General features: G+C 65.4%; 84 protein-coding genes. 58 read left to right on the top strand and 26 right to left on the bottom strand.

The genetic code is table 11. From position 1 onward, the window contains the following. From ASC78_RS09655 to ASC78_RS09630, 6 genes are all read right to left on the bottom strand, one after another. The coding region (locus ASC78_RS09655) for an aldehyde dehydrogenase family protein (protein WP_157634421.1) at positions 1-188 on the bottom strand (188 nt) is incomplete at its 3' end. Between the two features lie 86 nt (positions 189-274). Next, positions 275-1,633: a glucarate dehydratase gene (gene gudD, locus ASC78_RS09650; RefSeq protein ID WP_055799930.1), complete on the bottom strand. Its 1,359-nt coding sequence runs from the start codon at positions 1,631-1,633 to the stop codon at positions 275-277. Positions 1,634-1,661: 28 nt separating this feature from the next. Continuing rightward, positions 1,662-2,114 (bottom strand): nuclear transport factor 2 family protein, encoded by a 453-nt coding sequence (locus ASC78_RS09645; protein ID WP_055799927.1) that lies wholly within the window; start codon positions 2,112-2,114, stop codon positions 1,662-1,664. Positions 2,115-2,155: 41 nt separating this feature from the next. Next, entirely contained in the window at positions 2,156-3,067 is a 912-nt protein-coding gene (gene kdgD, locus ASC78_RS09640) for a 5-dehydro-4-deoxyglucarate dehydratase (RefSeq protein WP_055799924.1), read from the bottom strand. A 100-nt stretch (positions 3,068-3,167) separates the two neighbouring features. Beyond that, a complete protein-coding gene (locus ASC78_RS09635; protein WP_157634420.1) occupies positions 3,168-4,142 on the bottom strand; it encodes a Bug family tripartite tricarboxylate transporter substrate binding protein in 975 nt (324 codons plus the stop codon). 80 nt (positions 4,143-4,222) lie between these two features. Beyond that, positions 4,223-5,038 (bottom strand): FadR/GntR family transcriptional regulator, encoded by an 816-nt coding sequence (locus ASC78_RS09630; protein WP_055799918.1) that lies wholly within the window; start codon positions 5,036-5,038, stop codon positions 4,223-4,225. Positions 5,039-5,217: 179 nt separating this feature from the next. On the opposite strand from ASC78_RS09630, the gene ASC78_RS09625 reads away from it, so the two are divergent. The 19 genes from ASC78_RS09625 (at position 5,218) to ASC78_RS09540 (ending at position 27,204) form a co-directional block, all read left to right on the top strand. Beyond that, positions 5,218-6,048: an NAD-dependent epimerase/dehydratase family protein gene (locus ASC78_RS09625; RefSeq protein WP_055799914.1), complete on the top strand. Its 831-nt coding sequence runs from the start codon at positions 5,218-5,220 to the stop codon at positions 6,046-6,048. A gap of 8 nt (positions 6,049-6,056) precedes the next feature. After that, on the top strand, positions 6,057-6,956 hold the full coding sequence (locus ASC78_RS09620; RefSeq protein WP_055799950.1) for an SMP-30/gluconolactonase/LRE family protein: 900 nt from the start codon (positions 6,057-6,059) through the stop codon (positions 6,954-6,956). Positions 6,957-6,991: 35 nt separating this feature from the next. Continuing rightward, positions 6,992-7,960 (top strand): TRAP transporter substrate-binding protein, encoded by a 969-nt coding sequence (locus ASC78_RS09615; protein ID WP_055799911.1) that lies wholly within the window; start codon positions 6,992-6,994, stop codon positions 7,958-7,960. 200 nt (positions 7,961-8,160) lie between these two features. Then, a complete protein-coding gene (locus ASC78_RS09610; RefSeq protein WP_235505039.1) occupies positions 8,161-8,607 on the top strand; it encodes a TRAP transporter small permease in 447 nt (148 codons plus the stop codon). Beyond that, the gene (locus ASC78_RS09605) at positions 8,598-9,896 is read left to right on the top strand and encodes a TRAP transporter large permease (protein WP_055799905.1); all 1,299 of its coding nucleotides are present in this window, start codon (positions 8,598-8,600) and stop codon (positions 9,894-9,896) included. Before ASC78_RS09610 ends, ASC78_RS09605 begins: the two co-directional genes overlap by 10 nt. 32 nt (positions 9,897-9,928) lie before the next feature. After that, on the top strand, positions 9,929-11,536 hold the full coding sequence (gene garD / locus ASC78_RS09600; RefSeq protein ID WP_055799903.1) for a galactarate dehydratase: 1,608 nt from the start codon (positions 9,929-9,931) through the stop codon (positions 11,534-11,536). Positions 11,537-11,567: 31 nt separating this feature from the next. Then, on the top strand, positions 11,568-12,329 hold the full coding sequence (locus ASC78_RS09595) for an SDR family NAD(P)-dependent oxidoreductase (protein WP_055799899.1): 762 nt from the start codon (positions 11,568-11,570) through the stop codon (positions 12,327-12,329). 68 nt (positions 12,330-12,397) lie between these two features. Then, positions 12,398-13,384 carry a Bug family tripartite tricarboxylate transporter substrate binding protein gene (locus tag ASC78_RS09590; RefSeq protein ID WP_055799896.1) on the top strand — a complete coding sequence of 329 codons (987 nt, stop codon included), beginning with the start codon at positions 12,398-12,400 and terminating at the stop codon, positions 13,382-13,384. Positions 13,385-13,398: 14 nt separating this feature from the next. Further along, positions 13,399-14,511 (top strand): lactonase family protein, encoded by a 1,113-nt coding sequence (locus ASC78_RS09585; protein WP_443082711.1) that lies wholly within the window; start codon positions 13,399-13,401, stop codon positions 14,509-14,511. A gap of 35 nt (positions 14,512-14,546) precedes the next feature. Then, complete coding sequence (locus ASC78_RS09580; RefSeq protein ID WP_055799946.1) at positions 14,547-15,539, top strand: Bug family tripartite tricarboxylate transporter substrate binding protein; 993 nt, start codon at positions 14,547-14,549, stop codon at positions 15,537-15,539. Positions 15,540-15,680: 141 nt separating this feature from the next. After that, on the top strand, positions 15,681-16,532 hold the full coding sequence (gene asd / locus ASC78_RS09575; protein ID WP_055799890.1) for an archaetidylserine decarboxylase: 852 nt from the start codon (positions 15,681-15,683) through the stop codon (positions 16,530-16,532). Between the two features lie 177 nt (positions 16,533-16,709). Next, positions 16,710-17,174 carry a winged helix-turn-helix transcriptional regulator gene (locus tag ASC78_RS26975; protein WP_082517487.1) on the top strand — a complete coding sequence of 155 codons (465 nt, stop codon included), beginning with the start codon at positions 16,710-16,712 and terminating at the stop codon, positions 17,172-17,174. Positions 17,175-17,273: 99 nt separating this feature from the next. Then, a complete protein-coding gene (locus tag ASC78_RS09570; RefSeq protein WP_012746856.1) occupies positions 17,274-17,624 on the top strand; it encodes an FKBP-type peptidyl-prolyl cis-trans isomerase in 351 nt (116 codons plus the stop codon). Between the two features lie 169 nt (positions 17,625-17,793). After that, positions 17,794-18,369: a nucleotide exchange factor GrpE gene (gene grpE / locus ASC78_RS09565; RefSeq protein WP_082517486.1), complete on the top strand. Its 576-nt coding sequence runs from the start codon at positions 17,794-17,796 to the stop codon at positions 18,367-18,369. Positions 18,370-18,484: 115 nt separating this feature from the next. Beyond that, a complete protein-coding gene (gene dnaK / locus ASC78_RS09560) occupies positions 18,485-20,428 on the top strand; it encodes a molecular chaperone DnaK (RefSeq protein WP_055799886.1) in 1,944 nt (647 codons plus the stop codon). Positions 20,429-20,525: 97 nt separating this feature from the next. After that, positions 20,526-21,662 carry a molecular chaperone DnaJ gene (dnaJ, locus tag ASC78_RS09555; RefSeq protein WP_055799884.1) on the top strand — a complete coding sequence of 379 codons (1,137 nt, stop codon included), beginning with the start codon at positions 20,526-20,528 and terminating at the stop codon, positions 21,660-21,662. A 730-nt stretch (positions 21,663-22,392) separates the two neighbouring features. Next, a complete protein-coding gene (locus ASC78_RS09550) occupies positions 22,393-24,315 on the top strand; it encodes a PrkA family serine protein kinase (protein WP_055799881.1) in 1,923 nt (640 codons plus the stop codon). 64 nt (positions 24,316-24,379) lie between these two features. Then, a complete protein-coding gene (locus ASC78_RS09545; RefSeq protein WP_055799878.1) occupies positions 24,380-25,672 on the top strand; it encodes a YeaH/YhbH family protein in 1,293 nt (430 codons plus the stop codon). Continuing rightward, the gene (locus tag ASC78_RS09540) at positions 25,669-27,204 is read left to right on the top strand and encodes a SpoVR family protein (protein WP_055799875.1); all 1,536 of its coding nucleotides are present in this window, start codon (positions 25,669-25,671) and stop codon (positions 27,202-27,204) included. Before ASC78_RS09545 ends, ASC78_RS09540 begins: the two co-directional genes overlap by 4 nt. A gap of 34 nt (positions 27,205-27,238) precedes the next feature. Here the strand turns inward: ASC78_RS09540 and aroQ are convergent, their stop codons facing one another. After that, entirely contained in the window at positions 27,239-27,679 is a 441-nt protein-coding gene (aroQ, locus tag ASC78_RS09535; RefSeq protein ID WP_055799873.1) for a type II 3-dehydroquinate dehydratase, read from the bottom strand. Between the two features lie 75 nt (positions 27,680-27,754). Here aroQ and ASC78_RS09530 point away from each other — a divergent pair, with 75 nt between their 5' ends. The 10 genes from ASC78_RS09530 to ASC78_RS09485 are packed head-to-tail and all read left to right on the top strand — an operon-like array spanning position 27,755 to position 34,926. After that, positions 27,755-28,435, top strand: coding sequence for a Rieske (2Fe-2S) protein (locus ASC78_RS09530; RefSeq protein ID WP_055799871.1), 681 nt, complete (start codon positions 27,755-27,757; stop codon positions 28,433-28,435). A gap of 17 nt (positions 28,436-28,452) precedes the next feature. Further along, on the top strand, positions 28,453-29,316 hold the full coding sequence (locus tag ASC78_RS09525) for an aromatic ring-hydroxylating oxygenase subunit alpha (RefSeq protein ID WP_055799869.1): 864 nt from the start codon (positions 28,453-28,455) through the stop codon (positions 29,314-29,316). Then, positions 29,313-29,951 carry a glutathione S-transferase family protein gene (locus ASC78_RS09520; RefSeq protein ID WP_055799866.1) on the top strand — a complete coding sequence of 213 codons (639 nt, stop codon included), beginning with the start codon at positions 29,313-29,315 and terminating at the stop codon, positions 29,949-29,951. Before ASC78_RS09525 ends, ASC78_RS09520 begins: the two co-directional genes overlap by 4 nt. Positions 29,952-30,003: 52 nt before the next feature. Next, entirely contained in the window at positions 30,004-31,110 is a 1,107-nt protein-coding gene (locus ASC78_RS09515; protein WP_055799863.1) for an S-(hydroxymethyl)glutathione dehydrogenase/class III alcohol dehydrogenase, read from the top strand. A gap of 22 nt (positions 31,111-31,132) precedes the next feature. Next, positions 31,133-32,056, top strand: coding sequence for an alpha/beta fold hydrolase (locus ASC78_RS09510; RefSeq protein ID WP_055799859.1), 924 nt, complete (start codon positions 31,133-31,135; stop codon positions 32,054-32,056). After that, positions 32,053-32,928 (top strand): S-formylglutathione hydrolase, encoded by an 876-nt coding sequence (gene fghA / locus ASC78_RS09505; RefSeq protein WP_055799856.1) that lies wholly within the window; start codon positions 32,053-32,055, stop codon positions 32,926-32,928. Before ASC78_RS09510 ends, fghA begins: the two co-directional genes overlap by 4 nt. A gap of 46 nt (positions 32,929-32,974) precedes the next feature. Continuing rightward, entirely contained in the window at positions 32,975-33,478 is a 504-nt protein-coding gene (locus ASC78_RS09500) for a GNAT family N-acetyltransferase (protein ID WP_055799853.1), read from the top strand. Between the two features lie 21 nt (positions 33,479-33,499). Beyond that, a complete protein-coding gene (locus ASC78_RS09495; RefSeq protein WP_055799850.1) occupies positions 33,500-33,889 on the top strand; it encodes a VOC family protein in 390 nt (129 codons plus the stop codon). A gap of 39 nt (positions 33,890-33,928) precedes the next feature. After that, on the top strand, positions 33,929-34,315 hold the full coding sequence (locus ASC78_RS09490; protein ID WP_055799847.1) for a TfoX/Sxy family protein: 387 nt from the start codon (positions 33,929-33,931) through the stop codon (positions 34,313-34,315). Further along, a complete protein-coding gene (locus ASC78_RS09485; RefSeq protein WP_055799844.1) occupies positions 34,312-34,926 on the top strand; it encodes a 3'-5' exonuclease in 615 nt (204 codons plus the stop codon). The genes ASC78_RS09490 and ASC78_RS09485 overlap by 4 nt, the downstream gene beginning before the upstream one ends. Before the next feature lie 15 nt (positions 34,927-34,941). Here the strand turns inward: ASC78_RS09485 and ASC78_RS09480 are convergent, their stop codons facing one another. Beyond that, a complete protein-coding gene (locus ASC78_RS09480; protein ID WP_055799942.1) occupies positions 34,942-35,670 on the bottom strand; it encodes an alpha/beta fold hydrolase in 729 nt (242 codons plus the stop codon). Positions 35,671-35,794: 124 nt separating this feature from the next. Continuing rightward, complete coding sequence (locus tag ASC78_RS09475; protein WP_055799841.1) at positions 35,795-36,784, bottom strand: helix-turn-helix domain-containing protein; 990 nt, start codon at positions 36,782-36,784, stop codon at positions 35,795-35,797. A 118-nt stretch (positions 36,785-36,902) separates the two neighbouring features. Between ASC78_RS09475 and gnd the strand changes: the two genes are divergently transcribed. Then, positions 36,903-38,327, top strand: a complete 1,425-nt coding sequence (gnd, locus tag ASC78_RS09470) for a decarboxylating NADP(+)-dependent phosphogluconate dehydrogenase (RefSeq protein WP_055799839.1) — start codon at positions 36,903-36,905, stop codon at positions 38,325-38,327. A 26-nt stretch (positions 38,328-38,353) separates the two neighbouring features. On the opposite strand, the gene ASC78_RS09465 is transcribed toward gnd, so the two are convergent. Continuing rightward, positions 38,354-38,860, bottom strand: coding sequence for a gluconokinase (locus ASC78_RS09465; protein ID WP_235505037.1), 507 nt, complete (start codon positions 38,858-38,860; stop codon positions 38,354-38,356). 147 nt (positions 38,861-39,007) lie between these two features. Next, positions 39,008-40,102 (bottom strand): PA0069 family radical SAM protein, encoded by a 1,095-nt coding sequence (locus ASC78_RS09460; protein ID WP_055799836.1) that lies wholly within the window; start codon positions 40,100-40,102, stop codon positions 39,008-39,010. A gap of 117 nt (positions 40,103-40,219) precedes the next feature. Between ASC78_RS09460 and ASC78_RS09455 the strand changes: the two genes are divergently transcribed. The 5 genes from ASC78_RS09455 to ASC78_RS09435 all read left to right on the top strand — a co-directional run bounded on the left by ASC78_RS09455 (position 40,220) and on the right by ASC78_RS09435 (position 43,329). Next, positions 40,220-40,822, top strand: coding sequence for a GbsR/MarR family transcriptional regulator (locus ASC78_RS09455; RefSeq protein WP_055799832.1), 603 nt, complete (start codon positions 40,220-40,222; stop codon positions 40,820-40,822). 56 nt (positions 40,823-40,878) lie between these two features. After that, entirely contained in the window at positions 40,879-41,304 is a 426-nt protein-coding gene (locus ASC78_RS09450; RefSeq protein WP_055799830.1) for a thiol-disulfide oxidoreductase DCC family protein, read from the top strand. 13 nt (positions 41,305-41,317) lie between these two features. Further along, positions 41,318-42,280 (top strand): SAM-dependent methyltransferase, encoded by a 963-nt coding sequence (locus tag ASC78_RS09445; protein ID WP_055799827.1) that lies wholly within the window; start codon positions 41,318-41,320, stop codon positions 42,278-42,280. Between the two features lie 73 nt (positions 42,281-42,353). Further along, positions 42,354-42,974: a DUF4166 domain-containing protein gene (locus ASC78_RS09440; protein ID WP_055799825.1), complete on the top strand. Its 621-nt coding sequence runs from the start codon at positions 42,354-42,356 to the stop codon at positions 42,972-42,974. 7 nt (positions 42,975-42,981) lie between these two features. Continuing rightward, positions 42,982-43,329 carry a DOPA 4,5-dioxygenase family protein gene (locus ASC78_RS09435; RefSeq protein ID WP_055799823.1) on the top strand — a complete coding sequence of 116 codons (348 nt, stop codon included), beginning with the start codon at positions 42,982-42,984 and terminating at the stop codon, positions 43,327-43,329. A gap of 27 nt (positions 43,330-43,356) precedes the next feature. On the opposite strand, the gene ASC78_RS09430 is transcribed toward ASC78_RS09435, so the two are convergent. Then, complete coding sequence (locus ASC78_RS09430; protein ID WP_055799819.1) at positions 43,357-44,013, bottom strand: glutathione S-transferase; 657 nt, start codon at positions 44,011-44,013, stop codon at positions 43,357-43,359. A 96-nt stretch (positions 44,014-44,109) separates the two neighbouring features. Here ASC78_RS09430 and ASC78_RS09425 point away from each other — a divergent pair, with 96 nt between their 5' ends. Then, positions 44,110-45,327 carry a polyhydroxyalkanoate depolymerase gene (locus tag ASC78_RS09425; RefSeq protein WP_055799816.1) on the top strand — a complete coding sequence of 406 codons (1,218 nt, stop codon included), beginning with the start codon at positions 44,110-44,112 and terminating at the stop codon, positions 45,325-45,327. Between the two features lie 24 nt (positions 45,328-45,351). On the opposite strand, the gene ASC78_RS09420 is transcribed toward ASC78_RS09425, so the two are convergent. Beyond that, positions 45,352-46,308, bottom strand: a complete 957-nt coding sequence (locus ASC78_RS09420) for a LysR family transcriptional regulator (RefSeq protein ID WP_055799813.1) — start codon at positions 46,306-46,308, stop codon at positions 45,352-45,354. Positions 46,309-46,392: 84 nt separating this feature from the next. Here ASC78_RS09420 and add point away from each other — a divergent pair, with 84 nt between their 5' ends. Beyond that, on the top strand, positions 46,393-47,484 hold the full coding sequence (gene add, locus ASC78_RS09415) for an adenosine deaminase (RefSeq protein ID WP_200934289.1): 1,092 nt from the start codon (positions 46,393-46,395) through the stop codon (positions 47,482-47,484). Between the two features lie 8 nt (positions 47,485-47,492). After that, positions 47,493-48,473, top strand: coding sequence for a Bug family tripartite tricarboxylate transporter substrate binding protein (locus tag ASC78_RS09410; protein WP_055799937.1), 981 nt, complete (start codon positions 47,493-47,495; stop codon positions 48,471-48,473). 25 nt (positions 48,474-48,498) lie between these two features. Here ASC78_RS09410 and ASC78_RS09405 read toward each other — a convergent pair whose 3' ends face one another. Next, positions 48,499-48,939 carry a CBS domain-containing protein gene (locus tag ASC78_RS09405; RefSeq protein ID WP_055799807.1) on the bottom strand — a complete coding sequence of 147 codons (441 nt, stop codon included), beginning with the start codon at positions 48,937-48,939 and terminating at the stop codon, positions 48,499-48,501. A gap of 143 nt (positions 48,940-49,082) precedes the next feature. Here ASC78_RS09405 and ASC78_RS09400 point away from each other — a divergent pair, with 143 nt between their 5' ends. Both ASC78_RS09400 and ASC78_RS09395 read left to right on the top strand, forming a co-directional pair. After that, positions 49,083-50,393 (top strand): O-acetylhomoserine aminocarboxypropyltransferase, encoded by a 1,311-nt coding sequence (locus ASC78_RS09400; RefSeq protein WP_055799804.1) that lies wholly within the window; start codon positions 49,083-49,085, stop codon positions 50,391-50,393. Positions 50,394-50,735: 342 nt separating this feature from the next. Continuing rightward, a complete protein-coding gene (locus ASC78_RS09395) occupies positions 50,736-51,548 on the top strand; it encodes an alpha/beta fold hydrolase (RefSeq protein WP_055799800.1) in 813 nt (270 codons plus the stop codon). 12 nt (positions 51,549-51,560) lie between these two features. Here ASC78_RS09395 and ASC78_RS09390 read toward each other — a convergent pair whose 3' ends face one another. Together ASC78_RS09390 and ASC78_RS09385 are read right to left on the bottom strand one after the other, a co-directional pair. Continuing rightward, positions 51,561-52,553, bottom strand: coding sequence for a Bug family tripartite tricarboxylate transporter substrate binding protein (locus ASC78_RS09390; RefSeq protein ID WP_055799934.1), 993 nt, complete (start codon positions 52,551-52,553; stop codon positions 51,561-51,563). A gap of 24 nt (positions 52,554-52,577) precedes the next feature. After that, a complete protein-coding gene (locus ASC78_RS09385) occupies positions 52,578-53,996 on the bottom strand; it encodes a M20 family metallopeptidase (RefSeq protein ID WP_055799797.1) in 1,419 nt (472 codons plus the stop codon). Between the two features lie 112 nt (positions 53,997-54,108). On the opposite strand from ASC78_RS09385, the gene ASC78_RS09380 reads away from it, so the two are divergent. After that, entirely contained in the window at positions 54,109-55,059 is a 951-nt protein-coding gene (locus ASC78_RS09380) for a LysR family transcriptional regulator (RefSeq protein ID WP_055799796.1), read from the top strand. Between the two features lie 3 nt (positions 55,060-55,062). Here ASC78_RS09380 and ASC78_RS09375 read toward each other — a convergent pair whose 3' ends face one another. Both ASC78_RS09375 and ASC78_RS09370 read right to left on the bottom strand, forming a co-directional pair. Further along, complete coding sequence (locus ASC78_RS09375; protein WP_055799791.1) at positions 55,063-55,728, bottom strand: NAD-dependent epimerase/dehydratase family protein; 666 nt, start codon at positions 55,726-55,728, stop codon at positions 55,063-55,065. A gap of 15 nt (positions 55,729-55,743) precedes the next feature. Beyond that, positions 55,744-56,127, bottom strand: coding sequence for a thioredoxin family protein (locus tag ASC78_RS09370; RefSeq protein WP_055799787.1), 384 nt, complete (start codon positions 56,125-56,127; stop codon positions 55,744-55,746). 101 nt (positions 56,128-56,228) lie between these two features. Between ASC78_RS09370 and ASC78_RS09365 the strand changes: the two genes are divergently transcribed. Further along, positions 56,229-56,567: an Mpo1-like protein gene (locus ASC78_RS09365; RefSeq protein ID WP_055799783.1), complete on the top strand. Its 339-nt coding sequence runs from the start codon at positions 56,229-56,231 to the stop codon at positions 56,565-56,567. Positions 56,568-56,573: 6 nt separating this feature from the next. On the opposite strand, the gene ASC78_RS09360 is transcribed toward ASC78_RS09365, so the two are convergent. After that, positions 56,574-57,785: a YihY family inner membrane protein gene (locus tag ASC78_RS09360; protein WP_055799779.1), complete on the bottom strand. Its 1,212-nt coding sequence runs from the start codon at positions 57,783-57,785 to the stop codon at positions 56,574-56,576. Positions 57,786-57,849: 64 nt separating this feature from the next. Here ASC78_RS09360 and ASC78_RS09355 point away from each other — a divergent pair, with 64 nt between their 5' ends. From ASC78_RS09355 to ASC78_RS09335, 5 genes are all read left to right on the top strand, one after another. Continuing rightward, complete coding sequence (locus ASC78_RS09355) at positions 57,850-58,257, top strand: DUF2069 domain-containing protein (protein ID WP_055799777.1); 408 nt, start codon at positions 57,850-57,852, stop codon at positions 58,255-58,257. 5 nt (positions 58,258-58,262) lie between these two features. Beyond that, positions 58,263-59,693, top strand: coding sequence for an FAD-binding oxidoreductase (locus ASC78_RS09350; RefSeq protein WP_055799774.1), 1,431 nt, complete (start codon positions 58,263-58,265; stop codon positions 59,691-59,693). 180 nt (positions 59,694-59,873) lie between these two features. Next, positions 59,874-60,716, top strand: coding sequence for a thymidylate synthase (locus ASC78_RS09345; RefSeq protein ID WP_055799772.1), 843 nt, complete (start codon positions 59,874-59,876; stop codon positions 60,714-60,716). 16 nt (positions 60,717-60,732) lie between these two features. Further along, positions 60,733-61,254, top strand: coding sequence for a dihydrofolate reductase (locus tag ASC78_RS09340; RefSeq protein ID WP_055799769.1), 522 nt, complete (start codon positions 60,733-60,735; stop codon positions 61,252-61,254). A 240-nt stretch (positions 61,255-61,494) separates the two neighbouring features. Continuing rightward, a complete protein-coding gene (locus ASC78_RS09335; protein ID WP_055799767.1) occupies positions 61,495-61,737 on the top strand; it encodes a hypothetical protein in 243 nt (80 codons plus the stop codon). 7 nt (positions 61,738-61,744) lie between these two features. Here ASC78_RS09335 and ligD read toward each other — a convergent pair whose 3' ends face one another. The 7 genes from ligD to ASC78_RS09300 form a co-directional block, all read right to left on the bottom strand. Next, positions 61,745-64,309: a DNA ligase D gene (gene ligD / locus ASC78_RS09330; RefSeq protein WP_055799764.1), complete on the bottom strand. Its 2,565-nt coding sequence runs from the start codon at positions 64,307-64,309 to the stop codon at positions 61,745-61,747. Further along, positions 64,288-65,304: a lysylphosphatidylglycerol synthase domain-containing protein gene (locus ASC78_RS09325; protein ID WP_055799761.1), complete on the bottom strand. Its 1,017-nt coding sequence runs from the start codon at positions 65,302-65,304 to the stop codon at positions 64,288-64,290. Before ASC78_RS09325 ends, ligD begins: the two co-directional genes overlap by 22 nt. Continuing rightward, entirely contained in the window at positions 65,301-66,851 is a 1,551-nt protein-coding gene (locus ASC78_RS09320; protein ID WP_055799759.1) for a hybrid sensor histidine kinase/response regulator, read from the bottom strand. Before ASC78_RS09320 ends, ASC78_RS09325 begins: the two co-directional genes overlap by 4 nt. Then, on the bottom strand, positions 66,848-68,347 hold the full coding sequence (locus ASC78_RS09315) for an ATPase domain-containing protein (RefSeq protein ID WP_055799756.1): 1,500 nt from the start codon (positions 68,345-68,347) through the stop codon (positions 66,848-66,850). Before ASC78_RS09315 ends, ASC78_RS09320 begins: the two co-directional genes overlap by 4 nt. 189 nt (positions 68,348-68,536) lie before the next feature. Beyond that, a complete protein-coding gene (locus ASC78_RS09310; protein ID WP_055799753.1) occupies positions 68,537-68,719 on the bottom strand; it encodes a hypothetical protein in 183 nt (60 codons plus the stop codon). A gap of 196 nt (positions 68,720-68,915) precedes the next feature. After that, positions 68,916-69,095, bottom strand: coding sequence for a DUF3606 domain-containing protein (locus ASC78_RS09305; RefSeq protein WP_055799751.1), 180 nt, complete (start codon positions 69,093-69,095; stop codon positions 68,916-68,918). Between the two features lie 109 nt (positions 69,096-69,204). After that, positions 69,205-70,158 carry a LysR family transcriptional regulator gene (locus ASC78_RS09300; RefSeq protein WP_055799749.1) on the bottom strand — a complete coding sequence of 318 codons (954 nt, stop codon included), beginning with the start codon at positions 70,156-70,158 and terminating at the stop codon, positions 69,205-69,207. A 111-nt stretch (positions 70,159-70,269) separates the two neighbouring features. Here ASC78_RS09300 and ASC78_RS09295 point away from each other — a divergent pair, with 111 nt between their 5' ends. The 11 genes from ASC78_RS09295 to ASC78_RS09245 all read left to right on the top strand — a co-directional run. Then, positions 70,270-71,235, top strand: coding sequence for a Bug family tripartite tricarboxylate transporter substrate binding protein (locus ASC78_RS09295; RefSeq protein ID WP_055799745.1), 966 nt, complete (start codon positions 70,270-70,272; stop codon positions 71,233-71,235). A gap of 10 nt (positions 71,236-71,245) precedes the next feature. Beyond that, a complete protein-coding gene (locus ASC78_RS09290; protein WP_055799742.1) occupies positions 71,246-72,295 on the top strand; it encodes a 4-hydroxythreonine-4-phosphate dehydrogenase PdxA in 1,050 nt (349 codons plus the stop codon). Positions 72,296-72,328: 33 nt separating this feature from the next. Then, on the top strand, positions 72,329-73,501 hold the full coding sequence (locus tag ASC78_RS09285) for an L-rhamnonate dehydratase (protein ID WP_055799739.1): 1,173 nt from the start codon (positions 72,329-72,331) through the stop codon (positions 73,499-73,501). 13 nt (positions 73,502-73,514) lie between these two features. Continuing rightward, positions 73,515-75,056: a UxaA family hydrolase gene (locus tag ASC78_RS09280; protein ID WP_055799738.1), complete on the top strand. Its 1,542-nt coding sequence runs from the start codon at positions 73,515-73,517 to the stop codon at positions 75,054-75,056. A 23-nt stretch (positions 75,057-75,079) separates the two neighbouring features. Further along, entirely contained in the window at positions 75,080-76,009 is a 930-nt protein-coding gene (locus ASC78_RS09275) for a dihydrodipicolinate synthase family protein (RefSeq protein WP_055799734.1), read from the top strand. Positions 76,010-76,085: 76 nt separating this feature from the next. Continuing rightward, the gene (locus ASC78_RS09270) at positions 76,086-77,069 is read left to right on the top strand and encodes a TRAP transporter substrate-binding protein (protein ID WP_055799731.1); all 984 of its coding nucleotides are present in this window, start codon (positions 76,086-76,088) and stop codon (positions 77,067-77,069) included. Between the two features lie 20 nt (positions 77,070-77,089). Further along, on the top strand, positions 77,090-77,593 hold the full coding sequence (locus ASC78_RS09265) for a TRAP transporter small permease (RefSeq protein WP_055799728.1): 504 nt from the start codon (positions 77,090-77,092) through the stop codon (positions 77,591-77,593). 15 nt (positions 77,594-77,608) lie between these two features. After that, positions 77,609-78,886 (top strand): TRAP transporter large permease subunit, encoded by a 1,278-nt coding sequence (locus ASC78_RS09260; RefSeq protein ID WP_055799711.1) that lies wholly within the window; start codon positions 77,609-77,611, stop codon positions 78,884-78,886. A 42-nt stretch (positions 78,887-78,928) separates the two neighbouring features. Continuing rightward, positions 78,929-79,873 carry a YncE family protein gene (locus tag ASC78_RS09255; protein WP_055799708.1) on the top strand — a complete coding sequence of 315 codons (945 nt, stop codon included), beginning with the start codon at positions 78,929-78,931 and terminating at the stop codon, positions 79,871-79,873. Then, a complete protein-coding gene (locus ASC78_RS09250; protein ID WP_055799705.1) occupies positions 79,873-80,826 on the top strand; it encodes an amidohydrolase family protein in 954 nt (317 codons plus the stop codon). The genes ASC78_RS09255 and ASC78_RS09250 overlap by 1 nt, the downstream gene beginning before the upstream one ends. Further along, a partial coding sequence (locus ASC78_RS09245) for an aldehyde dehydrogenase family protein (protein WP_157634419.1) occupies positions 80,805-80,986 on the top strand: 182 nt, incomplete at its 3' end. The genes ASC78_RS09250 and ASC78_RS09245, both read left to right, overlap by 22 nt.

Genomic DNA, 80,986 nt, shown 5'->3' with positions numbered 1-80,986 from the left:
GCCTGGATGCTGCCGGTGGCCCAGGCGGGGAAGGCGGCGGTGGCGGCGGCCACGGCGGCCTCGACATCGGCGGCGCTGCCCTGGGCGTACTGGCCCAGCACGTCGGTGAGGTTGCTGGGGTTCAGGTTGGGGCTGTAGCTGGCGCCGGCGCGCCATTCGCCGTTGATCAGGTTGTCGAAGTTTTGCATTGAGATTTCCTTGCTGCTCGATGGAAAGAAAGAAGCCGGAGCACTGCGTGTCCGGCTGCGGAAAATCGAAAACGGAGACTAAACCTTCAACGAACCATGCAGGGTTTCTTGTTGTCGAAAGTCCACCCCGGGATCAGGTATTGCATTGCCTGCGCGTCGTTGCGTGCACCGAGGCCGTGCTTCAGGTACAGCTGGTGCGCCTTCTCGACCTCGTCCATGTCGAGCTCCACACCCAACCCGCCGCGCGTCGGCACCTTCACGAAGCCGCCTTCGATCTGCAGCGGTGCCTTCGTCAGGCGCTGGCCGTCCTGCCAGATCCAATGCGTGTCGATGGCCGTGACCTTGCCCGGCGCCGCTGCCGCCACGTGCGTGAACATGGCAAGCGACACATCGAAGTGGTTGTTGGAATGCGAGCCCCAGGTCAGGCCCCAAGCCTGGCACAGCTGCGCCACGCGCACCGAGCCCTGCATGGTCCAGAAATGCGGGTCGGCCAGCGGAATGTCGACCGACTGCAGCGACAGGCTGTGCACCATCTCGCGCCAATCGGTGGCGACCATGTTGGTGGCGGTGGGCAGGCCGGTCGCACGGCGGAACTCGGCCATCACTTCGCGGCCCGAGAACACGCCTTCGGCGCCGCAGGGGTCTTCGGCATACGCCATGACGCCGTGCAGGTCGCGGCAGAGGCGAATCGCGTCCTGCAGCAGCCAGCCGCCGTTCGGATCGAGCGTGACGCGCGCGTTCGGAAAGCGCTCGTGCAGCGCACGGATGGCCTCGACTTCTTCCTCGCCGCGCAACACGCCGCCCTTGAGCTTGAAATCGGTAAAACCGTAGCGCGCATGCGTGGCCTCGGCCAGGCGCACGATGGCTTCGGGTGTCATCGCTTCTTCATGGCGAAGGCGGAACCAGTCGTTGTCGGCGCCGGGATCGGTCTCGTACGGCAGGTCGGTCTTGGTGCGATCGCCTACGTAGAACAGGTAGCCGAGCATCTGCACGGCATCGCGCTGCTGGCCTTCGCCGAGCAATGCCGCCACCGGCACTTCGAGGTGCTGGCCCAGCAGGTCGAGCAGCGCCGCCTCGACGGCGGTGACTGCATGGATGGTCACGCGCAGGTCGAAGGTCTGCTGCCCGCGGCCGCCGCTGTCGCGGTTGGCGAACGCATTGCGCATGCTGTTGAGCACCGCGTTGTGCTTGCCGAGGGGCTGGCCCACGATGAGGTCGCGTGCATCCTCGAGGGTCTGACGGATCTTCTCGCCGCCCGGCACTTCGCCGACGCCGGTGTGGCCCGCGCTGTCGGTCAGGATCAGCAGGTTGCGCGTGAAGAACGGGCCGTGCGCGCCGCTCAGGTTCATCAGCATGCTGTCGTGGCCTGCGACAGGCACAACGCGCATGCCGGTGACCACGGGCGCGCCGGAGATGGAAGAAGTAGAGGCGGATGAAGTTGTCATTTGCGCGAACTCTGGGGAAATGCAGTGCTTAGATTCTCACGGCCTGGCGGGCCAGCAGCTTCCAGTCGCCGCCCTGCTTCTGCCAGATGCCGAGGATCTTCAGCGCCACCTTGCCGGGCTTGCCCGAATCGAGCGTGTCGGCCGCGAGCGTGTGGCGCACGATGGCCGTCTGGCTGTCGACCACCTTGACGGTCTGGTCGGTGATCGTGATGGCCACGAAGTCCGACTTGCCGGCGACCAGGTCACCGATGAAGCTGGCCTTGGTGTCGACCCTGCCGCCCGAATGACCGTAGCTCAGGTCCTCGGCCACCAGCGCGCCGAGCGCGCCGGGCGTCGGGTCGATCATCGCGATGCGCAGCCGCTCGGCCGCCGCGGCCACCGCCGGTTCGGCCGAGGCACCGCCACCGCCGACCGGCACCATGGCGCAGCCCGTGAACAAAGCGACCGAAGCCGCGATGAGAAGAAGCTTTTTCATGAGCATGTGGTGTTGTCTCCGTTGTTGTTGTTTGTGGATCGTTCCGCTTACTGCGGGCCGAGCGCGTCGATCAGCGCCTTAAGCTTTTCCATCTCTGCGGGCTTCAGGTCGGTGAGTGGCGCGCGTACTGGGCCGGCGTCGTGGCCGACGATCTTGGCGCCGGCCTTGACGATGCTCACCGCATAGCCAGGCGTGAGGTTGCGCAGTTCGAGGTAAGGCATGAAGAAGTTCTTCAGCAGGCGATGCTGGGTGGCCATGTCGTCGTCGCGCACGGCTTCGTAGAACTGCACCGCGGTCTTCGGAATGAAGTTGAAGACGGCCGACGAATACACCGGCGTGCCCATGGCCTTGTAGGCCGCGGCATACACCTCGGCCGTGGGCAAACCGCCCAGGTAGGCAAAGCGATCGCCCATCTTCTGGTAGATGGCGACCATGGCTTCGATGTCGCCGATGCCGTCCTTGAAACCGACGAGGTTGGGGTTGCGCTCGGCCAAGCCGGCGAGCGTGTCGGGCTTGAGGCGGCTGGAGGCGCGGTTGTAGACGATGACGCCAAACTTCACGCTCTTGCACACCGCTTCGACGTGCGCGGCCAGGCCTTCCTGGCCGGCTTCGGTCAGGTAGTGCGGCAGCAGCAGGATGCCGTGCGCGCCGGCCTTCTCGGCCGCTTGCGCGCACTGGATGGCAAAGCGCGTCGGTCCGCCGGCGCCGGCAATGATCGGCACCACGCCGCGGCAGGTGTCGACCGCGGTCTTGATGATGCCGGGGTACTCGTCGCCCGTCAGCGAGAAGAACTCACCCGTGCCGCCGGCCGCGAACAGCGCGCTTGCGCCGTAGGGAGCAAGCCACTCGAGACGCTTCTCGTAGCTGCTCTTGTTGAAGTCTCCGTTCGCGTCGAAGTCGGTCAACGGGAACGAGAGCAGGCCGGAGCCCATGATGGATTTAAGTTCTTGAGGGTTCATCGAGACACCAATGACAAGTGAGTTGAAGAAAGAAATGAATTGATTCGTGGGCTACCGGGGAAGGCGCGCGCGACCGAAGTGCGCGCAGACTGGGCGAAGCCTAGTCCAGCTTGATGCCGGCGTCTGCAACCACCTTGGCCCAGCGCGTGCGTTCCTTGCCGAAGAATTGCTCTTCCTCGGCCGGCGCCATGGTCACGACCTCTGCGCCCTGCCCTGCAAGGCGCGAACGGATATCGGCCGAGCGGATGACGGTGATCAGTTCCTTGTTGAGGCGCTGCACGATGGCGTCGGGCGTGCCCTTGGCAACCCGCACGCCTTGCCAGGTGCCCGACTCGAAACCGGCCACGCCTTGCTCCGCGATGGTCGGCACCTCGCCGATCAGCGGCATGCGCGTCGACTTCGAAACGCCGAGCACCTTGAGCTTGCCGCTTTGCACGTGCGGCAAGGTGGCCAGCATGCCGTTCATGAGGATCTGGGTCTGGCCGGCGACCGTGTCCTGCACCGCCTGAACACCGCCCTTGTAGGGCACGTATTGCCAGCGCGCACCGCTGGCGCGCTCGAGCGCGACGCCGGCAAGGTGCGGCGCGCTGCCGGTGGCGGTCACTGCGAAGTTGATGTCCGACTTCTTCGACAGCGCGATCAATTCCTTGAGGCTGTTGGCCTGGACCGACGGGTGCACCACGAGCAAGTGCGGCGAATAGGCCAGCATGGTCACGCCGCGCAGGTCCTTGGAAGGATCGAAAGGCAGCCGCGTGTAGACCGAGGGACTGATGGCCAGCGCACCGACGTCGCACAGCAGCAGCGTGTAGCCATCGGGCTTGGACTTGGCGACGAAATCGGCACCGAGATTGCCGTTGGCGCCGGGCTTGTTCTCGACGATGACCGGCTGGCCGAGCGCTTCCGACAGCGGCTGGCTGATGGAGCGGGCAATGATGTCGGACGAACCGCCCGGCGGGTACGGCACCACAATTCGCAACGGTTTGGTGGGCCACGCGTCGGCCGCATGCACACCACCGGCTGCGAGGACGCCGCCGCCCAGGGCGCCAAGCATCAGGTCACGTCTTTTCAAGCTCATTCAGGTCTCCTGCTGGGTTGTGTTGTCAGTCATCGTACAACTACGAATGACGCTTGTCCAGCGTTTGCTCGAATTTTTGCTCAGGAAGTGGCTGGCGGCGTGGTGGCCGCAGCCTGCTGCGCCGCTTCCTGCGCCACGCGCAGCCGCTCGCGGCTGTTGGTCAGGTGGATGCGCATGGCCGCGCGGGCCGACTCTGGATCGCGGCGCGCAATGGCTGCATAGATCTCTTCGTGCTCGCGGTTCACGCGGCTCAGGTACTCGCCGCGCCGATCGTAGTTGCGAATGGCAGTGATGCGCGTGCGCGGAATGATCGTGGTGCCCAGGTGGCTCATGATGTCCGCGAAATACGGGTTGCCCGTGGCTTGCGCGATCTGCAGGTGAAAGCGGAAATCGGGCGCCACCGTGTCCCCCGCCACTGCCACGTTGCGCTCGAAATCGTCGAGCGCCTGTCGCATGGCAAGCAGGTGCTCTTCGGTGCGGCGCGTGGCCGCGAGGCCCGCGGATTCCGTCTCCAGGCTGATGCGGAGCTCGAGCACCGCCAGCACATCTACCGAGGTGGCGATGTCGGCGGAGTCGAGCCGGAACATGCCTGCTGCGCGCGGCTGCAGCACGAAGGTGCCGACGCCATGGTGCGTTTCCACCAGTCCTGCGGCCTGCAGCTTCGACAGCGCCTCGCGCACCACCGTTCGGCTCACGCCAAAGGTCTTCATGATGGCCGACTCAGTGGGCAGCTTGTCGCCCGGGCGCAGGGACTGGCTGCGAATCTTCTCGCCCAGATCCTCCACCAGCCCATGGGCCAGCCCGCGCGGGCGCGGGCGCCCGACGAAGGAGGCGCCGGCAACGGCGTCAGCCGCTGCATCTGAAATTGAGGGATTACCCGTAGCCGTTTGGACCATGGTCACGATAATAATCTCCTATTAGTTGTACGACAACAGATAACTCATCACTGAGCGTCTTGGCGCCGTTCCGTTCATTGATTTGGTTTCTGAACTGACCCAACCGCCGGATTGTCCGGCCCGCCTAGTCGGTGATTGCGCCATCGCCCCCTGGAAATCAACCTTTTTCACAAGCCAACATGTCGACGTCCCCACAAGCCTCGAACAACAAGCTGCGCCGGATTCTGCTGACCGGTGCAGCCGGCGGCCTGGGCAAGGTCCTGCGCGAACGCCTGCGCCCCTTTGCCGAGATCCTGCGCCTTTCCGACATTGCCGCGATCGCGCCTTCCGAGGGTGCGCACGAGGAGGTGGTGCCCTGCGACCTCTCGGACAAGGCGGCGGTCCATGCGCTGATCGAGGGCTGCGACGCCATCGTGCACCTTGGCGGCGTCTCGGTCGAGCGGCCGTTCGAGGAGATCCTGGAGGCCAACATCAAGGGCGTGTTCAACGTCTACGAAGCCGCCCGCCGGCACGGCGTGAAGCGCGTGGTGTTCGCGAGCTCGAATCACGTGATCGGTTTTCACAAACAGAGCGAACGGCTCGACGCCAGCGCGCAGCGCCGGCCGGACGGCTACTACGGTCTGTCGAAATCGTTCGGCGAAGACGTCGCGCAGTTCTACTTCGACCGCTACGGCATCGAGACCGTGAGCATCCGCATCGGCTCGTCGTTCCCGGAGCCGCTCAACCGCCGGATGATGAGCACCTGGCTCAGCTACCGCGACCTCACCTCGCTGATAGAGAAGTCGATTTTCACGCCCGGCGTGAAGCACACGATCGTCTACGGCATGTCCGCCAACCGCGATGTCTGGTGGGACAACAGCGCGGCGGCGCCCCTGGGCTTCGTGCCGCAAGACACCTCCGAGGTGTTCCGCGACAAGGTGGAGGCCCAGCCTCCCGTGGCGCCGACCGACCCCAATGCCATCTACCAGGGCGGCGCGTTCACGGCGCAGGGCCCGTTCGGCGACCAATGACGTCCAGCATGCAGGCCGAACTCGTTCTCGATGCGCGATGCGCCACCGGCGAAAGCCCGGTCTGGCGCGCCGATGAGCAGGCCCTCTACTGGGTAGACATTCCGGCGAAACAACTGCACCGCTGGCACGCCGCGACCGAAGCGCACGTCTGCTGGACTGGTGACGAGATGCTGGCCTGCATCGCACCGCGTGCCGGCCATCCAGGCGAGTGGATTGCCGGCATGGAAAGCGGGCTGTTCGCCATTGCCACGCGCGCCGACGGCACGCTCGCCGCGAGCCCCGTAGCCAGCGCCGTCCATCCCGAACGCGGCATGCGCTTCAACGATGGCCGCTGCGACCGCCAGGGCCGCTTCTGGGCCGGCACCATGCAGATGGACATGGCGGCAGCCCACGAGGTCGGCCGCGTGTACCGCTACCAGGGCGACGTGAATGCGGAGGTCGCGCTGCGCGCCCAGTTCGAGCACCTGATCGTTCCGAACGGCCTCGCCTTCAGCCCCGACGGCAAGACCATGTACCTCTCGGATTCGCATCCGCTGGTTCAAACCATCTGGGCTTTCGACTACGACACCGATACCGGCACGCCGCATAGCCGCCGCGTATTCGTCGACATGAAGCCGCTGCCGGGTCGCCCCGACGGCGCCGCCGTCGACGCCGACGGTTGCTACTGGATCTGCGGCAATGACGCCGGGCTCGTTCACCGCTTCACTCCCGAGGGACGCCTCGACCGCTCCCTTGCCGTGCCGGTGAAGAAGCCCGCGATGTGCGCCTTTGGCGGCCCAGAGCTCGACACGCTCTACGTGACATCGATCCGCCCCGGTGGCGACCTGTCCGATCAACCGCTGGCGGGCGGCGTTTTTGCGCTGCGCCCGGGCATCAAGGGGCTTGCAGAACCCGAATGCCGTTTCTGATTGTTTTTTAACCACCAACCCCAAGAGGAAGACAAATGAAATACACCCGCCACCTCATCGCCCTGGCCGTAGGCGCCTTGGCCATGGCAGCGAATGCGGTCGAGTTCCGTTCGGCCGACGTGCACAACAGCGACGACTACCCCACCGTCGCAGCGGTCAAGCACATGAGCGAGCTGCTCGACAAGCGCAGCAACGGCAAGTACAAGATCAAGGTGTTCAACAAGAGCGCACTGGGCAGCGAGAAGGAGACGCTCGACCAGGTCAAGATCGGCGCGCTCGAGATGAACCGCGTCAACATCAGCGCGCTGAATTCGATCTGCCCCAAGACGCTGGTGCCGACGATGCCTTTCCTGTTCGACTCGATCGCGCACATGCGCAAGTCGCTCGACGGCCCCATCGGCGAAGAAATCCTGAAGGGCTGCGAGCACGAAGGCCTGGTCGGCCTCGCCTTCTACGACAGCGGCGCGCGTTCGATCTACGCCAAGAAGCCGGTGAAGACGCTCGCAGATGCGAAGGGCCTCAAGATCCGCGTGCAGCAGTCCGACCTTTGGGTCGCGTTGGTCAGCGCCATGGGCGCGAACGCGACGCCGATGCCGACCGGCGAGGTTTTCACCGCACTCAAGACCGGTCTCATCGACGCGGCGGAAAACAACATTCCCTCGTACGACGGCTTCAAGCACTACGAAGCAGTGAAGTTTTATTCGCGCACCGAACATTCCATGGCGCCTGAAATGCTGGTGATGTCCAAGGCCATCTACGACAAGTTGCCCAAGGCCGACCAGGACCTGTTCCGCGCCACGGCCAAGGAATCGGTCGCGTTCCAGCGCAAGAAGTGGGACGAGCAGGAAGCCAAGTCGCTCGAAGTCGTGACCAAGGGTGGCGCCCAGATCGTGGCCGACGTGGACAAGGCCTCGTTCCGCTCGGCAATGACGCCGGTCTACACGAAGTTCATCTCGACGCCTGACCTGCAGCGCCTGGTCAAGGCCGTGCAAGACAACAAGTAGCGCGCCCCGGCCCTTCCCGTTCTTCGGGGAGGGCCCCATCCATATTCAGGGAAATTCCCATGACACTGACCGTTCCCGCGGTAGACACGATGGCGACCGGTGTGCCCGTCGAGCTCGAAGACCTGGTCCATCCGAACGGACGCCCTCCGTCCAACCACGCCTATTCGCGCTTCTGTGCGTTCCTCTCCAAGGCCAGCCTGATGCTCGCCGTCGCGATGCTGATCACCATCATCGTGTGCGTTCAGTACCAGGTGGTCGGCCGCTATGTATTCAACGACACGCCCACCTGGGCCGAAGGGCTTGCGCTGCAGCTCGTGCTGTATGTCACGGCGCTTGGCGTTGCCGTCGGCGTGCGGGATGCCGGCCACATCGGGCTCGACTCGCTGGTGGTGCTCCTGCCCGAATCGCTGCGCCTGAAGATCGAGGTACTGATTCATGCGCTGGTTGCGCTCTTCGGCGGAATCATGGCGTGGAGCGGCTGGATCTGGACATCGCTCAAGTGGACCGACATCAAGCCCATGATGGGTGTTCCGGTGGGCCTGGACTATCTGGCGCTCGTGATCGCGGGCCTCCTGATCGTGCTTTTTTCGATTGAACATATCGTCGCCCTGCTGCGCGATGAAGAAGTGGTGCCCGCGTGGAACTGACTGTCCTCTCTCTCGTTTTCCTGGTGCTGCTGGTGCTGGGCGTACCGGTCGCGTTCTCGATCGGCCTGGCCTCTGTCGCGACGGTGCTCTATGCGGGCCTGCCCGTTGCCGTGGTGTTCCAGAAGATGGTCGGCGGCATGCAGATCTTCTCTTTCCTGGCGATTCCGTTCTTCGTGTTTGCCGGCGAACTCATGCTCTATGGCGGCATTGCGCAGCGCATCGTCCGCTTTGCGAACAGCCTGGTGGGCCACGTGCGCGGCGGCCTGGGCATGAGCAACGTGATCGGCTGCACGCTGTTCGGCGGCGTGGCCGGCTCGCCGGTGGCCGACGTCTCGGCCATGGGCTCGGTGATGATTCCGCTCATGAAGAAGGAAGGCTACGACGCCGACTACGCCGTCAACGTGACGACGCACGCGGCCCTGGTGGGCGCGTTGATGCCCACGTCGCACAACCTGATCATCTTCACGCTGGCGACCACCGGCATTGCATCGGTCAGCGTGCTGAGCCTGATTCTGGCGGGCCTCATCCCGGCGCTGCTGCTCACGCTGTGCAACCTGGCCGCAGCCTACTACGTGGCAATCCGCCGCGGCTATCCGATTCGCGGCGCTTTCCCCGGCTGGGGCGAAGTGCTTGCGGCGTTCATCGGCGCGCTGCCGGGCTTGATGATCGTGGCGATCATCCTCGTGGGCATTCTGTCGGGCGTTTTCACCGCGACCGAATCAGCCGCAACGGCTGTGCTGTGGGCATTGGGCGTGACGGTACTCGTCTACCGCTCGCTGAGCCGCAAGGACTTTTTCAAGGCCTGCGCCAAGGCGTGCAAGACGACCGGGGTGGTGCTGCTGCTGATCGGCATCTCTTCGGCGTTCGGCTACTTCATGGCCCTGTACGAAGTGCCGCAGAAGACCGGTGAGCTCATGACCAGCGTCTCGAGCGATCCGTGGGTCATCTTCCTGATGATCAACGTGCTGCTGTTCGTGTTGGGCACCTTCCTGGACATGGCCGCGACCATCCTGATCTGCACGCCCATCTTCCTGCCCATTGCCATGCAGTTCGGCATGAGCCCGGTGCAGTTCGGCATCGTCATGCTGATCAATTGCGCGCTCGGCCTCAACACGCCACCGGTAGGCACCACGCAGTTCATAGGCTGTGCGATCGGAGGGGTATCGGTCGGGCAGGTGATGCGGTCGATCTGGCCGTTCTATGGTGCCCTCCTGATCTGCCTGATGCTCGTGACCTATGTTCCGGCGTTCTCGATGTGGCTGCCGGACCTCGTCAACGCGGTCAAGTGACAGCAAACACAAGCAACGCGGAGTTCGTTTCGATGGCCGACTCATCAGTGTCCCCTTCCCCCGCAGTACGCCCGCCGCACCGCATCCACATGCACGCGGCGGACAACGTCGCCATCGTGGCCAATGACGGCGGCCTGAAGGCCGGCGCAGCGTTTGCCGATGGTCTCGTGCTGGTCGACAACGTGCCGCAAGGCCACAAGGTCTCGCTGACCGACCTGGCCGAAGGCGACGCGGTCGTTCGCTACAACGTGGTCATCGGCTACGCGCTGAAGCCCATTGCGCGCGGCAGCTGGGTGCACGAGCGCCTGCTGCAGATGCCCGCGGCGCGCGAGCTCGAAGGCCTGCCGATCGCCACCGTCAAGCCGCCCGCGCAGCCGCCGCTGGAGGGCTACACCTTCGAGGGATATCGCAACCTTGACGGGTCGGTGGGCACGCGCAACATCCTCGCCATTACGCAGACCGTGCAATGCGTGGCGGGCGTGGTCGATTTTGCGGTGCAGCGCATCAAGGCCGAGCTGCTGCCGAAATACCCCAACGTCGACGACGTGGTGGGCCTCTCGCACAGCTACGGCTGCGGCGTGGCCATCGACGCGCCCGACGCGATCATTCCGATCCGCACGCTGCGCAACATCAGCCTCAACCCGAACTTCGGCGGCGAGGTGATGGTCATCAGCCTGGGTTGCGAAAAACTGCAGCCCGAGCGCCTGCTGCCGCCGGGAAGCATTGCGCTGGTGGATGAACGCAATGTGGCCGACATCGGCGAGACGGCCAATGCCAAGCTCGACGTGGTGTGCCTGCAGGACGACGCGCACGTTGGCTTCATGTCGATGATCGATTCGATCATGCGGCAGGCCGAGGAGCACCTGGAGCGGCTCAATGCGCGCAGGCGCGAGACTGTGCCGGCCAGCGAGCTGGTGGTGGGCGTGCAGTGCGGCGGCAGCGATGCTTTTTCGGGCGTCACGGCCAACCCGGCCGTGGGCTTTTGCACCGACCTGCTGGTGCGGGCCGGCGCCACCGTGATGTTCTCGGAAGTGACCGAGGTGCGCGACGGCATCGACCAGCTCACCTCGCGCGCGACCACGCCCGAGGTGGCCGACGCCATGATCCGCGAGATGGCCTGGTACGACGCCTACCTGGACCGCGGCCGCGTCGACCGCAGTGCCAACACCACGCCGGGCAACAAGAAAGGCGGGCTCTCGAACATCGTCGAAAAGGCCATGGGCTCGATCGTCAAGAGCGGCAGCGCGCCGATCTCCGGCGTGGTCTCCCCGGGCGAGAAGGCGAAGCAAAAGGGCCTGCTCTATGCAGCAACACCCGCCAGCGACTTCATCTGCGGCACGCTGCAGCTGGCCGCCGGCATGAACCTGCATGTGTTCACCACCGGCCGCGGCACGCCTTACGGCCTGGCCGAAGTGCCGGTGATCAAGGTGGCCACGCGCAGCGACCTGGCGCGCCGCTGGCACGACCTGATGGACGTGAACGCAGGCCGCATTGCCGACGGCGACGCCACCATCGAGGACGTGGGCTGGGAGATGTTCCGCCTGATGCTCGACGTGGCCAGCGGCAGAAAGAAGACCTGGGCCGAACAGTGGAAGCTGCACAACGCGCTGGTGCTGTTCAACCCCGCACCAGTGACCTGACTTCATTCGACGACCTCGAAAGGAAACATCCATGGAAGACCTCAAAGGCAAGACAGCGCTCGTCACCGGTGCCAGCACTGGCATCGGCGCGGCCGTGGCCGTTGCGTTCGCGGCGCGCGGCATGCGTGTGGCGGTGCACTACAACAGCTCGGCCGATGCCGCCAATCAGGTCGTCGAGACCATCCGCAAGGCCGGCGGCGACGCCTTTGCGCTGCAGGGCGACGCGCTTGACACCGCCGCCATCCGCGAATGCGTGAAGCAGACGGCCGCGCGGTTCGGCCGCATCGACGTGCTGGTGAACAACGCGGGCAGCCTGGTGAAGCGCGTGCCCATTGCGGAGTTCGACGATGCGCTGTTCGACGAAGTGATGCACATCAACGCGCGCTCCGTGCTCGCGTTTGCGCGCGAGGTGGTGCCGCTGATGCGCACCCATGGCGGCGGCAACATCATCAACGTGACTTCGGTCGCGGCACGCACCGGAGGCGGGCCTGGCGCCTACCTGTACGCGGGCTCCAAAGGTTTCGTGAGCACGGCCACGCACGGACTCGCCCGGGAACTCGTCGGCGACAAGATCCGCGTGAACGCGGTGGCGCCGGGCGTCATCCAGACGCCGTTCCAGGACCGCTTCTCCACGCCCGCAATGCTCGAATCGTTCCGCGCCGGCATCCCCATGGCTCGCCTTGGCACGCCGGATGAATGCGTGGGCGCATTCCTCTACCTGGCCTCCGAGCAGCTTTCGGGCTATGTGACGGGCCAGGTGATCGAAGTGAACGGCGGGCAATACATGCCCTAACGGCAAGACGAATTTCAGCCTTTTCCCGAGGCTTGCGGAATCAAGATCAATAACGGAGACAACAACCAATGAGAAGAAACAGATTCCTGCGCGGCCTGGCCGCCCTTTCCGCGACGGCAGTCCTCTCGCTCGGCTACGCGGCGCTGGCCACGGCCCAGAGCAACAGCAGCAACTTTCCGAACCACGCCATCGAGCTGCTGGTGCCCTACCAGCCGGGCGGCGGCACGGACGGCCTGGCGCGCGCATTCTCCGAAGCGAGCCGCAAGCACATTTCGCAGAGCATCGTGATCGTCAACCGGCCCGGCGCGGGCGGCGCCATCGGCTGGACCGAGGTGATCAACGCCCGGCCGGACGGCTACAAGCTCGCGGTGCTGACGGTGGAGCTGCTCACGCTGCCGCACCTGGGCCTGGCCAAGTTCAACTACGACGACTTCCAGCCGATTGCGCAGCTCAACGCCGACCCGGCCGCCATCACCGTCAAGGCGGACGCGCCCTGGAACACCATCGAGGAGTTCCTGGCCGCGGCAAAGAAGTCGCCTGAAAGCGTTCGCGTGGGCAACTCGGGCAACGGCTCCATCTGGCACCTGGCCGCGGCCGCGCTCGAAGACAAGACCGGCACCAAGTTCGGCCACATCCCTTTCCCGGGTGCGGCGCCCGCGGTGCTGGCCCTCTTGGGCGGACACATCGAGGCGGTGGCCGTAAGCCCTGCCGAAGTCACGACGCACGTGCAGTCCGGCAAGCTCAAGGTGCTGATGGTCATGGCCGACAAGCGCGTGAAGGGCTTCGACAAGGTACCCACCGCCAAGGAGCGCGGCATCGACCTCTCGATCGGCACCTGGCGCGGTCTTGGCGCGCCCAAAAACACACCACCCGAAGTCATGGCAAAGCTGCGCGAGATCACGGCCAAGACGGCGGCCGAGCCGCTCATGCATGAAGTGATGGACAAGCAGAACCTCGGCTATGTCTACACCGACGGCGCGGTGTTCAAGGAAACGCTGGCCAAGGACAACGCGTACTTCAAGGCGCTGATCGCCAAACTCAACATCAAGCCATGAACCGGCACACTCCCATGCTTCACGCAATTCGTGTCTCTTTGCGCACCCGCTTGCCGGGGGCGATGGTTCGGAGTACGGCCGCGCTGCTGTCCATGGCCGCCATCGGCCATGCCTCGGCGGCCACCTGGGTCTACGTGTCCAACGCGGACAGCCAGGAGATTTCGGTGCTCGAACTGGACCGCGGCCAAGGCGTGCTCAAGCCGGTGCAGACGCTCAACGTCGGCGGCACGGTCATGCCGATGGCGGTGAGCCACGACAAGCGCGTGCTTTACGCCGCGCTGCGTTCTCAGCCGTTTCGCGTGGTGTCGCTGTCGATCGATGCCGCCAGCGGCAAGCTGCAGAAGCTCGGCGAGGCGCCACTGGCCGACAGCATGGCCAACATCGACCTCGACGCGAGCGGAAAGTGGCTCTTTGCCGCCTCCTACCAGGGCGGCAAGATCTCGGTCAACGCCATCGGCAAGGACGGCGCGGCGGGTCCGATCCAGCAACTGGTCCAGACCGCGCCGAATGCACATGCGATCCATGCGGACGCGAGCAATCGGTTCGTGCTGGCCACCAGCCTGGGCGGCGACAACGTGTCGAGCTGGCGCTTCGATGCCGAGAAGGGGCTGCTGTCGGCGAACGATCCGCCGCTGACCCAGGGCGCCTCGAAATCGGGGCCGCGCCACTTCGTATGGGACAAGGCGCAACGACGCGTCTACCTGCTGAACGAACTCGATGCGAGCTTGCACGTGTACGGCTGGGACGCCGCGCGGGGAACGCTCAAGCACGAGCAGAGCACCACCACGCTGCCGCCCGGATTCACCGGCAAGCCCTGGGCAGCCGATCTGCATCTGACACCCGATGGGCGCTTTCTGTATGCCTCGGAGCGCACGTCGAGCACGCTGTCAGCCTTCAGGGTGGATGCATCCACCGGACAGCTGAAGCCGCTCGGCCAAACGCCGACCGAGAAAACGCCGCGCGGCTTTGCCATCGATTCGAGCGGCCGCTACCTGATTGCCGCCGGGCAGGAGTCGCACAGCGTTGCGCTGTACGCCATCGATCCCGCGACTGGCGCACTGGACAAGCCCGCGCGCATCAGCGTGGGCAAGAACCCGAACTGGATCGAAATCGTCGATACACCGTGACGACGAACCGCAACATCATCAAAGGAGACTTCGCCATGCAACGCCGCACACTCATTCGCACCGCCCTCGCCTCTTCGCTCGCCGCGAGCCTGCCCGCATTCGCGCAGGGCACCGGCAATTGGCCCACGGGCAAGGCCATTACCTACCTCGTTCCGTTTCCCGCCGGCGGCACGACCGACGTGCTGGCGCGCCTGATCGGCCAGAAACTCGGCCCGGTACTGGGCACGAGCGTGATCATCGACAACAAGGGCGGCGCCGGCGGCAGCGTGGGATCGGAAATCGGCTCGCGCGCTGCACCGGACGGCTTCACGATCGTGGGCGGCACCATCAGTTCGCACGCGATCAACATCAGCCTGTATCCGAAGCTCGGCTACGACCCGCAGAAGTCGTTTGCGCCCGTCACGCTCATCGGCACCAACCCGCTGGTGCTGGTGGTGAACCAGGCGAGCCCCTACAAGACCTTGAAGGACGTGCTGGAAGCAAGCAAGACCAAGTCGGGCGGACTGTCGTCTGCTTCGGCTGGCACGGGCACCTCACAGCACCTGTCGCTCGAACTGCTGGCGTTCAAGTCGGGCGTCAAGTTCACGCACATTCCCTACAAGGGAAGCGGCCCGGCCATCCAGGACGTGATCGGCGGCCAGGTCGACATGATGTTCGACACCAGCGTGGTGGCCGGCCCGCACGTGCAGAGCGGCAAGCTGCGCGCCATTGCCGTGACCTCGGCCAAGCGCCTGGCCTCGATGCCCGACGTGCCGACGGTTGCGGAGTCGGGCCTTTCGGGTTTGCAGGACTTCGAGGTGCTGTCGTGGCAGGCGATCTTCGTGCCCGCGGGCACGCCCGCGCCCGTCGTCGACAAGCTGCACACCGAGATCCGCAAGATCCTTGCAACGCCCGAGATGCAGGACAAGCTCAAGGGCTTCGGCATGGAACCCGCCGACCTGACCCCGGCCAAGATCGCCGCCTTCCAGAAGTCCGAAGTCGAGAAGTGGGCGCAGGTGATCAAGGCGGCGGGCATCAAGGCCGACTGACGCCGGACGGACAGCCTGCAAGGGGCCCTGCGTGCGAACGAGGGGCCCCGTATACAAGGGAAGCTTCCTACTTCCGGCGCGCGGAGCCCTTTATAGAATGCCCCTCCGATTCGCATTCCAGGCGCTCCACGCCTTTCACACGTGTCCGACCGCTCAGCCGTACTGCATCAATACCTGTTTCCGAAGCAGGCCCTGACGAACTTCGCCGGCTGGGTCGCGGGCAAGGAACGAGGCGCCGTCACCACCTGGATCATTCGGCGTTTCGTGGCCAAGTACGGCGTCGACATGGGCGAGGCGCTCGAGTCGGACATCAACCACTACAAGAGCTTCAACCAGTTCTTCACGCGCGCGCTCAAGCCCGGCGCGCGGCCTCTCGCAAAAGCCGATCTCGTGTGCCCGGTGGACGGGGCCATCAGCCAGTTCGGCCCCATCGACGGCCACCAGATTTTCCAGGCCAAGGGCCACAACTACACGACCACCGCGTTGGTCGGCGGCGATGCGGCGCTCGCACACCAGTTCGCCCACGGCAGCTTCGCAACGCTGTACCTGAGCCCGAAGGACTACCACCGCATTCACATGCCCTGCGAAGGACGGCTGCTGCGCATGATCTACGTGCCCGGCGACCTGTTCTCGGTCAATCCGGCCACGGCGCGGGGCGTGCCCGGCCTTTTCGCGCGCAACGAGCGAGTGGTGTGCGTCTTCGAAACCGCGCGAGGCCCCTTCGTGCTGGTGCTGGTGGGGGCCACCATCGTCGGCAGCATGGAAACCGTGTGGCACGGCGTGGTGAACCCGCCGCGGGGCGGCGAACTGCGCGAGTGGCACTACGACGACCAGCAGATCGTGCTCAAGCAAGGCGAGGAAATGGGCCGGTTCCTGCTCGGGTCCACCGTCGTCATGCTGTTCCCGCCGCCTGCGCTGGTCTTCAATTCGGAATGGTCGCCCACCCGCGCGGTCCGCTTGGGCGAAGCCATGGCCAATTTCGCTAATTTGTGAAGCTTTGTCTCAGGGGCCCCGTGCAGCATGCACGCGTAGCTATAAAACTAGTAGCATCCTGATCCTTGCGCTATAGTCGCCGGCCAATGCCATAGCAGGCCACGAGCCACTAGAACGTGAGGCATCGGCCCTGTTCCAAGGGCCGACGGCCCGACCAGCCCCGAGGAGATGATGTCGATGAGTACCAAGGAAAACGCAGCCGTCAGCCAGCTGCTCGCACTTCTCGAGGCCCGTTACGCAATGAGAGTGCTCTGGGCTTTGCGCGACGGCCACGCCCAGACCTTTCGCCTGTTGCAGGACAGCGTCGGCGGCATCACCCCCAATACGCTCAATACCCGGATCAAGGAATTGCGCGAGGCTGGGCTTGTCAGCCACGGCGGCGACGGCTACAGCCTCACCGTCAGCGGGCAAGACCTGCTCAAGCGGTTGTCGGACCTGCAGGCCTTTGCGGGCAAATGGCAGCTGGGGCAGATCAAGAAGGCTGCGGCGCCCGTAACGCCGCCCCCTCCTTCTTCTTCGACACCGTCTCCCTCATCGCCTTCTCCCGCAGGTCCTTCGCCCTCCCCTGCGGCGCCTTCCTCCTCTTCCTCCTCTTCCCCCTCGACGCCGCCTTCCAGCCCGCCTCTTGACACTGCCAATTGAGGGGCCTGCCGGGCTCGTTCCGGCGCCTCGGTAAACTTCGCGCCTTCGGTTTCCGCTTATCCATCCACATCCATTCCATTGACGCAAGGAGCGTTCAACATGCCTACCACCCCCTCCGGACTGCAATACGAAGACACCACCGTGGGCGACGGCGCTGAAGCCAAGGCCGGCCAGCACGTGCACGTGCACTACACCGGCTGGCTCTACAACGACGGCGTTCAAGGCGCCAAGTTCGATTCGAGCCGCGACCGCAACGACCCGTTCGCGTTCTCGCTGGGCGCCGGCCAGGTCATCAAGGGCTGGGACGAAGGCGTCGCCGGCATGAAGATCGGCGGCAAGCGCACGCTGATCATTCCGGCATCGCTCGGCTATGGCGCACGCGGCGCCGGCGGCGTGATCCCCCCGAACGCCACGCTGAAGTTCGACGTCGAGCTGCTCGACGCGCACTGAAGACTCGCCTCCAGTCTTCGCGCACTTCGTGTCGCGGTGACTGGAAGAAGTCCAGCGCTTTGTTCCCGTTGCGGCTCTTTGAGCCGCATTTTTTCGCTTGAAAAGCCCCTGACCAGCCCCAAGTGGCTGGCTATCGCTTGTTTCCCGGCACACGCCGGTTCTTTGAAAAATGTCTGACCCGCAACAATCCGCACAGAATTCGCAAATGCTGCAAGGCGAGCCAAGCCCCGAAGAACTGGAGGCCGCTCAGGCTGCCAACGAAGCCGAGGCGCAAGACGCCCTGGCCGCGGCCCAAGGTGAACTGGCCGCGCTGCAGACCAAGAATGCCGAATTGGCCGATCAATACCTGCGCGCCCAGGCCGACGTCCAGAATGCCCGCCGCCGCGCGGACGACGAAATCACCAAGGCCCGCAAGTTCGCGGTCGAGGCTTTTGCCGAGAGCCTGCTGCCCGTGACAGACAGCCTGGAAGCCGGCCTGGCCATCAAGGATGCCACCCCCGAGCAGATCCGGGAAGGCGCCGAAGCCACGCTGCGCCAGCTGAAGAGCGCACTCGAGCGCAACAAGGTGATCGAGGTGGCGCCCGCCCCCGGCACCAAGTTCGATCCGCACCAGCACCAGGCCATCTCGGTGGTACCCGCCCCCGAGCAGGAACCCAACACCGTGGTGAGCGTGCTTCAGAAGGGCTACACCATCAACGAGCGCGTGCTGCGCCCAGCGCTGGTCACGGTCAGCGCGCCCAAGTAACCGCGCAACGGTTCACACGATTCCCACAGGAAATCCCCGCTTCATACCTTGAATCGCGCCGGGTTATCCACAAGTTCATAACAACATATTTTTCAGGCTTTCAGGAGTAAAGAACATGGCAAAGATCATCGGCATCGACCTCGGCACCACCAACTCGTGCGTGTCGATCATGGAAGGCAACACCACGCGTGTGATCGAGAACTCGGAAGGTGCGCGCACCACGCCGTCGATCGTGGCTTACCAGGAAGACGGCGAAGTGCTGGTCGGTGCCTCGGCCAAGCGCCAGGCCGTGACCAATCCCCGGAACACGCTGTACGCGATCAAGCGCCTGATCGGCCGCAAGTTCGAAGAGAAAGAAGTCCAGAAGGACATCGACCTGATGCCCTACACCATTGCGAAAGCCGACAACGGCGACGCATGGGTGGAAGTGCGCGGCAAGAAGATCGCGCCCCAGCAGGTCAGCGCCGACATCCTTCGCAAGATGAAGAAGACTGCGGAAGACTATCTCGGCGAACCGGTGACCGAAGCCGTGATCACGGTGCCGGCCTACTTCAACGACGCCCAGCGCCAGGCCACCAAGGATGCCGGCCGCATCGCGGGCTTGGACGTGAAACGCATCATCAACGAGCCCACCGCTGCAGCCCTGGCCTTCGGCCTGGACAAGCAAGACAAGGCCGACCGCAAGATTGCCGTGTATGACCTCGGCGGCGGTACCTTTGACATCTCGATCATCGAAATTGCGGACGTCGACGGCGAGAAGCAGTTCGAAGTGCTGTCGACCAACGGCGACACCTTCCTGGGCGGCGAAGACTTCGACCAGCGCATCATCGACTACATCATTGCCGAGTTCAAGAAGGAACAAGGCGTCGACCTGAGCAAGGACGTGCTCGCGCTGCAGCGCCTGAAGGAAGCCGCTGAAAAGGCCAAGATCGAGCTGTCGAACAGCGCGCAGACCGACATCAACCTGCCTTACATCACGGCCGATGCAACCGGTCCGAAGCACCTGAACATCAAGCTCACGCGCGCCAAGCTCGAGAGCCTGGTCGACGAGCTGGTCGAGCGCACCATTGCGCCCTGCCGCCTGGCCATCAAGGACGCCGGCATCAGCGTGTCCGACATCAACGACGTGATCCTGGTCGGCGGCATGACCCGCATGCCCAAGGTGCAGGAAAAGGTGAAGGCCTTCTTCGGCAAGGAGCCGCGCAAGGACGTGAACCCCGATGAAGCCGTGGCCGTCGGCGCCGCCATCCAGGGCCAGGTGCTTTCGGGCGACCGCAAGGACGTGCTGCTGCTCGACGTGACCCCTCTGTCGCTGGGCATCGAGACCATGGGCGGCGTGATGACCAAGATGATCACGAAGAACACCACGATCCCGACGAAGTTCGCGCAGACCTTCTCCACCGCCGAAGACAACCAGCCGGCCGTGACCATCAAGGTGTTCCAGGGCGAACGCGACATTGCCTCGGGCAACAAGCTGCTGGGCGAGTTCAATCTCGAGGGTATTCCGCCGGCATCGCGCGGCACGCCGCAGATCGAGGTGAGCTTCGACATCGACGCCAACGGCATCCTGCACGTGGGCGCGAAGGACAAGGGCACGGGCAAGGAAAACAAGATCACCATCAAGGCGAACTCCGGCCTCTCCGAGGAAGAGATCCAGAAGATGGTGAAGGACGCCGAGCTCAACGCGGCCGACGACAAGAAGAAGCTCGAGATCGTGCAGGCCCGCAACCAGGGCGAAGCCATGGTCCACAGCGTGAAGAAGTCGCTCGGCGAACACGGTGCGAGCCTGGACGCCGGCGAGAAGGAAAAGATCGAAGCCGCGATCAAGGACCTGGAAGAAGCCCTCAAGGGCGAGGACAAGGCCTCGATCGAGGAAAAGACCAACACGCTGATGACGGCAAGCCAGAAGCTCGGCGAAAAGATGTATGCCGACGCGCAGGCCGCGGCAGGCGCCGCCGGCGGCCCGGGTGCCTCGGCTGGTGCTGGCCCGGAAGCTGCAAGTGCTCCGGCTGACGACAACGTGGTCGACGCCGAAGTCAAGGAAGTCAAGAAAGGCTGATCTTCAGCCCTTCGAACAAGGCTGGATCACCTGATCGGGTGCTCCAGCCTTTCTCGCTTCAAGTTACGGCTTCCCGCCCGCCCCGACCGAATCAGCCATGGCCACAAAACGCGACTACTACGAGACCCTCGGCGTTCCCAAGAACGCGAGCGAGGAGGAAATCAAGAAGGCTTATCGCAAGCTTGCGATGAAGCATCACCCGGACCGCAACCACGGTGACACCAGCAAGGATGCCGAGGCCAAGTTCAAGGAGGTCAAGGAAGCCTACGAAATGCTGTCCGACGGACAGAAGCGCGCGGCTTACGACCAGTACGGCCACGCCGGCGTCGACCCCAACATGCGAGGCGGCCCCGGTGCAGACGGCTTCGGCGGCTTTGCCGAGGCCTTCGGCGACATCTTCGGCGACGTGTTCGGCGGCGGCCGTGGCCGCACCAGCGGCGGCCGCCAGGTATTCCGCGGCAGCGACCTGAGCTATGCCATGGAAGTGACGCTGGAAGAAGCGGCCGAAGGTAAGGAAGCGCAGATCCGCATCCCGAGCTGGGACGACTGCGGCACCTGCCACGGTTCCGGCGCGAAGCCCGGGACCAAGCCCATAACCTGCACAACCTGTCACGGCGCTGGCGCAGTGCAGATGCGCCAGGGCTTCTTCAGCGTGCAACAGACCTGCCCCACCTGCCACGGCAGCGGCAAGATCATTCCCGAGCCCTGCACCGTGTGCCATGGCCAGGGAAAGATCAAGAACAACAAGACGCTCGAAGTCAAGATTCCGGCGGGCATCGACGACGGCATGCGCATTCGCAGCACCGGCAACGGCGAACCCGGCACCAATGGCGGGCCGCCCGGCGACCTGTACATCGAGATCCGCCTTAAGAAGCACGAGCTGTTCGAGCGCGACGGCGACGACTTGCATTGCGTGGTGCCCGTCAGCATGACCACGGCCGCACTGGGCGGCGAGATCAGCGTGCCCACGCTCAAGGGCGCCGCGGCCATCGACATTCCTGACGGCACCCAGAGCGGCAAGCAGTTCCGCCTGCGCGGCAAAGGCATCAAGGGCGTGCGCTCGAGCTACCCGGGCGACCTGTACTGCCACGTGCGGGTCGAAACTCCAGTCAAGCTCACCGAGCACCAGCGCAAGCTGCTGAAGGAGCTCGACGACTCCTTGAAGAAGGGCGGCGACAAGCACAGCCCGACCGACAAGGGCTGGCTCGACAAGGCCAAGGAATTCTTCAGCTGAGAAGAAGCACCTGGATGCGGCAGGCGCACATCGCTGTGCCCCGCTGCATCGTCTACTGCCCGGCGCTCAACAGTGGCCGGCGCACCGATTTTCCAGATTTTTCAAGCAGTTAGAAGCGGCCGCACGGCGAGCCTTCGATGCTGTGCACCTGCGCGCACGCGAACGGTGCCCACCGACCTTGTTCGGTGCCTTGCACCATGACGACCCCACCTCGGAACCACGCTGACCACGCCTTGGCGCGCTTTCCCACGCACACATGCGCGAGATGCCCATCAAAAGATGGCGCGGGGATTGCTTTTATATATTTTTGGATTGAGCAATAAACCCAATCGGGATGCGGCGCGTTATTGGTGGTGTAACAGCTTTGAGCCGCTCGATGCTCTTTAGGAGGTGTGTTCGCGGAAAAGATGCAATGACTGCATATGCCGATCGCCATAGGTATTTTCACTGGGCGGAGGGGTCGCGCGAAGTTCGATTGCCGAACCCTGAAATTTAGCTGGAATTGCCAAATGCTGCGGGTTTTTCTCAGGAACTTTACTCGGCACTGTGGTTCTGATTTAACAAAGAATTTTCCGGGTGCACTCTTTGCTTTATGCTGTTTGTGAAGATGTGATTAGGGGAGTTTTCCACGGCTTGCAGCCATGGGCGGGCACACCTTTAAAAAGTTGCGACGCATTGGGGCTGCAGGCTTCCGGGCCAATCAACCCGCAGACCTGATGGAGGCGTGACCATGGATGTGATCAGCAACTTTGCCGCCCGTTACGAGCGCACCCGCGAGGAGGTCCTGTCGCTGCAGGACTACCTGGATATCTGCAAACGCGATCCCACGGCGTATGCCACTGCTTCCGAGCGGATGCTCAAGGCCATCGGCGAGCCCGAGCTGGTCGACACGCGCAACGACTCCCGGCTGTCGCGAATCTTCGCGAACAAGGTCATCAAGATCTACCCGGCGTTCAAGGAGTTCTACGGCATGGAGGACGCCATCGAGCAGGTGGTGTCGTACTTCAGGCATGCCGCACAGGGGCTCGAGGAGAAAAAACAGATCCTCTACCTGCTCGGCCCCGTCGGCGGCGGCAAGAGCTCGATCGCCGAGCGCCTGAAGCAGCTCATGGAGCACGTGCCGTTCTATGCCATCCAGGGTTCGCCGGTCAACGAAACGCCCCTCGGCCTGTTCGACACCGTCGAGGACGGTGAGATCCTCGAAAAGGAATACGGCATCCCCCGCCGTTACCTGAACCGCATTCTTTCCCCCTGGGCCGTCAAGCGGCTCGAGGAGTACGGCGGCGACATCCGCCAGTTCAAGGTGGTCAAGCGCTATCCGTCGGTGCTGCGGCAGATCGCAGTCGCCAAGACCGAGCCCGGCGACGAGAACAACCAGGACATTTCCTCGCTGGTCGGCAAGATCGACATCCGCAAGCTCGAAACCTACGCTCAGGACGACCCGGACGCCTACGCCTATTCGGGTGGCCTGTGCCTGGCCAACCAGGGTCTCTTGGAGTTCGTGGAAATGTTCAAGGCGCCGATCAAGGTGCTGCACCCGCTGCTCACGGCTACGCAGGAGGGCAACTTCAAGGGCACCGAAGGCTTCGGCGCCATTCCGTTCGACGGCATCGTTCTCGCGCACAGCAACGAGAGCGAATGGAAAGCCTTCCGCAACAACAAGAACAACGAGGCTTTCCTCGACCGGATCTACATCGTCAAGGTGCCTTACTGCCTGCGCGCCTCGGAAGAAATCAAGATCTACGAGAAGCTGGTGCGCAACTCGTCGCTCGCCAAGGCGCCGTGCGCACCCGGCACGCTGCGCATGATGGCCCAGCTCTCGGTGCTCACGCGCCTGAAGGAGCCCGAGAACTCCAGCATCTACAGCAAGATGCAGGTGTACGACGGCGAGAACCTGAAAGACACCGACCCCAAGGCCAAGTCGATCCAGGAATACCGCGACTACGCCGGCGTCGACGAAGGCATGAGCGGCGTCTCCACGCGCTTCGCCTTCAAGATCATCTCGAAGGTGTTCAACTTCGACAGCTCCGAGGTGGCCGCCAACCCGGTGCACCTGATGTATGTGCTCGAACAGCAGATCGAGCGCGAGCAGTTTCCGCCGGAAACCGAGCAGAAGTACATCAGCTACATCAAGGAGCTGCTGGCGCCACGCTATGCCGAGTTCATCGGCAAGGAGATCCAGACCGCCTACCTGGAGAGCTACAGCGAATACGGCCAGAACATCTTCGACCGCTACGTCACCTACGCCGACTACTGGATCCAGGACCAGGAGTTCCGCGACGTGGACACCGGCGAAGTGTTCGACCGGGCCTCGCTCAACGCCGAACTCGAGAAGATCGAGCGGCCCGCGGGCATCGGCAACCCGAAGGACTTCCGCAACGAGATCGTCAACTTCGTGCTGCGTGCGCGCGCCGGCAACGCCGGGCGCAACCCGGCCTGGACGAGCTACGAGAAGCTGCGCGCGGTCATCGAGAAGAAGATGTTCTCCAACACCGAGGAACTCCTCCCGGTGATCAGTTTCAACACCAAGAGCAGTGCCGACGAGCAGAAGAAGCACGAGGACTTCGTGACCCGCATGGTCGAAAAGGGCTATACGGCCAAGCAGGTCCGGCTGCTCTGCGAGTGGTACCTCCGGGTGCGCAAGAGTTCATAGCGACAGCTCATAGCGGCGAGGCAGAGGCTTCGCCCCCTTTTTTGCAAGGAGCTTTGACAACATCGTGGCCATCCTGCAGCAGATCATCGACCGCCGGCTTTCGGGCAAGAACAAGTCCATTGGCAACCGCGAGCGCTTTCTCCGGCGCTACAAGGGACAGATCCAGGAGGCCGTGCGGCGAGCGGTCAGCGGGCGCAACATCCGCGAACTGGAGCAAGGTGAAGATGTCACCCTGCCGCGCCACGATGTTTCCGAGCCGGTGTTCGGCCATGCGCGCGGCGGCGACCGCGAATACGTGCACCCGGGCAACCAGGAATACCTCAAGGGCGACCGCATCGCTCGGCCCGAAGGACAGGCCGGCGGTGGCTCGGGCAATGGCGAGGCCGGGGATGGCGGCGAAGGCGAAGACGATTTCGTGTTCCGCCTCACGCGCGAAGAATTCATGCGCGTCTTTTTCGACGACCTTGCGCTGCCGCACCTCATCCGCACGCAGATCGCCGAGGTGCCCGAATGGAAGAGCCACCGGGCGGGCTTCACGAACGACGGCTCGCCCAACAACCTGCACGTGGTGCGCTCGATGCGTGGCGCCCTCGCCCGGCGCATTGCGTTGGGCGGCGAACCGCGCAAGGAGCTCAAACGGCTCGAGGCCCACCTGCTGACGCTGAGGTCGCACCCGCAGGCGGCACAGGGCCTGATCAAAAACGAAATCCGCGAAACCGAAGAGCAAATCGACGAGATTCGCCGCACGATGCGGCATGTGCCCTACATCGACCCGATCGATCTGCGCTACCGCAACCGCGTGAAGACTCCCGTGCCCAGCGCCAAGGCCGTGATGTTCTGCCTCATGGACGTGTCGGGATCGATGGACGAAGCGCGCAAGGACATGGCCAAGCGCTTCTTCATGCTGCTGTACATGTTCCTCACGCGCCACTACGAGAGGATCGACCTCGTGTTCCTGCGCCACCACACGCAGGCGCAGGAAGTGACCGAGGAAGAGTTCTTCCACGCCACGGAAACCGGCGGCACCGTGGTGTCGAGCGCGCTGGTGCTCATGGACGAGATCATCAAGGCGCGCTACCCGAGCGGCGAATGGAACGTCTACGGTGCGCAGGCCAGCGACGGCGACAACTGGCACCAGGACAGCGGCCGCTGCCGCGAGCTGCTGGTCGACCACATCCTGCCGGTGGTGCGCTACTACGCCTATGTGCAGGTCGCCGAAACCGAGCAGAACCTGTGGCAGGAATACGCGCAGCTCGAAGGCATACAGCCCAACTTCGCGATGCGCAAGGTGTCTGACGCACGGGACATCTACCCCGTGTTCCGCGACCTCTTCAAGAAGGAAGGAGTGCCCGCATGACTTCCGAGCACCCTCCCCTCGAACGCCTGGAGCGCCTGCCCAGCCCGTCGGACTGGACCTTCGACCTCATTGAGACCTATCACACCGAGATTGCAAAAACGGCCAGGGGCTTCGGTCTCGACGTGTACCCCAACCAGCTCGAGGTGATCACCGCCGAGCAGATGATGGACGCCTATGCCAGCGTGGGCATGCCCATGATCTACAGGCACTGGTCGTACGGCAAGCAGTTCATCGCCACCGAGAAGAACTACCGCCGCGGCCACATGGGGCTGGCCTACGAGATCGTCATCAACTCCGACCCCTGCATTGCCTACCTGATGGAAGAAAACACCATGGCCATGCAGGCCCTGGTGATCGCCCATGCGGCCTACGGCCACAACAGCTTCTTCAAGGGCAACTACCTGTTCCGGATGTGGACCGACGCGTCCTCGATCATCGACTACCTTGTGTACGCACGCCACTACATCGCCGAATGCGAGGAGCGCCACGGGCTCGATGCGGTCGAGCAGCTGCTCGACTCCTGCCATGCGCTGATGAACTACGGCGTCGACCGCTACCGCCGTCCGCAGAAGCGATCGCTGGCGCGGGAAGGCGCACAGCGCGCCGAACGCGAGCGCCACATGCAGCAGCAGGTCAATGATCTTTGGCGCACGCTGCCGCGCAAGAGCGAGCACGCCGCGGAGGCCGATGCGTCCCGCCGCTTTCCTTCGGAACCGCAGGAGAACCTGCTCTATTTCTTCGAGAAGAATGCGGCGCTGCTGGAGCCCTGGCAGCGCGAGGTGGTGCGCATCGTGCGCAAGATCGCGCAGTATTTCTACCCGCAGCGCCAGACGCAGGTCATGAACGAAGGCTGGGCCACGTTTTGGCACTACACCCTGCTGAACACCATGTACGACCGCGGCCAGCTGGCCGACGGCTTCATGATGGAATGGCTGAGCTCGCACACCGGCGTGATCTTTCAGCCGCCCGTCGGGCACAGGGCCTACAGCGGCATCAACCCCTACGCGCTGGGCTTCTCGATGTTCACCGAGCTGCGGCGCGTCTGCCAGAACCCGACCGAGGAAGACCGCCGCTGGTTCCCCGATTTCGCAGGCACAGACTGGGTCAAGACGCTCGACTACGCCATGCGCAACTTCAAGGACGAGAGCTTTGTCGGCCAGTTTTTGAGCCCGAAGACGATGCGCGATTTCAGGCTGTTCGCGATCCGCGACTACCAGAGCGAGTCCGAACTCGAGGTGTCCGCCATCCACGACGACAGCGGCTATCACGCGCTGCGCGAATCGCTGTCACGCCAATATGACATCGGCAGCAGGGAGCCCGACATCCAGGTGTGGAACGTCAACATGCGCGGCGACCGCGCCCTGACGCTGCGCCACACCCAGCGCAACAACCTACCGCTGCACGACGATGCGGAAGAAGTGCTGAAGCACGTGGCGCGGCTGTGGGGCTTCGACGTTCACCTGGAGAGCGTCGATGCGCAAGGCCACATCACCCGCAGCTGGAAAGCCGCAGCGCCCAAGCAGACCGACTAAATCGCTGCCGGGCTGGCGCGGCGGGTGCCCAGGCTCAGGGCACCAGCGCAGCGATGGCCAGCGCGTAGCCTTTCACGCCAAGGCCCACGATGATGCCGCGCGCCGCCGGCGAGATGTACGAGCGGTGGCGAAACTCCTCGCGGGCGTGCACGTTCGAAATGTGCAGCTCGATCAACGGCACGCTCGCACCCTTGATGGCGTCGTGCAGCGCGATCGAGGTGTGGGTGTAGGCGCCCGGGTTCATCACCACGCCGAGCATGTTACCGGCGGCCACCTCGCGGCCCGCCTCGTGGATCCAGTCGATCAAGACGCCTTCGTGGTTCGACTGGCGGCATTCGATCTCGACACCGTGCTTCGCGCCCGCCTCCGCGCACAGGCGCTCGACGTCGGCCAGTGTGTCGCGCCCGTATTGCTCTGGTTCGCGCGTGCCGAGCAGGTTGAGATTGGGGCCGTTGAGGACGAGTATTTTCTTCATGATGATGGCGGTCGGAGCGAGCCGACATTATGGGCGAGCGCCTTCACGATCACTTGCGATAAGGTAACGCGCAACATGAGCGCAGACAGCAGCATTTCGACCTGGCACCCGGTGGCCCCCTCGGCGGAACTGCGCGCCGGCGCCAACATCGTCGCGGGATTTGCCGAAGGCCGTGAACTCGCGCTCTGGCGCTCGGCCGACGGCACGGCCCAGGCATGGGAGAACCGCTGCCCCCATCGCAGCGTGCGCTTCACGCTGGGGCAAGTGGTGGAAAACCGCCTCGTCTGCGCGTATCACGGCTGGCAGTACGCGGCCGGCAGCGGCCAATGCGCCCGCATTCCCGCGCATCCCGACATGCCGCCGCCGCGCAATGTCTGCGCGAAGGTATTCAGCGCGGTCGAAGCGGCGGGCATGGTCTGGGTCAATCTTGCGGAGGCGGTGCCCGCTGCTCCACCGCCGGACGATGCCGTGCCCATGGGCTGGTCGTTCTGCCAAACACTCACCGTTCGCGCCGATGCAACAGGCGTGCGCGATGCGCTCGCGGCGCGGGGCTTCATGGCGGATGCGTCATCGCACGCCCTGCGCGGCGCACTCGACCGCATCGACACCGTGGCGCTGGTGCTCGACGCCCGATCAGGGCTGGCCTTCATTCACCTCTGGACCAATGCCACGGCCGGCAGCGAAGCGATGAAGTCGCTGCACGTTGCCGCACGCATACTGCGCAGCAATATCGAAGCACGGCAACCTACGGTTTGACAGGGAAAAGGAACGCCATGCCTTTCGTCACCGACGATCCCAACATGCTCGACGATTGGCTGGTCGCCGGACCGGCCGCCGCGCTGGCCGGCGCCTCCGAAGCAGAGCCCCGCGCGGCGCGCCTGCTCGGCGAAACGCTGCAGCTTTGGTGCGATACGTCTGGCAAGCCGCAATGCCGGCTGGGCTCGCAGGCTTTGATCGTCCAGTCGCGCCACGCCTATCTCTGGGTTTGCCCGAGCGGCAAGCCCGTGCGGCCGCTGTTCGACTTTCCGGAACATGGCGAAGCCGGGCGTCGCATCGTCGATTGCGGCGGCATCGGCGTGGCCGTATCGGGGCTGCGCGTGATCGAGAATTTCCTGGACATGGCTCACTTCCCCTTCGTGCATGCCGACATCCTGGGCCAGGTGCCGCACACCGAGGTGGCCAGGTACCAGGTGCAGATCGACCCCGGCACGGGCGAGATATGGGCGACAGACTGTCGCTTCTGGCAACCGCGCGCCTCGGCCGCCCACGAAGGCGGCAGCGAAGTGATTTACAAGTACCGGGTGATGCAGCCGCTCACCGCCATGCTCTACAAGTCGAGCTCGCGCAACGGCGAGCTCGATGCCATCGGACTGTTCCTGCAACCGCTGGACGACGAACACGTGATTGCCCACACGCTGCTGGCCTGCTATGACGACACCTCGACCGATGCCGAGCTCATCGCGTTCCAGCACACCATCTTCGGACAGGACAAGCCGATTCTCGAGAACCACGCGTTCAAGCGCATGCCGCTCGAAGGCCGCGCCGAGACGCCGACGCGCGGCGACACGTCTTCGGTTACCTACCGGCGCTGGCTGCGCGAGCGCGGGATGCGCTTTGGTGTGAGGCAGCCCGAATGATCCGGCTCTACGACTACGCGCTGTCGGGCAACTGTTTCAAGGTGCGGCAGATGCTCGCCTGGCTGGGCCTCGACTACCAGAGCGTGCCGGTCGACTTTCATCCGGGACGCGAACACAAGTCGGCCGCGTTCCTGGCGCGCGTCAACCCGCTCGGGCAGCTGCCGGTGATCGACGACGACGGCTTTGTGCTGCGCGATTCGCAGGCCATCCTCGTCTACCTCGCGAGCAAATACGACACGCAAGCCCGCTGGTACCCAGTCGACCCGCAACTGCGCGGCCAGATCGCGATGTGGTTTGCCACGGCCGACCAGATTACCCGCACGGCGTCGGCGGCGCGGCTGCACGATGCATTCAGCTACGAAACGATAGATATCGAGGCCTGCCGCCGCGGTGCGCATGAGGTCTTTCGGCTGCTGGACGACCATCTGGCCGAGCGCGCGAGCGGCGGGCTCCAATGGCTGGCCGGTCCGCACGCCACCGTGGCCGACCTGGCCTGCTTTCCGTACGTGGCGCTGGCCGGCGAAGGCGGAATATCCCTTGACGAATATCCGGCGTTGCGACGGTGGGTCTGGAACTTTCGACACCTGCCCGGCTTCATCGGAATGTCGGGTATCTTTGCTGCGGCTCCAGCCTGAACGAGGTCTGGGTATCCTTGGCTCTTCCATCCCCTCTTTGCCCAGAAGCCCCATGAAAACCAAAGCTGCCGTCGCCTGGAAATCCGGAGACCCCCTCACCATCGAAACCGTCGATCTCGAGGGCCCGAAGTTCGGCGAGGTACTCGTCGAGATCAAGGCCACCGGCATCTGCCACACCGACTACTACACGCTCTCGGGCGCCGACCCGGAAGGCATCTTCCCGGCCATCCTCGGCCATGAAGGCGCGGGCATCGTGGTCGACGTCGGCCCCGGCGTCACCACGCTCAAGAAGGGCGACCACGTAATTCCGCTCTACACGCCGGAATGCCGCCAGTGCAAATTCTGCCTCTCGCGCAAGACCAACCTCTGCCAGCTGATCCGCGGCACGCAGGGCAAGGGCCTGATGCCCGATGCCACTTCGCGCTTCAGCCTGGACGGCAAGCCGATCTTTCACTACATGGGCACCAGCACGTTCAGCAACTACACGGTCGCACCCGAGATCTCTCTGGCCAAGATCCGCGAGGATGCTCCGTTCGACAAGGTCTGCTACATCGGCTGCGGCGTCACCACGGGCATCGGCGCGGTGATCTTCACGGCCAAGGTGGAGGCCGGCGCCAACGTGGTGGTGTTCGGCCTGGGCGGCATTGGCCTGAACGTGATCCAGGGCGCGAAGATGGTGGGCGCCGACAAGATCATCGGCGTCGACCTGAACCCCGAACGCGAGGCCATGGCGCGCAAGTTCGGCATGACGCACTTCATCAACCCGAAAGACACCGAGAACGTGGTCGATGCCATCGTGCAGCTGACCGACGGCGGCGCAGACTACAGCTTCGAGTGCATCGGCAACACCAAGGTGATGCGCCAGGCGCTCGAATGCACGCACAAGGGCTGGGGCCGCAGCATCATCATCGGCGTGGCCGAGGCCGGTGCGGAAATCAGCACGCGGCCGTTCCAACTGGTCACCGGCCGCAAGTGGGAAGGCTCGGCCTTCGGCGGCGCGCGCGGCCGCACCGACGTGCCGAAGATCGTCGACTGGTACATGGAAGGCAAGATCAACATCGACGACCTGATCACCCACACCATGCCGCTCGAAGACATCAACAAGGGCTTCGACCTCATGAAGCGCGGCGAATCCATCCGCGGCGTGGTTCTGTACTGACCCCCTGAAGAGAACGCCCGCCATGAACCGCATGGAACCCTTGCGCAAGATCGAAGCGGGCGTTCTGGAAGTTGCGTACTTCGAAGCCGGCCCCGCAAACGGCCCGCCCGTGCTGCTGATGCACGGCTTTCCCTACGACATTCACACCTACGCAGACGTGGCACCAATGCTCGCGCAGCAGGGCTGCCGCGTCATCGTGCCCTACCTGCGCGGCTACGGTGCCACGCGCTTCTTGAGCGATGCCACACCGCGGTCGGGCGAACAGGCCGCGCTGGGCGCTGACCTGCTCGCGCTGCTCGATGCACTCGCCATTCCGCGCGCGGTGCTCGCTGGCTACGACTGGGGCGGACGCGCCGCCTGCGTGGTGGCGACGCTGTGGCCCGAGCGCTGCGCGGGACTGGTCTCGCTCAACAGCTACAACATCCAGGACATCGCCAAGGCGATGGAGCCTGACACGCCCGCGAACGAGCACAGCCTCTGGTACCAGTACTACTTTCACAGCGAGCGCGGCCGCGCCGGGCTGGCGAAGGACCGCAAGGCCCTCACCCGCCTGCTGTGGCAGCTTTGGTCGCCAACGTGGAAGTTCGACGACGCCACCTTCCACCGCAGCGCAGCCGCCTTCGACCACCCCGACTTCGTCGACGTGGTAATTCACTCGTACCGGCATCGCTTCGGGCTCGTTGCGGGCGACCCGGCCTACGGCTACATCGAGCGCCGCCTGGCTGCTCAGCCGGCGATTGCCGTGCCCAGCATCACCTTCGATGGCATCGACGACGGGGTGCGCCCGCCCGCCGACGCGTCGGCCCATGCGCACCGCTTCAGCGGGCCGCGCTCGCACCGACTGGTGCCCGGCGTCGGCCACAACTTGCCCCAGGAGGCGCCGCGCATCTTTGCCGACGCCGTGCTCGAACTCGTGCCCGCACTCCACAACGACACCGCCCGATGACCGACATCCTCAAGACCCTTTCCGAGCACCATGCCTTTGGCGGCGTGCAAAGCTTTCACGAGCACATCTCGCACGAAATCGGCCTGCCGATGCGCTTTTCGGTCTACCTGCCACCGCAGGCCGCGAACGAGCGCGTGCCGGCCCTGCTCTACCTCGCGGGGCTGACCTGCAATGAGGAAACCTTCGCGGTAAAGGCCGGCGCACAGCGCATGGCCGCCAGCTTGGGCCTCGCGCTGATCGCGCCCGACACCAGCCCGCGCGGAAGCGCCGTCGAAAGCCTGCCCGGCGCCACCGCCAGCTGGGACTTCGGCATTGGCGCAGGTTTCTACCTCGACGCCACCGAAGCGCCCTGGTCCACCCACTGGCGCATGGAAAGCTGGATCGTGCACGAGCTGCTGCCCTTCGTGGCGCGGCACTTCGCCATCGACGACCAGCGCCTGGGCATCTGCGGCCATTCGATGGGCGGCCACGGCGCGCTCACGCTCGCGCTGCGGCATCCCGGGCGCTTCAAGTCGCTGTCGGCGTTCGCGCCCATCTGCGCGCCCACGCAATGCCCGTGGGGCGAAAAGGCATTCGGCGGCTACCTGGGCGAGCCGGGCGGCGACCGTGCGCAGTGGCTGGCGCACGACGCCAGTGCACTCATGAAATCGCAGACGGCCGCGCCGTACCCGAAGGGCATCCTGATCGACCAGGGCCTGGCCGACAAATTCCTTGCCGAGCAGCTGTACCCGGAAGCCTTCGAGGCCGCCTGCTTTGCCGCCGGCCAGCCGCTCACGCTGCGCCGTCATGCGGGCTACGACCACGGCTACTACTTCATCCAGACCTTCATGGCGGACCACATCGCCCACCACGCCCAATCGCTCAACGGCTGAAAGGCGGATCGACCTCGGCTGGCGGGCGCCGTATCATGGAGCGCATATGTCCGCAGCACAGATTCCTGCCTTCCATTTGCGCTCCCGGGACGGCGCCCCCGAAGAGAACCTGATGCTCGCCGGCATCTGGCGCCGAGCCTGGATCGCGGCCAACCGCAGGGCCACCGTCATCGAGCCGATCACCCATTGGCTGCGCCGCGTTCAAACCGAGTTCGTGCCGCCGGCCGACGTGGTGCTGGCCGAGCGCGAAGGCCAGGTGCTCGCCTTCATGGTGCTGCTGGCGCGGCGCGAGTACGTGGCCCAGCTCTTCGTCGAACCGCATCTGCGCAACCAGGGCCTCGGGCAGGCGCTGCTCGACGAAGCCAGCCTGCGCATGCCGTCCGGCTGGAAGCTGCACGTGGCCACCAGCAACACCGCGGCGCAGCGCTTCTACGAGCGCTACGGCCTGGAGCGCGGCACCATCGACCGGCACCCGTCCAGCGGGCGCGAACGGGTCGCCTACCATTGGTATCCGCCGAGCCCGCCACGGCCGCCGCGACCCATTGGCTGAGCTCTTTCTCCCCCGTTTCTCATGCGCATCGATCACATCGCCCTCTGGACCACCGACCTCGAACGCTGCAAGCGCTTCTACATCGACTACTTCGGCGCCACGGCCGGCGCGGGCTATGTCAATCCGGCGAAGGGTTTCGCATCCTGCTTCCTCAGCCTGGGCGACGGCGCCCGCATCGAAGCCATGACCACCCGCACGCTCTCGCCCGTGCCCGCCGAACCCGGCGCGCAGCGCATGGGCTGGACGCACCTGGCGATCAGCGTGGGTTCCGACGCGGCGGTGGACGCGCTCACGCAGCGCCTCCGGGCCGACGGCTATCCGCTGCTCGACGGACCGCGCCGCACCGGCGACGGTTATTACGAAAGCGTGGTGCTCGACCCCGACGGCAACCGCATCGAGATCACCGCATGAGTCCCCGCTCGGCTGTTCCGCAAATGAGCCGCTCGCGCAATGAGTGAATTCGTAGAAAGCCTGCACGAGATCTTCGAGCGCTTCGGCCGCATCGAGCCGCGCCGCATGTTTGGCGGCCACGGCATCTTTCACGAGGGGCGGATGATCGCGATCGTCATCAAGGACACGCTCTACCTCAAGTCGGACGCCGAGAGCGCCGAGCATTTCGACAAGCAGAACCTGCCGCCCTTCACCTATGAGCGAAACGGCAAGACGATGCCGATGTCGTACCGCCAAGCGCCCGCCGATCTTTTCGAAGACCGCGAAGAAGCCGCGCTCTGGGGCCGCCGCGCCTACGAGACCGCCTTGCGTTCGGGCCAGCCGCCCAAAAAGAAACCCGCTAAAAAGAAAGTCCCCGTGAAGAAAAAGAAAGCAGCCTCCCCTTGAGCGACGACACCACACTCGCGCTGCCACCGCTTCCCGAGCGCGAGCAGATCGCGCTGCTCGACGCCTTCGAGGGCCTTGGCCTGAAAGACATCGTGGTCGTCTCCACGCTGGGCGAGGCCGAGCACGCCGCCGCTGCGCTGTTGTCCGCCGGTGTTGCCGGCTTCGACACCGAATCCAAGCCGACCTTCGCAAAGAACGAAGTGTCCGGCGGCCCGCACGTGGTGCAGTTCTCCACGCGCGAGACGGCCTGGCTCTTTCAGCTGCACCGCACCGAATGCAATCCGGTGGTGGCCACGCTGATTGCGTCGACCGAACTCAGGAAGGTCGGTTTCGGCCTTTCCACTGACCTCACGCTGATACGCAACCGGCTCAACATCGAGCCGAAAGCGGTGTTCGACATCGACAGCGAGTTCCGCCGACGCGGCTACCGCAAGTCGGTGGGCGTGAAGACGGCCGTGGCGCTGGTGTTCAACCGGCGCTTCGTCAAGTCGCGCAAGGCCACCACGTCGAACTGGGCCAACCGGCAACTGACGGAAGCGCAGATCCGCTATGCAGCCAACGACGCTTATGCATCGATCCGCGTGTTCGATGCCCTGTTCGCCCAAGCCTAACGCTGTGAACAGGCCCTAGTCCCGCCCCGCCTCCAGGATCGCCTGCGCCAGCCGCTTCGGGTTGGAGAAGAACATCTCGTGGCTGCCTGGGCACTCCACCAGCCTGAACAGACCGAGCCGCTCCGACAGGCGCGGATGCCACGGCAGGCTGTGCGGCATGGCCGTGTCCTGTTGGCAGTTGACGTAGGACTTGCCGATCTGCAACGCCGCCAGCGGCTCGCGCAGCCGGATCTTGTCGGTGAAGGTGCGGTAGGGGTGCGGATTCAGCCGCTCGTAGCTGGCCTGCGCCAGCGGCAGGTCGGCGTCGTTGATGAAGGCTTCGCGCCAGACTTCGAACGGCAGGCTCACCGCGTTGCCGTTGGCTGCCGCGACGGCGTCGAACATCGTGACGTAGTGCGGCGGAGCCATGTCGTTGAGTGATTCGCCATCGAGCGGCACGAAGGCGTTGACGTAGACCAGGCGTTTGAGCCGAGGCGCAATGCGGTCCGCCACGCCCGAGATCACCATGCCGCCGTAGCTGTGGCCCACCAGCCGAACCTCGGAGAGGTCTTTCTCTTCGATGAAGCGGACGGCCGAGTCGATCGCTTCATCGAGGCCGGTGCGCGAGCGGTCGTCGCCCGCCCGGTTGCCCACGAGCGTGGGGCAATGCACCACGTGGCCAGCCTCGCGCAGGCCGGCGGCCACGGCCTCCATCTCGCCGCCGGTGTGCCAGGCGCCGTGGATCAGAACATAGGTGTCGGACATGCGTGTCTCCTTCATCTTCGTCGTCGTTGAATAAAAGACGACTTTAGGAAACACCAGCTGGCGCGAATGGCCGCTCACTGCCAGGCGCGTGGCCGATTTGCGCCCGCCCCCGCCCCGCGCTTTCTCAGCGCTGGCGCCGCAAGGCACCTGGCGTCATGCCGAGATGGCGGCTGAACTGGCGAACGAAGTGCGATGCATCGGAGAACCCGACTCGCAAACCGATTTCCGCGATGCTCAAGCGATCGAAGCGGGCGTCGCCGAGCATGCGCCGCGCGACCTGCATGCGAAAGCCGGACAGAGCGGCCGCGAAGGTGGTCGCCCCTTCGTTCAGGCTGCGGTGCAGGCTGCGCTCCGAGATGCCCAGTCCACGCGCCACGCCGGCAGCCGTCAGGCCGGGCTCCGCATGCCGATCGCGCGTGGCGTCGAGCACGCGGCGGCGCAGCGCCGTACGGGCGCCTTCGCCGGGCGCGGCAGCCCCGCCCGCTTCGGCCGCAGTGCCGGCGGCAAGTGCAAGCAGCCCGCCGAGATGATCGGTCAGCAATGCCGCAGGCAAAGGCGGCCTCAACACGCCCTGCGGCGAAAGCTGCTGGGCGAAGCCGCTCAGCACGCGGCCCCAGCCCGTTTGCCCATCGATGCGCCGCGCCACCTGGGCGCCGGCATCGGGAAGCCACGACTCGACCCACGCGGTGGGCAGTTCGAGCGACAGCGTATCGGCCGACTGGAGCAGATGCAATTCATAGCAGCGCCGCGAGTCGACCAGCACCACGTCGCCCGGCAGCATGCGCGCCGAGCGGCCGTCCTGCACGGCGACCCAGGGCGAATCGGTCTTGCACAACATGTAGTAATAGTTGCTGCGGCTGTGGGAAATGGCCCTGCGCGTGCGGTACACGTCCTGCGCGCTGCCACGCACCCGGTTCACGCCGATGGCGCCGAGCGGCGCGGATTCGAGCTTGGCGCCGAAGCTGCCGGCGAGCGAACTGGTCACGTCCATCTCGAGAAAGCCTTCGCACACCGCGCCGATCCAGTAGTCGAGCCGCTGCGCTGGTGGCACGGCGTCGGTGGACCAGGTGTGGATCGCGGAAGAAGCGATCGCGGAGGAGGCATTTCCGTTCATCGCGCCAACATACCCAAGCCGCGCGCGCTTGCCAAGCGGGTATAGACGGCTCCCATGGCAACGCCTGGGCACCCCCGGCACAATGCCCGTCACCTCTACCGCAGACGAAAGAAGGGCCATGAGCAACAACAAAAGCGATTTCGGTTTGATCGGCCTGGCCGTGATGGGCCAGAACCTGGTGCTGAACGTGGAAAGCCGCGGCTTCCAGGTCAGCGTGTACAACCGCACCGAAGCCATCACCGAAGCCTTCGTGGCAGAGAACCCCGGCAAAAAGCTGGTCGGCGCCAAGACGCTCGAAGAGTTCGTGCAGAGCCTCGCCAAGCCCCGCAAGATCCAGATCATGGTGAAGGCGGGCGCGCCGGTCGACCAGGTGATCGAGCAGCTGATTCCGCTGCTCGACAAGGACGACATCGTGATCGACGGCGGCAACAGCCTCTACACCGACACCGAACGCCGCGACGCCTACCTGTCGAGCAAGGGCCTGCGCTTCATCGGCGCGGGCGTGTCAGGCGGCGAAGAAGGCGCGCGCAAGGGTCCGTCGATCATGCCTGGCGGGCCGCTTTCCACCTGGGAGGTGATGAAGCCGATCTTCGAGAGCATCGCGGCCAAGGTGGACGGCGAGCCCTGCGTGATCCACATCGGCCCCGGCGGCGCGGGCCACTACGTGAAGATGGTGCACAACGGCATCGAGTACGGCGACATGCAGCTGATCTGCGAGGCCTACAGCCTGTTCAAAGCCGCGGGCTTCAGCACCGACGAGATGGCCGCCGTCTTCAACGAATGGAACGAAGGCGAGTTGCAGAGCTACCTGATCCAGATCACCGCCAAGGCGTTGGAGCAGAAAGACCTTGAGACCGGCCAGCCGATCGTCGAGCTCATCCTGGACAAGGCGGGCCAGAAGGGCACGGGGCAGTGGACGCTCGTCAACGCGGCCCAGAACGCGGTGGTCATCAGCACCATCAACGCAGCGGTCGAGGCGCGCGTGCTGTCGTCGCAGAAAAAAGCGCGCGTGGCAGCCAGCAAGGTATTGCAGGGGCCGACGATCGAACTCTCGCTCGACAAGAAGGCGCTGGTGGCCAAGGTGCATGACGCGCTTTATGCGTCGAAGGTCATCAGCTACACGCAAGGCTTCGACCTCATCCAGACGATGGGCGAAAAGAAGGCGTGGAAGCTCGACCTGAGCGGAATCGCGGCCATCTGGCGCGGCGGCTGCATCATTCGCGCTCGGTTCCTGAACCGCATCACCGACGCCTACCGCACCGACCCTGCCCTCGGCAACCTGATGCTCGACCCCTTCTTCAAGGACCTGCTCAACCGCACGCAGCAGAACTGGCGCGAAGTGGTGGCGCTGGCGGTGAACAACGGCATTCCAGTGCCCGCGTTCAGCGCCTCGCTCGCCTACTACGACAGCTACCGCACGGAGCGCTTGCCGGCCAACCTGCTGCAGGCGCAGCGCGATTTCTTCGGCGCCCACACGTACGAGCGGATCGACAAGCCCGAAGGCCAGTTCTTCCACACCGATTGGCCCGAAGTCATCGGCTGACCCAAAGGCTTGCCGCGAGCAGGCAACTAATCAGCGGGCAGCCAGGCCTTCACCTGCGCGACCAGTTGGCCCAACGGCGCGGTCGCATCGACCGCGAGCACGCCCGGCTCGCCGACCGGTGATTCGAGCGTCGCGAACTGGTTGGCGACCAGGCTCGCCGGAAACATGTGCTCGCCCGCACCGGCCCGCGCGGCCACGCGGCGTTCGGCTTCGGCGCGCTCGATCTCCATGAACACGAAGCGCAGTCCCGGCACGCCCGCGCGCAACTGGTCGCGGTAGCTGCGCTTGAGCGCCGAACAGGTCAGCACCGCACCCAGCGATGAGTCGGCCAGCGTGTGGCCGAGCGTCGCGAGCCAGCCGGCCCGGTCGGCATCGGTCAGCGCAATGCCTCGGCTCATCTTCTCGACGTTGGCCGGCGGGTGGTAGTCGTCGCCCTCGATCAGCGGCAGCCCGAACCCGACCGCCAGCGCAGCCCCGAGGCTGGATTTGCCACACCCTGAAACCCCCATCACAACCAGCCATGCCCCGTTCATAGATACCTTTTCTGGCGCAACCACGAGGCATTCCCCGTGCATCGGCCGAACTTGAATCTACTTCCAAATCGACCTCGTCATGATGCAAAACTTTTTTCGCCGAAAGCAGGGCATTCCGATGGCGACCGGCATCGGCGTTGACAGGCCCTAGAACAGGCTGCCCTGCCCCGCTGCGCCAGGCGGTCGGAATGCGCTGAGGTCGAGTTCGATGCGCTCGCGGTTGAAGCCGATGCGGTTCGCCGCCTTCTCGAAGCGTTGCCGGATCAGGTCGGCCCACAGGCCGGTGCCCTTCATGCGCGTGGCAAAGTCGGCGTCGTAGTCCTTGCCGCCGCGCATCTCGTGGATGCGCGCCATGATGCGGTCCGCGCGCTGCGGGTAGTGCAGATGAAGCCATTCCTTGAAGAGCGGCGCCACCTCCCACGGCAGCCGGATCACGGTGTAGAACGCGCTGCGCGCACCCGCCTCCCATGCGGCTTCGAGCACCTGCTCCATGTCTTCGTTGACGAAGGGGATCTGCGGCGCCACGCTCACCCCTACCGGCACGCCCGCCTCGGCCAAGGTGCGGATAGTGCGCAGCCGCCGGTGCGGCGCGGCGGCGCGCGGCTCCAGTTTGCGGGCCAGCTCGCCGTCGAGCGTGGTCACGGTGATGTACACGGCGGCCAGGTGCTCTGCAGCCATGGGCGCGATCAGGTCGAGGTCGCGCTCCACCGCACTCGATTTGGTGACCAGCGCAAACGGATGCCGCGTTTCCGACAGCAGCTCGATCACCGAACGGGTAAGCCGCAGCTCGCGCTCAATAGGCTGGTAGCAGTCGGTGGCGGTGCCGATGGCGACGTGGCTGGGCTTGTAGCTCTTGCGGCCGAGTTCGGTGCGCAGCACTTCGACAATGTTGCGCTTGGCGATGAGCTTGGTCTCGAAGTCGAGCCCCGGCGAGAGATTCAGGTAGCTGTGCGTGGGCCGCGCAAAGCAGTAGATGCAGCCGTGCTCGCAGCCGCGGTACGGATTGAGCGAGCGGTCGAACGACACGTCGGGCGAGTCGTTTTCGTTCAGCACCGACTTCACGTCTTCGAAGCGCACTTCAGTGGCGAGCGGCGGCAGCTCTTCGGCTTCGGCCGCGCCTTCTTCGAGCGTGCCCCAGCCGTCGTCGAAAGCGTTGCGCTCGTCGCGCGAAAAGCGGTGCGCCAGGCGCGTGGCGGCGCCCCGGCCCTTGATGGCGTGGATGGGAATGTGGGTGGCAGGCATGGCAGATCCTTTCTCTTGAATACTGTTTATTTGTACAGTATTCCAATTGCATCCGCCGAGCAAACAAATTTTCATTTCTCTCTTGACAGAAATTTCGAAAATCCTAGACTTCGAGGCATGGAACTCACCGACATCCAACGCAAGTTCGTTCTCCACTGGGGTGAAATGGGCTCGATGTGGGGCGTCAACCGCACGGTCTCGCAAATCCATGCGCTGCTGTTCGCTCGCGGCAAGCCCATGCACGCGGAAGAGCTCTCCGAGACGCTCGGCGTGGCCCGCTCCAACGTGAGCAACAGCCTGAAGGAACTGCAGGCGTGGAACTTGGTGCGCGTCACCCACATCCTGGGCGACCGGCGCGACTATTTCGAGACGAGCGTCGACGTGTGGGAGCTGTTTCGCACCGTGGTGCGCGAGCGCAAGGAACGCGAATTCGACCCCACCATCCGCGTGCTGCGCGAGATCGTCTCCAGCCCCGATTTCCTGAAGGAGCCCGCCGATGCGCAAGACCGCATCCGCTCCACCATGGACCTGATGAGCAAGCTCGCGACCTGGGCCGACGAGATGCTGCGGCTCTCGCCCGGCACGCTCGACAAGGTGCTGACACTCGGCGCCAGCGTGCAGAAGTTCGTTCGCGGGGATGCCCCGGCGCCGACGACTCCTGCCTCGAAAAAGGACGACGACGACCCCGACGCCCATCACGCCAGCCTGCCCATGATCTGAGTTCTCCTTTTTTTGCCTGATTATTTCTGTTTTGACAGAAACAACGAAAAGCCGACATGCCCACCACTGCCGCCTATCCGCTCACCGTGTACTTCGACGCCGCCTGCATCCTCTGTACGGCGGAAATGAGCGCAATGAAGGCGCGGGATTCAGCGGCCCGGCTGGAACTCGTCGACTGCTCGCCCGCCGGGTTCGATGCCGGACCGGCGCCGCGCGAGGCGTTGATGACGGCCATCCACGTGGTCGACGCGGCGGGTCAGGTGTTCGTCGGCGTTCCGGCCATCCGCGCTTGCCGCGATGCCGTCGGGTTGCCGAGTGGCAGCTTCCTGCTCGACCTGCCATGGGTCGCGCCGCTCGCCGACCGCGCCTATGGCGTCCTTGCGCGCAACCGCTACCGGCTGCCGGGTTGGCTGGTAGCCCTGCTTGCCGGCAAGGCGGCGCGGTCGTCCCGCACCTGCGCCGGCGGCAACTGCCGTATCTGAAAAAGGAACTCTCATGCCGAATGTCTTCCAGCCCGACTTCCGCGTGCATCGAACGGCCGGTGCGTCCGAACCGCCTTTGCCCGAGGCCGCACTGCCCATCACCAAGGCCGACACGCAGGACTATTTCACCGAGGTAGCCGACGACTACCGCGCATGGAGCCCCAGCTACAACATGCACTTCGGCTTCTGGCGGCTCGGGCTGAACCCGCTGCGGCGCGAAGGCATGCTGGTGGAAATGAACCGTGCGGTGGGCCGTGCACTGAAGCTCGATGAGCCGGAGCCCGCGCAGGAGGCGCCGCGACGCCGCTGCGTGATCGACCTCGGCTGCGGCGCCGGCGCCACTGCGCGCACGCTGGTGGGCGACGATCCTTCGCTGTATGCCGTCACCGTCACCAATGTGCCGGTGCAGAACAGCATTGCCGTACGGCTCGACGCGGGCGCCGGCGTGGCCGACCGCATGGCGCACATCGAAGCCGACTACACGCGCACCGGCCTGCCCACCGCAAAGGCCGACGGCGCCTGGGCCGTGGAAAGCGCCTGCTACGCCAGCGGCACGTCCAAGGCCGATTTCGTGCGCGAGGCGGCCCGCCTGCTGAAGCCCGGCGCGCGGCTCGCGGTGGTCGACGGCTTCCTGCTGCGGCCTCGGCCGGGCCGGCTTGCCGGCTGGCTGCACCGCTTGTGGGCCGACAGCTGGGCCGTGCCCACGCTGGCCGTGCGCGGCGATTTCGTCGAGGCGCTGCGTCACCACGGATTCGAAGACATCGAGGTGCAGTCGCTGCGTTGGCGCGTGGCGCCCAGCGCGCTGCACATTCCGGCGCTTGCCACGCGCTTTGCGCTGGCTGAACTCTGGAAGGCGCGCGGCAGGCTGAGTCCCTGGCGCCGCAAGCACATCGTGGCCAGTTATTGCGCGCTGGTGCTGGGCCTTTTCTGGCGCGACTTCGACTATTGCATGGTGACTGCGAAGCGCAGCGGCTGAACGCCTGTCGGATTCAAAACAACACACGAGGAGAAGAAACCTCCATGAGCACCGAACCCACCGCGGCGGCCGCATGAAGGACACGCGCCCCGTCTTCCAGCAGGCGCTCGGCCCGGGCTGGGAGCAGTTGGGCGACGTGATTCGGCGGCACTACACGATGGCCCCGTTTTCGAATGCCCACGTATGCGTGCGTGGCACGATGGACGAGGTGCACCATTCGCCATGGGCGCGGGTGCTGATGCCCTTCGGCCGCCTCTTCGGCGCGCTCGTTCCCTACAGAGGTACCCGCGTGCCCATCGAAGTGCACTACCGCTGCCGGCCCGGTAACGCGCTCCTGTACTGGGACCGCGTGTTCAGCTTCGAAGGCCGCGCGCCGTTCCACTTTCGCTCGCACATGGCGCGCGCGCCCGCGGGCGGCGGCGAGGTGATCGAGTACGTGCGCTTCGGCCTCGGCATGCGCCTGGCGGTGAGCGCTGAAGAAGGCGCGCTGGTGTTTCGCGACCTCGGCTACGTCTGGCGCCTTGGCCGGCTGCACCTGCCGCTGCCGCTCGGCCTGTTGATGGGAACCGCCTACGTCGAGGAACGTCCCGATCCGGACGATGCCGATCGCTTCACCATGAGGATGGTGCTGCGCCACCGCTGGTTCGGCGACGTGTTTCGCTACAGCGGGCGCTTCCGGTTGGGTTCACAATGACCGCATCATGCCGCGTCGCCCCGAGAACCTCTATCCGCAATACCACGCCCACGTCTACTTCGGCCCCACGACGGTGACGCAGGCCAGGCAGCTGTGCGAGCAGGCAGGCCGGGAGCTGATGGTAGTGGTCGGCCGCGTGCACGAGCGGCTGGTTGGCCCGCACACGCACTGGAGCTGCCAGCTGGCCTTCGACGCCGCCGAGTTCGACCAGGTCATCGAATGGCTCGAGGCCCATCGCGACGGCCTCGACATCTTCGTGCACGGCGTCACTGGCGACGACTTTGCCGACCACACGGCGCATGCCATGTGGCTGGGCGAAGAAAGCCCGCTCGACTTGCGGATGTTCCGGCACTAGCCGGTATTGCCGGAACCCAGCGACGGCTCAGAACTCCGCATCGAGCTCGTCGATTTCCTCGGGCTCTTCCTTCGCGGCGGCCACCCACTCCCGCATGGCGGGCAGGTCCATCACGCGCTTGCAGTAGGCGACGCACACGCTGTCGAGCGCTACGTCGTAGCTGAGAAAGCGCGTGACCACCGGCGCATACATCGCGTCGGCCATGCCCGCCTGCTTGCCGAAGAGAAAGGGCCCGCCATAGGTCTTCAGGCATTCGCGCCAGATGGCGACGATGCGGTCGATGTCGGCCTGCGCGCGCGACCAGATCTTGAAGCCGCGGAACTGGGCCTTGATGTTCATTGGCAATGCGCCGCGCATCGAGGCGAAGCCCGAATGCATTTCGCCGCAGATGGCGCGGCAGTGCGCGCGGGCCTGGATGTCGGCCGGCAGCAGCGCGCCCTTGGGTTTTATCTCGTTCAGGTATTCGCCGATGGCCAGCGTGTCCCATACCTTGACGTTGCCGTGCTGCAGCGAGGGCACCAGCATCGACGAGGAGAGCAGCAGCATCTCGGCCTTCATGGCCGGGTCATCGGGCGGAATGATCTTCTCGCTGAAGTCGAGCCCGGCCAGCCTGCACATCAGCCAGCCCCGCAGCGCCCAGGCGCCGTAGTTCTTGCTGCTGATCGTGAGAACGGGTTTGGCCATCGTGGATCTCCTGGACGGTGCTTGCTGCCGGTTGGCTCCCATGGCCGTGCAAGGCCTGTGCCACCGCTTGGCCCACAACTTGCCTGTACTACTTTCATGTTGTACCGGGCCTACCAGAACCAAACCGACCTGCTCTCGCCGTCCCGGCTCGCAGCCCAGTACCTCGGCCAGGCGCTCTGGAAAGACGGCACCGAACGCACCATGTTGCGGCGCATGGCCGCGCAGTTCGACGTGTTTTCGCGCATGCGGCTGACCCATTCGCGCCCCGACTACGCCATTGCCAGCGTACAGGTCGATGGCGTGGAGACCGCGGTGCACGAAGAAACAGCGCTGGTCTCGCCCTTCGGTACCCTCCTGCATTTCCGCAAGGACACGCAGGCCGAGCATCCGCCCGTGCTGCTGGTCGCACCACTGTCGGGCCATTTCGCGACGCTGCTGCGCGAAACCGTGCGCACCCTGCTGCGCGACCACGACGTCTACCTGACAGATTGGCACAACGCGCGCGACGTGCCGCTGTGGCATGGCGGTTTCAGCCTCGACGACTACACGCTGCAGGTCATGCGGTTCCTCGAAGCCATCGGCCCGGGCGTGCACATGGTCGCGGTCTGCCAGCCTTGCGTGGCCGCGCTGGCCGCCACGGCGCTGATGGCCGAAGACGACAACCCCGCCACGCCGCGCAGCCTCACGCTGATGGCCGGCCCGGTCGATTGCCGCGTCAACCCCACGGGCGTGAACGAGCTCGCAAACAGCAAGCCCATCGAATGGTTTCGCCGCAACCTCATCAGCCACGTGCCGTGGCCGCATGCCGGCATGATGCGGCGCGTGTACCCCGGCTTCCTGCAGCTCTCGGCCTTCATGAGCATGAACCCCGAGCGCCACAAGAAGCAGTTCCAGGACATGGTCCATCACCTGATCGAGGGCGACGTCGAGAAGGCCCGCACCATCGGCGCCTTCTATGACGAATACCTGGCGGTGAACGACCTGCCGGCCGAGTTCTACCTGGAGACCGTGGAGCGCGTGTTCCAGACCTACGACCTGCCGCGCGGCGTCCTCACCGTGGGGAACCGCACGGTGAACCCCGCGGCCATCCGCCGCACCGCGCTGCTCACGGTGGAAGGCGAACGCGACGACATCTGCTCGGTCGGCCAGACGGTTGCCGCGCAAGACCTCTGCACCGGCATCCGGCCTTACCTCAAGTCTCATCACCTGCAAGCCGGCGTGGGGCATTACGGCGTTTTCAGCGGCAGCAAGTGGAACGCGCAGATCTATCCGCGCGTGCGCGAAACCATCCACGCCGCGGCCGAGTTGTACTGACCCGGCTGTCCGACCTCAGCGGCCTCAGCGCCGGTTGCGCTTTCCCTTGGCCGCCACACGCCGCACCGCGGCCTCGCCGGCCTGCGGGAGCCGTTCACGCAAGAATGCAATGAGCGCCTGCGCCACCACGTTGCGCATCGGCCCCGGCAGGTAGGCCAGCACCACGCGCCGCTCGACGCGCGGCTTCAGCAGCGGCAGCACCACCAGCTCGGGGTCGCGGAGCGACGAGGTGTAGAGCCGCGGCATCAGTCCCAGCGCCTGGCCGCTGCGCACCAGCGCATAGAGCGTTTCGGAATAGCTCACGCGATAGGGCTCGGCCCCCTGTTCGAACTGCGCGCGCGCCGGGTTGCCGAGTGCCGGCATGCTGCCGCTCTCGAACAGCACCAGCCGCTCCTTGCCGATGGCCTCCCAGTTCGCGTCTCCGGCCGCGGCCAGCGCATGGTCACGGCGCACCACCAGCACCAGCGGATCGCGGAACAGGTCGATGCAGGCCAGGCCGCCCGGTGGCTCGGTGATCGCAGCCACCGCCATGTCGAGCTGGCCGCCGCGCAGTTCGGCCAGCAAGATGGTGGAGGGCGCGTCGCGCCAGGCGATCTCGACCTCGCGATCGCCGGCTTGGAGAAACTCGCTGGTCGCGGCCGTCACGCGCGCGCTGGCCGACGGGATCACGCCCACGCGCACGAAAGCCCGCCCGCGCTGCACCGTGCTTTCGATGTCACGCAGCGCCACTTCGAAGGTGTTGACCAGGAAATCGGTGCGCGCAAGCACCTCGGCGCCCACGGACGTGAGCTGCAGGCGATGGGTGGAGCGGGTCAGCAGCTCGGCGCCGAGCAGCTTTTCCATCTGCTTGATGGCATTGCTCAGGGCGGGCTGGGTGATGGCCAACCGGCGCGCCGCACGGCCGAAATGCCCTTCTTCCACCAGCACCGAGAAGAACTGAAGTTGGCGCAAGGTGAGCGCCCGAAGCGGCGAAGAAGCCATGGCGATCCCGTTATCGATTCAGTGAATCAAATTATAGAAATTCAAAATTTTGCTTATGGCACTTCGCTCCCTAGACTGGCAGGCATGACCAGCCCTGCCCTGCCGCCGCTCACGCTGGAATCGATGCTGCATGCGATTCCGAAGGTGGAGCTGCACTGCCACCTTTTCGGCGCGGTGCGCCACGAAACCTTCAAGCAACTCAACCACCGCGCCGGCTCGCCGCTTGCGTCGGACGAGATCGAAGGCTTCTATACCCGTGGGGAAAAACCGGTCGGCGTGCTGCGTGTGCTGCGCGCGCTCGACGCGCAGCTGGTGCGCAGCCCCGGCGACCTGTACCAGCTGACCCGCGAATACCTGGAAGACGCGGCAGCCCACAACGTGCGCTACGCCGAGTTCTTCTGGAACCCGACCGGCACGGTGCACGGCTCCGGCATTTCGTATCCGATGGCGCAAAGCGCGATCGTCCGCGCGATCCATGACGCGCAGCAGGAGTTCGGCATCACGGGCCGGCTCATCGCCGCCATCGACCGCGAGGCGAGCCCCGAGGCCGCGGTGGAGATGGTGGAGTGGGTCAAGGCCCACCGCTGCGACGAGGTGATCGGCATCGGCATCGACTACCGCGAGGTCGACCGGCCACCCGAACTGTTCGCAAAGGCCTACGCCGAGGCGCGGCGCGCGGGGCTCAAGGCCACCGCGCACGCAGGCGAGTTCGGCATGCCGTGGACCAACGTGCGTACCGCCCTCGACGTGCTGCACGTGGACCGCATCGACCACGGCTACACCGTGGTCGACCAGCCCGACTTCGCGCGCCAGTGCGCCGAGCGCGGCGTGATCTTTACCGTGGTGCCCACCAACTCGTACTACCTGCGCACGCTGCCTCCGGAGCGCTGGGCGCTCGACCACCCGATTCGCCGCATGCCGGCCCTGGGCCTGCGCATCCACCCCAACACCGACGACCCGACGCTGCACAAGGTCACGCCCACAGGGGCCTGGCTGATGATGGCGCGCGACTTCGGCTTCAGGCTGGACGATCTGCGCGGCTTCATGCACAACGGCCTCGACGGCGCGTGGATCGACGACACGCAGCGCCGCACGTGGTGCACGCAGTGGAGCCACGAATTCGACGCGCTGCGCGCGCGCCTTGCGCCAGAGCCACCTTCCATTCAGCAGAAATGATCCACGCCATGACCCACTCTCGTCGCCTTCTACTTGCCGCAACGCTCTGTTCGATGCTGCCCGCCGCGGCGCTTGCGCAGGGCGCATGGCCCAGCGCCAAGCCGATCACGCTGATCGTTCCCTACACAGCGGGCGGCAGCGTGGACGTCAACGCGCGCCTCGTTGCCACTCGGCTGGGCGAGCGGCTGAAGCAGTCGGTCGTGATCGAGAACGTGAGCGGCGCGGGCGGCGCGATCGGCGTGGCCAAGGCCGTGAATGCGGCGCCGGACGGCTACACGCTGGTGGTCGGGCCCGACAGCGCCATCGCCATCGGTCGGCTGGTCAACCCCTCGGCCTTCAAGTTCGATCCGCTCAAGGACCTGGCCCCGGTCGGCATGCTCAACACCGCGCCCATGGTGCTGGTGGCACGGCCCGGCCTCGAGGTGCAAACCTATGCCGACTTCGTGAAGCTCGCCAAGACCAAGCCCGGTACCTACAACTACGCCACCTCGGGCGTGGGCACGGTGCTGCAGCTGGCCATGGAGCTTCTCAAGCAGCGCAGCGGCATCTTCGTAACCCACGTGCCCTACCGCGGCGGCGCGCAGATTGCCACGGACGTGATCGGCAACCAGGTCGACCTGGCCATGCTGGTCAGCACCAGCGCCATTCCGCACGTGAACGGCAACCGCCTGAAGGCGCTGGGCATCACCGGCAGCCAGCGCCTGGCCGCCCTGCCCAACGTGCCCACCTTCAACGAGATGCCCGGCCTCAAGGGCTACGACATGGTGAGCTGGACCGGCATCTTCGCCCCCGCCAAGACCCCGCCAGCGGTTGTGGCCCGCCTCAACCAGGAGTTGAATGCCGTTCTTGCCGAGGAGCAGGTGCGCAGCAAGCTCAATGAACAAGGCGCCCTTCCCGGCAGCGGCACGCCGGAGCAATTCGGCCAGTTCGTGCAGGCCGAGTACGCGCGCAATCAGAAGATCGTGCAGTCGGCCAATATCAAGGAATAAGCCAGGCCAGCGCAGGGGCGGCCAGTTACTGCTCTTCAGGCCAGTCGCGGATATAAGCTTTCAGCATCTTGTTTTCGAAGTTCTGGCTGTCGACCACCGCCTTGGCCACGTCGTAGAAGCTGATCACGCCCATCAGCATGCGCTTGTCCATCACGGGCATGTAGCGCGCGTGGCGCTCCAGCATGATGCGGCGGATTTCGTCGAGATCGGTTTCGAGGGTGCAGGTCACGGGCGCATCGTCCATGGCCTTGCGCACCAGCGTGCCGCCCACCTGGCCGCCGTTGTCGACAATGGCCAGGATCACTTCCCGGAAGGTGAGCATGCCGACCAGGTCGCCGTGTTCCATGACCACCAGGGAGCCAATGTCCTTTTCCGCCATGGTGTTGACGGCTTCGGCCAGCAGGTCGTCAGGCGTGATGGTGAAGAGCGTGTTGCCCTTGACGCGAAGGATGTCGCTGACTTTCATCGTGTGCTCCTCTCGGAAATCTTTCTCGGCGGCGGTGCCGATTTGAATATAGCCCACAATCGGCGCCGACTCTCACGCCCATGATGCGCGCGCATGATAAGCAGACGTAACGGGGCATTGCGAACGAACCCAGAAAGGTCCTCATGCCCGGCTATTCCGACCCCGGATTCGACACCCTGGCGCTGCACGCCGGCGCCGCACCCGACCCCGCCACCGGCGCGCGGGCGGTGCCGATCCATCTCACCACCTCTTTCGTCTTCGAGTCGAGCGACCATGCGGCGGCACTCTTCAACCTGGAGCGCGCGGGCCATGTCTATTCGCGCATCAGCAACCCGACCAATGCGGTGCTGGAGCAGCGCGTCTCGGCGCTCGAAGGCGGCATCGGTGCCATCGCCACCGCCAGCGGCCAGGCCGCGCTGCACTTGTCGGTCGCCACGCTCATGGGCGCCGGCTCCCACATCGTGGCCAGCACCGCGCTTTACGGTGGATCGCAGAACCTGCTGCACTACACGATGCGCCGCTTCGGCATCGAAACCACGTTCGTGAAGCCCGGCGACTTGGACGGCTGGAAGGCCGCGATCCGCCCCGAAACCAAACTGCTGTTCGGCGAAACCGTGGGCAACCCCGGGCTCGACGTGCTCGACATCCCGGCGGTGAGCGACATTGCGCACGCGGCGGGCGTGCCGCTGCTGGTCGATTCCACCCTCACCTCGCCCTACCTCATCAAGCCGTTCGACCATGGCGCCGACCTGGTCTACCACTCGGCGACCAAGTTCCTTTCAGGCCACGGCACGGTGATTGGCGGCGTGGTGGTCGACGGCGGCAGTTTCGACTGGGAAAAATCGGGCAAATTCGCCGAGCTCACGCAGGCCTACGACGGTTTCCACAACATGGTCTTCAGCGAGGAAAGCACGGTGGGCGCGTTCTTGCTGCGCGCGCGGCGCGAAGGCCTGCGCGACTTCGGCGCATCCATGAGTCCGCACACGGCGTGGCTCATCTTGCAGGGCATCGAGACGCTGCCGCTGCGCATGGAGCGGCACATCGACAACACGCAGAAGGTGGTCGAATTTCTGGCAACTCATCCGTTCGTGTCCCGCGTGGGACACCCGCTGATCGAATCGCATCCGAGCCACGCATTGGCGCAGAAGTTGTTGCGCCACGGCGCGCGCGGCGCCGGCGCGGTGTTCAGCTTCGACATCAAGGGCAGCCGTGCGCAGGGCAAGGCTTTCATTGAAGCGTTGAAGCTCTTCAGCCACCTGGCCAATGTGGGCGACTGCCGCAGCCTGGTGATCCACCCGGCCAGCACCACGCACTTCCGCATGACCGACGAGGCGCTTGCGGGTGCAGGCATTTCTCAGGGGACGATTCGGCTTTCGATTGGGCTCGAGGACCCAGCCGACCTGATCGACGACCTGAAGCGTGCGCTGAAGGCTGCGGAAAAGGCGGGGGTGTAGGAATGAAGGCTTGCCTTTTTGCTCGTCGTGTTGTGTTTGGCGCTGGCGCTCCCGCCGACGGGGTACCTTTCTCCGCGAATGTCCTCCGGCCTGCGGCCTCCCCCTTTATTTCGCTGCGCAAGGCACCCCATCGACGGGATCGTTGGGCAGAGCGGTTGTTGATCGAGCGGAACAACCGCAGCGCTCGGTGTGCACAGGGCGCCGGGTGCTCCCCGCAGCGAAATAAAGGAGGAGGCGAAGCCGGGGGACATTCGCGGAGGGGAGTACCCGGTGGCCTTTGCACGCGCCCTGAACAAGAGCACTCGAACACAAGCAAGCCAAACACGAGGCGCAGCAACTGACATGAACTACACCGTCAACGGCCACACCGCCTACTGCTACACCGGCGGCAAGACTTTCGATGCGAACAAGCCAACCGTGGTGTTCATCCACGGCGTGCTCAATGACCACAGCGTGTGGATTTTGCAAAGCCGCTGGTTCGCCAACCACGGCTGGAACGTGCTCGCGCTCGACCTGCCCGGCCACTGCAAGAGCGAAGGCCCGCCGCCCGCCAGCGTGGAAGACGCCGCGCAGTTCGTCATCGCGCTGCTCGACGTGGCCGGCGTGCAGAAGGCCGCGCTCGTGGGCCACAGCTTTGGTTCGCTGATTGCGCTTGAAGCCGCTTCACGCGCGCCTGAACGGGTGACCCATCTGGCATTGGTGGGCACGGCCTATCCGATGACCGTGTCGCCCGCGCTGCTCGATGGTGCGCTCAACGATCCGCAACGCGCCATCGCGATGGTCAACACGTTCTCGCATTCGCTGCTCGCGCCGCCGCCCTCAGCGCTCGGCCCCGGCACCTGGCTCTATGGCAGCTCGCGCGCGCTGATGCGCCGCGTGCTCGCGAGCAACCGCGACGCCAACGTGTTCCACATCGGCTTCAAGGCCTGCAACGACTACGGCAATGGCGAAAAGGCCATCGAGGCTGTCCAGTGCCCCGTGCTTTTCTTGCTTGGCGATGCCGATCAGATGACGCCGCCGCGCGCCACCAAGGCGCTGGTCGGCAAGGCGAAGAAGGCCAAGGTGGTGACCGTGCATGCGGGCCACTCGCTGATGAACGAGGCCCCCGACGAAGTGCTGTTCGCGCTGCGCGACTTCGTCGGAATGCCTGCCTGAGCCAATCGCGGGCTATTCCGCAGCAATACCCGCGCGATGCGCCAGCGCGCGGTATCGGGAAATCTCGCCCTCCATCTGGCTGCGGAACGCCGCACCGCCGATGGCGACAGGCTCCATGCCCTGCGCGCGCAGCTGCGCCTGCAGGGCCGGGCTGCCCATCGTGGCCGTGACGGCACGCGCCAGCTTGTCGAGCACTGGGGCTGGCGTGCGCGCCGGCGCGGCAAAACCGTACCAGGCATCGAAAGTGGCGTCGGGCAGCCCCTGCTCCGCCAGGGTGCGCACCTCGGGCAGCATGCTGGAACGCGTCGCCCCCACGATGCCCAGCGCACGCAGCTTGCCTGAGCGCACATGCGGTGCCACAGCGGCCACGGTGTCGAGACCGATCTCGATCTCTCCGCCGATCACCGCCATCGAACCCTGGCTGCTGCCCTTGTACGGAATGTCCTGCAGCTGGATGCCCGCGGCCAGCGCAAACAGTTCGCCCGCCAGGTGCGGCCCCGAACCGGCGCCGAAGGTGGCGTAGCGGATGCTCTTCGGCTTGGCCTTGGCGGCAGCGATGAGCTCGGGCAGCGAGCGCCATGGCGTGCCGGCACCCACCACCAGCACCAGCGGCGTGCGCGCGACGATGGCAATGGGTGCCAGGTCGCGAACCGGGTCGTACGGCAGCTTGGCGCGCAGCGCGGGGTTCACGCTGTAGCTGGTGGAACCCGAGAGCAGCAGCGTGTAGCCGTCGGGTGCAGCCTTGGCGACCGCGTCGGTGCCGATGATGGTGGAGGCGCCGGGCTTGTTGTCGATGACCACGGGTTGGCCGAGCTTCTCCGACAGGCCCTGCCCCATCGCCCGCGCGACGATGTCGGTGCCGCCGCCGGGCGGAAAGGGCACGACCAGCTTTACAGGCCTGTCGGGCCAGTTGCCTTGCGCAAGCGCGGGCGCATGAAAGGCGACGAGTGCCGAAGCGCAAGCCAGCAGGCCGCCAAGGCGATGGAAGAGAGCAGCAGTTTTCATGGATTCGTCCAGCAAGAGAAGAGATCAGGCGACGGCGTGCTGCGTTTTTCCGGCGGTCCAGGGAGCCAAGCCAGGCTCTCCCAGATCCCAATAGAGACCCGCCATGATCTGCAGGCCTTCGCGCGCCAGCGGTGCCAGCAGGTGTTCGTTGGGCGCGTGCTGCGCGCAGGCCGGGTAGGAATGTGGCACCCACAGCGTGGGCAGGCCCAGCAGGTCGGCGAAGACGTCGTTGGGCAGCGAGCCAGCAAGGTTGGGAAGCAGATCGACGCGCTGGCCGCTGCTTTGCTCGATGGAGCGTCGGGCCCAATCGACCCACGGGTTCTCCACGTCGAGCCGCGTCGCCGCGCCTTCGAGCGTGACCTGCACTTCCACGTTGTCGAAACCGTGCGCGTCCAGGTGCGCACGAACGATCTTCGCCAAATCGCGCCACGGCGTTCCAACCACGAAGCGCAGTTGGCAATGCGCCACCGCCTCGGACGGAATCGCATTCACCGGCCGCTGTGGCGAGCCGGCGCCGAGCGCGAGCACCTCGATGGTGTTCCACGCCACCAGCCGCTCGGCCGGGCTCAGGCCCGGCTCGCCCCAGTTTTCGTCGAGGGCGGGATCGTCGGCACCGCCGCCGATCGCGATGTCGGCCAGTGCGTCGCGCACGCCCTGCGGAATTTCAGGCGGACGCAAGGCCTCGACCAGGATGCGCCCGCGCGCATCCACCAGCGATGCCACCGCATGGCTCAGCACCGTGGCCGGATTGACGAGCACGCCGCCCCAATTGCCCGAGTGGTAGCCCCGCGCCCGGGCACGCAGTCTCAAGCTGAAGTTGACGGCGCCGCGAGATCCGAGAAACAGCGTAGGCCGCGCGGCGCTCACGCGCGGCCCGTCGCTGGCGATGAACAGGTCGGCGCGCAGCCGGTCGCGCTGCTGTTCGCACACCGCATGAAGGCCTGGCGATGCCGCCTCTTCGCCGGTCTCGATGAGCCAGGTGATGTTGTAGCCCAGGCGCCCGCCCCGCGCCTGCAGCGCCGCGGCCAGGCCACCGAGCGCGATGGTGTGCTGGCCCTTGTTGTCGGCAGTGCCGCGCCCGTACCAGCGGTCGCCGCGCACCGTGAGCGCCCAGGGGCCGAGGCCTTCGTCCCACTGCGCATCCTGCCCGCTCACCACGTCGCCGTGGCCGTAGCTCAGCACGGTGGGCAATGCGGGGTCTTCGATGCGGCGCGCAATCAGGAAGGGCCCACCCCCGCCCACGGGGTTCTCGACGATTTCACAGGCGAAACCCATTGCGGCCAGCGGCGGCACCAGCTCGTCGCGCAGGTAGGCGCCGAGCGCGGGCGTGGCGGCGCCGGTATCGCTCTCGGTGCGAAAAGCGACGCGCCGCTGCAGGTCGGCAAAGAAGCTGCCATCGTCGAAATAGGCGGCGGCAGCGGCAAGGCTTTGGGTACGTTGCATGAGGGGATTTCCTGTTTCCGGCGGGTGCAGCAAGTACAAGGCCTGAGGGACGATGCTCCTAGCATCGTTTTTGCAAGCTACCATTGCCTTGAAGGCAAGGCTCTCGACTTCCATGACCCCACCGCTTCTCAGCATTCCGATGCGCCATTTCCTGGAGGTGGCGCGCAGCGGCTCGGTCAGCCAGGCCGCTGCGCGACTGTTCGTGGCCTCGTCGGCGGTCAGCCGCCAGATCACCAAGCTGGAGGACAGCCTGGGCACGCCCTTGTTCGAGCGCCATGCCCGGGGGATGGCGCTCACCGCGGCTGGCGAACGGCTCGCGGCGCATCTGCGCAATGCGCAGCTCGACATCGAGCAGGTCATCGAACAGGTGCGCGACCTGGGCGGCCGCAGCGCTCACCGCATCCGCATGGCCTGCACCGAAGGGTTCGCGGCGCACTTCATGCCGCAGGTCATGCGCAGTTTCGAGTCGGCGCATCCGGGCACGCAGCTCGAACTGCACGTGGGCTCACCCGACGGCGTGAGCGCACTGCTCGCACGCGGCGAAGCAGACATTGCACTGAAATACGTGGTGGCGCCCGAGCCCGGGTTGAAGATCGAGCACTCCGCCAATGCACCGGTATTCGCGGTGCTGCGCCCCGACCACCCGCTGGCGCGGCAGCGCGTGGTGTCGGTGGCGGACGCGGTGCGCTACCCGCTGGCCGTGGGCGACAAGGGCGTGACGGCGCGGCAGCTGTTCGACCAGGCGTGCAGCCTGCAGGGGCTGCAGTACCGTGCGATCTTCGTCAGCAACTTTTCATCGGTGCTGCTGCCACTCTTGCGCACGCCGGACGTGATGCTTTCGGGCCATCTCACGGTCACGCACCTCATCGACGCGGGCACGGTGGTCGCGCGCCCCTTTGCCGAGGCGCCGCTGCAGCAGCGTCAACTGCAGGTGCTGGCACTCGAAGGCCGCACGCTCACGCCGCTGGCGCAAGAGTTCGTACAACACCTCGTGCATGCCATTGCCAGCGCGGGCCGGCGCAAGCTGGGCCGCGCGCGGGCCGGTGCGCCCGCGGCGGCGTAAGCTTCAGCGGCCCAGGGCGTTGATGTCCGCCGGGTCGAGCAGCACCTTCGGTGCACCGTGCCGCGCCACGGCCAGCATCGCCCGGCCCACCTTCTCGGTCGTCGTCACCTTGTCGGGCCACAGCCGGTATGCCAACCCGAGGACCGGCTTGAGCACCATGATCGCGGCCTGATAGAGCGGCGTCTTCGAACGCACGCCGTGCAGCGGCTGGATCATGCCGGGACGAAACATGTAGGCGGCCTTGAACGGCAGCTTCAGCAAGGCGTTTTCGGTGGCGCCCTTCACCCGCGCCCACATGCTGCTGCCGCGCTCGCTGCTGTCGGTGCCGGCTCCAGTCACGTAGGTGAAGGTCATGCCCGGGTTGAGCCGCGAGAGCACCGTGGCTGCGGCCATCGTAAGGTCGTAGGTGATGCGCTTGTAGTCGACCTCTTTCATGCCGACCGACGACACGCCGAGGCAGAAGAAGCAGGCATCGAAGCCCTGCAATTGAGGCTCGAAGGCGCTGTAGTCGTTCATGTCCTTGATCACCACCTCCTGCAGCTTCGGGTGCCGCTGCCCGGTGGCATTGCGGCCGACCGCGACGACGCGGGCCACGTCGGGCGCCAGCAGGCATTCGCGCAGCACGCCCTGCCCCACCATGCCGGTGGCGCCAAAGATCAGGATGTTCATGGCAGGGAGCGCGGTTCAGACCGCAAAGTCGGCCGGGCGTTTCTCGATCACCGCCAGCAGCAGGTCGACGTCGAGGCTGGACGGCTGCGGCGCTTGCAGCGCGCCGAGCATGCGCGAGAGCGTCTCGGCATGCGGCAGCAGCGGGCCCAGAAAGCGGGTGCCGTCGGCACCGGCAATCAACAGCGTGGGAAAGGTTTCGACGTCGAAGGCATCGGCAATCTCGGCGTGGTCTTCGATGTCGACCCAGGCATAGCGGAACTGCGGATGCGCCCGCGCCACCTGCTCGAGCAGCGGCCGGTAGTCGCGGCAAGTGCCGCACCATTCGGCGCACAGGCACACGACCCACGGCGCATTGCGGGCCGGCTCGGCGGAATCGGGGGCGGCGGGAAGAGCGCTCAAAGCTGATGCGGTGAAGGTGTGAATACAAAGCCGCGTTGGTGCGGATTAATGCTCGTGGCTATTATGAACAAAGCGCCCCCGGCGCCCAGGAGACTTGCACGATGAACACCACGACTGCTCCGGAATCTGCCGTCGATCCGCATCGTTTCAAGAGCTTCGCGGAGTTCTATCCGTTCTACCTGTCCGAGCACGCCAACCGCACCTGCCGGCGCCTGCACTTCATTGGCTCGACGATTTCGCTGCTGTGCCTGGTGGCGCTGATCGTCACATTCAATCCGCTGTGGCTCTTGGCCGGGCTCATCGCGGGCTACGGTTTTGCCTGGATCGGGCACTTCGGGTTCGAGAAGAACAGGCCCGCATCGTTCAAGCGCCCGCTCTACAGCTTCATGGGCGACTGGGCGATGTACCGCGACATCTGGCTCGGCAAAGTCAATATCTGATTGCTATTAAATCAATAGCACATCGCCCAGGCGAAGCGAATGCAGCGGACCTTTCTGCCACAGGTCTTCTAGCGGCTCCGCACGCGGCATCAGCAACTCCCTCAGAAGCGGCTCGATGGGCGTGGACGGATCGGCCAGCAGCACGTAGCGCGGATCTTCGTCGGCGGTTTCTTCGGCGAGCGGCGCAATCCAGTCGATTGCCACCAGGGTTTCGAGCACCGGCACCAGTTGCAGCGTGTCGACCCGCATGCGCGTGACGAGCTCGGCGGCGCCCATGCCCTTGGCCGGCGTGGCGCGCGCCCGTGCCAGGTGCTGCAGCACCTCCATCGCCAATTGAAGCGGCCACCCGGCCCGGCCGCCGCGGCGGGCAACGCCGGTCAAGAGGCTCGGCAGGTAGGCCGCGATGACGGCGCCCAGCAACACGATGACCCAGGCCACGTAGATCCAGATCAGAAGAATGGGCACCGTGGCAAAGGCGCCGTAGAGCACCGAGTAAGTCGGAACCAGGCTCAGGTAGTAGCCCAGCACGCGCTTGGCAATTTCGATCGCGGCCGCCACGAAGATGCCGCCGGCCCAGGCGTGCGCCCAGCGCACATTGGTGTTGGGCACGTAGTGATAGAGCGAGGCCATGCCGCCCGCGAGCAGCACGATCTCGAAGGTGTCGAAGAACAGCTTGAGGATGCTGCCGCCCACCACGTCGCGCGACGCGGCAAACACATACGAGGTGGTCGAGAGGCTCACCGCCAGGATCAGCGGGCCGAGCGTGATGGCAGCCCAGTAGATCAGCACGCGCTGCGCAAACGGCCGGGGCGAACGCACACGCCAGATGTTGTTGAGCGTCTTGTCGATGGTGAGGATCAGCGCGATGGCGGTGATCAGGAGCACCACCAGGCCCGCGATGCCCAGGCCGCCGGCCTTGCTGGAGAACTGATTGAGGTAGCCCAGCACCTGGCGCGCGATGTTGTCGGGAATCAAGCTTTCGATGAGCCAGCGCTGCAGCCGCCCCTGCAGCTTGGCGAACATCGGGAACACGGTAAAAAGCGCCAGCGCCACCGTGAAGAACGGCACCATGGCAATGGTGGTGGTGAAGGTAAGGCTGCTGGCCGTGAGCCCGAGCCGATCTTCGCGGAAGCGCTCGCCCAGCACCGCCGCGGTGTTGCCCCACGGAAAGCGCGAAAGATCCTTCCAGAGCTGCTGACGATTCATGGCCGGTATCATAAGAACCCGAACCCTCCTCTCGTCTTCGCACGCTTCGTGTCGCCAGTTCCGCGGTGTCCAATCCATGCAAACCATCACACCGCACGCCTCTTCTTCCGTCAGCGCCACCCGCTGGCTTGCCGTGGGCAGCCTCGCCGGGCTCATCGTGCTCGGGCTGGCCTGGGAGCTGTGGCTGGCGCCGCTGCGGCCGGGCGGTTCGCTGCTGGCGCTCAAGGTGCTTCCTCTTGTCATTCCGCTTGCGGGGCTCTACAAGAACCGCATGTACACCTACCGCTGGGTCAGCCTGATGATCTGGCTCTATTTCACCGAGGGCGTGGTGCGCGCATGGAGCGACACCAACGGCGTGGGTCAAGTGCTCGCGCTCATCGAGGTGCTGCTGTGCCTCGCGCTATTCACGGCCTGCGCATTGCACGTCCGGCTGCGCCTGCGCAACGCCAAGGCTGCCCGACAACTGGAGGCTTCCACCCAATGACGCCAATGACGACCACATCTTCTCCCCTGATCGACCAGCTGCGCGCCATCGTGGGTACGCAGCACGTGCTGAACGAAGGCGACCTCACGGCCTACGAACAAGACTGGCGCAAGCGCGCGCACGGCAAGTCGTTGGCCGTGGTGCGGCCCGCCAACGCACAGCAGGTGGCCGATGTGGTCAAAGCATGTGCGGCGGCCGGCACGGCCATCGTGCCGCAGGGCGGCAACACCGGCCTGGCGGTCGGCTCCACTCCCGACGACAGCGGAACGCAGGTGGTGCTGAGCTTGCAGCGGCTGAACGCGATTCGCACCGTAGACGCCGCCAACCTCACGATGACCGTGGAAGCCGGCTGCATCCTGCAGACCCTGCAGGAGACAGCCGAGAAGCAGGGTTTCCTGTTCCCGCTGAGTCTTGCGGCCGAAGGCAGCTGCACCATCGGCGGCAACCTGGCCACCAACGCCGGCGGCACGCAGGTGGTCCGCTACGGCAACACGCGTGAGCTGTGCCTCGGCCTCGAAGTGGTCACGCCGCAGGGCGAAATCTGGGAAGGCACCAGCGGCCTGCGCAAGGACAACACCGGCTACGACTTGCGCGACCTGATGATCGGCAGCGAAGGCACGCTCGGCATCATCACCGCGGCGACCATGAAGCTCTACCCGCTGCCCGCGGCGCAGCTCACGGCCTGGGCCGCGGTGCCCTCGCTCGACCATGCAGTCACGCTGCTCGGCCTTGCGCACAAGCATCTGGGCTCGGGCCTCACGGGTTTTGAAGTGATGGGCAAGTTTGCATTGAGCCTGGTCGACAAGCACATGCCGCAGCTGCGCGTGCCGTTCATCGGCGACGACGCCGTGCCCTACTGCGTGCTGCTCGAGAACTCCGACAGCGAGTCCGAAGACCATGCGCGCGCGCGATTCGAGGCGCTGCTCGAAACGGCGTTCGAAGACGGCTGCGTAACCGATGCGGTGGTGGCTGAGAACCTCGCGCAGGCACACCAGCTCTGGCACATCCGCGAGAGCATTCCGCTCGCGCAGGCCGAAGAGGGCTTGAACATCAAGCACGACATCTCGATTCCCGTCTCGAGCATTCCGGCCTTCGTGGCCGAGACCGATGCACTGCTGGCACGCGAGATCGCCGGTGTACGGCTGGTGAACTTCGGCCACCTGGGCGACGGCAACCTGCACTACAACGTGCAGGCGCCTGAGAACATCGACACCAAGGCATTCCTCAAGAACGAGGAAGAGCGCATCAACACGCTGGTGTACGACGCGGTCGAAAAGTTCGGCGGCTCGTTCTCGGCCGAGCACGGCGTGGGTTCGCTCAAGGTCGACAAGCTCGAGAAGCACAAGTCGCCGGTGGCGCTGGAGATGATGCGTGCGATCAAGCGCGGGCTCGATCCGAAGAACATCCTGAACCCGGGGCGCGTGATCCGCGTTTAAGGCTTCCAGATATTTCTCCCTCCCCTCCCGGGGGAGGGCCGGGTGGGGGCACGCGGCCTTCAACCCCGCGCTGCGATGAACGCGGGGGCAGCCCCCATCCCAACCTTCCCCCAGCGGGGGAAGGAGCAAGAAGGCAATCAGTCCGTAAAATTCGAACAACCTGGCCACGACACCCTCTCCATGACCTCCACGCCCGCCCGCCCCGTCCGCTCCCAGTACGAAGACTTCATGCGCCACGTGGACACCCATGGCGTCTTCAAGAGCGACCGCACCGGCACCGGCACCAAGAGCGTGTTCGGCCACCAGATGCGCTTCGACCTGAACGAAGGCTTTCCGCTGGTGACCACGAAGAAGGTGCACCTGAAGTCCATCATCCAGGAACTGCTGTGGTTTTTGACCGGCTCCAGCAACAACAACTGGCTCAAGGAACGCGGCGTCTCCATCTGGGACGAGTGGGCGCGCGAAGATGGGGACCTGGGCCCCGTGTACGGCGTGCAATGGCGCAGCTGGCCCACGCCCGACGGCGGCCACATCGATCAGATTTCCGAAGTCATCAAGACCCTGAAGACCAACCCCGATTCGCGCCGCATCATCGTGAGCGCATGGAACGTTGCCGAGCTCTCAAAGATGGCGCTCATGCCCTGCCACGCGTTCTTCCAGTTCTACGTGGCGCCGCCGCAAGCGCCGGGCGAGCGCGGCAAGCTCAGCTGCCAGCTCTACCAGCGCAGTGCCGACATCTTCCTTGGCGTGCCCTTCAACATCGCGAGCTACGCCCTGCTCACGCACATGATGGCGCAGCAGTGCGATCTCGACGTGGGCGACTTCATCTGGACCGGCGGCGACTGCCACATCTACAGCAACCACGCCGAGCAGGTGGCGCTGCAGCTGAGCCGCGCGCCCTATCCCTATCCCACGCTAAACATCAAGCGCAAGCCGGCTTCGATCTTCGACTACCAGTACGAAGATTTCGAAGTGCTCGACTACAAGCACCACGAGCCGATCAAGGCGCCCGTGGCGGTGTAAGGGACCGTTCGGCCTCATGACCACACCGCGCATCAACCTCATCTTCGCCCGCGCATCCAACGGCGTGATCGGCGCCAACGGCACCATGCCCTGGCACCTGCCCGAAGACCTAGCGCACTTCAAGCAGACGACGGGCGCTGCGCCCGTCATCATGGGCCGCAAGACCTGGGACTCGCTGCCTCCGCGGTTCCGGCCGCTGCCGGGCCGATGGAACATCGTCATCACGCGGCAGGACGACTGGAAAGCCGAAGGCGCGCAGCGCGCGGGCAGCCTGCAAGAGGCGCTCTCGCTGTGCGAAGAATCGCAGGTGCCGGATGTGTGGATCATCGGCGGCGCGCAGATCTATGCCGAGGCCGAGCCGCTGGCCCAACTAGCCGTCGTCACGGAGATTGCCCGCGATTACGAAGGCGATGCGCATGCGCCGGAGCTCTCTCCCTCCGAGTGGCGCGAGACGAATCGTGAATCGCACATCTCGGCGAAAGAAGGCCTCCACTACAGCTTCGTGACCTTCGAAAGAGTCGGTTCTCCGAAGGCCTGAAAAGCCGCGCCGAAGGACACGCGCGACGCCCGATTGGTTCGCAAATACACCGATACCGGTAACCGGCACAAGCGCCCAAAACCGGCACTGGCCCCGGAAAATGGGACCTTCGTTTTCAGTCTCGGTAACGCAAAACACATTGATACAACTGCGGCCTGAATGTGCGCTGCAGCAATCAGCCACAAGCGCGAATTTCTCCGCAAAATGCACGTCCGCCTATCTAGAACAAGGAGACGGCTCATGTCCATGGAATTTCTTCGGGTCATCGCCGAGCAGAGATTGCCATACGTCGTGCACACGCCGGCCGACATCGACAGACTGCGTGTATTGCGGGCCGCCGAATTGGTGACCGCCTTCATTCCTCCCTCCGCCACGCACACGCCCGACGACCGCGCGATCCGTCATTTGGCCCAAGTGGAATCGATCACCGCCAAAGGCAAGCTGGCGCTGAACAAAGCCACGTCGGCCCTCATCGAACTCTGAGCAAGCCTCAGCGCTCCGTGCGCGGGCGGGCTGCTTCGAAACCCAGCCTCTTCATCGCCGCGCCCGGACTCTTCGCCGCTTTCGCATAGTCGGCCCACGGCTGGTTGCCTCGATCGAGCCTCGCATGGATGTTTCGAAGGGTCCATTGAGCACCGCTCGTGAGCGTCGGAACCTCCTGCCATTCCACCGGCACCGACACGCCCATGCCGGGCCGCGCCCGCACCGACCACGCGCAGATGGTGGTCGCGCCAAAGCCATTGCGCAGGTAGTCGATGAAGATGCGGCCGACGCGGTTGCTCGGCCCGCTCTTCGCCACGAAGATCTGCGGCAAGGTGCGGGCCATGTGGCGCACGATGGCCTCTGAAAAATCCTTCACCGTGTCCCAGTCGTACTGCCGCTTAAGCGGCACCACCACGTGCAGGCCTTTGCCGCCGCTGGTCTTGCAGAACGAAGGCAAGTCCAGTTCGTCGAGCACCACGCGCATCAGCTCGGCCGCCTGCTGCACCATGGGCCAGGCAACGCCCTCACCGGGGTCGAGGTCGAAGGTCATGCGGTCGGGCTTTCCGATCAGCGTCTTCACGCCGTTCCAGGTGTGGAACTCGATCACGTTCATCTGCGCCGCGCTCAATAGGCCGAGGGGCCCCGCAATCTCGATCAGCGCGGGATGCGCCGGCCACAGCGCTGGGTCAAGCTGCCGCACGCCTGCCATCTGCCCCTCTTCCAGATGCTTCTGGAAGAAGAGCTGGCCGTGGATGCCCTGCGGCGCGCGCACGAACGACACGGGCCTGGCCTTGAGGTGTTCCATCATCAGCGGCGCGACAAGGCCGTAGAAGCGCACCACCTCCACCTTCGTGATGCCCGTGGACTTGTCGACCACGCGGTCGGCGTTCGAGACCTTGAAGTTCGCGGGCATCGTGGTGGCGGGCGCGGGTCCGGCCTGGGTCTCGGGTTCGCGCTTCGCGCCCGTCTGGTGGACCGGCTTCTCGCGGATGATCGCCTTGGCGGGCTTGTCGCTGCGCAAGCTGTGAAACACCGGATGGCGCACATGCCCGTCCTTGGTCCATTCGGAAAAAGTGACTTCGGCCAACAGCACCGGCTTGACCCAATGCGCGAGGCGATCGTTCTCGGTGGGGTTCTTGAAGGGCCGCTTATCCACGCGAAGCGGCTTCAGCCTCTGGAGCATGTCGACGAGCATGCGGTCATTGAAACCCGTGCCGACCTTGCCCGCATAGATGAGTTCGCCCTTCTCGTCATGCACGCCAAGCAGCAGAGATCCGATCCCCACTCGCGAGCCCTTGGGATCTGTATACCCGCCGATGACGAACTCCTGCCGCGACGAGCACTTGAGCTTGATCCAGTCGGGCGAGCGCCGCGACGCATAGGTGCTGTTCTTTTTCTTGCCGATGACGCCCTCGAGGCCGATCTTGCAGGCCGAGGCGACGATGTCCTGGGGCGGCGCGTCGAAGACTGCGCTGAAGCGGATTTCGGGCGGTGCCTTGGCAAGCAGCGTTTCCAGCAAGGCCCGGCGCTCGACCAGCGGCACGCCGGTGAGATCGAAGCCGCCGTAGTACGGCAGGTCGAAAAGAAAGTAGACGATGTTGCGCGTCTTGTCGCTGTCGAAGGCGTTCTGCAGCGCCTGGAAGTCGGTGCCTCCGGACTCATTGAGTACCACCACCTCCCCGTCCAGCCAGCCCGGCTTGAGTTTCATGCGCTCGATCGCTTGCACCAGGTGGGGCATGCGGCTGCTCCAGTCGTGTCCGTTGCGCGTGAAGAGCTGCACACCCTTGGCGTCGACGCAGGCGAGCAGCCTGTAACCGTCGAACTTGATCTCGAAGATCCAGTTCTGCGGGTCCGGCGGCGGGCCATCGACCAGCGTGGCGAGCAGTGGCGAGAGCTTGGCCGGCATGGCGGCCTTCACCGCATCGGCGGGCATGCCGCCCTTGGCCGCCTTGCCGCGTTTTGCCGACGAGGTCGAAGCAGCAGTTGCAGGCGCCGCGGCAACGGCTTCGGGCATCGGCAGCGCGGCCACGCTGTCGGGAAACTGGTCGACCACGCTGAACTCGGCCGCCGGGCGGGCATAGCCGTCGTGCTCCTTGATCAGGAGCCATGCGTCCTGCTTGTCGCTCTTGTTCTTGCCGTGCATGCGCACCAGCGCCCACTTGCCGCGCAGCTTGTAGCCGTGCAACTCGAACTTCAGGTGCCCCTCCTTGTAGCCCTTGCGCGCATCGCCGAGCGGGGTCCACGTGCCTTTGTCCCAGATGATCACCTTGCCGGCACCGTATTGCTTGGGCGGTATCTCGCCCTCGAACTGGTTGTAGGAAATCGGGTGGTCTTCCACGTGCACGGCCATGCGCTTGTCGTGCGTGTCGTAGCTCGGACCCTTGGGCACCGCCCAGCTTTTCATGGCGCCGTCGAGCTCGATCCTGAAGTCGTAATGCAGGCGGGTCGCCCAGTGCTTCTGCACCACGAACTGCAGCGTGCCGGGCGCCGATGCACCGCCTTCCTCCGGCTCGGGCGTGACGCCGAAGTTGCGCTTCTCCTTGTAGCGCTTCAGCGGGTTTGCGCGCGCCATGGCGTGTCGGCTTCCGCGCCGCCTTGCGGATGGCTTGCCGCATAGCGTTCGAGAAGCAGGTAGAGCACGACGCCGCCGCCCAGCGGCAGCAGGTAATAGAGCGCGCGGTAGGCCAGCACGGCCCCCATCAGCGCACCCTGGCGCACGCTGCCCGAGAGCAGCGCCAGGTACACGGCCTCCAGCACGCCCAGGCCGGCCGGAATCGGCGTTATGACGCCGACGATGGAAGCGGCCAGCAGAACGCTCAGCGTCGTTGCGTACGGCACCTGCCGCCCGAGCAGCAGGTACATGGCGCATCCCATCAACGACCAGTTGGCGGTGGAGAGCGTGAGTTGGATGAGCGCCAGCTTCGCGGAAGGCAGCCTCAGCTTGCGCCCCCGCAGCTGCCACTGCCGCCCGCGTGAAAAAGCGCAGGCCACCACGTAGGCCGCAGCCAGAAGAATCATGACCACGCCAAGGCCGCGCAGTGCGCCCGCCCCGATGCTCGCCTGGCGCGGCGGCGAAATGATGCCGGCCGCGAACAGGCCGCCGGCCAGCAGGCCGTAACCGAGCCAGTTGGTCGCCAGGCTGACCCCTACGACCTGCGCCACCGAGGTCTCGTCCAGCCCAGCACGCGCATAGAGCCGCGCGCGCAGCGCAATGCCGCCGACCAGCGAGCCCAGGTTGAGATTGAAGGCGTAGCTGGTCACGGCAATGGCCCAGGTGCGCCAGGCTGGCACCCGATGGCGTATGTGCCGCCGCCCGATCAGGTCGTAGCATCCATAGAGCGCATGGCTTGCGGTGGCGACCCCGAGCACGCCCAACAGCAGCGTTGCGGGGTAGCGCTGCAGTGCTTCCCATGCGCCGGCCCAGTCGACCTTGTGCGCATGCGACAGCAGCAGGCCGAGCACCGCGATTCCCACCAGCGGCAGCACCCAGCGGCGGCAGCGCCGCCAGAGCGAAGGCCGGTGGGCCGACTGGGTCGCGGCCGAAAGCGTGGTCGCATCGGGGTTCATGAATGGCCCTGCAAGATCGATATCAGCGCCGCCAGGTCGAGCGGCTTGAGCAGGTGATGGTCGAAGCCCGCCTTGGCGATGCGTTCCTTGTCGCCCCGCTGCCCCCAGCCGGTCAATGCGACGAGGATGAGCCCGGAAAGTTCGGGGTTGGCGCGCAGCTTCATGGCCAGTTCGCAGCCGTCCATGCCAGGCATGCCTATGTCCAGGATGGCGAGTCCGGGCGCCGGGCCTTCGGCGATCATGCGCAGCGCGGCCGCGCCGCTGTAGGCCACGCAGGTCGATGCGCCGAGCGAGCGCAGCAGATCGCTGAGCGCATCGGCCGCATCCCGGTTGTCGTCGACGATCAGCACCGTACGCGACAGCGATACCGGCCAGCCGCTAACGGCAGGCAAAGGCGCCTGGGTTGCGCCCGCCTCGAGCCGCGTGAGCGGCAGGCGCACGCAGAACATCGCGCCGCAGCCGAGCCCCTCGCTCCGTGCCTCCACGCTGCCCCCATGAAGCTCGACCAGGCTCTTCACGAGGGTGAGCCCGATGCCCAGTCCCCCTTGGGCCGCCTTCGAGGTGCCGCTCACCTGCACGAACATTTCGAAGATCGACTTCAGCATGTCGGGTTCGATGCCGGTGCCGTTGTCCCAGACCTCGACCACGGCGTTGCGCTTTTCCTCGCGAAGAACGACGCGGATGTTTCCACCCGGCGCGGTGTACTTCGCGGCGTTGTTCAGCAGGTTCGAAAAAACCTGGGTCAGGCGGACGCCGTCGCCCCGCACCACCAGCGGCTGGCGGCACAGTTCCACACTCAAGGTGTGGCTGGAGCCTTCGAGCAAAGGCCGGCTCAGCTCGATGGCGTCCTTGATCACCGCTTCGAGCGAGACGGCTTCCATGCGCAACTCGATCTTTCCGCGCGTGATGCGCGAGACTTCCATCAGGTCGTTCACGAGCCGCACCATGTGGTCGATCTGCCGGCCCATGAGTTCGTAGTAGCGCTGGGCATCCGCGGGCTCGTGCGGCTTGCGCATCAAGAGCGTCAGCGCGGTGCTCATCGGTGCCAGCGGGTTGCGCAGTTCGTGCGCCAGCGTGGCAAGGAACTCGGTCTTGCGCTGGTCGGATTCGCGCAGGCCGTCGAGCAGGTCGCGCAATTGGTACTGCCGGTTGCGCGCCCGCAGCACCGTTCGGACCGTGCTGATCAGCGAGGCCACGCGCATTGGCCGTTCGATCACGGTCACGTTCGCAAGCCGGTCCATGGCCGCGGCGATGACGGGCGAATCGGCGCCCTGGCGGGCAAGGATGAGCACCGGAAGATCGGACCAGGGGGGCTGCGCAGCCAGCGCTTCGGTCAATGCGGCGGCAGCCGGATCGGACAGCACTTCTTCCGCCAGCATGATGGCGCCCGCACCTTCCTGGAGCCCGCGCACCAGTTCGCACAGGTTGGCGCAGGTGTGCGAGGTGACCTGTGCGCGTGCCAGTACGGCGCTCGCCATGAAGGCATCCCTGGAGGTCGCTGTGCGCAGCAGGATGCGCTGCTCGACGGATGCGGGTAGCGAGCTCACGATGAGGGATGCACGCCGTCGATGGGAATGGGAATGCCCGTCAGGATGCCCCGGAAGTTGCGCAGCGGCTCGCCCACGTGCAGGCCCGTGGAGGTCATGGAGAAATCGCGGATGGTCCGCTCGTGCGCGCCGCCCCGCTTCTTCAGCACCGAGATCGCCTGGCGCACTTCGCCGTCCAGCTCGAAGTAGCGAAGCAGCACGACGGCGTCCGCCAGGTAGCTCGCGTCCACAGGCGTCTGCATCTGCATGCCGATGAGGCCGTGCTGCGCGCCCACCAACAGCGTGGCGACGCCGGACTGACCCAGATAGGAAAGCAGCTCGTGCAGCTGCGCGATCAAAAAGCGCTCGTCGGGCATGGCATTGAGATAGCCGTTGAGGCTGTCGATCACCACCACCGCGGCACCCGCATCGACGACCGCCAGTCGGATGAGGTGCACGAACTCGCCCGGTGACAGCTCGGCAGGGTCGACCTGCCGCACCTTGATGAGGCCGGATTCGATGTACGGCGCGAGGTCCATGCCCATGCTCTCGCAGCGCGTGCGCAGCGTATAGATGCTTTCGTCGAACACGAAAAGGGCGGCGCATTCGCCCCGCTGCGCCGCGGCCAGCGCAAACTGCACCGCGACCGTCGACTTGCCGGTGCCCGGCGCGCCGACGAACAGCGTGCTCGTACCCCGCTCGATCCCGCCACCGAGCAAGGCATCGAGCGAATCGATGCCGCTGGGAATTCGCGCTTGCGACAGCTCCGACGCGTGTTCGGCCGCCACCAGTCGAGGAAACACGCGCAGCCCGCCGCGATCGATGCGGTAGTCGTGATAGCCGCCGCGAAACTGCTTGCCCCGGTATTTGCTGACGACGAGCCGGCGCCGCGCGGCGCCGTAGTCGGAGCTGATCTGCTCCAGCCGCAGCACCGCATGGGCGATGCTCTGCACCTGCAGGTCGTGCTTCATGGCGGTCATGTCGTCGAGCAGCAGCACGGTGCACTGCCGGCCCGCAAAGAATTGCTTGAGCGCCAGGATCTGCCGCCTGTAGCGCAGGGAGCTGCCCGCCAGAAGCCGCAGCTCCGAGAGCGAATCGAACACCACGCGCGTGGGCTTGATCACGTCGACATCCGAGAGGATCTTCAAGGTGGTCTCGCTGAGCTCCACCTCCGAGGGATGGAACATCGTGTATTGCTCATCAGGCTCGAGCGCAGCTTCCGACGGAAGCATTTCGCGCACCTCGATGCCGCTCAGGTCCCATCCGTGGGAGTTCGCCACGCCCCGGAGCTCCCGCGCCGTTTCCGACAGGGTGACGTACAGCACCGGTTCGCCACGCGTCGCCCCTTCGATCAGGAATTGGAGCGCGATGGTGGTCTTGCCGGAGCCGGGGGTTCCTTCGACGAGGTAGAGGCGGTTGGACGTGAGGCCGCCGCCCAGCACATCGTCGAGCCCCGGAACGCCCACCTTCATCAGGCTTTCCTGCATCTCCGACCCCGCCGCGCCGTCGAGTTTCATTTCGTCCTCCGTCGTGTGGACAGACACTTCCTTCTGCCGTTTTCTCTTTGCGATCTGCGGGGAAAGGGGGGCTCCGCAGGCCGGGCAGCCGATGCCCGCCAACGGCTTTTTATCAAGGCGGCGTGGCCCAGGTTGTAGGGCATCGCCGTTCTTCGCGAGAAGACAAAGTCACCGCGCCAAGCTGCGGATTCACGCCTTGTCGGGAGTCTTGCGTTCGGCGTCGCCGTGGTCCTCGAGCTTCCTGTTCTCGACCTTCTTCATCATTTCCTCGCCCTCGGGGTCGGTTCCGTCCAAGGGCACGGATTCTTCCTGGGTGAGTTCGGGTTCGTCGGGGGAGTGCTTGCGGGGCGGCCGTGGCGATGGGGTGTTCATTTGGCAATCTCCTGAGTGGGATCCGATGGTGGTGCGGACGCCACTGCGGAAACGCTCAGGCAAAGGCGGATGTCAGGGTCAGCCAAGGCCGACGGCCAAGGCACGCTACGAAGTTGGCTACCGCATCCACCGGCGCGTCGCTCGATCAGCGGGTGCGGCCGGGGTCGGCCCTCCGCGAGCTTTGAGGCTTTGAGCCTCAGGGAAGGCCAAGGTAGATCCGCAGATCGTCCTTGATGGTGCCGGCGGATGCGACGGCCATGCGCAGCCGCGCCTCGCTGACGCCGAACCACTTTGTCCAGTAGTCGACCTCTTTCAGGTCGGTGATGTCGATTTGCTCATCGTTCTGCGGAACGCGGATCTCCATGTCATCCGGCATCGGGGCCTCCAAGTGGTTGGGAGACGGCAGTTTGGCTGGCGCAAAGTGTCGCCGGGCCGGACGATTTCCATGGTCGATGCAGGACAAGTTCTACTCGCGCCCGGCGTGGCTACTCTGCGCGCGCAGCTTTCGCCCGGGCGTGCACCAGCTCGAGAAAATGCTCCGCGGGCTTGGTCAGGGGACGGTCCTTGCGCACCAGGCTGCCATAGGCTTCGAGCTTCTGGCGGATGCGGTAGCGCACGATGTGAAGCAGCCCGTGCTCGGCGTCCCGGCGCGCCATGGCCTCGGGAACCACCGCGATCATTTGCGAACGCCGGATCAGGTTGATGGTGGTCAGGATGGAGCCCGTCTCGATCAGCCCCTTGGGCAGCGTTGCATGGTGATCGCGAAACTCGTGCTCGATCAGGTCGCGCATCGGGCTGCCGGCCGGCTGCAGTATCCATGGGTAGTCCAGCAACATCTCGAACTCCACCTTGCGCTTGCGCGCCAGCGGATGGTCGTTGCCGACCACCACCGCAAGCCCCTCGTCCTCGATGGCCCTGAACACGCAGTCGAAGCCCGGCTGACTGACCAGCCGGCCGATCACCACTTCGAGCACGCCTTCGCGCAGCTGCGCCAAAAGTCGGTCGCTGGTATCGACGGCAATTTCTACTGAGAGCAGCGGGAACAGCGCCTTCAGGCCGAGCAGCGCCTCGGTCAGGTGCCCGGGCGAGGCGGCCATGATGCTGCCGACGGAGAACTTGCCCGCGCTGCCGAGCCGCAGTTCGCCGAGTTCGCGGTTCAGCGCCTCCATGCTGCCGCGAATGCTTCGGAAGTAGCCGGTCACGCGTTCGCCGGCCGGATTGAGCTGCAGGCCCCGGCCGACGCGGTCGAACAGCGACTGGCCGAGCGCGCTCTCGAGTTCATGAAGCATCTTGGTGGCCGCGGGCTGCGTCAACCCGAGTTGCCCCGCCGCGGCGCGCAGGGTGCGGCGGTCCTCGATCGCCAGGATGAGCGCGATCTGCCGCATGCGCAGCCGGTTGAGCAGTTGGGGCGTGGTGTCCTGCTTGTCGATGGAGCCCATTGTTTGATCACCTCCAGTTATTGATCGATCAAGAGCTTTCAGTTTACGAGGATCAATCGCCTGCCTACGATTGGCCCCGAGGATTTTGGAAAAACAGTCGGAGACAAGCAGATGAATAGAACGCTCATGGCGGCCACGGCCGCGGGGCTGCTGGCACTTGGCGCTGGCGCCGCACAGGCCCAGGACTGGCCCACTCGCCCCATCAAGATTTATGTCGGCTCGGCGCCCGGCGGCGGCACCGATGCCATGGCCCGCGCTGTGGCCGACCGGCTCGGACCCCTGCTCAAGCAACCGGTGGTGGTCGACAACCGGCCCGGCGCATCGAACACGCTCGCGGCCGACGCCACGGCCAAGTCCACCGACGGCTACACGATGGTGATGGGCGTGGTCACGGCGCATGCGATTGCACCGCACCTGCTCAAGCTCAACTACGACAGCAACCGCGACCTGGTGCCGGTGGCTTTTGTCGGCGCGGTGCCCAACGTGCTGGTGGTGAGCAACAGCGTGCCGGCCGACTCGGTGCAGGGGCTGGTCAAGCTCGCGAAGCAGGAGCCCGGCAAGCTCAACTACGCCACCAGCGGCGCGGGCAGCACGCAGCACATCGCGGCCGAGATGTTCAAGGATGCGGCGGGCGTCAACCTCGTCCACGTGCCGTACAAGGGCAGCGGCCCCGCGCTGATCGACCTCGTCGGCGGCCAGGTGCAACTGAGCTTCGACACCATGCCTTCGGTGATCGGGCAGATCCGGAACAACAAGGTCCGCCCGCTCGCCGTGACCACGCAAAAGCGCAACCCGCAACTGCCCAACGTGCCGACTCTCGCCGAAGCCGGCGTGCCCGGCATCGAGATGAGCGCCTGGTACGGCATCTACATGCCGGCCGCAACGCCCAAGGCGGTGCAGGACAAGGTGCACGACGCCGTGAACCTGGTGCTGGCCATGCCCGAAACCAAGACCCGCCTCGACGCCATCGGCGCCGAGATCACCCCGATGACCCAGGCGCAGTTCGCGCAATTCCATGCCGCCGAATACAAGCGCTTTGGCGACGTCATCAAGAAGAACCACATCAAGCTGGATTAGGCCCACCCCGATGAATATGCAAGCCCTCCCCGTCGTTGCCCTCACCCTGGGCGACCCCGCCGGTATCGGCGCTGAACTGATCGCGCGGCTACTGGCCCGTCCCGACGCCACCGCGGACGTGAACATCGTGTTGGTCGGCGACCGCTGGCTGTGGGAAGACGGCCAGCGCATCGCCGGCGTCTCCGTTGCCACCGACGAGGTGAAGACACTGGCCGAAGTGCGGAGCCGCGCGAGCACGGCGCGTCCGGCCTTCCTGGCGGTGCGGAGCATCGATCCGGCGCTGGTGCAGCGCGGCCGGGCGGCGGCGCCGGGCGGACGCGCAGTGCTGGAGGTGCTCAACCAGTGCATGGACGCGACGCTGGCCGGCGAGGTCGATGCGATCTGCTTTGCGCCGCTCAACAAGCAGGCCATGAAGATCGGCGGCATGCAGCATGAAGACGAGCTGCACCACTTTGCGGATCACCTGGGCGTGACCGGCTACTTCTGCGAGTTCAACACGCTCGGCGAGCTCTGGACCTCGCGCATCTCGTCGCACGTGCCGCTGAAGGATGTGGCCGGCTACCTGAGCGTGGAGCGCATCGAGCAGGCGGCCGAGCTGATCTACTGCTCGCTGCTGGCCAACGGCGTGGCCGAGCCCAAGGTCGCGATCGCGGCCTTCAATCCGCACGGCGGCGACGGCGGCGTGTGCGGGCGCGAAGAGGTCGAGATCATCGAGCCGGCGGTCAAGGCTCTGCAGGCACGCAGCTGGCCCACCGCGTCTCCTTTCCACGGCCCATTCCCGGCCGACACCATTTTCCTGAAGGCCCAGGCCGGCGAGTACCAGGCGATCGTGACCATGTACCACGACCAGGGCCAGATCGCGATCAAGCTCTTGGGCTTCAGCCGCGGCGTCACGGTGCAAGGCGGCCTGCCAATTCCGATCACCACGCCCGCGCACGGCACCGCCTATGACATCGCAGGCCAAGGCAAGGCCAGCGCCGAGGCCATGTGGCAGGCGTTCCAGATTGCCGGCCGCATGGGCGCCGCGCGCCTGCGCAACGCCGCCGTCACCGCGGCGTGACCGAAACATCCATCACCACCAAGAGCAACCGACATGAAGATCAAATCCGTGCGCGCCCGTGTTTTCGAATGGAAGGGCAAGACCGTTCCGCCGCAGGGCAACTTCTGCTCCAACGCGATGGACCTGCTGTACGCACCGCAGGAAACCATGAGCACCTTCCGCTTCCATTCGTGGACCGTGGTCGAGATCGAGACCGACGACGGCATCGTGGGCCTGGGCAACGTGGCGCTTGCGCCGGCCATTGCCAAGGCCATCATCGACCAGTACCTGGCGCCGCTGGTCATCGGCCAAGACCCGTGGGACTATGAATACCTGTGGCAGCGCATGTACCGCGCCACGCACGCATGGGGCCGCAAGGGCGTGACGATGGCCGCCATCTCGGCGGTCGACCTTGCGATCTGGGACATCCTCGGCAAGTCGGTGAACAAGCCGGTGTTCAAGCTGCTCGGCGGCCGCACCAAGGAAAAGATTCCCTGCTACTACTCGAAGCTGTACCGCACCGACCTGAAGGAAATGCAGGCCGAGGCGCAGAAGTTTCTCGACCAGGGCTTCACCGCATTCAAGATGCGCTTCGGCTACGGCCCGGCGCACCTGCAGAAGGGCGTGGCGGAAAACCTCAAGTCGGTGGAGGCGGTGCGCGAAGTCATCGGCTACGACAACGACCTGATGCTCGAGTGCTACATGGGCTGGAACGTCGAGTACGCCAAGCGCATGCTGCCCAAGCTCGAAAAATTCCAGCCGCGCTGGCTCGAAGAGCCGGTCATTGCCGACGACATCGACGGCTACGCCGAGCTGAACCAGCTGACCAGTATTCCCATTTCGGGCGGCGAGCACGAGTTCTCGCTCTACGGCTTCAAGCAGCTCTTGGACCGCAAGGCGGTGTCGGTGGTGCAGTACGACACCAACCGCGTGGGCGGCATCACGGCGGCGCACAAGATCAACGCGCTGTGCGAGGCCTACAGCGTGCCGGTCATTCCGCATGCGGGCCAGATGCACAACTACCACCTGACGATGAGCACGCTGGCGTCGCCGATGAGCGAGTACTTCCCGATGCACGACGTCGAAGTGGGCAACGAGCTGTTCTATTACATCTTCGACGGCGAGCCGGTGGCCGAGAACGGCTTCGTGCAGCTGGACGACAACAAGCCGGGCCTGGGCCTCACGTTGAAGACCGAGTACCTCAAGGACTTCAACATCGTCGAGTGACGGTGCAACAGCCATGTCCCTGCCCCGCTCCCAAGCCCGCGTGATCCGGCTCCATGCCGACGACGACGTCGTGATCTCGCTCGACCAGTTGGTCGCGGGCACGCACATCGAAAGCGAAAACGTGGCCGTGGCCGGCCTCGTTCCGCCGGGCCACAAGATGGCCAGGCGCGACATCGAGCCGGGCGCCGCGGTGCGCCGCTACGGGCAGATCATCGGCTTTGCGAGCCGGCCGATTCGCGCGGGCCAGCACGTGCACACGCACAACCTCGCGATGGGCGATTTCACGCGCGACCATGCGCATTCGGCCGATGCACGCCCGACGGTGCGCGCGGCAGAGCCCGCAACCTTCGAAGGCATCGTTCGGGAAGACGGCCGCGTCGCCACGCGCAACTACATCGGCATCCTCACCTCGGTGAACTGCTCGGCCACGGTGGCGCGCGCCATCGCCGACCGCTTCCGGCGCGACATCCACCCCGAGATGCTGGCGCCGTTCCCGAACATCGACGGCGTGGTGGCGCTCACGCACGGCACCGGCTGTGCGGTCGATCCTGAAGGCGAAGGCCTTGCGATTCTTCAACGCACGCTGGGCGGCTACGCATGCCATTCCAACTTTGCGAGCGTACTGGTCATCGGCCTCGGCTGCGAGACCAACCAGGTGTCCACACTGCTGGCCACGCAGGGCCTGACGGAAAGCGCCCGCCTGCAAAGCTTCACGATTCAGGACACCGGTGGCACCACGCGCACCATTGCGCGCGGCATCGAGCTGATCCAGCAGATGCTGCCGCGGGCCAACGCGGTGCGGCGGCAGACCGTGCCCGCAAGTCACCTGGTCGTGGGCCTCCAATGCGGCGGCTCCGATGGCTACTCCGGCATCTCGGCCAATCCGGTGCTCGGTGCGGCGGTCGACCTGCTGGTGGCGCACGGCGGCACGGCCATCCTGTCGGAAACGCCCGAGATCTACGGCGCCGAGCACCTGCTGACACGCCGCGCGCAATCGCCCGAGATCGGCCGCAAGCTGGTCGACCGCATCCGCTGGTGGGAAGCCTACTGCGCGCGCAACGGCGCAGCGATGGACAACAACCCTTCGGCCGGCAACAAGGCCGGAGGCCTGACCACCGTGCTCGAGAAGTCGCTGGGCGGGATCGCCAAGGCGGGCTCGACCAATCTCGTCGACGTGTATGAGTACGCGCAACCGGTGCGGGCTCAGGGCCTCGTGTTCATGGACACGCCCGGCTATGACCCGATCTCGGCCACCGGCCAGGTGGCGGGCGGCGCCAACCTCATCTGCTTCACGACGGGACGCGGCTCGGCCTATGGCTGCGCGCCATCGCCCTCTTTCAAGCTCGCAACGAACACCGCGCTGTGGGAGCGGCAGTCGGACGACATGGACCTCAACTGCGGCGAGGTGCTCGACGGCACGCGCAGCATCGGGGAACTCGGCGCGCGGCTGTTCGAGATGCTGCTCGACACCGCCTCGGGCCAACCCTCGCGCAGCGAGCTCCACGGCTACGGCCAGCAGGAGTTCGTGCCCTGGCAAATCAGCGTGGTCACCTGACCCGCAACTTCTTTCACCACACCATGACAACCACTCGCCCTGCCCGCTTCCGCGGCATCTTCCCCGTCGTTCCGACGCCATTCACCGAAAGCGGCGAGCTCGATCTGGCTAGCCAGAAGCGCTGCGTCGACTTCATGATCGAAGCGGGCTCCGACGGCCTCTGCATCCTGGCCAACTTCTCCGAGCAATTTTTGCTGTCGGACGACGAGCGCGAGGTGCTCACGCGCACCGTGCTCGAACATGTGGCCGGCCGCGTGCCGGTGATCGTGACCACCACGCACTTCAGCACCACGGTGTGCGCCGAACGCAGCCGCCGTGCGCAGGCCATGGGCGCCGCCATGCTCATGGTGATGCCACCCTATCACGGCGCCACGTTCCGCGTGCCCGAGCCGCAGATCCATGACTTCTATGCGCGACTGTCTGACGCGGTGGACATTCCCATCATGGTGCAGGACGCGCCGGCCGCGGGCACTCCGCTGTCGGCCGCGTTCCTCGCGAAGATGGCGCGCGAGATCGAGCATGTCGCCTACTTCAAGATCGAAACGGCCGGTGCGGCATCCAAACTGCGCGAACTGATCCGGCTCGGCGGCGACGCGGTCGAAGGACCGTGGGATGGCGAAGAAGCGATCACGCTGCTGCCCGATCTGGACGCCGGCGCGACCGGTTCGATGACCGGCGGCGGCTACCCGGATGGCATCCGCCCGATCATCGAGGCGCACCGCGCCGGCGACCGCGACCAGGCTTTTGCGCTCTACCAGCGCTGGCTGCCGCTGATCAATCACGAGAACCGGCAGTCGGGCTTCCTTGCTGCCAAGGCGCTGATGAAGGAAGGCGGCGTGATCGCCTGCGAAGCGCCTCGCCACCCCTGGCCAACGATGCACCCCGAGACCCGCAAGGGCCTGATCGAGACCGCGCGGCGGCTCGATCCGCTGGTGCTGCGCTGGGCAACCTAGGAGTTCCATTCCTCGTTTCCTTCCTCGTTCCCGCGCTCCCTTTCACGACACAACAAATCCAGACAAGAGACAAACCATGCAACGCCTTTCCTTTCTCAAGCTCGCGCTGTGCAGCGCATTGCTCGCCACAGGGCTCGCCGCTCACGCCCAAGTCACCAAGATCCGTTTTGCCCACGCCGGCCCCGAGACAGCCTCGCAGCACCAGGCCGCACTCGAGTTCGCCCGCCTCGTCAAGGAGCGCAGCAAGGGCATGCTCGAAGTGCTGGTCTACCCGAGTAGCCAGCTCGGCAACGACTCGACCGTGCTCGGCGCGGTGCGCGGCGGCACCATCGACATGATGATGGCCGGCAGCGGCAACTTCTCGGGCCTGTCGTCCAAGTTCGAAGTGCTGGACATCCCGTTCCTGTTCCGCAATCCGGCGCATGCCTACCAGGCTGTCGACGGCGAGGTCGGCCAGGGCTTGATGAAGTCGCTCGATGCGCACGGCCTCACGCAGTTGGCTTTCTGGGAGGTGGGGTTCCGTTCCATCACCACCAAAAACCGCGCGGTGCGCACGCCGGAGGATGTGAAGGGCCTGAAGATCCGCACCATGCCCAATCCGATCCACATTCAGGCCTGGAGGATGCTGGGCTCCAACCCCGTGCCGATGCCACTGGGCGAACTTTACGGCGCGCTCGAATCCGGCGCGGTCGATGCGCAGGAGCATCCGGTGGACATCACCTACGCATCCAAGTTCTACGAGGTGCAGAAGCATCTCACCCTGACGCGGCATGCCTTCACGGCCATGCCGGTGGTGTTCAGCAAGCGCAAGTTCGATGCGCTGTCGCCCGAAATGCAGAAGGTGGTGCTCTCGTCCGCGGCCGATGCCAAGGCCTTCCAGCGCAACCTCAACCAGAAGAACGAGGCGGGCATCATCGCCGAGCTCAAGAAGAACGGAATGACGGTGATCGAGACCTTCGATGCCACCGCCTTCAAGGCCGTGGTCGGCGACGAGGTGCGCAAGACCTACGCAACGAAGAACGGGCCCGAATTGCTGGCCGCAGTGGACGGCCTCAAGTAAGCGCCCACTGAAAGAGTCTCATGAAACTCGATCTCTTGACGCGGGCCGTCGAAAGCCTGCTCGTCGTGCTCCTGGGCCTGATGATCATGCTGGTGTTCGGCAACGTGGTGCTGCGCTATTTCTTCAACTCGGGCATGGTCTTCTCGGAAGAGGTGTCGCGCTTCGTCTTCATGTGGCTCACGCTGATCGGCGCGCTGGTGGTGATGAAGGACAACGCGCACCTGGGCATGTCCAGCGTGATTGACCGGCTGGGCGAAACCGGCCGCCGCATCTGCCGCTTTGCGGCCGACCTGCTCACGCTCGCGTGCTGCGCACTGCTGGCGCACGGCACCTGGAAGCAGGTGATCATCGGCATGGACAACCTCTCGCCGGTGACCGGCGTGCCGCTCGGGCTGGTGTATTCCTGCCTGCTCATCAGCAGCGTGGGCATGGCCCTGGTGCTCGCGCACGGACTGTGGCGCCAGGTCACGGGCCAGATGGGCAGCGAAGAGCTCGCAATGCAAGCTGGCAGCGCCGGCGACTGACCCCGGGAATTGATCATGACCATCGTCATCTTCATGGGTTCGCTGCTCGGTGCCATGGCACTCGGCGTGCCCATTGCCTTTGCCCTTCTGGCCTGCGGCGTGGCGCTGATGCTGCATCTGGACAGCTTCGACACGCAAATCCTCGCGCAAAACCTGCTCGAGGGCGTCAACAACTATCCGCTGATGGCGGTGCCCTTCTTCATGCTGGCCGGCGAACTGATGAACGCCGGCGGCATGTCGCGGCGAATCGTCGCGGTGGCCGATGCGCTCGTTGGCCACCTGCGCGGCGGCCTGGGCTACGCCGCAATCCTCACGGCACTGGTGGTGGCCAGCGTGTCGGGCTCGGCCGTTGCCGATACGGCGGCCGTGGCCGCGATGCTGATCCCGATGATGCGCAACGCCGGCTACGACGTGCCGCGCTCGGCGGGCCTCATTGCCGCCGGCGGCATCATCGCGCCGATCATTCCGCCTTCGATCGCCTTCGTGGTGTTTGGTGTGGCGGCGCAAATCTCGGTCACCAAGCTGTTCTTCGCCGGCATTTTTCCGGGCCTCATGATGGCCGCGGCGCTGGGCTGCACCTGGTGGTTCTGCGCCAGGAAGGAGTCTTCCGCCAAGCTGCAGAAGTTCGAGATGCGCCGCCTGATCAAGGCGCTGGCGGACGGCGTATGGGCGCTCATCCTGCCGGTGGTCATCATCGGTGGCATGAAGTTCGGTGTGTTCACGCCGACCGAAGCCGCGGTGGTGGCCGTCGTGTATTCGCTCGTGGTGGGGCTGCTGGTCTACCGCGACCTCGATCTGCGCCGCCTGCCCGTTCTGATGCTCTCCGCGGCCAAGACGTCGAGCACCGTGATGTTCCTGGTCGCGGCGGCGCTGGTGTCGGCCTGGCTCATCACGATTGCGGACATTCCGTCGCAGGCGTCCACGCTGCTGCGGCCTTTCATGGACAACAAGATCCTGCTGATGTTCATGATGATGGTGCTGGTCATCATCGTGGGCACCGCGCTGGACCTGATGCCCACGGTGCTCATCCTCACGCCCATCCTGATGCCCATCGTGCGGGAAGCGGGCATCGACCCGGTGTACTTCGGCGTGATGTTCATCATGAACAACGCAATTGGCCTGTTGACTCCGCCGGTGGGAACGGTGCTCAACGTGGCGGCCGGCGTGGCCGGGACCAGCCTGGACAGCGTGATCAAAGGCGTGTGGCCCTTTCTGCTGGCGCAGACGGCGCTGCTCTTTCTTTTCGTGCTCTTTCCCTCACTGGTGATGGTGCCTGCGAGCTGGTTCCGCTGAGCACCGTGCCCTGCCCTTTTCGTATTTCAGAAAACCCCGCCAATGTCGACACGTGAAACCCTGCTGCTGGTTCAGAAGTGCGCCCATACCTTCAGCTTCTACGATCCGGCCACCGGGCAGGCCGAAAAACATGTCGTGCTGCCCGACTTTCCGCACGAGTTCGTGGTGGACCCGGTGCGCAAGCGCGCCTACGTGGGCCACTACGGAATCGAGACCGCCAGCCATCTGGGCGAGATGGGCGGGCACTCGGTGTTCGTGATCGACCTGGAGGCGCAGGCACACGTCGCGACACTCGACATCTGGCCTTTTTATCGCCCGCACGGCCTTGCCGTCGATGCCGAGGGACGCCTGTATGTGATGTCGGAAGCCCACAACACGCTGCTGCGTTTTTCCGATCCGCTGCACCGCCACGTGCCCGACCTTGCGGTGCCCTCGGGCGGCTACAAGACACACCTGTTCGCGCTGACGAAAGATGCGCAGACCGCCTACGCGCTCAACCTGCTGTCGAGCACGGTCACCAAGATCAAGCCGCACGACCCGGCCTTCACGCCCGTGGCGATGGTGCCGGGTCCGGTGCCCGAAGGCAACGCGCTGTCGTCCGACGAAAGCCTGCTGTATGTGGCGAACCGCGGCGACGACACCATCGTGGCGGTCGACACGGCGAGCATGAAGATCGTGGCAACCGGCAAGACGCGGCGGGATCCGAACCGCGTCTACCTCAGCACCGATGCACACGGCCGCGAGGTGCTGTTGACCACCAACTCGGGCGAGCAAAGCCTGTCGGTCTTCGGCACCGACCTGAAGGAGCAGCGCTGCATCGCGCTGCCGGCCAACCCGCTCGCACTGTCGCTGCCTCCTGGCGGCCGCTCGGCGTGGATCTCGTTCCAGGACCAGACGATCCGGCGTCTCGACCTCGACAGCTTCGAGTTCGAGCAGCAGATCGCCACGCTGCGCGAACCCGACACGTCCTATCTCTGGGCCAACTGATGCCCCCCATAGCCGTCGTCGACGCGCACCATCACCTGTGGGACCTGTCACGAGGCCACTACCCCTGGCTGCAGCATGCGTACGACCCGCAGGCCTTCTTCCTGGGCGAGCATGCAGCGCTGCGCCGCGACTTTCTCCCCGAGGACTACCGCGCGGCCAGCGCCGGCGTCGAGGTGATCGCAACGGTGCACGTAGAGGCGGAGCGCGACCGCGGCGAGCAGGTGGCCGAAACCGCCTGGCTGCACGAGATGAATGCATCGCATGGCCTTCCCAACGCAGTGGTCGCGCATGCCTGGCTCGATCGGCCGGACACCGAGGAGCGCTTGCTCGAGCACCTGCGCTATCCGCTGGTACGCGGCGTGCGCAGCAAACCGCTGACGTCGGCCACGCCCACGCACAGGGTCGCCGGGCAACCGGGCAGCATGCAGGACGAAGCCTGGCTGCGGGGCTTGTCGCTGCTCGAAAAACATGGCCTGAGCTGGGACATGCGCGTTCCGGCCTGGCACCTGGCCGAAGCGGCCGAAGTGGCGGCCCTGTTCCCGAAATTGCCGATGGTGCTCAACCACCACGGCTTGGCCTGGGACCGCAGCGAAGAAGGCCTCGCGTGCTGGCGCCGTGCGATGGTCGTTCTCGCGCAACAGCCGAACGTGCACGTGAAGCTCTCCGAATTCGGGCTGCGCGACCAGCCGTGGGACTGGAGTGCCAACGCGCGCATCGTGCGCGAAACGCTCGCCATCTTCGGCTGGCAGCGCTGCATGTTCGCCAGCAACTTTCCGGTGGCCAGCCTGCGCATCGGCTTCGAACCCCTGGTGCAGGGCGTCTGGCGCATGCTCGACGGCCTCTCGCCCGAGCAGCGGCAGGCCGTGATGAGCGGCAATGCGCTGCGCTTCTACCGCATCGACCTTTCATCAACCACTTCGTACCTCAACACATGGACCGCTTCGACAACCTGATCAACGGCGAATGGCGCACCGGCGCCAGCTACAGCCCCAACCTGAACCCCAGCAACCTCACAGACGTGCTGGGCCAGTACGCCCAGGGCAGCGCCGCCGATGTCGAGGCCGCCGTGGCCGCCGCCACCGCCGCCTTCCCCGCCTGGGCCACCGGCAGCAT

The sequence above is a fragment of the Variovorax sp. Root318D1 genome, from assembly GCF_001424835.1.
In the GTDB taxonomy this organism is placed as follows: Bacteria; Pseudomonadota; Gammaproteobacteria; order Burkholderiales; family Burkholderiaceae_C; genus Variovorax.
The sequence above is the reverse complement of the archived record's forward strand: the minus strand, read 5'-3'. Positions and strand labels throughout refer to the sequence as shown.

Coding starts and splice junctions, on each gene's coding strand:
- dnaK (WP_055799886.1), top strand. CDS start 18,485: ATGGCAAAGATCATCGGCATCGACCTCGGCACCACCAACTCGTGCGTG.
- ASC78_RS09400 (WP_055799804.1), top strand. CDS start 49,083: ATGCCCGGCTATTCCGACCCCGGATTCGACACCCTGGCGCTGCACGCC.
- ASC78_RS09315 (WP_055799756.1), bottom strand. CDS start 68,347: ATGAAACTCGACGGCGCGGCGGGGTCGGAGATGCAGGAAAGCCTGATG.
- garD (WP_055799903.1), top strand. CDS start 9,929: ATGGCCGACTCATCAGTGTCCCCTTCCCCCGCAGTACGCCCGCCGCAC.
- ASC78_RS09615 (WP_055799911.1), top strand. CDS start 6,992: ATGAAATACACCCGCCACCTCATCGCCCTGGCCGTAGGCGCCTTGGCC.
- ASC78_RS09375 (WP_055799791.1), bottom strand. CDS start 55,728: ATGAACATCCTGATCTTTGGCGCCACCGGCATGGTGGGGCAGGGCGTG.
- ASC78_RS09380 (WP_055799796.1), top strand. CDS start 54,109: ATGACCCCACCGCTTCTCAGCATTCCGATGCGCCATTTCCTGGAGGTG.
- ASC78_RS09450 (WP_055799830.1), top strand. CDS start 40,879: ATGCCCACCACTGCCGCCTATCCGCTCACCGTGTACTTCGACGCCGCC.
- ASC78_RS09540 (WP_055799875.1), top strand. CDS start 25,669: ATGACTTCCGAGCACCCTCCCCTCGAACGCCTGGAGCGCCTGCCCAGC.
- ASC78_RS09405 (WP_055799807.1), bottom strand. CDS start 48,939: ATGAAAGTCAGCGACATCCTTCGCGTCAAGGGCAACACGCTCTTCACC.
- ASC78_RS09620 (WP_055799950.1), top strand. CDS start 6,057: ATGCAGGCCGAACTCGTTCTCGATGCGCGATGCGCCACCGGCGAAAGC.
- ASC78_RS09325 (WP_055799761.1), bottom strand. CDS start 65,304: ATGAACCCCGATGCGACCACGCTTTCGGCCGCGACCCAGTCGGCCCAC.
- ASC78_RS09300 (WP_055799749.1), bottom strand. CDS start 70,158: ATGGGCTCCATCGACAAGCAGGACACCACGCCCCAACTGCTCAACCGG.
- ASC78_RS09625 (WP_055799914.1), top strand. CDS start 5,218: ATGTCGACGTCCCCACAAGCCTCGAACAACAAGCTGCGCCGGATTCTG.
- ASC78_RS09250 (WP_055799705.1), top strand. CDS start 79,873: ATGCCCCCCATAGCCGTCGTCGACGCGCACCATCACCTGTGGGACCTG.
- ASC78_RS09590 (WP_055799896.1), top strand. CDS start 12,398: ATGAGAAGAAACAGATTCCTGCGCGGCCTGGCCGCCCTTTCCGCGACG.
- ASC78_RS09515 (WP_055799863.1), top strand. CDS start 30,004: ATGAAAACCAAAGCTGCCGTCGCCTGGAAATCCGGAGACCCCCTCACC.
- ASC78_RS09430 (WP_055799819.1), bottom strand. CDS start 44,013: ATGGCCAAACCCGTTCTCACGATCAGCAGCAAGAACTACGGCGCCTGG.
- ASC78_RS09280 (WP_055799738.1), top strand. CDS start 73,515: ATGTCCCTGCCCCGCTCCCAAGCCCGCGTGATCCGGCTCCATGCCGAC.
- kdgD (WP_055799924.1), bottom strand. CDS start 3,067: ATGAACCCTCAAGAACTTAAATCCATCATGGGCTCCGGCCTGCTCTCG.
- ASC78_RS09340 (WP_055799769.1), top strand. CDS start 60,733: ATGACCACACCGCGCATCAACCTCATCTTCGCCCGCGCATCCAACGGC.
- ASC78_RS09530 (WP_055799871.1), top strand. CDS start 27,755: ATGAGCGCAGACAGCAGCATTTCGACCTGGCACCCGGTGGCCCCCTCG.
- ASC78_RS09440 (WP_055799825.1), top strand. CDS start 42,354: ATGAAGGACACGCGCCCCGTCTTCCAGCAGGCGCTCGGCCCGGGCTGG.
- ASC78_RS09595 (WP_055799899.1), top strand. CDS start 11,568: ATGGAAGACCTCAAAGGCAAGACAGCGCTCGTCACCGGTGCCAGCACT.
- ASC78_RS09550 (WP_055799881.1), top strand. CDS start 22,393: ATGGATGTGATCAGCAACTTTGCCGCCCGTTACGAGCGCACCCGCGAG.
- ASC78_RS09425 (WP_055799816.1), top strand. CDS start 44,110: ATGTTGTACCGGGCCTACCAGAACCAAACCGACCTGCTCTCGCCGTCC.
- ASC78_RS09360 (WP_055799779.1), bottom strand. CDS start 57,785: ATGATACCGGCCATGAATCGTCAGCAGCTCTGGAAGGATCTTTCGCGC.
- aroQ (WP_055799873.1), bottom strand. CDS start 27,679: ATGAAGAAAATACTCGTCCTCAACGGCCCCAATCTCAACCTGCTCGGC.
- ASC78_RS09500 (WP_055799853.1), top strand. CDS start 32,975: ATGTCCGCAGCACAGATTCCTGCCTTCCATTTGCGCTCCCGGGACGGC.
- ASC78_RS09420 (WP_055799813.1), bottom strand. CDS start 46,308: ATGGCTTCTTCGCCGCTTCGGGCGCTCACCTTGCGCCAACTTCAGTTC.
- gudD (WP_055799930.1), bottom strand. CDS start 1,633: ATGACAACTTCATCCGCCTCTACTTCTTCCATCTCCGGCGCGCCCGTG.
- ASC78_RS09390 (WP_055799934.1), bottom strand. CDS start 52,553: ATGAAAACTGCTGCTCTCTTCCATCGCCTTGGCGGCCTGCTGGCTTGC.
- ASC78_RS09510 (WP_055799859.1), top strand. CDS start 31,133: ATGAACCGCATGGAACCCTTGCGCAAGATCGAAGCGGGCGTTCTGGAA.
- ASC78_RS09345 (WP_055799772.1), top strand. CDS start 59,874: ATGACCTCCACGCCCGCCCGCCCCGTCCGCTCCCAGTACGAAGACTTC.
- grpE (WP_082517486.1), top strand. CDS start 17,794: ATGTCTGACCCGCAACAATCCGCACAGAATTCGCAAATGCTGCAAGGC.
- ASC78_RS09495 (WP_055799850.1), top strand. CDS start 33,500: ATGCGCATCGATCACATCGCCCTCTGGACCACCGACCTCGAACGCTGC.
- ASC78_RS09365 (WP_055799783.1), top strand. CDS start 56,229: ATGAACACCACGACTGCTCCGGAATCTGCCGTCGATCCGCATCGTTTC.
- ASC78_RS09435 (WP_055799823.1), top strand. CDS start 42,982: ATGCCGCGTCGCCCCGAGAACCTCTATCCGCAATACCACGCCCACGTC.
- ASC78_RS09335 (WP_055799767.1), top strand. CDS start 61,495: ATGTCCATGGAATTTCTTCGGGTCATCGCCGAGCAGAGATTGCCATAC.
- ASC78_RS09480 (WP_055799942.1), bottom strand. CDS start 35,670: ATGTCCGACACCTATGTTCTGATCCACGGCGCCTGGCACACCGGCGGC.
- gnd (WP_055799839.1), top strand. CDS start 36,903: ATGAGCAACAACAAAAGCGATTTCGGTTTGATCGGCCTGGCCGTGATG.
- ASC78_RS09355 (WP_055799777.1), top strand. CDS start 57,850: ATGCAAACCATCACACCGCACGCCTCTTCTTCCGTCAGCGCCACCCGC.
- ASC78_RS09525 (WP_055799869.1), top strand. CDS start 28,453: ATGCCTTTCGTCACCGACGATCCCAACATGCTCGACGATTGGCTGGTC.
- ASC78_RS09395 (WP_055799800.1), top strand. CDS start 50,736: ATGAACTACACCGTCAACGGCCACACCGCCTACTGCTACACCGGCGGC.
- ligD (WP_055799764.1), bottom strand. CDS start 64,309: ATGGCGCGCGCAAACCCGCTGAAGCGCTACAAGGAGAAGCGCAACTTC.
- ASC78_RS09275 (WP_055799734.1), top strand. CDS start 75,080: ATGACAACCACTCGCCCTGCCCGCTTCCGCGGCATCTTCCCCGTCGTT.
- ASC78_RS09290 (WP_055799742.1), top strand. CDS start 71,246: ATGAATATGCAAGCCCTCCCCGTCGTTGCCCTCACCCTGGGCGACCCC.
- ASC78_RS09410 (WP_055799937.1), top strand. CDS start 47,493: ATGACCCACTCTCGTCGCCTTCTACTTGCCGCAACGCTCTGTTCGATG.
- dnaJ (WP_055799884.1), top strand. CDS start 20,526: ATGGCCACAAAACGCGACTACTACGAGACCCTCGGCGTTCCCAAGAAC.
- ASC78_RS09460 (WP_055799836.1), bottom strand. CDS start 40,102: ATGCCTGCCACCCACATTCCCATCCACGCCATCAAGGGCCGGGGCGCC.
- ASC78_RS09520 (WP_055799866.1), top strand. CDS start 29,313: ATGATCCGGCTCTACGACTACGCGCTGTCGGGCAACTGTTTCAAGGTG.
- ASC78_RS09305 (WP_055799751.1), bottom strand. CDS start 69,095: ATGCCGGATGACATGGAGATCCGCGTTCCGCAGAACGATGAGCAAATC.
- ASC78_RS26975 (WP_082517487.1), top strand. CDS start 16,710: ATGAGTACCAAGGAAAACGCAGCCGTCAGCCAGCTGCTCGCACTTCTC.
- fghA (WP_055799856.1), top strand. CDS start 32,053: ATGACCGACATCCTCAAGACCCTTTCCGAGCACCATGCCTTTGGCGGC.
- ASC78_RS09490 (WP_055799847.1), top strand. CDS start 33,929: ATGAGTGAATTCGTAGAAAGCCTGCACGAGATCTTCGAGCGCTTCGGC.
- ASC78_RS09285 (WP_055799739.1), top strand. CDS start 72,329: ATGAAGATCAAATCCGTGCGCGCCCGTGTTTTCGAATGGAAGGGCAAG.
- ASC78_RS09570 (WP_012746856.1), top strand. CDS start 17,274: ATGCCTACCACCCCCTCCGGACTGCAATACGAAGACACCACCGTGGGC.
- ASC78_RS09255 (WP_055799708.1), top strand. CDS start 78,929: ATGTCGACACGTGAAACCCTGCTGCTGGTTCAGAAGTGCGCCCATACC.
- ASC78_RS09580 (WP_055799946.1), top strand. CDS start 14,547: ATGCAACGCCGCACACTCATTCGCACCGCCCTCGCCTCTTCGCTCGCC.
- ASC78_RS09455 (WP_055799832.1), top strand. CDS start 40,220: ATGGAACTCACCGACATCCAACGCAAGTTCGTTCTCCACTGGGGTGAA.
- ASC78_RS09465 (WP_235505037.1), bottom strand. CDS start 38,860: ATGAACGGGGCATGGCTGGTTGTGATGGGGGTTTCAGGGTGTGGCAAA.
- ASC78_RS09630 (WP_055799918.1), bottom strand. CDS start 5,038: ATGGTCCAAACGGCTACGGGTAATCCCTCAATTTCAGATGCAGCGGCT.
- ASC78_RS09265 (WP_055799728.1), top strand. CDS start 77,090: ATGAAACTCGATCTCTTGACGCGGGCCGTCGAAAGCCTGCTCGTCGTG.
- ASC78_RS09260 (WP_055799711.1), top strand. CDS start 77,609: ATGACCATCGTCATCTTCATGGGTTCGCTGCTCGGTGCCATGGCACTC.
- ASC78_RS09295 (WP_055799745.1), top strand. CDS start 70,270: ATGAATAGAACGCTCATGGCGGCCACGGCCGCGGGGCTGCTGGCACTT.
- ASC78_RS09310 (WP_055799753.1), bottom strand. CDS start 68,719: ATGAACACCCCATCGCCACGGCCGCCCCGCAAGCACTCCCCCGACGAA.
- add (WP_200934289.1), top strand. CDS start 46,393: ATGACCAGCCCTGCCCTGCCGCCGCTCACGCTGGAATCGATGCTGCAT.
- ASC78_RS09350 (WP_055799774.1), top strand. CDS start 58,263: ATGACGACCACATCTTCTCCCCTGATCGACCAGCTGCGCGCCATCGTG.
- ASC78_RS09385 (WP_055799797.1), bottom strand. CDS start 53,996: ATGCAACGTACCCAAAGCCTTGCCGCTGCCGCCGCCTATTTCGACGAT.
- ASC78_RS09445 (WP_055799827.1), top strand. CDS start 41,318: ATGCCGAATGTCTTCCAGCCCGACTTCCGCGTGCATCGAACGGCCGGT.
- ASC78_RS09270 (WP_055799731.1), top strand. CDS start 76,086: ATGCAACGCCTTTCCTTTCTCAAGCTCGCGCTGTGCAGCGCATTGCTC.
- ASC78_RS09585 (WP_443082711.1), top strand. CDS start 13,399: ATGCTTCACGCAATTCGTGTCTCTTTGCGCACCCGCTTGCCGGGGGCG.
- ASC78_RS09475 (WP_055799841.1), bottom strand. CDS start 36,784: ATGAACGGAAATGCCTCCTCCGCGATCGCTTCTTCCGCGATCCACACC.
- ASC78_RS09610 (WP_235505039.1), top strand. CDS start 8,161: ATGCTCGCCGTCGCGATGCTGATCACCATCATCGTGTGCGTTCAGTAC.
- ASC78_RS09645 (WP_055799927.1), bottom strand. CDS start 2,114: ATGCTCATGAAAAAGCTTCTTCTCATCGCGGCTTCGGTCGCTTTGTTC.
- ASC78_RS09635 (WP_157634420.1), bottom strand. CDS start 4,142: ATGAGCTTGAAAAGACGTGACCTGATGCTTGGCGCCCTGGGCGGCGGC.